Here is a 114041-nt window from a genome sequence, read left to right as displayed (position 1 = left end):
ACTTACTGACAGGTTATGTCAGTAAGCAACAGGAAAATGGAGAGCTTCCTCTATCTTTATCGGCACAAAAACAGTTTGCTTTAAAAATTTCATGCTTCAATGTTGCACCCGATACAACCCGGTAAACATGAGACTAATTGCTCTCTACGGACAATCCATCATAATTGACAAATTGTCCTTTAAAATTAATGACCTGATTGGAAGATGTACAGTCCACATCGGAGAGCGACTCATCGCTGATCCTACCCGCTAATAGTGGACACGGGACTACGTGAGTAAACTCTCAACCAGAGGTAGCTCACATGACTAAATCAGTAACCGTCAGTAAAAAAGCCGCGTAAACAGCACACTCCCGAGTTCCGCCAGCAAGCCCTTAAACTTGCTGAACGCATTGGCGTCGCTGCTGCTGCCCGCGAACTCAACCTGTATGAATCGCAACTCTATGGCTGGCGGAAAAAACAAGAGCAACAACTGACATCATCTGAACGCGAAAGCGAACTGGCTGCCGAAAATGCCCGGCTTAAACGCCAGCTTGCGGAGCAGGCAGAGGCGCTGGCTATTCTCCAGAAGGCCGCGACATACTTCGCGAAGCGCCTGAAATGAAGTCTGTCTTTATCGAAAAGCATCAGGCTGAGTTCAGCATTAAAGCCATGTGTCGGGTGTTGCGCGTGGCCCGCAGTGGCTGGTACGCCTGGTGCCCCCGGCGTCATCAGATAAACACGCGACAGCAGTTCCGTCTGGCCTGTGATGCCGCGGTTCTCAGGGCATTCACTGAGGCAAAAAAACGGTATGGTGCGCCACGACTTGCGGATGAGCTCCCGGCCTACAACATCAAAACGATAGCAGCCAACCTGCGTCGTCAGGGGCTTCGGGCAAAGGCAGCCCGCAAGTTCAGCCCGGTCAGCTATCGGGAGCACGGGCTGCCGGTGTCGGAGAACCTACTGAAGCAGGACTTTTATGCCAGCAGTCCGAACCAGAAGTGGTCGGGTGACATCACCTACTTACGTACAGATGAAGGCTGGCTTTACCTGGCGGTTGTCATTGACCTGTGGTCGCGAGCGGTAATCGGCTGGTCAATGGCACCGCGAATGACGGCGCAACTGACCTGCGATGCGTTGCAGATGGCACTGTGGCGGCGCAAGCATCCTGAAAATGTCATTGTTCATACTGATCGCGGTGGTCAGTACTGCTCAGCGGATTATCAGGCACTGCTGAAACGGCACAATCTGTGCGGAAGCATGAGCGTCAGAGGATGTTGTCACGACAATGCCTGCGCGGAAAGCTTCTTCCACTCGCTGAAGGTGGAATGTATCCACGGCGAACGCTTTATCAGCCGGGAAATGATGAGAACAACGGTATTTAATTATATCGAGTGCGATTACAATCGCTGGCGTCGCCATAGTGCCTGTGACGGTCTCAGTCCGGAACAATTTGAAAACCAGTACCTCGCTTGGGGCCGTGTCCACATTACGTGGGTAGGATCAGTTCAACCTGGTCAGAACGGATAAATTTTTTAGTTATTAACTCTAAATATATCTTTCCGCTGGCCGATACCCACCAGATAAAACCCACACTATTTGAAATGATTTATTTGATGAAGGTATCAATCCGCCTGGCCATCGGCTTTAGCCTCAGTATACTGCTGCTGATAATCTGCATAATCACTGCCATAAGGACGTTTTCCTCCCGGGAAGAGAAGATAAACCATATGGCTAATGTCCAGCTAAAAAAATATAAGTCCATTGTGGACATGCGCAGAGCGTTACGTGAGCTCAGTATCGCCACCAGAAACGTCATTATTTACACCGATAGTGATGATATTAACGAGGCGGAAAATCGCATTCAGCAGAATAAAACAATCTTTTTTGATAACATCAAAATCCTTGGCGCGATGATGAAAAAAAATGCAACGCCTGAAGGTGTTGCAGCTATGGGAAAGATACTCAGTCTAGAAAAACCGATGATGGATGCCTTTGATAACGCCAATCAGCTCGGTCGCATTAATCAAACCCAGCAAGCGGCGGATGTGCTGAAAAACACGGTAGCGCCCGTTCAGCAGCAGATAATGGATGCCCTGAATGATATGACACAAGTGCAGATGCATAATGTCGACCAGGCCGTGAAAGATACCAGCTCGACCATTTCCGGCGCCAAAATGCTGTTGCTTAGTCTGGCTGCATTTTCCGTTGTGGCTTCTGCCGTGGCCGGTTACGTTATCACCCGCACTTTAATGCGCCAGCTCGGCGACGAACCGGAATCTGCTCAGTTGCTGGCCGCCACCATTGCCGGAGGAGACCTGACCTCTGCCGTAGCTCTGCGCCGCAATGACACAACCAGTTTACTGGCCTCCCTGAGTACCATGCAGGATAACCTGCGTGAGCTGGTATCGCAGATAAAAGATTCTGCCGAATCCGTGGCACTGGCCTCCGATGAGATTGCCCAGGGCAACACGGAGCTGTCCTCCCGTACGGAACAGCAGGCTGCAGCCCTGCAGGAAACTGCTGCCAGCATGGAGCAGCTGACAGCCACCGTAAAAAGTAACACCAGCAGTGCACAGCAGACGGTATCTTCCGCACGCGAAGCCGTCTCGTTGGCGAAAACCGGTGAAACCGATGTAAAAAATATGACCGAGACGATGAGAGATATTTCTCTCAGCGCGATGCAGGTCCGCGATATCACCGGCATCATCGAAGGCATTGCCTTCCAGACCAATATCCTGGCGCGTAATGCCGCCGTTGAGGCCGCCCGGGCCGGTGAGGAAGGACGTGGCTTTGCCGTGGTGGCCGGTGAGGTCAGAACACTGGCCCAGCGCAGCGCCTCGGCGGCAAAAGAAATCAAGGAGCTGATCGAGAAGTCCGTGGAGCTGATTGAAGGCGGCGTGGCGGTGGCGAACCGCACCGGTCAGAGCATCATGAAGGTGGTCGGCATGGTCGGCGCGCTGGAGCAGGCGATGGAAGAAATTTCAATGGCCTCAACCGAGCAGATGCAGGGGATCTCGCAGGTGACCATTGCAGTGAATGAAATGGACGGCGTCACCCAGAGCAACGCCGCGCTGGTTGAGGAGTCCTCCACGGCCTCGCTGTCACTGTCAGAGCAGGCGAACTCCCTGCGCGGCATAGTGAGTTCGTTTGCTGTCTGACCACACCGTGGGTATGGGCACTGCTGCGCAGACAATCAGAAACTGACGACATGGCGGTGCTCAATGCCAAACGCGTATACGTAGCCCGGAAAGCAACGGGATGGCGGAGAGCTTCGTGAAAACGATGAAGCGCGATTACATCAGCATCATGCCAAAGCCCGACGGGTTAACAGCGGTAAAGAACCTTGCGGAGGACTTCGAACATTATAACGAATGGCATCCGCATAGTGCACTGGGGTAGCCGCGTGATTGTGTTATTTGCTGTTGCAGCCATTGCTCCACTTCACTTTTAAACCAGCGCGAACTTCTCCCCAATTTGAGTGGCTTAGGAAACAACCCATCCTGAATCAGCTTGTAAAACCATTTATCAGTCAAGCCTGTAAAAGTAGTAATGAATTTCATGTCGACCAGTTGGTCACTAAGCAGGGATGCATTTTCAGATATCATGATGAGTTCTCTCCGGGGTATTAAGGGAGAGCAATACGCAGAAAGTCATTATGCTTGCTGATACTGCTCATCATTAAATCAGCCTTCGTAATAAATCATTTTTAGTTATCCCCTCTTCCTCTGGGCCACTACCGCTGGCTATATCCAATTGAACGGACCTGCCTACTGTAGTCTTTCGAATAGTCTTTAGCGTAATACTCAAGCCTCACCGTCATATCCCGCCATACGTTGTCATAGTCTGTTGAATTATAGTTCAGGTAATACAGTGGATGCTCTGGAAAATGCACCAGTGTTTCGTATTCCCCCATATCTGCAACATTATCCACAGATAACCCCAACCCGCTGACCCACGCTTCTTCGATATAACTCCCCAGATTATTTCTTTCTGAATGAAATAAACCTAATGAACAAAAGGTATCTTTGTTAACCAATAACCCAACATGATAATGCTCATGCTGACTTTCAGGACCTGTTTCTCTTACCCAGAAATATCGCAAACTGGTTTGATGACAACGCTTTCCTGCTTTTTTGATTCTGTTGGCATGGGCTTGTAGTTTGGCTTTCAGGGAATCAATAAACCGGGACAGTAATTTTTCTCGTTGATTATATACGGATGGACAGGGCATATCATCGAATCTGGAATACGGCATTCGCAGGATCACCAGTATCAACATAGTTCTGGGATGTTCTGCTATAGCATTATCGATAACACGATGCATGGTTGTCAGATAATTTTTGTTCATGGAGTTACGTGTATACATATTACCCTCTGGTTCCTGATGTTTACTGAACTTCATAAACTGGCAGAGGGTCGTATTAATTTAATGTTTATTGATGGATTACTGAATGGGGTAGATTAAATGGATTGGATGAATGGGGGGAAGGAAGGTTAGTAATATTACCAATCAGACAATGACTGTTATAGATGAACACTCAGAGTAATTGAATTGCGGAGTATTGACAGGTGACTGATTTACTCTGAAGTTGATATTTTCCTGTCAGGCAGAACCGGTAGCTTTTATGGCTATCGGGTGGGAGACTGAAAGATTACGATTGAGAGGCACAAGAGACTCACAGTGAAGTAAGCCTGATTGATGCCAAAGGCAGTGCAGCTCAGTTTTGTTCCTTCAGAAGGAAGGTAACATGATTGTGATAAACTCCACAAAAAAAACACCAGAAATGATGTAAAAAGTATCATGGATGACACATAAAATTACGTTGTAATTTAGGTATGAATATGAATGATGATATACACCAGATTACTGTAACAAGCTGGCATGAGTTACTTTATTTTTTTGGTTATATAAAAAGGAATGATATAAGAATTAGTGGGATCCCTAAAGCTTCAGATGATTTTCACACGTGGTCTAAAAAAATAAATGTGGCGATTCATTGCCACTATGAAAAAAACGATACTCGTATAAATAGGTTCATTGAAAAAATGCTTTGGTCTTTTAACAAAGATAAATCGCAAATAGATGAAATAGAATTTATTTGTGATAATGAAAAAATCTGTATGTTTGCATGGTTATACATCCGACAATGTAGTGCTCGTGAAAAACAGGTTATAAACGGAGTTCAAAAAATACCGTTATACCAAGACATGCATTTACCTTCACAATCTCAAAATCATGACGAGAGATGCTATGACATTTCTGACTATTTCAGTTATGGATATTTATCAGGAAAAGAAAAGGACAAAGTCATAAATTCAATTCATGATACGTCCCTTAGAATTATTAATGATATAAAACCATTATCCTGGCTGGATGATAAAAATGATGAGCAATGTGAATGGGCTTGCGATTACACCATGAAAAGATACACGCCAGAGAACATTGATATTGATAAACCCTGGAATACACAAGAGCGATATTTATTTGTTCATGGATTATTTTCCCTGATGGTTGCGAGAGAAAGCGAAGCTAAATGGAAGTTATTTCTCGCCGACATAAATCGTGCGTGGAGTCAAAAAAAACACCGTGCCAGTAAAAAAGAACAATTGCCATTAAATACATACCTTGACAAAAAAACAAAAGAAAAATTGAAGGTTTTATGTATCAACAATGGAGTAAGCATTCAAACCATGCTTTCACATTTAATAACAACCGAATACAATAAAAGAAAGGAAGGTAAATTAACTTAAATTATATATTACTTAATTGAAGATGAAAAAGAATGTGTCGAATCATATTCTTTTTTTTCAAAATTCAATGAGGGTAATAACCCTACCAATTAAGTGATTAAAATTCTCACCAAGTGACATAACCTGTCATTCAAAAGGTTTACCCTTCTCTCATCAATAGATCGTCACACACGGTTCAGTACCAGGGGTGACACGACTACTATTGTTACGCGATATATCAATTTTATTAATTTATCAGCGACACTGTAAATAAGGAGTTGTAAAAAATGCAACGCCAAAAATTCAATCTGAGAACCCTGCCAGGGTTATTATTTGTTGCTGGTTCATTATTCCTGCCGTTAACCAGTCAGGCTAATGTCAGTGACTTTACCCTTTTCACGCTGGTTAGTCAGAGAAACGACGCGACTCAACAGGGGCAAAAAATCTGCACCTACGAAAGTATTCTCAATCATACACGTGTGGAATTAACGATCCCTTATATCTGCTGGACCCAGGCATTCCAGAATCGCAGGGACGGTCAGTTTTACAGGGATACCTACTGATCGGTTGGTTTATCACTGAATACCAACGTCCTACTCAACATCGTACCTGATTTTTCACAGCCCAGTCGCTACGGTGGCTGGGTTTCTTACTTTCTGTTTGCCCTCTGAGGAACCTGTAATGACCGAACCCGTATTCTTAGCTGGAATGCCAGATAAAGCCTGACCACAGTAAGTATTACCTGCCCGCACCCACACCATCAGGCCCTGCTCCGCAAAGAGCATGGCCTTTTTTATACCCTGTTCCCAAGACCAAGGAATAAATCATGCAATTAGCCAGCCGCTTTGGGCGGATCAATCAGATACGCCGTGACCGTCCATTGACCCATGAAGAACTGATGCAGGTGGTCCCCAGCGTGTTCAGTGAAGACCGCCACGAATCCCGTAGCGAAAAATACGCTTACATCCCCACCATCACACTGCTGGAAAACCTGCAACGCGAAGGGTTTCAGCCCTTCTTTGCCTGCCAGTCCAGAGTCAGGGACCCCGGTAAACGTGAACACACCAAACATCTGCTGCGCCTGCGCCGTGCCGGGCAAATCACGGGTGTGCAAGTGCCGGAGATTATTTTGCTCAACAGTCACGATGGTTCCAGTTCGTACCAGATGCTTCCGGGGTACTTCAGAAGCGTCTGTACCAATTCGCTTGTCTGCGGTCAGTCATTTGGTGAAATACGCGTACCTCATAGGGGAGATGTGATTGAGAAGGTTATCGAAGGTGCTTACGAGGTGCTCGGCGTGTTTGACCGCGTGGAGGAAAAGCGCGAGGCCATGCAGTCGTTGCAACTCCCACCTCCGGCACAGCAGGTTTTTGCCAGAGCCGCGCTGACCTACCGTTTTGGTGAAACGCACCAGCCGGTGACTGAAGCACAAATTCTGGCTCCCCGCCGCTGGCAGGATGAATCCGCCGACCTGTGGACGGTCTATAACCGCATCCAGGAATCACTGATAAAAGGCGGTCTGGCCGGACGCTCTGCCCAGGGGAAACGCAGCCACACCCGCGCCGTGAAAGGCATTGACGGCGACCTGAAACTCAACAGAGCGTTATGGGTGATGGCCGAAGAACTTCAGCAGGCACTGAGCTGATGCCAGACAACGCCGCATTCCTTTCCCCCGCATCTATCCGACCCATTCATTTACAGCAAGACTTCATCATGCAATACACAACCACACCCGAAGCAGCGACTGCATCGGTACAGCCGCCGCAACCTTACCATGCCTTTATTACTGCCAGCCTTGTCCCGGATGAGGAGCGTATCGCTTTCTGGGGACGCCGCTTTGGTCGCGTCCGTCAGTGGGTATTCCTGGAGCCACAAGTGTTTGCCTGGCTTGACCTCTGGAGTACCAACTATCAGGGCGGTATCTGGGATTTCCATACGCTGTCGAATGGCGGCGCATTTCTGACACCACCGGAACTGGAGAGCTACTTGCTATTTAACCAGCATAACGGCAATGAGGCTGAACTCAGCACGGAGGCTACCGGCATTGCTGTCTGTCTGATGACCTGGAGCCACCACGCCTGTCGTACCGACAGTCAGGTGATGACGGAACACTACTACCACTTGCGCGACTATGCACTGGCTCATCCTGAATGCCGTGGCATTATGCGGCTGATTGACTGAGGTTAACCCCTATGAATACAGTATTATCTCTGGCTCCCGTCCAGCGCGATGAGGTATCACCCTCAGGAATAACCAGCCCGGCGTGTCGTTTCTCTCGGCGGATGAAACCCGTGACTGGTTACGGCTGAAAATGGCCGGGCTGGCGCGGGAGGAGTTTATGGTTCTGTTTCTGAATAACCAGCACCAGCTGCTGGCCTGTGAAACCTTATTCACCGGCACTATCAACCATACTGAAGTCCATCCCCGCGAAATTGTGAAGGCAGCCCTGCGGCACAACGCGGCTGCGGTGATCCTAGCTCATAACCATCCATCCGGTATTACAGATGCCAGTAAAGCAGACAGAGCAATAACCTCCCGGATAGTGAACGCACTGAGCCTGGTGGATGTACGGGTACTGGATCATTTCATTATTGGTGATGGCGAAACATTGTCCTTTGCTGAACGGGGCTGGCTGTAATGAAAATTATCTCAAAAGCACAGGCTATGACGATATACCGCCAGTATCCACAATCCCGGTTGTTTCGCTTCTGTTCCGGGAAATACGCCTGGAGCGGCAGCATCTGCCACTACGCTGGTCGTGAGGTGCAGGACATCAGCGGCGTACTGGCAGTGTTTGCCGAACGCCGTCAGGACCACAATGGGCCGTATGTCGTATTACGAAGCGTCACACTGAATTAATCCCACATCACAACGTTTAAGGAGTCATTCAATGTCAGAAACCAGAACAACCACCGATATCTCCCTGCCCAAATGGGGCCTGAAGCGCAACGTCATCCCGCAGTTAGGTGCTCGTGTGGTGCAGGAAGGCCACAGGTTGCATTACCTAACCGACCGGGCGGATATTGCCGGAGCGTTCAGCGAGACAGAAGCCCGTCAGCTTGACCAGGCGTTTCCCGTACTGCTGAAGCAACTGGAGCTAATGCTGATTTCCGGCGAGCTTGATCCGTGTCATCAGCATTGTGTCACTCTCTACCACAACGAGCTTACCTGTGAAGCCGATACACTCGGTTCCTGTGGTTACGTCTATATAGCCATTTATCCCAGTCAGTCCCTCAAACAGTAAGATCTATCAATACCTTATTTCGTAATCTCATCGAGAAAAAATCATGCAAATCTTATCATCACACCTGTCGCGGGCGGCATCGTCACAACCGTCCCCTGTGGAAATCTGGCAGACATTGCTCACTAATCTACTGAGTCAACACTATGGGCTGGCACTTAACGATACGCCATTGAGTGATGAAACTGTCATTCAGAAGCATATCGACGCAGGTATAACACTGGCCGATACCGTTAATTTTCTGGTGGAGCGTTTTGAACTTTTCCGTATTGACCTGAAGGGTTTCACCAAGCAAGATCAAGAACCTTGGTTAACGTCTATGGATGTCCACCGGGCAAGATTTAAACTCAGCTTAAATCGTTCATAATTCAAACAGCCATCTACTAAGCAAGAGCATGTGGGGGTACTTATGGGGGTCACTCATTTATCAAACACAAAATATAGGCATTAAATCAATAAGTTAAACACCTAATGCGACTCCTGTGATCTCCGCCAAAAATGCTTTATTTGATTTTTGCCTTTGGCTGTTTCTTAAAGGCCTCTTCTAATTTTTTATGCACCTCTGCGGTAAATTTATTTGTTTTAAAATCATCTTCACTTTCAATGGGAATGTTATCGATTAGAGTTTGGCATTTTTCGAAAATCTTTATATATCTTTTATCGGGGGAGTTTAAGCTTTCAATAATTTTTTTAGCATAAAGCTCAGATTTATTTGAGTTAGCAGGTGGGAAGTCTACTTTATTATGCACAAAATGTTTATAAAGTTGAATAATATGCCATCTTAGCTTTATATAATTTTGCGCATTTATTCTTCTGCCATTAATAAGAGTCTGATATTTATATAACGCTAACGCAGAGCAATAATAATATGATTCATGATCATCTTCTTTAAAAATATTATTACCGCTCTGGGAAAATATTGTTTTAACATACCTTGCGGAGTTATGCGCCTGATTAAGAAACATTGCAGCATAAGATCTTGCAATTTCACGCACATCCAATATCTTAGTTGATTGATAGCCTAAACCTTTAAACTCACCTTGTCTTCTTTCAAAATATATTTTATTATCATTTTGTTGGCTCGAGTTATGTGCATTAAAATATTTTTGAACAAGTTTAGCTTTAGATTTCAACCCATAAAAGGATTCCATTGAAATATCTGTTTGGCTATTAGTAGCAGAAATTATATCATTTGAAACATCATTATCAGGAGACTCAATAAGTTTAATAACAACGTTAATAGACTCATCTAGCATATGTTGATTAGCATGAAGAGTGCTACTAGTTTGGCAACCATTAATAATCTGATAATTTGTTAAAGTCACTTCCTTTGTATTAGGTGTCAAAGTTAGTTCGGGAGCAACGATAGTTATCCCATTATTTAAAACAGAAAAATATTGTCTTTTTTCCTGCGATGATATCGTCGCGGCAATTCCTTTATTAACGTCATTATCACCGCCTAAATAAGAACGAACATTCTCTTCAAAAACACTTTGATTTAATTCTTTATTATCATTGTCAATATTTAGCAAAGATTCAACATAATTCTTAGCATTAACAACTCCAATATAAGATTGAGGTATACCCGGGATAGCTTCCAGGCCGAAGAAGTCAATTAATTTTAATTTAGCAGAGTTTTTCTGAGATATGTTTTCGTATAGTTTTAATAGCTCAGCACGACCTAAAGGAGTAATGTTTATTTCATGAAAAAAATCAAGCCCCTCTATAGTCCGCTTAACAATTTCAAAGCTCCCTTTTATCTCTCGCTCAGCCTTATAAGTACCAGAAGTACAAAAGAAAACATGACAATTTGGACGTCTATTTCTCACTTTTCTTAAGTTATTCAATATAGTTTTGAATATTTTAATAGCTTCTAAATTGAAAGCACCATTTGGCAGTTTTGGGTCAAGACTTAAAAAATCCTCAAGTCCCATTTTAAAATTTGATATTTCTTCTTTTCTAAATTTCTCTCCAGATTTAGATTGTGAGAATATAATGTCAACTGGCAAATTACTCTTATGTGTTTTAAAAAGGACTTCAGCATCGTCGACCGTTGTTATTAATTCACCATCTATAATAAAAGCAATTCCATCTATTGAAGCATCATCATCCTCAGAAGTTATATCTTTCGGATCAAATCTACCAAAAAAAAATTTTGACAAAATGCAATAATTACAGAGAAACTCGAATAATTTACTTTCAGTGTATACTTCATCATAGCTAAATATATCTTTCATTTCTGATATGTTATTTTGCAGAATAATATGCATGAATTTAATACCTTCTTTTTTTTAAATTTAAAAATTTTAGCAACGAATGCTTCGCATCATCCTCGTGGCAAAACGCCTTTTTTACGCAAAGCTTCTCTCGCTAGCTCCTTCAACCAGCTAGCGAGGCTGACTCCTTCCTCTGCCGCTATAGCATCAAGCTGTTCCTTCAATGCCGGATCAATGCGCATTTTGAACTGTGGGGACTGACCGCCACCTTTTGGTTTTTTTTCGCGCGATATCGTTGACATGAGGCCACCTATCCATTTACCCTAGCCACATAGGAGGCCACCTAAATAGCTTCCTGTATTAGCAACGCCTCGCTGTGCGGCAACACAGACGAAGCGTTTAACCGTACCAACTATCAAGGAGTTGATCATGGCTAAGCTCAATTCTAAGTCAAAATCCAAAGTAACTGAAGCACCTCAAAAGCCTGCCCGCTGCGAGTTTTATGATCGCGCCCGGAAAAACTACATCCCATTGCAGGGGGAGTGGATCTCTCAGGCTGGATTTATACCCAACATGCCTATCAGAATTAGAGTGATGACTGACTGTATCGTCATTACTGCTCAAAACACTCGCGAGCTATGGGGCTGTGCTGAGGGACTGAGCGTTGTTGATTACAATGAAGCAAAAGTACAGTACTGGCTTCAGTCTTTTCCCGGTGCGCTTAACGATACTGGTGACTTGCCAACAATCAAACGAGAGATGATTGAGTGATTTGCGACTCCCGGCCTGCTGGCTGGGAGCGAAACGTTACTTAATGCAATGAGCGATAAGTGCTATTGCAGCAAGGTTCATCCGAAATCTCTGGCATACTACGCAGATTGATACGTACTCAAACCAGTTAACGTGGAGGTGTTATGGCGGATGAAAATTTAACGCAATCACCAGCAGGCGAATTTATTATGTTTGCCAGCAGTGACGGAAGAGTACGTGTTGAATGCCGCTTTGAGGCGGAAACTATCTGGTTATCTCAGGCATCAATAGCGGAGCTGTACAACAAAGATGTTCGAACCATTAACGAGCATTTAATCAACATATTCTCTGAAGGTGAACTTGTTCAAAATTCAACTATCCGGAAGTTCCGGATAGTTCGGCAGGAAGGAAAGCGTCAGGTTTCCAGAGAGATAGAACACTATAATCTCGAAGCAATACTTGCCGTTGGCTACCGCGTCCGCTCTATCAGAGGCACTCAGTTCCGCCAGTGGGCAACCCAAACGCTCCAGGAATATCTGATCAAAGGTTTTGTGATGGACGATGAGCGGTTGAAAAATCCGCCCGTTGGTTCATCCGTTGTACCTGACTACTTTGATGAGATGCTGGAGCGCATCCGTGATATTCGCGCCAGCGAACGGCGGGTGTATCTGCGGGTGCGGGAGATCTTTGCGTTAGCCGCCGACTATCAGCCTTCCCTGAAGGAAACCACACAGTTTTTCCAAACCATCCAGAACAAGCTGCATTTCGCCTGCACCGGTCACACTGCCGCTGAACTCATCCACAAACGCGCTGATGCCAATAAACCGCATATGGGCTTAACCAATTACAAAGGCGATGAGGTACGTAAGTGTGATGTGACGGTAGCTAAAAACTACCTTAACCAGGATGAGGTTAGTGAACTTAACCGCGTAGTTAACATGTGGCTGGATTTTGCCGAAGATCAGGCCCGTCGCCGTAAGCAGATCTTTCTTCATGACTGGCAGGACAAACTGGATCAGTTCCTGCAATTTAACGACCGAGATGTCTTACAAGGTACAGGTAAAATCAGCAAGAGAATGGCCGATGAAAAAGCGCAGACAGAATATAGTCAATTTGCTGAGCAACAACGGCGCTTAAAAGAAGCTGAAGGTGAGAAGGATATCGCTGCGTTGCTTCAGTGGGAAAAAGAACCCAAAAGTTAGCCTTAAACGATAACCAAGTCTTTAAAATATATTATGCCGCTGTGTTATTGAAAGCACAGCGGTTACTTCAGGTTCACCTAAACACCCGCTCCCCAATCCTCTTAATCACCCCGTCGCTCACCTTCATTTCGGCATCGGTCTGAGTAATATAGATCGCCATATAGACTGGCTTTTCCCCCGCGGGATACACAGCGGCAATAATTGCCCTTGAGCCGTAGCCGCCTGCGCCAGTCTTATCCGCGATGGTCCAGCCCTTGGGCAGAGCAGCACGAAGCAGGTTGTCGGCCACCTTGTCCTCCCGCATCCAGCTCTCCAGCGTCGTCCGATGCGACGGGGTTAACCGCGGCGTCGCCAGCAGCGTATGTAGCCCGGATGCCATACGTTCCGGCATAGAAGTGTCGCGCTCATCTCCTGGCGTGGCCTCGTTAAGCGTCGGCTCGGTGCGATCCAGCCGGGTGACGGTATCGCTACTCTCACGCATAAAGCGCGTTATTGCTTCAGGGCCACCAAGGTAAGCCAGAATACTGTTGCCCGCCGTATTATCGCTATAGCTTACCGCCGCCGAACAGAGGGTTTGCAGCGTAATGGTCGCCGGAGCAACGTAGTTTTTGGTGATCGGAGAGTAGCTCAGCAGCTCGTCAGGCTTAATGGTGACTGTCTCATTCAGCGAGCCAGCAGTCTTATGCAGACGATCAAGCAGCGCGGCGCAGGCGAGGACTTTAAAGGTACTGGTTAAGGGGAAACGTTCATTCTGACGGTAGCCAAAAATCGGCTGGCCCTCGGCGTTGACGATGGACATGCCGATCTTACCCGGCAGGCGCGTCTCCTCCTGTTTCAGGAAGGCCTGTAGCCCTTCGGTATTGATTGCCCGTGCTGGCTGGCACAACGCGAAAAGAAGAAACAGTACCCCGCCGATAGTGCGCTTCACATCAGAATTCCTTACCGTCACTCGTCATGCCATGACATTATCATCTACGTCTCACGTTACGGTAGCGCGATGGCGGGATCTCATAGCACTTTGAAAAGACCGGGGTAAACAACTGATGATAGTCGAAACCGTATTTGCAGAAGATAGCAATAATGTTCTCTGCGGTCTCGACTAAATCCTTTGCCGCCTGGCTAAGTTTTTTCTCGCGAATATACTGCGCCAGACTAATGTGCATCACCTTGGAAAAATCCGCTGAAGATGCCATTTGGAGTAGCCTACCCGGGCGGCGACCTCTTCAATTCTCAGCGGCCTACTCGGGCCTGATGCGCAGCGGAATAACGCTCCCCTACTATTTTAACCGTCTCAAGCACCTGATTAATTTTCTGCAAATCGTTCTGAGAAAGAACAATCTCTGCTGCCCCCAGGTTCTCCTCCAGACGGTGCAGTTTGGTGGTGCCGGGAATCGGCGCAATCCACGGCTTTTGTGCCAGCAGCCAGGCCAGAGCGATCTGCGCTGGCGTTACGCCCTTCTCCGCAGCCAGAGCGGTCAGCAGATCGACCAGCTTTTCATTGGCCGCCAGCGCCTCGGCAGCGAAACGCGGCACGGTGCGACGGAAGTCATCCTCGCCAAAGGTCGTATTCGCCTTAATCGCACCCGTTAAGAAGCCTTTGCCCAGCGGGCTGAACGGCACAAAGCCAATACCTAACTCTTCCAGCAGCGGCAAAATCTCCTGCTCTGGTTCGCGCCACCACAGGGAGTATTCGCTTTGCAACGCAGCAACCGGCTGCACCGCATGGGCACGGCGAATAGTCTGCGCGCCTGCTTCGGAAAGGCCGAAGTGCTTAACCTTGCCCTCTGCAATCAGGTCTTTTACCGTTCCGGCAACGTCTTCAATTGGCACTTCAGGATCGACACGGTGCTGGTAGAGCAGATCGATAACGTCGGTTTTCAGCCTGCGCAGCGAACCCTCTACCGCTTCACGGATATGCTCCGGACGGCTGTTTAAAATCTGCTGCTTATTGTCATCACCAAAGGTAAAGCCAAACTTGGTGGCAATAACGACCCGATCGCGATACGGCCTTAAAGCCTCCCCGACTACCTCTTCGTTCAGATAGGGGCCGTAGACTTCGGCGGTATCGAAAAAGGTTACGCCACGCTCAACGGCAGCGCGGATGAGTTCTATCGCCTGGCGGGTATCGGTTGCCGGGCCGTAGCCGTGGCTCAACCCCATACAGCCCAGGCCCAGAGACGACACTTCAAGCCCGGATTGGCCAAGATAACGTTTTTGCATTACGTCGTACCTCATCAATGTATTGTTAAACATCCAGCTTGCGGCCAGTTAGCCATTCAATTCTCGCGGGATCACGATGGGAGAAAAAGGCGCTGGTCCCCGTATCCAGAGCAGTAATTTGCAACATCTCTTCGAGGCTGAGTTCGAAGTCGAAGATGTTAATATTCTCCTCCATGCGCTCTTTTCGTACCGACTTAGCCAGCGAAACGATACCGCGCTGGTAGATCCAACGAAGCACAACCTGGCCCACGCTTTTACCGTGCTTTTTCCCGATACCCGTTAAGAGCGGATGCTCAAAGAGGCCGTTGCGCCCTTCTGCAAATGGGGCCCATGCTTCTGGTTGAATGCCGTGCGTTTTCATCCACGGCACGGCGTGCAGCTGCTGGTTGAACGGGTTGACTTCGACCTGGTTCACAGCCGGAACGACTTTATTGAAGGCGATCAGATCGGCAAGCCGATCAGGATGGAAGTTACTGACCCCAATAGCGCGAATTTTTCCTGCCCGCTGCAACTCCTCCATCGCCCGCCAGGCTCCGTGAACATCGCCGTAGGGTTGATGGATGAGATAGAGATCGACATGATTCAGCTGCAGGCGGTTTAGCGAGCGCTCGAACTGGGCTTTCGCTCCTTCATAGCTGGCATCCTGCAGCCACAGTTTGGTGGTGACAAAGAGTTCATCCCGCGCGATACCACTCTGTTTTAGCGCGTTGCCCACCTGCTCCTCATTCAGATAGGAGGCTGCGGTATCAATCAGCCGGTAGCCCGTTTCGATGGCGTCAATCACAGCACGCTCGCACTCGGCGGCGTCCGTCATTTGATAGACACCAAAGCCCAGCAGGGGCATTTCAATACCGTTATTCAGGTTTACTGTTTGCATGACGATCTCCTTCAGCATTATGTATGGAGAGCATAACGCAGAGCGATTTATCTGATTAGAGCCGATATTTGCTTGAGCTAATTAGCTCAGCTCATCAATTCTGGGCCTGCGCCAGCGCTTTTTCCGCGCGCGCAGCTGCATCGGCATCGCCGTTGTCGCGTAGCCCCTGGGCGAGCTGGCGCAGCTGTCCGGCACTGAGCCCCACCCGCAGGCTGGCTTTGAGGTGGGCGAGCAGCTGAGACTCCACGCCCGGCATAGCGGCTAATGCGCCGACGGTAGCCAGTTCGCGGCTCTGCCAGTCGAGACTGTCGCGGGCAAAGATATCGCCGAAGAGGTGGGTTTGCAGGAACTGATTGATAACGGGAGCAAAATCAAACAGTGGGCCCTGCACCGGTGCACCGGAGATAGTGGTCTGGTTGGCTGTCCCTACGCGCCGAAGCTCATCGCCTACGGGAACGGGGGCGGCAGGCTCTTTACCCTGCGCGTCGTTGATGCCACGCGCTTTGCGTGCCTCTACTACCTTCATTAACTCTCCCAGCGCATTGAGACTGCGGGGAAAGCCGGTATAGGCATAGAGCTGAACGAGGATCTCTTTGGTTTCGTTTACCGTCAGACCGGCATCCAGCCCCTGGTTAAGGGCGGCGTTGAGCTTCTCCATATTGCCAACGGCCATAGATGTCGCAATCAAGGGAATCGCCTGCTGACGTGTGGTGAGCGTATCGGCCGTAGTATTTTTTTGCTGCATTTCTGATACTCCTGAAGTTGTAGGGGGCATTTCTGTCAGCTACGCCGGGTTTGGAGTGCCATCGCCGCACTCGCCACGGTAAACAGCGCCATCACCCAACCCATTGTCCACGGTGTGCCGTCGCTTAGTAGTGCCAGCAGCAGGGAGGAGATGATACCGCTGCCGTACTGGAGCGATCCCATCAGCGCCGAGGCAGAGCCTGCAAGGTTCGGCACGGCGTCCAGTGCGGCGGCAGTAGAGGTGGCTGCAATAATGCCATTCATCGAAAAGAGCACGAACACCGAGGCGGCTATCAGCAGCGCGCCGCCGACGTTGAGCTTTGTACCAGCCGCCAATACGAGTGCGGCAGCGGCGGCGATCAGCACGGCAACCTTCAGCAGGCTCTCCAGCGAATGGCGCTGCACGAGTCGGCGGTTTAGCATGCTCATGCCCATCACCCCGACGATATTGATCGCGAACAGCCAGCCGTAGTGCTGCGGATCGATACCGAAGTAGGTGATATAGACAAAGGGGGAACCAGTAATGAAGGCGTAGACCGCCACATAGTAAAACGCCAGGCAGAGAGTGAAGCGCATAAAGATCGCGTTAGTCAGTAAGGCCCAGTAATTGCGAAAGGCGCTGGCAAGCGAGGCCTGAACTCGCTTCTCTTCCGGCAGGGTTTCCGGGAGCCAGCACAGCGAGATGAACATTAGCGCGCCAATTACCGCCAGCAGCCAGAAGATGACATGCCAGGAGGCGAACTTAATCATCTGCCCGCCCAGCAGCGGCCCGGCGATAGGGGCAACAGCCATGACGATCATCAGCGTCGAGAGCATCTGTGCCGCTCGCGTGCGGCTAAAGAGATCGCGGATCATGGCGCGTGCCAGCATCGGCCCGGTACAGGCCCCCAGTGCCTGGAATACGCGCCAGAAGACGATGTGCAGGATATCGGTTGAAAGCGCACAGCCAATCGAGCCGATGATAAACAGTCCCATGCCGATAAACAGCGGAATGCGACGGCCCAGGTGGTCGCTAATCGGCCCCCAGATCAGCTGCGCAATGCAAAAGCCGATCAGGAAGCCGGTGATGGTCAGCTCCACGTCGCCGTGCAGATCCTGCGCCATCGCTGGCATGGCGGGCAGGTAGATATCCGTCGACAGAGAGGTAAAGGCCATCAGCGCGCTGAGAATGGCAACAAAAAGCAGACCTGCCTTCTGAGCGGGTGTAGAGTGCGGCGTAAATGTTTTGCGCGATTGCGCCTGAAGGTCGGTCATAGCGATCCGTCTGAACGTAAAATAATCAGACTATGTTAACGGATCCGATCCATTTAAAAATGGCGCAAAATAGCATGAGCTTATGAATGGTGTTCATGAATATTGGCTATCCATCACTACGTTAGGCACAGTGCGATATGTAGGCCCGGTAAGCGTAGCGCCACCGGGCGTTACTATATTGACGCAACAATGCCGGGCGGCACTGCGTTTGCCCAGCCTACGGTGAGCACGGTGCGGTTTGCAGACGACAAAGCATCTATTTCTACCCCTAAAGTGTGATTTAGATCACACACCAAAACTCCTCCGGTACGACTTGCCATCTAAATTGCTTTAGATCACAAAAAATAGTGAAACAACGGTTCATCATGCTTGCGAAGTGTGAGCTATATAACAAATACAAGCCCAGGGCCGGGCAGCAATAACGCGCCGACGCTCAATGTAGCGCCGCGTTTCCTCTCTATCTCTATTCCATTCTTTGCCTGCTGCATTGCAGCGGTCAGCCAGTCTATTGCATTAAAAAAGAGGTATGTATGCGCAAAACAGGTCATATGCGCTGGTTTATGGTTTCGCTGGTGACGCTCGGTACCGTTCTCTGCTATTTAACCAGAAACACCATCTCGGCGGCAGCGCCAACGCTACAGAGCGATCTGCACATCACTACGCAGCAGTACTCCTGGATTATTGCTACCTTCTCTGCCTGCTACACCATCGCTCAGCCGATCGCCGGGTATATCCTCGATTCGCTCGGCACCAAAATGGGCTATACCATCTTCGGTCTGCTGTGGGGCGTGTTCTGCATCGGCGCGTCATTCTCTACCAGCTGGACGGGACTGGCGTTCTTTCGCGGCCTCGGTGGCTTTGCCGAAAGCGCGATGATCCCCGCCGGGCTGAAGGCGGTGACCGAGTGGTTCCCGGATCGTGAGCGCTCCGTGGCGGTGGGATATTTCAACGTCGGCTCCTCTATCGGCGCGGTGATTGCGCCCCCGCTGGTGGCCTGGGCGATCTTTATGCGCGACTGGCGACTGGCCTTTATCATCGTCGGCGTCTCCAGCGTGCTGTGGGCTGCGGGTTGGTACTTCACCTATAACCGTCCGGCAAAGGCCAAATCCCTCTCTAAAGAGGAGTACCTCTACATCACCGGTGGTCAGCCGGAGAAAGAGCATGTAGAAAAGGTGCGCATTGGTCATCTGCTGAAGCAGCGTAAGTTCTGGGGCATCGCGCTACCGCGCTTTTTGGCCGAACCTGCATGGGGTACCTTCAATGCCTGGATCCCGCTGTTTATGGTGCATACCTACGGTTTTAGCCTGAAAGATATCGCCATGTTTGCCTGGATCCCCATGCTGTTTGCCGACGTAGGCTGCATCGTAGGCGGCTATCTGCCAGGGATGTTCCAGAAACTGTTCGGCGTTAACATCATCGTTTCCCGTAAGCTGGTGGTCACTATGGGTGCGGCGCTGATGATCCTGCCCGGCATGGTGGGGCTGTTCGGCAGCCCGATGGTGGCGATTGGCCTGCTGTGCGTCGGCGGATTTGCCCACCAGTCGCTCTCCGGGGCACTAATCACTCTCTCCTCCGATATGTTTGACTCTGGCGAGGTAGCGACCGCTAACGGCTTTACCGGCATGGCGGCCTGGACGGCAAGCACCCTGTTTGCGCTGGTAGTGGGCGCGCTGGCCGATACCGTCGGCTTTAGCCCGCTGTTTGCCGTACTCTCCGGCTTCGACGTGGTCGGTGCAATCCTGCTATGGATGCTGCTCAAAACCCCTGCACAAACCCTGGTCCCGCAAGAGACGTTCTGACTAAAAATGCGCCACCGGCAGATGCTGTTGGCGCGCCTTAAAAACCATTTAATTAGTGTAGAATTCCATTCGTTGCTATAAATATCACTTGTTCGTTAACTACATCGACAAAGGATGACAAGATGGCCCGAGTGGACGTTGCTATTGCTGATGAGAAACAGTGGCAGGGTATCGATTCAGATGTGTTGCATATCATACTGGAAGGGACATATCGCTCATTTGTAGACATGATGGGTTATGAGCTTGATAAAGATATTGTCGTTACGAACGATTTAAACAGTCAGACACCGATGATCTTCTTTCCGCTGAATACGCGGGAGGAGCGGGAAAGCTATCATATTACTCTAAAAGTTGAAGATACTCGCAACTGGGGAGAGATTGTTTATCAGCTATCCCATGAAATATGCCACGCCTACTGTAACTTCTATAAAGCGAAGGCCACCAAACATAAATGGTTCGAAGAGGCTATTTGTGAAGCTGGCGCGTTCAGCAATCTAAATAATATTTACCAGACCTGGAGTGATTTACCCTTTGCAGCGCATCCGGCGTTAGAGACATTCCGCCAGGAAATACGCCGCTACCTTGAAAAACTGCTTGAAGGGGTGCCACAGGGCATTACCACCGGTGATATTCTGGAATTTATCAACGTTAACTTGCCGATATTTGAAATAAAGAGCATTACCAAAATCTGGGACCGCGATAGTCACATCAAATTGCGGGCGATATCCTGCTATTTATGCGAACAACTGTTTTATGCCGATAGTCGCTACTGGCGATCGGTGCTGCATTTTAACGAGTGGGATGCCACTACCGATAAAAACTTTGTCAGCTTTATTAACAGCTGGGCGAAGCACGGCGGCGATGATGTACGCCCCGTCGCCGCCTCGCTAGGGATCCTGCTGATATAGATCGGTTAACGCCTGCCGTACATACCTGGCAACATCCCTGCCTGGCGCCCTCCCTCAACCGTGGCTACCTTTAAACAACTATAACGAAAGCGCATTCCTGCGGGAAAAGACGCTTTCACTCTGCTGCGGTGCGGTTTGCCGACGGCGATTGGCAAGGTTGAGGAAGCAAAATGAGCGAACCCCTGTGTACCCTGTTTTACGACGGGAGGCCGGTTACTGGCCCGGCCAACGTCCCGTTAATCGATTTTCTTACCGCGGGCGGCCTGAAACTGCCCCATGTTTGCTATCACCCATCGCTTGAACCGATGCAAACCTGCGACGTTTGCTGGGTGGAATACAATGGCGAACTGGTGCGCGGCTGCACGCTTAAAAGCGCGGAAGGCATGGAGATTGCCAGCCGTACGCCGCTTGCCGAGGCGGCACAGCATGAAGGGATGGACCGCCTGCTGGCAAAGCATGAGCTCTACTGCACCGTGTGCGAGCACAACACCGGCGACTGCACCCTGCACAATACGATGGCGGATATGCATATCCCCATTCAGCGCTATGAATACCAGCGCAAGCCCTACGTGAAAGACCACTCCAACCCGTTCTACACCTATGACCCCGATCAGTGCATTCTCTGCGGCCGCTGCGTAGAGGCGTGCCAGAACGTGGAGGTGAATGAAACGCTAAGCATCGACTACACGATGGCGCATCCGCGCGTGCTGTGGGACGGCGGCGAAACCATTGCCGGCTCAAGCTGCGTCAGCTGCGGCCACTGCGTCACCGTCTGCCCCTGTAACGCGCTGCTTGAAAAAACCATGCAGCCGGACGCCGGGCCGTTCACCAGTATGAAACAGTCGCTCAAGCGGCCCATGATCGATCTAGTGAAGGCGGTAGAAAATAGCACCGGCGCGGAAATCGTCACCGGTATCTCAGTGATGGATATGCACTGGCGCCAGCCGGAGATCAAGCGCACCAAAACCGTCTGCACCTATTGCGGTGTGGGTTGCAGCTTTGAGATCTGGACGCGCGACCGCCACGTGCTGAAAGTGCAGCCGATGGCCGACGCACCTGCCAACGGCATCTCTACCTGCGTAAAAGGTAAATTCGCCTGGGATTTTATTAACGATAAAGAGCGCCTCACCACGCCGCTTATTCGTGAAAATGACCGCTTTCGCAAAGCGAGCTGGGATGAAGCACTGGAGCTGGTGGCGCGCCGTCTGCTGCAAATTCGCAACCAGCACGGCCCGCAGAGCATCGGCTTTATCGGCTCCAGCAAAGGCAGCAACGAAGAAGCTTATCTGACGCAGAAAATTGCCCGTCTGATTATCGGCACCAACAGCGTGGACAACTCCTCCCGCTACTGCCAGAACCCCGCCACGATGGGTCTATTCCGCACCGTCGGCTACGGCGGCGATGCGGGCACGATAGAGGATCTGCAGAAGGCGGATCTGGTGGTCATCGTCGGCAGCAATACCGCTGAAAACCATCCGGTTATCGCAGCAAAGATCAAAGCGGCGAAAAAGCATCACGGGCAGAAGCTGCTGGTCGTCGACCCGCGCCGTCACGAGATGGCCGAGCGCGCTGACCTCCACCTGCGCGCCCGTCCCGGCACTGACATGGTATGGGCCTCGGCGATGGCCCGCTATATGTTCGATAACGGCTACGCCGACGAGGCGTTTCTGGCCGAACGGGTCAACCAGGTGGAGGAGTATCGCCAGTCGCTGGCACCCTTCACGCTGGAGTTCGCGGCAGAAACGACGGGGCTTTCCGTTGAGGAGCTCACCGCCGCCGCCGAGCTTATCGGCAAAGCAAGCGCCGTCTGCATCGTCTGGGCGATGGGCATTACCCAGCACAGCCACGGCGCCGATGCCAGCACCGCGCTCTCTAACCTGCTGCTGGTGACCGGCAACTATGGTCGTCCCGGCACCGGCGGCTACCCGATGCGCGGCCACAACAACGTGCAGGGCGCGAGCGACTTCGGCTGCCTGAAAGATTACTACCCCGGCTACGAGTCGGTGAGCGATGAAAGCGTGCGTGAAAAGTGGGCGCGTGCCTGGGGCGTCGAGCCGGAGCGGCTGTCGCTGGAGGCGGGCTCGGATAACTTCGAGATGGTTGAGCACGCACGCACGAAACAAATTCGCGCCATGTATGTGATTGGCGAGGAGACCGCCTTTGCCGACGCCGACACCACTAACGTTCACGAAGGCTTTACCAACCTCGATTTTCTGGTGGTGCAGGATCTCTTCTTCAGCCGCACGGCGCAGTTCGCCGACGTGGTGCTGCCGGGCTGCCCAAGTGTGGAAAAAGAGGGCACCTACGTCAACACCGAGCGGCGCATTCAGCGCTTTTACGAGGCGCTCGCACCCCTTGGCGACAGCCGTCCGGACTGGCGCATTCTTACCGAGCTTGCCGCCCGCATGGGGCATGACTGGGGCTATACGCACCCGTCGCAGATTATGGCCGAAGCGGCGCGCATCGCACCCTTGTTCGCAGGCGTCAGCTACGAGCGGCTCGAAGGCTTTAGCTCCCAGGTCTGGCCCGTCACGGCGGAGGGCAAAAGCACGCCGCTGCTCTATACCGATAAGTTTAAAACGCCCGATGGGCGCGCCATTCTTTACCCGCTTGAGTGGCAGCCGCCGCAGGAAGCACCCGATGAGCAGTACGACCTGACGCTCAACAACGGCCGCATGCTGGAGCATTTCCAGGCGACCAACCAGAGCGGGCGCGGCGGGCGCACAATGTCGCTGTCGCCGGACTGGTTTGTGGAAATTAGCCCTGAGCTTGCCGCCGAGCGCGGCCTCGGAGAGGGCGACTGGGTGAAGCTCACCTCACGGCGCGGCTCGCTGGAGGTGCCCGTGGTCGTCACCGACCGCGTGGCAGGCGGCACGCTGTTTATCTCAATTCACCAGGGTAAACCAGGCATTAACCTGCTGACCGGCGAACATCACGACCCGGACGTCAACACGCCAGCCTATAAAGAGATCGCTATTCGGCTGGAGAAGCTTTCACGCGAGCCGCACCCCTCTCCCCTGCCGCGGCATAACTTCCGCTACGGCAACCGCACGCCGATACCGCACGTGCAGGTTGAGGAGAAGTGGCAGCGCGACGACTATCGCCTCCCGCCCGAGCAGGCCCCACACCCGGAGAAATTTTAATGGCTAAAGCGATTGAGTATCAGGTGGATCCGCCCACCATCGGTCCCACCGCCGAGGAAGAGCTTCAGCGTCTTTTGCAGACGCTGCATGAGCATGGCGTGCTGCGCCTCGCCAACGACCTGGTGGCCAGTAATAACGACTGGCTCAAGGTGATTGTTGACGGCCTGAGCCGCAAAGGCTCGCTGAACGTCATTCAGAATATCTCCGTGCTGCTGATGGCGCTCTCCACCATCCCGCCGGAGCAGACCTACAAGCTCGCCTTCGGCCTGCGTGATTTTGTGGCCGAACTGAGCCGCGAGGAAGAGCAGCCGCAACGCGCGAACGGCAGCGCGCCGGGGGCACGCGGCGCCTGGAAAATGCTGCATGACGACGAGCTATGGCACTCTCTCACGCCGCTGCTAAACGGCCTGAAGGCTTTCTCCCGCCGCATGGAGGAAGAGGTGGATAAACCGATTTCGTCATTCAGCGGTAAACCGAGCGACGCCTGAGGCTCAACGGAGGAAGCATGATAAGCCAGGAGACGGCTTTGTGGCTGGCGCGCAGCCAGTTCGCTTTTACCATCGGCTTTCACATTGTGCTGGCGGCCTTCACCATCGGCCTCGCCCAGTGGCTGATGCTGCTGGAGGGGCTGTGGCTGTGGCGTAAGCAGCAGGTTTATCTCGATCTCTATAAATACTGGAGCAAGGTATTCGCGCTGAACGTCGCGGTGGGCGTGGTGACCGGGGTGCTGATGGAGTTTCAGTTTGGCACCAACTGGGGCGCACTCGCTAACCGTGCCGGCGCGGTCATGGGGCCGATGATGTACATGGAGGTGCTGGTCGCCTTTTTCCTTGAAGCCGGGTTTATGGGGGTGGTGCTCTTCGGCATGGGCAAGGTGCGCCCCTGGGTGCACTTTTTCGCGACCTGCGTGGTGGCCGCCGGGTCGATTTTCAGCGCCTTCTGGATCCTCTCCGCAAACTCCTGGATGCAGACCCCTGCGGGTTTTATTACCGGTGCGGATGGCCGTTTTCAGCCCGTCGACTGGTGGGCGGTGATCTTTAACCCCTCTTTCCCCTGGCGTCTTGCCCATATGACGCTGGCGGCGATGCTCGCCACCGCCTGCCTTGTTGCCGCCGCAGGGGCATGGCACCTGCTAAAACGGCCGGATAATCGCGGCGCGCGGCTGATGTTCTCCTGGGGTCTGTGGCTACTGCTGTTTGTTACCCCGATCCAGGTCGTGGTAGGCGATCTGCATGGTGAAAACACCCGCGATCACCAGCCGGTGAAGCTGGCGGCGATGGAGGGCAGCTGGAACCCGCCGCCGCCCGGAGAGGGCGAGCCGCTGCGGCTTTTCGCCATTCCGGATATGCAGGCGCAGCGCAATCACTTTGAACTGGCTATACCGAATATTGGCTCGCTCTACCTGCGCCACAACCTCACCGGCACCATTCACAGCCTGAACCAGTATCCCCGTGATGAACTTCCCTGGGTGCCCGGCGTGTTCTTCGCGTTTCGTGCGATGGTGGGATTGGGGCTGCTGATGCTCTTTTTCGGCGCAGCCGGGCTGGTCACGCGCCTGCGCGGCAGGCTGTGGACCTCCCGCTGGCTGCAGCGCGGCATGGTATGGATGGCGCCGGCAGGCTTTTTTGCCATGCTCGCCGGGTGGTTTGTAACCGAGACCGGACGCCAGCCCTGGACCGTTTACGGCGTGCTGCGCACCGCGCACAGCGCTTCTCCTGTCGCCCCCTCGCTGGTGCTGACCTCGTTTTTTGCCCTTTTGGTGGCGTATCTGCTTATCTTCGCCACCGGGCTATGGTTCTTACTGCGCCTGCTTGGCCGGGCACCGTCGCATAATGAAAGAGAGCCGAATGCGGAAGTGGCGGAGCAGACCGGACGCGGTATAACGCCGCAGAGCATAAGGGGGCGCTACGATGCTTGAGCTTGCCCTTTCTCTGCCGCTGCTAACGCTTTTGAGTGCTATCGCCCTGGCCTTCGGCGTGCTGGTTTATGTGGTGCTGGACGGCACTGATCTCGGCGTCGGCCTGCTCGCGCCGTTTCAACCGCCGCAGGCGCGCCAGCAGATGAACATCTCTCTTCTGCCGGTGTGGGATGGCAACGAAACCTGGCTGGTACTGACCGCAGGGGCGATGCTGGCGCTTTTTCCGGTCGCTTTCAGCATCCTTTATAGCGCGCTCTATCTGCCGGTTTATATCATGCTGCTGGCGCTAATTGTGCGCGGCATGGCGATAGAGTTTCGCCACCAGCACCCGGCGCTGTTCGACGCGCTGTTTATCGGCGGCTCCTGGGTTGCCTCGCTAAGCCAGGGGGCGACGATGGGCGCATGGATTGAGGGAATCGCGCATAATGGCGAACAGTTCACCGGCGGCCCTCTGGCGTGGCTTTCGCCGTTCTCGCTCTACTGTGCCGTTTCGCTAACGGTAGGGTATGCGCTGCTCGGTGCCTGCTGGCTGGTATGGCGCTGCGAAGGGAAGCTGGCCGCCTGGGGTAGGCGTCAGGCGATGCGGCTTGCGCTGTTTACCGCCGCGCTGCTGGCAGGGCTTGTTCTCTGGACTACACAGCTACATGAAAATTATCGCCTGCATTTGCTGGCATGGCGCTACAGCGGGCCGCTCGCGCTAGTTGCGCTGCTGGCGCTAACCGGGCTTATCGCCGCGCTGCGCCGCAAACGTGCGTTTTTGCCGCTGGTCATGGCGCTTATGCTCTTTTGCGCCGCGTTTGGTGCCATGCTGCTGGCAGTTTTTCCGTTCATTCTGCCGCCCGGCCTGCTGCTAACCCAGGCCGCCGCACCGCCTGCGACGCAAAAGCTGATGCTTATCGCCTTCGGCATATTTGTACCGATTACGCTTATCTACAACAGCTGGGGTTTCTGGATCTTCCGCGGCAAAATTCACGCCGCCCGGGATGCAGATCGCCCCTGACGCAGCGCCTGCGGCGGCACGCCGAAACCGCGGACGAACACTTCGCGCATGTGGCGGCGGTCGCGAAAGCCAGATTCGCGGGCGATGGCGTCGAGGGTTAAACGGCTCTGCTCAATCATGAGTCGCGCGGCCTCAAGGCGTAGCCCTTCAATGGCCTTAGCTGGAGATTTGCCGGTCTCGGCGCGAAACAGACGGGTCAACTGCCGGGCGCTGAGGTGCACGGCGTCCGCTAAGTCATCTACCGTCAGCGGCTTGCGCAGGTTTTTACGCGCGTACTCCAGCGCGCTTTGCAGTCTGTCAGAACGGGGTGCCAGCGCCAGCATCTCCGAGTGCTGGGTCTGGCCGCCGGAGCGGCGCTGGTTCATTACCAGCCGGTGCGCAACGCTGCGAGCCACGTCCGCCCCCAAATCTTTCTCTACCATCCCCAGCGCCATATCCAATCCGGCGGTGAGACCCGCCGAGGTCCAGATCGCCTCATCAATAATAAAGATGCGGTCATCATCAAGCTGGACGGCCGGATGCAGCCGCTTCATGCTGGGGGCGTGCGCCCAGTGGGTAGTGGCGCGTCGGTTCTCCAGCAATCCCGCCTGGGCCAGCACAAACGCACCGGTACAGATCCCTGCCACCCGTCGTGCCTGCCGGGCTGACGTTTGCAGAAATGCGATAAGCCCCGGCGTGGCAGGCTGCTCGGTGGGCATCAGCACCCCCGCCAACAGCCAGGTATCCATCTGCAGATCGGCAGATAACGACGCGCTTTCGATGCCAATCGCCGACGATGAGCGCACCATACCTCCGTGCTCTGAATAGACCGCCGTCTGGTAAAACGCCTCGCCCGCCACGATGTTGGCAAACTCAAAAACGGTAAGCGTTGAGAGGGCTAGCATCTGAAAATTGTCGGCAATAATTAAACCAATCCTGTGCATTATGTCACCTTACCGAAAATGAGGAGTCAAACGGCTGCATACGAAAACGCTCAGAGAGCCAGAGACTTACCAACGCCAGCAGCAGAAAGAGTACTGCGCTGATCATTACGCCATAAAAGCCATAAATCGGATAGATCCACGCGGCGACGGCGGAGCCAAAACCAATTCCACAGAACATAAATGCGCTGGTCAGGGCCAGTGAGATGCCTCGGGTTTGTGGATCGGCAATTTCCACTATCCTGCGCTGCTGCGTGGGCCACAGCAGATCGGTAGCAAATGCCCAAAATACCAGCGCAATATAGAGTAGCGCGAGCTTGCCCGGCAGCAGGGTAATGACCACCATATCGGCCACCAGCAGCGCTATGCCAGCGGTCAGCAGGCGCTCGGCGCTGTAGAGCCTGGCGGCCCGCGAGACAAACAGATTTCCGAGAATACCTGCCACGCCAATCACCGCCAGCGCAACCGACACGCTGTCGCTGTCGCCATGCCAGGTATCGCGCACAATCGGCGAAATAAAGGCGTACATGTCGTAGACGCCGGAGGTAATAAAAAACACCACCAGAAAGGCCGTCAGCGATGTCCGCTCCATCAGCACCTGCCCGACCTGGCGCAGGCGAATATCTGCCCCGGCAACGCTGTTTGGTACGCTCAACATAATATTGATGACCGACAGCACGCTTATCGCCCCAACGAGGGTAAACAGCATCCGCGCCCCCAGCAGGTTTGCGGCCCATGCCGCCAGCGGAATACCGACCATGCTGGCCATCGATACACCCAGCAGGATCATGGCGATAGCGCTGCCCCGCTCCTTTTCTTTAACCAGCTCCGAGCCGAGCGCCACCAGTACAGGTCCGATCAACGATGCGCCGAGACCCATCACGATCCGCGAGAGCAGCAGCACGCTGTAGTCAGGGGCCAGGGCAAACAGAAACGCCCCCAGCCCGAAAACGCTCATCCCGGCAACGACCTGCTGGCGACGCCTGACGTGGCCGAAAAAGACCTGTGCCAGCGGCGCCCCCACGGCAAAGGTGAGACCGAAAACGGCCAGCAGGCGAGCACTCTGAGCATCGGTCAGCCCCCAGGCATGGGAAATAGGCCCGAGGCTCCCCGCAACGGAGAGCGCCCCGGTCGCCTGCACAAAGTAGGCCAGGCTCAGCGCCCACAGCGCCCGGCGCTGGGGTGCAGTAATGTCAGTTTTCATCGCCTCGATCTCTCAAAGCCGGAGCCAGCCAGCGGTTACGCTACGGGAATAGGATGCTCAACCATCGCCTTGTTGAACTGGTTCACTACCGTATGCTCATCCGCCCCCGGATTGGCGCGGGCAGGCAGCACGCGGTCAACGATAGCTTCGATATTATCGGTACCCAGTTTCTCGAACGTTTCGCTGATAAATGCATCCAGCGGCATGGCCCGGTCGTCACCGCTGCGGTAGATCAGGTCGGTATCGACCCACGGGGGAGAGATCTCAATGACCTTCACGCGGGTGTCGCGCAGCAGGAAGCGCTGGGAGAGCGTGTAGGAGTGGATTGCTGCCTTGGTGGCGGAGTAGAGCGCGTTACTTGCCAGCGGAATAAAGGCGAGGATCGAACTGTTGTTGATCAGCACCGCATCCGGCTGTTTTTTCAGATGCTCGATAAACGCCGAGGTAACACGTACCGGCCCCAGCAGGTTGGTATCAAGCAGCGAAACGGCCATCGCGTCATCCTGCACGCCAGCGGCGTTATCAAAAGGCATGATACCGGCGTTGTTGATGACTACGTTCAAGGCCGGATAGCGTGACAGTACGCTCTCGGCTGCCGCCTGAACGCTTGCCGCATCGGTGACGTCCAGCACGACTGAATCCATTCCCGGGTTCGCGGCGGTGACGCTATCCAGCAGCGCTTTGCGGCGGCCGGAGATGATCACCTGGTTGCCCAGCTTATGGAACTGCTCGGCCATCGCCCGGCCAATACCAGAGGTGCCGCCAGTAATAAAAATAGTATTGTGGGTCAGTTTCATGATGTTCACCTTGTGTTGTGTTATCGGGTTGGTGAAATCATCTTATGCGCTTTCGTGATGTCTTAAATGACGTAGAGGGTAGTGATTCAGGACATCATAAGGTAATACCAGGCTCCGGCAGCAGGTCGGCGATCGCCGTTAAGTGTTCCCGCAGGGCGCTATGCAGCTGACGAATAGCCGGAGAGAACTGCTTGCGGTGCGGGCAGATGAGGTTGAGCGGCGCGGCTTCTCCCGGGTGCTCGGGCAGCAGGATCTCCAGCCGTCCGGCCTGCACGTCGGCGCTGATGTCGATCCACGACTTATAGACGATACCCATGCCCTCTACGGCCCAGCGCCGCGCCACGTCGGCGTCATCACAGAGCAGGCGGCTCTTGACCGTCAGCTGGCGACGGGTGCCGTTCTCAGGAAAGCTCCACTTGTCGTAGACATGACTGTTCATGGTAAACAGCAGGCAGTGGTGCTGCGTCACCTCGTCAAGGCTGGCGGGCCGCCCGTGTTTTTCAAGATAGGCCGGAGAGGCGGCCAGCACGCGGCGGTTATGCTTTGCCAGCGGCAGCGCCACGTAGCTGCTGTTATCCAGCACGCCGTAGCGAATGGCAACGTCTATCGGATCGCGAAAGACGTCGCTAACCTGATCGGAGAGCGAGAGCCGCAGGGTGATTTTCGGATGCTGTTCGCAGAAGCGGGTAATCAGCGGCAGCAGAACGTTGCGTCCGATATCCGACGGCATCGCCACCTTCAGCTCGCCCTGTAGCTCATTATCGCTGTGCAGGCTCTCCTCGCCAGCCTGCACCACGGCCAGCAGCTCCTGGGCGAACGGCAGATACTTCTCCCCCTCCGCCGTCAGCCGCAGGCTGCGGGTCGAGCGCGCGAAGAGGCGCTTATCGAGATCGCGCTCCAGCCGGTGAACGGCAGCGCTCACCTGACCTGGGAGCAGATCGGCCTCCCGCGCGGCGTTAGAGAAGCTTCCCAGCGCCGCGGCGCGCACAAATAGCGTCACATCTTCAAGGCGAATCATGCTCTTGTTCTCTTTCGATACTGGCCCGGAGTCATACCATACAGGCGCTTAAAGGCCTGTGTAAACGAGGCCAGCGACAGAAACCCGCAGCGTCCGGCGACCGCATCCACGGTTGCCTGCTTCTCCTCCATCAGCATGCGCGAGGCAAGAGTCAGGCGCAGCTGAGAGAGCCAGGCCTGGGGCGTCTGGTGATAGCTGCGGGCAAAGTGGCGGGCAAAAGTGGCGCGGGATAAGAAGCAGCGCTCGGCCATGATCTCCATCGTCCACGGGTGGGCCGGATCGGCCAATACCGCCAGTAGCGCTGGGGCCAGCCGTTTATCGCTCATCAGGCGCAGCAGTCCGGCAGGAGGTTCATGCAGGGAGAGCAAAATCCGCATCAGCAGCGCCAGCAGCGTTGCGGCCAGGCTTTTGACAATCGTTGCCCCGCCCGGCTGTGGGTTCAGGCTCTCCCGCACCAGCATCGTCAGCAGAAGCTCCAGCTCCGGGCAATCTTCTCGATCGTGGGTTTGCAGATGGATCAGCGCCGCGTTATCGGCAAAGAGCCAGCTATAGCCTGGCCCAAAACGGAATTCGCCGCACAGCACCTCGACCGCAGGTCCCGGCCCGCTGGTCTCTACCTCGATTAGCGTCCCGTTATGACGTTTCGCCACCGGCGCGACCTGCCCCCACTCCACCAGCCCCTGAAGCAGATGCGGCGAGCCGTGGGGCAGCAGCAGGATATCCCCGGCGCGCACGTCCAGGGTTCTGCCCGCCATCACCAGCCGGGCTTCCCCGCGCAGAATGACATGCCAGGGCACGCAGCCCGCGGCGAGCTGGGCATGCTCGGCCTCCCAGCGCCCGGCAAAGCGGCAGTGCAGATTAACGGCGCACGCCGGGGCCAGCATAGCAAGCAGTTGGCTAAGGCTATCCATAACTTCTCCTGAGACGACAGGACAAAAAATCGAGACGATGAGCGGCAACGGCCCTGCCGCGGACTCCCTATTATGAGTCCATCGCCGATACGGCGGAACCCATAAACTGACAGGAGAAGATCATGAGCCGTTTAACTACCATCCAGCCCGATAATGCCACTGGCCAGACTGCTGAGCTCTTTAGCGCCATTAAACGTGCAATGGGTAAAGTGCCCAACGCCTACCAGGCCATTGGCAACGCACCGGACGTGCTTGCCCAGGCGCTACAGCATAATGCCACGCTGGCGAAAAGTAGCCTGAGTAAACGCGAGCTGGAGGCGATTAATCTTGCCGTCAGCGAAGCCTCTGGCTGTGACTACTGCCTGGCAGCCCATACCCTGACGGGCAAGATAGCGGGCTACAGCGTTGAACAGACCGAACAGCTGCGTCGCGCCGACTACCCGGAAGATGCGCACATCGATGGCCTGGTGAAATTTGTGAAAGCACTGGTTACGACGCGTGGCACGCTGCCGGAGGAGACCGTTACCCGCTTCCGCGACGCTGGCTTTAGCGATCGTCAGGTAGTGGAGACCATCAGTGCCGTCAGCGCCATCCTGTTCACCAATATGATTAACCGGGTAAACGACACCGTCGTGGATTTCCCAAAGGTGAATTAAATGAAACGCCGGGCGGCACTGCGTTTGCCCGGCCTAACCGGACCGTAGGGCGGATTAGCGCTGGCGTATATCCGGAATGATGAGATCCCCGCGCAGCACGCATGAACCCAGCACGTTCTGGGTTTTTTCGCTCAGCCAGCTAACGATGCGGGCCGCCATTGCGTCCATCGAGTATTCGATGGCCGGGATGGTGGGGATCCCCGGCAGGTGCACGGAGCCAGCAAGGCTGAAGACCATGATGTCCCCCGGTACCGATTTATTAAACGCCTGCAGTTGGGTAATCACCCGCTGCGCCTCCTGCTCATCGGCCACCAGCAGGGCATTAAAGTTCAGCGTGGTAGCGTTGTTGAGCAGCACCTGCAGGGCCACCGACGCCGAGGTCGCGTCCATAAACACCAGGTTACGGTTAAAGGGCAGGAAATTATTTTCCAGCGCATGTTTGTAGCCCAGCAGCACTCGCTCAGCGGAGCCGCTAACGTCCGGGTGGATAAGCGCTATCTGGCGACGCCCTTGGCTAATCAAATAGTTACAGGCCGTTTCCGCCGCGAAGGCGTGATCGAACTGAATACTGTTCGGCGTATCGGCTTCCGCGCAGTCCACCAGGATCACATCGTCATAGCCAAGGTTATTTAGCGGAAAACGCGCGCCGATAATCAGGACGTCATCGCAGAGACCACAGGTAAGTTCGTCGAGGGCGCTAATCACCTCTGACCGGCTATTGGCAAAGCGCAAAAGCAGGTGCTTCTGATGCTGGCTAAGATGCTTCTCCAGCGCGTAGAGGTAGCCGGTGGTCTGGTTGATATTGTCCTGGGCGCAGATGACGCCAATGCAGCCGGTGGTCTGGCTGAGCAGAGACTGGGCGATGACGTTGGGCCGGTAGTTCAGCTCTTCAACGGCTTTTAACACCGCCAGCCGACTGGCCTCTTTGACGCCGCGTGACCCACTCAACACCCGTGAGACGGTTGCTTTCGACACTCCCGCCAGACGTGATACATCGTTGATTGTAGACATCTTTTTCCCCTGTCAGGCCGCATGTGCAGCCCAAAAAACAAGCAAAGCATGGTGCATAATATCGCCAGCAGCAGTATAGCTGCATTCTATTTCGCATGGAAACCGATTTTCCGTTCTGCCCTCATTGCTGGTAGTGAGCCATAAAAAGCTGTGATGTAAATCCAGGAAAATTACCTTATAGCCTATGGATTTTGATGAGTATCACACTTCGAAGTCTAACAGATGGAAACCGGTTTCCATCTGTTATCCAATCATCATTGTAATAACTTTTAACATTTAGAGGATGGGGATGATGATTAAGATCATGCTGTGCTGCTCCGCGGGGATGTCCACTAGCCTGTTGGTCAGAAAAATGGTCGAAGCGGCCGATGAAAGAGGTTTACCGGTAGAGATCGATGCGTACGGCGTAGCGGAGTTTGACACCCAGTTTCCACGCTATCAGGTGGTGCTGCTGGGGCCGCAGGTGAAATACATGCTCAATACGCTGTCAGAAAAGGCTGTCGCTCACGGCATTCCCGTTCAGCCCATTAATCCAATGGACTACGGTATGCAGCGCGGCGATAAGGTGCTGGACTTTGCTCTGTCGCTCATCGAAGCGGCACACTAAAAGGGTGTTCCTATGAGTTCGTTATATCAATCTATGGTTGCCGTTATTGAGCAGTCCATTACGCCGCTGGCGGGACGGCTGGGGCAACAGAAGTATGTCATTGCCATCCGCGATGGCTTTACCGCTGCGCTGCCGTTTATGATCATCGGCTCCTTTATGCTGGTGTTTATCTTCCCGCCGTTCTCCGCCGACACGACCAACAGTTTCGCGCGCGGCTGGCTCGACTTCTCCCAGACCTATCGCGAACAGCTGATGCTCCCGTTTAACCTAAGCATGGGCGTGATGACCTTTTTTATCTCGGTCGGGATCGGCGCCAGCCTCGGACGGCAGTTTAATCTCGATCCGGTGATGTCCGGACTGCTGGCGTTTATGGCCTTCCTGCTGGTGGCTGCGCCCTATGCCGACGGCAAAATCTCCACCCAGTACCTGTCGGGCCAGGGGATCTTTACCGCGCTGATCACCGCGATCTACTCCACCCGCGTCTATGCGTGGCTGAAGCAGAACAACATCACCATTCGCCTGCCAAAAGAGGTACCCACCGGCGTGGCGCGCTCCTTTGAGATCCTTATTCCGGTAGTGGTGATTATCGGCACGCTGCATCCGCTGAACCTGTTTATCGAGGCGCAAACCGGCATGATCCTGCCTCAGGCAATTATGCACCTGCTGGAGCCGCTGGTCTCGGCGTCGGATTCGCTGCCTGCCATCCTGCTCTCCGTCCTGCTGTGCCAGATCTTCTGGTTTGCTGGCATCCACGGGTCGCTGATCGTTACCGGCATTATGAACCCCTTCTGGATGGCGAACCTCTCCGCTAACCAGGCCGCGCTGGCGGCGGGCACGGTGCTACCGCACATCTATCTGCAGGGCTTCTGGGATCACTATCTGCTGATTGGCGGCGTCGGCTCTACTCTGCCGCTAGCCTTCCTGCTGCTGCGTAGCCGCGCTACCCATCTGCGGACTATCGGCAAAATGGGCATCGTCCCGAGCTTCTTTAATATCAACGAGCCGATTCTGTTCGGTGCGCCGATCATCATGAACCCGATGCTGTTTATCCCCTTCGTCTTCGTCCCGATGGTGAATGCCTGCCTCGCCTATGCCGCCACGAAGCTGGGCTGGCTGGCACAGGTCGTTTCGCTGACGCCGTGGACAACGCCAGCGCCTATCGGGGCATCCTGGGCCGCTAACTGGGCGCTGAGTCCGGTCATCATGTGCGGGATCTGTATGGTGCTGTCCGCCCTCATGTACCTGCCGTTCCTGCGGGCCTACGAGCGCTCGCTGATGAAAACCGAAGAACAAAAAGCGCAGGACGTGACGCCGCTGGCCGGAACCGTTCGCCAGTAATCAACGGGAGAGACAAGAGATGAAATACGCATTTCCAGAGCATTTCTGGTGGGGCAGCGCCAGCTCCGCGCTGCAAACCGAAGGGCAGAGCCAGCAGGGTGGCAAAAGCGCCACCACGTGGGACCATTGGTATGCGAGCCAGCCGTACCGTTTTCACCAGCAGGTCGGCCCGCAGGACACCTCAACGTTTTACCAGAACTGGCGACAGGATATTGCCATGCTCAAGCAGCTCAACCACAACAGCTTTCGGACCTCGCTGAGCTGGTCGCGGCTGATCCCGGGCGGCGTGGGCGAGGTCAATCCTGAGGCGGTGGCGTTCTATAACAGCGTTATTGATGAGCTGCTGGCCCAGGGGATCACACCGTTTATCACCCTGTTCCACTTTGATATGCCGATGGTGATGCAGGAGAGAGGCGGCTGGGAGAACCGCGAGGTGGTAGAGGCCTTTAGCCGCTACGCGAAGATCTGTTTCGACCTGTTTGGCGACCGGGTACTACACTGGTTTACCTTCAACGAGCCGATTGTGCCGGTGGAAGGTGGCTACCTGTATGACTTCCACTACCCCAACGTGGTGGATTTTAAACGCGCGGCGACGGTGGCCTACCATACCGTGCTGGCGCACGCCTCGGCGGTGCGAGCTTACCGTGCCGGGCACTATGCCGGCGAGATCGGCATCGTCCTCAACCTGACGCCGTCCTATCCACGCTCAAACAACCCGGCGGACCTGACTGCCGCGCACCATGCCGATCTGCTGTTTAACCGCAGCTTCCTCGACCCGGTGCTGCTTGGCGAGTATCCGGCAGATTTAGTCGCGCTGCTGAAAGAGTACGATCAGCTGCCTGCCTGCCTCCCGGAGGATAGCGCTCTGATTGCCGATGGCAAAATCGACCTGCTGGGGATCAACTACTACCAGCCAAGACGCGTGAAGTGCCGCGACAGCGCGGTTAACCCGGCCTCGCCGTTTATGCCGGAGTGGCTGTTTGATTATTACGAGATGCCGGGCCGGAAAATGAACCCCTATCGTGGATGGGAAATATACGAACCGGGTATTTACGACATCCTCACTAATTTACGCGTTAATTACGGCAACCCGCGCTGCTTTATTTCAGAGAACGGCATGGGCGTCGAAAACGAGCAGCGTTTTATTGAGAATGGCCAAATTAACGATCAATACCGCATTGAGTTTGTGTCCGGTCACCTGAAGTGGCTGCATAAGGGTATTCAGGAGGGCTGTCACTGCCTCGGTTACCATATGTGGACGTTTATTGATAACTGGTCGTGGTGTAACGGCTATAAAAACCGCTACGGTTTTGTGCAGCTCGATTTAGCCACCCAGACGCGAACCATTAAACGCAGCGGAGAGTGGTTTGCCGCTGCCGCTGCCAATAACGGATTTAACGAGGAGCAATAAGATGATTGAACTGGAAGAGGCCGTCATGGAGATTATCGTCAACGCCGGCCAGTCGCGCAGCCTCTGCTTTGAGGCGCTGCACGCCGCGCGCGAGGGCAACTTTGACGAAGCAAATAGCCTGCTGCGTGAGGCGGACGGCTACGCCCGCCAGGCGCACCATATGCAGACCAAGCTGATCGAGCAGGACGCCGGGGAAGCCCGCCAGCCGATGACCTTAATTATGGTTCACGCCCAGGATCATTTAATGACCTCGCTGCTGGCTCGTGAACTGTCGGAAGAGATTATTCGTCTTTATCAACGTTAATTAATTATGGAGAAATAGTCAGTCAGTTTTTAAGTAATCTGTACCTCACAATTAATGGTGATAGCGCAACTATTCCGCATCAAGCGGCGGGATAGTTATTGTCTAAAAATAATATATTAGATTGAGACAAAAAATGAATATCAATAAAAAACTTCCAGTCGCGCTGGCGGTGATGGCTGCCCTTTGCTCTGGTTCAGTCAGCGCCCAGGAGTTTACTCAGGAACAGATCGACGCGATTGTGGCAAAAGCAGTGGATAAAGCTCTCGCGGAGCGGCAAAAAAAAATGGATGCGGCGATCGATAAGAAAGCCGATGTCATTACCGAGCCGCAAACCGCGGCCCAATCGCCAGATATGGCCATTCCCTTTGGCGTGAAGTTTACCGGCTATGCCCGCTACGGGGCACAGTTCCAGGGCGGCGATCAGAAGTTCGTTGGCGTTGACGGATCCTATAACGGCTCCTCCGCCATTGGCCGTCTGGGCAACGAGGGCAACGGCGGTGAATTCCAGCTCTCGAAAGCGTTTAAAGGCGATAACGGCGCTATCTGGGACATCAACGTGATGTTCGATCACTGGGGCGACGAGGTGAACCTGAAAAAAGCCTACGCCGGGGTGACCAATATTCTGGCATCCAACCCCAACGCCTACCTGTGGGCAGGCCGTGACTTCCACCAGCGTCCGCAGCAGGGTATCAACGACTACTTCTGGATGAACCACGACGGCCAGGGCGCAGGGGTGAAGAACTTCGACATCGGCGGCGTGCAGTTTGACGTCGCGGCGGTGGCAGCGGTGGAGTCCTGTAGTCCGGAAGTAATGAACGATGAGGGCAACCCGTCGCGTATCACCTGTACCGGCGGCTCCGGCACCGGTGATAAAGGCAACTACGCTATTACCTCCAAAGTGCACGGCATGAAGGTCGGCCCGCTGGATCTCGAGCTGTATGCCAACTACGGCTTTGACTCGAAGGCGGTAGATACCGACGAGCGTAAAAACGCCTGGCAGGGCGGCGTGGTGCTGAGCCACACTGGTGAGAAAGGGGTGAATAAGGTTATTGCCCGCTACTCAGACAACTCAGACAACAGCGTCTACAACAAAACTGACGATCTGACGACGATCTATGCCAGCTTCGAGGGGAACTATAAGTTTACCCAGCAGGCGCAGATCGAGTACCTGCTCGCCTTCCACGACTACGATAACGATGCCAATAGCGTGGATAACCGCCGCAACTACGGCGCAATCGTGCGTCCGATGTACTGGTGGAATGACGTGCACTCTACGTGGCTGGAAGCGGGCTATCAGCGGGTCGATTTCGACCAGGGCGGGGATAACCACGGCTGGAAGCTGACGCTGTCGCAGAACATCTCCATTGCGATGGGGCCAGAGTTCCGCCCGATGCTGCGCTTCTATGTCACCGGTGGCCAGGTGGATAACGATCGCACCGCGCGAGTAAACGGTACGGAAGAGAGCAATCTGGATTCGTTCAACGTCGGTGCGATGTGGGAAGCGTGGTTCTGATGTAGTTCGCGCGTTATGCCCGGCGGCGCAGCGCCAGCCGGGCAGAGAGCAATTACCCTTTCACGCGTACTTTCGCAGCCACTAGCAGCGCCGTCAGCAGCATCAGGCTGCCGGAGAGCACCAGCGGAGAGAGCAGGCCGAGGTTATCGAGTGCGTAGCCACCGACCGCCGCACCGCAGGTATTGGCAAGCTGGATCACCGCAACCTGGATCGATCCAGCCTTTTCCGCCTGATCCGCCAGCGAGCGGGTGATCCACGTCGACCAGCCCACCGGCACCAGCGCAAAGCCTAATCCCCACACCACCGTAACCGCAGAGGCGACAGTTTTATCGCTTCCCCAGAGGATCAGCGTCAGGGCGCTAAGGGCCAGCACCAGCGGCGCGGCGGTCAGCGCCGTTTTCAGCGATTTTTTCAGGAACGCGGACGACATCGAGGTGCCGATAAAGCTGGCGATACCGAAGCTGAGCAGCACCAGCGTCAGGCCGTCAACGTCAAAGCCTGCCATGCTCATATAAATAGGGCGAATATAGGTGAAGAAAGCGAACTGGCCGGCAAAGGCCATAAAGATGGCGATCATCCCCGCCAGCACGCCTGGGCGCTTGAGGATGCCAAACATATGTTCCTTGTGCTGCATCGGCTCGCCTGGCAGGGAAGGCAGCGCTTTCCAGACCCACAGCGTACAGACGATCCCCATCACCGCCGCCGCGTTAAAGACGTTTCGCCAGCCAATAATACCGCCAAGGAAACTGCCCAGCGGAGCGGCGATCACCAGCGCAATCGACACCGCGCCAAAAATCACCGACAGCGCCTTGGGTACCACACGCATCGGGACCAGGCGCATGGTGAGCGAGGCGGACATCGCCCAGAAGCCGCCGAGAGCCAGGCCTAAGCAAGCGCGCCCGATGAGCAGCAGGGTGAAGCTGTTGGCAAACGACACCAGCAGGCAGGAGAGGGTCAACAGCACCGAGAAGATCAGCACCACATAGCGGCGATCGGTGGTGCGAATGGTCTGGGTGATAAACAGGCTGGCGAACATGGCAATAAAGGCGGTCATAGTGACCGACTGCCCGGCGGTGCCCTCAGAGATACCTAAGTCTTGTGCCATAGGCGTCAGCAGGCTGACCGGCAGAAACTCTACGGTGATAAGGCAGGCCACGCAAAAGGCGACGGCGAAGACGGCTGACCAGTTTGGCCGAGCCAGTTCCGGGTGGGGTTTTCCCTGTAAATGCTCACTCATTTTGCCTCCAGGCAACGTCACATTGCGGTAAAGTCGCGCAGTGTAACATTCTGAGTGTGACGCATTTAACGTTTTAGCAACTATTCAACTAATGAGCGCGGGATATATTGTAGGCCGGATAAGCGTAGCGCCATCCGGCGTTAATGCGGTTCGCCCGGCGGCGCGGCGCTTGCCGGGCCTACGGGACGTTCGGTGCACTGAATCAGCGGTTTAATGCAGCCAGTGGACGCCCTCTTCGGGCATAAAGAAGGCGTTGTAGCGCATCTGGAAGTTGTTGATCTCCGCCATATCCGGCTCCAGCTCACGCAGGAAACCCAGCGCCAGACGCACCTGGGCATCGGTCAGTGGTGCGGCAAGGCGGGCCTTTTGCAGCGTACGGTGCCAGTAGTGGAGGTTCTGCTCGCTGCTATCGACAATGCACGCCTGCCAGATCAGCAGCGTCTGGGCGGCATTCTGGAGATGCGCCTCGTCCGGACGGGAGAGATACTGGATGTACTCCGCCCCCGCCGCTTTACCCAGCTGATCGATCATCGATTCAACCGGCATCGGCGTGGTGCCCAGCCGCTCGCTCAGACGGCGTACCGCCCGCCGGGAGTCGGAGGTTAAGACTCTGAAACCTACTACAAAAACAATAACCAGCGTCGCCAGCGTTAACCAAATCATGAAAGCTCCTGCCCTGTACCGGAATGCTTATCATAAAGGTAAACGCGGCGACGCATACAGTCTCTTTAGTGCGCTATCCCTGTCGTCACCTTAAAGCTACGGCTCTCCTGCGGGGCTAGCGTCAGCAGGCTGCCGTTGGCCTGTGCCGCCAGGAACCCTTCCGGACGGCAGGTGGCTGGCAGGGCGAATGCCGCCACCTGCTGATCGCCGTTGTACAAAATCCAGCGCGTCGCATAGTTGAACTCGGCGCTGGAGAACCGGGTCACGAAGGTCGTGCCGTCCGGGCCCGTCATTTGAAACTCCGGCGTCGCGGTGTAGCGATCCAGCCTGTCGGCAAAAAAGACAATCTCGGGATCGTAATATTCCGGTTCGCTCAGCGTCTTCAGCGTGGTCTCACCCTGCTGGATGCGCTGGTTGAACGCCAGCCACTGCTCGGTAGGTTTCACATGTGCCGGAATCGACTCCCGCAGCGCCAGCGCCTCGTCCGGCAGGTTCTGGCTGAAGGTCGCCTCGGGCACATAGGCGTAGTTCATATGGCACATGTACTGAAGCGGCATCGCTACCGAGGCCAGGTTGGTGACCGTCATATCAATGTCGAACAGCGCACTGGCTTTACGCAGCGTGACCGCAGGCTGCGCCAGATAGTGGTGGCCGAAGCCCATCACATACTCGTAGCGGCCCCCTACGCGCAGCGTGTCGCCGTCGATCTCCAGCCAGGCCTCGTCCATCGCCGCGCAGGCCATCTTTCCGTGCAGCGCATGGCTGTCCTCCGGGGAGGGGCAGCCGTTTGCCAGCAGGCCCGAGTGGAAGGCGAAGCAGCCGTAGGTTTCGACGATCTCTTTGGCCGGCTTCGGCTGGCTGAACATGTTGCGCATGGTCAGCTCGTGGCCGTCAAACTCCGCGTCCCAGATCATCTGCCCCAGCCAGGGTAAGATCACCAGGTGACCGCGAGCGTTTGCCACCCTCAGCCCCTCAACCCCGCTTGGGTAGCGGAAGGCGCTGACCGTAAAATCACCGTTCTCCAGTAGCGTACGCGGCTGCGCGGTAAAAAGCTCACGCCACAGTGGCAAACAGGTTTTCATAGCGATTCTCCTCAGGAAGCGGTGGCTGCGGTAAGTTCGCGACGCACTTTACTTTCACGCCAGAAGTAGACGCCGACGTAGACGAAGCAGAGCATAGAGACGATGAACGAGAGCTGTAACGAGTGGAACATGTCCGCTACGTAGCCCTGCACCGCGGGTACGACCGCCGCGCCGACAATCGCCATAACGATCACCGCCCCCGCCATCTCGGTATGCTCGTTGTCCACCGTATCCAGCGTACCGGCGTAGATAGTGGCCCAGCATGGTCCAAACAGAATGCTCACCAGCACCGCCACGTAAACCGCGCTAAAGCTGGGAGCCAGCGCCACGTAGGCCAGAAACAGTGCGCCGATAACAGAGTAGAGGATCAGCACCTTCTCTGGGTTGAAGCGCGTCATCAAAATGTTGGCCATGAACTTGCCGATAAAGAAGCAGGCAAAGCTGTAGACCATAAAGTTAGAGGCATCCCGCTCGTTGATATCTCCCAGCTCCAGCGCCAGGCGGATGGTGAACGACCAGACCGCAACCTGCATACCCACATAGAGGAACTGCGCCAGAATACCGCGGCGGAAGCGGGCATTGCTCGCCAGATAGCGTAGCGTATCCATCGCCGACGGGCGCTTACGGTTTGCCGTTTGCGCCACTTTACAGGTCGGGAAGCGGGTTAACATAAACAGCACCATCACCACGACCAGTACCATGATCATGTACTTATACGGCTCAAGCGTGTTCTCCAGCATCAGCACCTTGAAGTTGTGGATCTGCTCCGGCGTCATGCCCGCCATCTGCTTTTCAAGACTATCGCCTTCGGAGAAGACCAGGTACTTGCCGAGCAGAATGCCCGCCGCCGCCCCAATCGGATAGAAAGTCTGGCTAATATTGAGGCGCAGCGTAGCGTGGGATTTTGGCCCCAGCATGGAGCTGTAGGTGTTGGCGGCGGTCTCAAGGAAGCTTAAGCCGATAGCAATCGCAAAAATCGCAGCGAGGAACATGGTGTAGGTTGCCATGTGCGACGCCGGGAAAAAGAGCGTACAGCCGACAATGTAGAGCGTCAGGCCAATTAAAATCGCAATCTTATAGCTGCTCTTTTTAATAACCAACGATGCCGGAATAGCAATTAAGAAATAGCCGCCGTAAAACGCACTCTGCACTAAAGCAGAGGCGAAGTTACTCAGTGAAAATACGCTCTTAAACTGCGTAATTAAAATATCATTTAACGCTGCGGCGCAGCCCCATAATGGGAACAGGCACGATAACAAAATAAACTGGAACAGAGGTGTCTTATTCAGATACCCATCAGGCATCTGAACGATGTTTTTATCGTTCATAGTGCTACCTTTTACAGTGCAGGGGTTTTTATTATTCGTTTATCGCCAGAAACTCATTGAACTGCTCAATGCTGGGATAGGACGACTGGGTGCCTTTGCCCGTTACGCTGAAGGCCGCGAAACGCGAGGCTTTTTTCATGGCGGTTTCTACATCACCACTCTGGACGTAGTAGTGCGCAAAGCAGCCAATAAAGGCATCGCCCGCGCCGCTGGTGTCGACGGCATTCACTTTAATCGCCGGGACATGCACTTCCGTATCACGCGTCATCCACAGCGCGCCCTTCTCGCCCATCGTGACGATAATGTTGTTCAGCCCTTTATCGGTCAGGCTACGAGCGGCACGACGAATATTGTCGTAGCTGTCGACCGGCATGCCGGTGAGAATTTCCAGTTCGGTTTCATTCGGTACGAAGAAATCACATTTGCAGGCGTAGGACATATCCAGCTCGCGCAGTGCCGGCGCCGGATTTAACAGCACCTCAATGCCGTGCTTTCTACCAAATTCAATGGCGTGATAAACCGTCTCCAGCTGCACTTCGAGCTGTAAAACGATGAGCTTACATTTCTTCAGATCTTCAGCGGCGCGATCGATATCCTCCGGCGAGAGGAATTTGTTCGCGCCTTTAATAATCAGAATGCTGTTGCTGGAGTTGGGATTAACAAAAATAGGCGCGACGCCGCTGCTGGTGCACGGCACTTTCTCTACGTAAGTGGTATTGATGCCCCATGACTCGAGGTTACGGATGGTGTTGTCGGCAAAGATATCATCGCCCACTTTGGTCAGCATCAGCACTTTGGAGTTGAGCTTCGCTGCGGCAACGGCCTGGTTGGCACCTTTACCGCCGCAGCCAATCTTGAACGCCGGAGCTTCAAGGGTTTCACCCTCTTTCGGCATCTGGTTGGTGTAGGTGATTAAATCCACCATGTTGGAGCCGATGACTGCGATATCCATTTTCCTACCTCTCAGAAACAAACGCTTAACAATGATATTATCGTAACATTATCATGTTATTTTAGTATCATTTGTGACTTCGCTCGCGATTACAGCAACATTTGATGCCGCAGCGTTCCCGCTCTGGATGGAAAATGTTACTTTAGGAACATAAGAAGATGATTAGGCTGGTAAAGCGGAGAGAGAGAATGGAAACCAAGCAGAAAGAGCGTATTCGTCGCCTGACGGAGCTGCTCAAAAAGACCGACCGTATCCATCTGAAAGATGCGGCGCGGATGCTGGAGGTTTCCGTGATGACCATTCGTCGCGACTTTAGCCAGGAGGATGAGCCGCTGCCGCTGGCGCTGCTCGGGGGCTATATCGTGATGGTTAACAAGCCCGCCGCGCCGACCACCAGCCAGCCTGCCGCCGCTGCCACGCGCCGCCATCACCGGGATGATACGCCCATTGCGATCCTTGCCGCAGGGCTGGTGAGCGAAAACGATCTGGTGTTTTTCGACAACGGCCCGGAGATGCCGCTGGTAATCGACATGATCCCCGATGAGATTACCTTCACCGGGATTTGCTATTCACATCAGGTGTTTATGGCGTTGAATGCCAAACCTAACGCCACCGCCATGCTCTGCGGCGGCACCTACCGCGCAAAGAGCGACGCCTTTTACGACCCCAACAACCCGTCGATTCTCGATTCGCTCAATCCGCGTAAGGTGTTTATCTCCGCCAGCGGGGTTCACGAACACTATGGGGTGACCTGGTTCAACCTCGACGATTTGCCGGTGAAACGCAAAGCGATGGAGCACGGCATCCGCAAGATCTTGCTGGCGCGTTATGCGCTCTTTGATGAAGTGGCTCCTGCCAGCATCGCCCCGCTCGCGCAGTTTGACGTGCTGATCAGCAACCGTCCGCTACCGGCAGAGTATGCTCTCCACTGCCGGAACGGCTCGGTCAAGGCGATTACCCCTGACTCTGAGAACGAGTAACCTATTCGAAAAACACGGCGATTTTGTTGAACATGGTGGGATCGGACTGGTTCCGCACCACTTTTACTACATCTTCCAGCTTGTCTATTTGGCTCATCATCTGCTCCAGTCGCTGATCGTCCGCCACTAGCAGCCAGATGCGGCTCTGCTCCCCGCCTGGTAGCGGCAGGCAGAGAATACCCTCTACGTTAAAGGCGCGCCGGGCAAAGAGGCCGCAGACGTGGGTCATCACCCCAGGGTGGTTGCGGACGGTGAGCTCCAGGATAACGTTGTCATGTGTTGATTGTGGCATGGCTTATTCCCCCACCATTTCAGTATTGGCCGCGCCCGGCGGAACCATTGGATAGACTTTCTGCTCGGCATCGGTACGAACGTGGATCAGCGCCGGGCCTGGACGGGAGATGATCTCCTGCAGGGCTGCATGCGGATCGGCCGCGGCGTTTAAATCGCAGGTGTGCAGGCCAAACCCGGCGGCGATTTGCATAAAGTTGATCGTTCCTGGATAGGTGGCGGCAAACACGCCCTGCTTGTAGAACAGGCTCTGCTGCTGATGCACCAACCCCAGCGCCTCGTTATTCATCAGGATAATTTTGATGTCGAGCTGATTTTCAGCGGCGGTCGCCATCTCCTGAATGTTCATCATCAGGCTGCCGTCGCCGGAGAAGCACAGTACCTTGCGATCGGGATTGGCCAGCGCTGCGCCAATGGCTGCCGGCAGGCCGAAGCCCATCGTCCCCAATCCGCCGGAGGTGAGCCACTGGCGCGGGCGATTGAGCGGGTAGGCCTGAGCGGTCCACATCTGGTGCTGCCCGACGTCAGTAGTAATAATCGCGCTGTCATCAACGCAGGCCGCGACGGCGTTAATTAACCCATAGTGGCTCAGCGGATCGTCCGCACCCGGCATGTTAGCCGGAAACTCCTGCTGCAGCTGCGCCACGGTATCGCGCCAGGCGTCGCGCGTGTCCTCTGCAATCTGCGGGATCAGCTGGTCCAGCACTTCGCCGACGTCGCCCTGAATAGCGCAGTGTGGCTGCTTGATTTTACCCAGCTCGGCGCGGTCGATATCCACATGGATAATTTTGGCGTTCGGGCAGAAGGTTTCGGTTTTGCCAATCGCCCGGTCATCAAAACGCGCCCCCAGCACCACCAGCAGATCGGCTTCGTGCAGGATAAAGTTGGTGCTGCGCGCGCCATGCATCCCCAGCATACCCAGCGACAGCGGATGCTGTTTCGGCAGCATACCGAGAGCCATCAGCGTCATGGTAGTAGGCAGGCTCGCTTTCTCCGCCAAGGTCCGTACCTGCTCCGGCGCGTTAATCACCCCGCCCCCCAGGTAGAGTACCGGGCGCTGGGCCTGGTTAATCATTGCCGCCGCCTCTTGTACGCTCTCGATGCTGAATGCCGGGGCTGGCGCGGTATTACCCGGCTCCGGCAGGGCATCCAGTTCAATCTCAGCGGTCTGAACATCCTTAGGAATATCTATCCACACCGGGCCGGGACGGCCGGACTGGGCAATGCGGAACGCGTCGCTGATGACCTGCGGCAGCTCGCGGATGTCGCGCACCAGATAGTTGTGCTTAGTGATGGGGATAGAGATGCCGTAGGTGTCCACTTCCTGGAATGCGTCGGTACCGATCATCGACGAGGGAACCTGGCCCGTGATACAGACCAGCGGAATGGAGTCGAGGCGCGCGTCGGCGATGGCGGTCACCAGGTTGGTCGCTCCCGGCCCGCTACAGGCCATACAGACGGCGGGTTTCCCTTGGGTGCGCGCCATGCCCTGGGCGATAAAGCCCGCGCCCTGCTCGTGACGAGCCAGTACGTGACGGATCTGCGTGCTTTGACTCAGGGCGTCATACAGCGGCAGCACCGTACCGCCCGGGATCCCGGTGACGATGGTGATGCCCTGGCGCTCCAGTAAATGAACGATTAACTGTGCGCCAGTAAAGCGCCTTGCCTGCGATGTGGTGCCCAAACTTGCCATGCTCCAGTCCTTTAATTCTGGGCCGACTTTCCGGGCGGTCTAAACGAAAAACCCCGCCCGGTTTGCGCCGGCGGGGTTTTGGAATCGTGTGTTCCGGACCCTACGGCGCTATGCCGACGACCACCACCACACGCACGACGACGACCGCGGCAGATGGCGCGGTGCGTAGTAGAGTCGATGTCAGCATGGTTGGGTGCATTAGGGGCCTGTTTTGTGGTGTTGTGTATTTATTAGCTGAATTTATACAAACACAGCTGATGCGGCATGACAATCGTTTTATCGCAACGGCGATGAAATTGCGTCAACGATCACGTTTTGCTGCAAAACAAAAAACCCTGCCGAAGCAGGGTTTTTTACGCAGCGGTTGCGGTTGGTAGCCGCGGAACACACTGTGTTATGTCAACGTCCAAAGTATATCCAGGAACGTCGTCAGGCGCAATTTTGGCCAGTATGAGTATGGATCACGCTTCGCATTTTTGCCACAAATTACTGTTAATATATACAGTACTTATTTATACTCATTTTGCATTCGCAGTGTCAGGCAGGGGCCGCATGGTTTCCCGGCGCAAAACTAAGTCCTGGCTGAAACGGGTGGTGCCGTCAGTGCCTTAACCCCTGAGAGCACACTGTGTTATGTCAACCACACACATTTCGTACCTGAAGCGTGTGTGAAAAATGGCTGGCAACAGGCGGCGGATAGGTACGCCAGCCAGTCGTGCTCCTTTGCCAAAGGAGACGCGTATGGGCGGAGTGGATATCGCTATTCTTATCCTGAAACTCATTGTTGCACTGCTGCAACTGCTTGATGCAGTCCTGAAGTACCTGAAGTAGTTCAGGTTCAAGCCGCACCAAAGGGGGACGGGAAACCGTCCCCCTTTAATAATGAGTAAAAAGAGAGTGCTAGAGGCATTCAAGCATGAGTGTTACAGTTGTATGACAATTCACCACCCGATTCGCTATGACGCTCTCTGTATTCTGTACTCTACTGTTTGCCGCCCTGCTGCATGCCAGCTGGAACGCCATCGTAAAAGCCGGAACGGATAAACTCTATACCGCCATCAGCGTTAGCGGCTCCGCCACGCTTATCGCGCTGATCTTACTCCCTTTCTCACCGCAGCCCGCTGCCGCCAGCTGGCCTTTTTTAGCGATCTCCTGCGCGCTGCAGGTGGTTTACACGGTGCTGGTGGCAAAAACGTATCACGTCTCCGATATGAGCCAGACCTATCCCCTGATGCGCGGCACCGCCCCGCTGCTGGTCGCGCTGATTAGCGTCCTGGCGTTAGGAGATACGCTTTCGTGGCTCGCCTGGTCTGGGATCGGCGTTATCTGCCTGTCGATACTGGCGATGGCGCTGAATGGCCGGATGCAGTCACGCAAGGGAGTCTGGCTGGCGCTGCTGAACGCCTGTTTTATCGCCGGATATACGCTGGTGGACGGTACCGGCGTGCGTCTGTCTGACACCGCGCTGGGCTATACGCTGTGGACCTTCTTTATGAACGGTTTCTGCCTGCTCTGTTGGGCAATGGTGGCGCGCCGTCGCGAAGCGTCCAGCTATCTGCGCCTGCACTGGAAAAAGGGGCTGTTTGGCGGCGCGGGAACGATGGGATCTTACGGTCTGGCACTGTGGGCGATGACCCAGGCTCCTCTGGCCGTGGTCGCGGCCCTGCGCGAAACGTCGATACTCTTTGGTGCGCTTATCGCCTTTGTGCTTTTAAAAGAGAAGGTTGCTGGCGTGCGCATCGCCGCTGCGCTGGGCATTGCCGGTGGGGCTATTCTGCTACGCCTGGCGTAAAACCCAGGCAATATTAGTTGCCAATATTGTTCACAAATCCTGCCTTCTCGCTTGTGCTCATTCATCCCTCTGATACTTAACTTATCGCCTCACTGTGGTAGATTTCTCGCGCATTTATGGGCATGCGCAGTCACTTATTCTCTATTTCTCTCATTTGGCAAAAGTATTCAGCGACATGAAAAGACAAAGGAACGTTAACTTATTGTTGATGCTGGTGTTACTGGTGGCGGTCGGTCAGATGGCGCAAACTATCTATATTCCGGCCATTGCCGACATGGCAAAGGAGTTTCACGTTCGCGAAGGTGCGGTACAGAGCGTGATGGCAGCCTATCTGCTGACCTATGGCTTCTCCCAGCTCTTCTATGGCCCCTTATCCGATCGCGTGGGGCGTCGCCCGGTCATTTTAGTCGGCATGAGCATTTTCATGATGGCGACAGGGGTTGCTCTCTCTACCCATAGCCTGACCGTATTAATAGCTGCCAGCGCGTTGCAGGGTGTCGGCACCGGCGTCGGCGGCGTAATGGCACGAACCTTACCACGCGATCTGTATGAAGGCACCCAGCTTCGTCATGCTAATAGCCTGTTAAATATGGGGATCCTGGTGAGCCCGCTGCTGGCCCCGCTGATTGGCGGCCTGCTGAACACCCTGTGGTCATGGCGCGCCTGTTTCGCCTTCCTGCTGGTACTCTGCGTGCTGGTTACCTTCAGCATGGCGCGCTGGATGCCAGAGACCCGACCAGCGAGCGCACCGCGCACGAAACTGCTCACCAGCTACAAAGTACTTTTCGGCAGCGGATCATTTAACTGCTACTTGCTGATGCTGATCGGTGGCCTGGCGGGTATCGCCGTGTTTGAAGCCTGCTCCGGCGTGCTGCTGGGCGCAGGACTGGGTCTGAGCAGCATGGTGGTAAGCATTCTGTTTATTCTGCCGATCCCGGCGGCCTTCTTCGGTGCATGGTTTGCCGGACGCCCGGCCAGGCGTTTCTCCACGCTGATGTGGCAGTCGGTGATGTGCTGTCTGCTGGCAGGCCTGATGATGTGGATCCCAGGCCTGCTTGGTGTGATGAGCGTCTGGACCCTGCTGATCCCGGCGGCACTGTTCTTTTTCGGCGCGGGAATGCTTTTCCCGCTCGCTACCAGCGGAGCGATGGAGCCGTTCCCGTTCCTTGCCGGTACGGCGGGCGCGCTGGTGGGTGGTTTACAGAATATCGGCTCTGGCGCGCTGGCATGGCTCTCGGCCATGATGCCGCAAACCGGCCAGGCTAGCCTGGGTTTATTGATGACCCTGATGGGGCTACTGATTTTACTGTGCTGGCTGCCGCTGGCGTTGCGCGCGCCGCATCACGAACAGCCTGTTTAACATTATGATGGCCCGGCTTCTCGCCGGGCTTTTCACATACGGGGGCAATCATTATCTTCAGCAGCGGTTCGGCAACGGGACGCCACGCCCCCTCCTCTCCATCGTAAAACTGCGTATCGGCATTGATGGCATAAGGAATTTTTGCCTGTTGCAGTTCACAGGCCATAAAGGTAGCGAAGGCCATTTGCGACGAGGAGGGAGTAAAATGGCTGGATTCCCCGACGCCCCAGCCGCCTACCCAGCTAACGTGTCCCGTTTTTTGCTGCCAGCGCAGCGCGACGTTGATGCGATTATGAATAGCCGCTTTCTCCGCCGCCGTCCCTGATGTCCACGGATATCTCCCGTTATTTTTTTGCGGTCCCCACGGGAAAATATGCCACTCCGCCAGCAGGTAATTTTGACTGTGTGCAGGCAGCTTCAGGTTGGCAAGGTCCTCCGGTGCGGCACGCAGGCGCGGCGCGATAAAGATCATGCGCTGGGCATCAATATCATGAATGGCTTTAATGGCTTTTTCGTAGACGCGGTTGAGCGAGGCGAGATTATGGTTCAGCTTATCTGCGGGTTCATAAATGAGATCGAAGCCTAACTGCGGCGAGCTGTTACCAAAGTAGTGCGCAACGGCGATCCACCAGTTCACCACCTCTTTTTCATTGTCGGCTTTTGGATCGTTTTTATACTCGTCGGCCTGCCAGGCGATAATCGGGATCACGCCGTACTGCTCGCAGGCCTGCACCAGCTTACGCAGGTGAATAAGTCGCGCCTCGGTCGGTTCGCCTGCAACTCGAATACGCACATGCCCTATCCCCTGCGCGGCGAAATCCCGCACCACTAACGGATCGAACTCGCGGATGCCGCGCTCAGTGCGCGCCCAGTCAACGTCCATCCCGACGCCGAGCTGGGCCGCATAGCGTGCGGCCGTCAGCGGCGGCTCAGCATAAACGGCAGAGGTAGCAAGCAGTAACGCAGCAGCAATTGGAAGCTTATACACGGGTAGCCTGAAAAGATGAGTTAACGCACCGCTATTTTTTAGCACGCTTTTTTAACTGGCGTGTAGCGCAGCGAGAAGAAAAAGTGCGATCTGCTGGAAATGGGTGGCGGCAAACAGCAGCGCCAGCGAGAGCACCCCTAGCGCAACCAGAAGCTTGTCCCGCACCGCTGACGGGCGCAGAAAGTCGCTGCGGTTGACGTCCATCAGGTTACGCTTCAGGGTGTAGCGCCAGAGGATCAGCGCCACCACCGCCAGCAGGGCAATCGCTACCCAGAAAGCCGATCCCGCCTGCTGCCCGTTGTGCTTTACCGCCAGCATCAGCAACGCGCCGTAGCCCAGCAGGGTACGTAGCCACGCAAGCGACGTGCGTTCGGGCTGCAGGCCGGGATCCCGCTCGCGGCGGGCTTTGCGGCTATCCGGCATAGAGGACTAACGCCATCACCACCGCGGCAACGACGAGCAGCAGTAGGCTGATAACCAGCAGGCTATAGGTATAGGGCAGATCCTGCTTCAGGCGCATCGCCTTCTCATTGCGCAGCCAGCGCAGGTAGCCAAAGATCGCCAGCCCGCCGGAGGTGAGGCAAAGCAGCAGCGCCAGTAGCTCACGAATAAGCGGCGTCGCGAAATCCGGTGCAAGCTGATCGAGCCCCACTCCCGCCGCCAGAAAGCCCAGCGCGGTGCGGATCCAGGCGAGGAAGGTGCGCTCGTTTGCCAGAGAGAAGCGGTAGTCCGGCGCTTCACCGAGGCGAGAAATTTTCATGCGGATTCCTTGTCGTGCTACAGGCAGGCTTCAGCATAGCGTAAAACAACAAGGACAAGGAGACCGGCATCGGATGATGCCGGTCGGGAAGATTAATGCAGTTCTGGCCAGTACTCTTTGTTGGCTTCGATCAGGTCATCCAAAATAGCTTTGGCAACTGATGCGCTTGGCACCGTTTTGGAAAGTGTGATCGCCTGCCAGAGTTTCTGGTAAGAGCGCTGCTCCCAAGCATCGACAACCAGTTTTTCGACCGCCACCTGCTGGCTCATCAGTCCTTTCTGGAAGTGAGGGATGTCACCCACGTTTAATGGCTCCGGTCCGTTATGGCCCACCAGGCATGGGATCTCAACCATCGCGTCGGCATCAAAGTTATGGATAGCACCGTTGTTTGGCACAATCAGCAACATGCGTTCTTGAGTATTGAAGGCAATCGCGGTAGCCAGATCGACGATGTAGGATGCATGTTCGTCAATTTCAAGTTCACCAGCGGAAGATTTACCCGCTTCGATAATCGCCTGACAGGACGTAAACACATGCTTCTCGCGGTGATCCATCACTTCGTTGGCGCGGGTACGCTCCGGGTTCGAGTGTGCCACCACATAGTCCGGGAAAAAGTAATATTTCAGGTAAGTATTCGGCATTGTGTCCGGATCAAGCGCCTGCACATCTTTCGCCTTGGCGAATGTGTCGTTCCAGCTTGCTTCGGTATATGCTCCTTCTGAAGGCGGCACATAGCCGTTTTTGGCGACGTACTCGCGAAGTTTGGGCATCAAATCGTTTCCGTTCAGATCTTCAATCGATGTCCACCAACCGAAGTGGTTCAGACCGTAGTAGCGCACGCGCATCTCTTTGCGGTCTTTAAGGCCGACAATCTTTGCCATACGTCCTTCAATACCGATCGGCATATCACAGATATTGAGGATTTTGGCGTTCGGCCGCAGGCGGCGGGTCGCTTCCGCGACAATCGCTGCCGGATTGGAGTAGTTAAGCATCCACGCATTAGGGGAGTACTGCTCCATATAATCTACCAGCTCCAGCACACCGCCAATAGAGCGCATGCCGTAAGAGATCCCGCCCGGACCGCAGGTTTCCTGGCCCAGCACGCCATGACGCAGCGGAATTTTTTCATCTTTTTCGCGCATCGGATATTTGCCCACGCGAATATGTGCCATCACGAAATCCACATCGGTAAAGGCCGCTTTCGGATCGGTAGTGTAGCTAAACTCGACATCCGGAGCTTGCTCCTTGAGGATGATTTTGCAGGCCTCGGCAATGATCTCCTGACGTGCGCCATCGTTGTCATAGAACTTCAGAGCGCGCAGCGGGAAACGGTCACGGTTGGCTAATAACATCAGGACGATACCTGGGGTGAAGGTACTGCCGCCGCCTGCAATGACAACTGAGAATTTTTTCATGATATAGCCTCTGTCAGGGTAGTTTTTTCGTTCGTTAAAGGGGTTTTCATTAGGGATTCAAGCTGGTCGCGCACCTGAGGGACATGCAGACCAACAATTACCTGTATGCCGTTGCCGCGTCGTACCACCCCGTGTGCGCCCAGGGCTTTAAAGACGTCGTCGCTTTGGGTATGCGCCATGTCCACAAGGGCAATGCGTAAGCGGGTAGCGCAGTTGTTAATGCTTTCGATATTGGCAGCCCCACCGAGCGCCTGTAAGAATCCGGCGGCCTGCCCGGCCTGCTGACTGGCTGCAGCTGGCGCGGTGGTTTGGCCACGTGCGGCTTTGTAGTCTGCCTTGCTATAGAGTTTTAGTTCGCTCTCTTCACGGCCTGGCGTTTTCAGGTTCAGGCGTTCAATCAAAGTCTTGAAGATCACGAAGTAGAGGCTGGTAAAGCAGACACCAATACCGATCTGGGTGAATATCATCGAGGCGTGGTTATGGAACATCGGGATCCAGTTTTGCGGCAAAAATTGGTCTAACAATCCGCCGCCCATATTTCCCACCACACCGAAGATGTACATCATTGTCGCCATAGTCGCCGCCAGCACAGCATGCACGGCAAACAGCAGCGGCGAGATGAATAGAAAGGTGAACTCCAGCGGCTCGGTGATGCCTACCAGTACGGCGGTGAGCGTAGCCGGGATCAGCAGGCCCGCCACCTTGACGCGGTTTTCCGGGGACGCGGTGTACCACAGCGCCAGCGCAATCCCGACTGAGCCAAACACTTTAGAGTTACCGTGCAGGGCAAAACCGCCTTCCGGGAACAGGGTTTTTAGCGGCTCGCTGCTCTGGCTAAATTCCTGCAGGTGCTGCGCCCAATACATCTGAATGCCACCTTCTACCGCCGCCGGGCCGAAGATGAACGGACCATAAACAAAGTGGTGTAGCCCGGTAGGGATCAGAATGCGCTCCAGGAAGGTATACACCCATACTCCCAGCGCCCCGGCGGTGCGTAAAAAGGCCTGCAGAGACTCAATGCCCATCTGCACTTTTGGCCAGCCCAGCAGCGTTAACCAGGCGCAGGGGATCATCACAAAGAACGCGAGGATAACAACAAACGAGGTGCCCTGGAAAATACCCAGGAAGACCGGCAGCGGCTTGTCAAAATAGCGGTTATGGATGGCGGTGACGATCCCCGAAATGACAATCGCCCCAATAATGCTGGTATCAAGCGTTTTAATACCGGCTATCATTGCCAGCCCGCTTCCGGCAGTAGGTTCAGCAGAGAAGTCGACGCCAAAAAAATGACCCCAGGTCATCCCCATCGCGTTAATAAAATAGTTCCAGGTCAGGAAGCTAATCAGCACCGCCAGGCAGGCGCGGCCTTGAGCCTGCTTCGCCAGGCCAATCGGTAAGCCCACGGCAAAAATCAGCGGCATATTGCGGAACACGGCCCAACCGCCCTCTTCAATAATGTGAATAATTTGCGCGAACAGATTATCGGGAGCAGTTAAGACTTCGCCCACGAAAAGGGGATTACGAAGCATGATAGCGATTCCCACCACGATCCCGGCAAACGGAAACAGTAATACCGGGGTAAACATGGCACCGCCAAAACGTTGTATTTGACTGAGCATTTTTAAATCCTCATGAAACAACCTGTAGGGGATAGAGGCCTTTATGATTTTTTACTGGCCTGAAGTGAGCATAAGAACTTACTGGTTCGCTAACATGGCATACCGCTGCGATTCGTGATCCCATTCATGGTTTTAATTTGACCAATCAGGTCTACTTTTCATTGTAAATATGGACATGTGAAGACGTTATCCACGCCTTTGTAAGCGCATAGAGGTCTATCAGTGATCTACAAATCTATTGCCGATAGATTGCGGCTACGGCTGAATTCATCGGACTACAATATCGGCAGCATGCTACCCGGAGAGAAAGCCCTGGCGCAGGAGTTTGGGGTGGCGCGAATGACCATCCGTAAGGCGCTGAGCCTGCTGGTGAGTTGGGGACTGGTTGAGCGTCGTCACGGCAGTGGAACATTTGTATCACGCAAAGATGTCCACCATGAAACGACTAATCTCACCGGACTGATGGAGGTGCTACGCCAGCAGGGAAAGGAGGTGCAAAGCAAGGTACTACTGTTTGAAGTGATGCCCGCTCCTCCCGCCATTGCCAGCCAACTGCGGATCCAAGTGGATGAGCGGATCTACTTTTCGCGCCGGGTGCGTTATGTGGATGGAAAACCGCTAATGTTGGAGGACAGCTTTATGCCCGTAAAACTGTTTCGCAACCTTTCGCTGGCCCATCTTGAGGGGTCAAAGTTTGATTACATTGAGAAGGAGTGCGGGATCACCATCAGCGGCAATTATGAAAGCCTGACGCCGGTGTTGGCGGATAAACAGCTGGCAAGTTATATGAAACTACCGGAACAGACGCCGCTGCTGCGGATCACTTCCCTTTCTTACAGCGACAGTGGCGAGTTCCTGAATTATTCTGTGATGTTCCGTAATACCAGTGATTACCAAGTGGACTACCATCTACGACGCATCCACCCAGAAGAATTAGTAGTTTATCCCCCAGAACAGTGCCGTGAGTAGAGAGTGAGATGTTGGCCTAACCTGAATACCAACCGTATACACAAAGACGATCAGGCCAAACGCCTGGATGAACTGCAGCATGTCAGCGCTGAGCACCAGCCCAAGCTTGTCAAAGGTGGATGCGATTGCATAGGCGATGGCGCAAAAAAGCCCTGCCGGGGCAGGGCGTTGTACGGTCCATTAGTGGTATTGGATAGGGGCTGTGTCTTACCTGACCTACAAGTCATGTAGGCTCGAGCAAGCGCAGCGCCGCCGGACACACAGCCATCAACTATTCAGCGCCGGGCGCTCGCTAATAGCGATGCGCTGGGGAGCAATCGCTTCCGGCACGTTGCGGCTGATGTCGATATGCAGCAGCCCATTATTGAAAGTGGCACCGGAGACCTCCATATGGTCCGCCAGAGTAAAGCTCAGGCTGAACGGCTGGATCACCAGCCCCTGATGCAGCCACTTCGGCTCGTTGGCCGGTTTTTCCGGCGTGCCTTTGACGCTGAGGCGCGTGCCTTCCAGCTGGATCTCCAGATCGTCCTGACGGAAACCAGCCAGCGCAAGGGTAATGCGATAGTGGTTATCGTCGCTCTTCTCGATGTTATAGGGCGGGAAGGTCTGGCCTTCGCTGGCGTTTTGCAGGGCGTTGGCCAGTTTGTCAAAACCGATCCATTGACGCAGCAGCGGGGATAAATCGTAGTTACGCATGGTGTTTCTCCTTCTTTGAAGCAAGAAATGTTCTACGCATCGTGTGACGCGCATCTGCCCCCTGACGGCGAGCAAGGTGTAATCTGGGCCGCCGTTGCGACCCGGGAAATTAGTTAATTTCGATACGGCGCGGTTTTTTCTCTTCTGGGATCACACGTTCCAGTTCGATAAACAGCAGGCCGTTGACCAGGTTCGCGCCGCGAACGTGAATGTTCTCCGCGATCTGGAATTTACGTTCGAAGTTACGTTCGGCGATGCCCTGATAGAGATAGCTACGCTCTTTCTGCTCGGTTGCGCGAGCGCCTTTCACCACCAGCAGGTTGTCCTGAGCGGTGATCTCCAGTTCGCTTTCGGCAAAGCCGGCCACGGCAATCGCAATGCGATAGTGGTTTTCGTCAACGAGTTCAACGTTGTACGGAGGATAGCCGCCGTTACTCTGGCTCTGATTGTTTTCCAATAGGTTAAACAGACGGTCAAAACCAATAGCAGAACGGTAAAGCGGAGAGAGATCGAAGTTACGCATACAATAAGCTCCTGAAATCAGCGAGAAATTTTTGAACCTTCCACTACGGACAGGCTCTTAAAACCAGAACACCCCGCAGGCATGTTCTTCCGGCTACGTTGTAAAAATGGGTGCAGCGGGAAAATTTTCAAGGGCGAAAGTCTGACTTTTTTTTGCACTTTCTCACTCAGTGCTTAGACTGGGTTACGACACTTAACGTTAAATTGCGAGTGCCACCACAGAGCGGCACACGAAAGCTATTCATTTCCCTTAAGGGTCGCTATAAGCAAGGAGTGCACGATGATAAGAAAAAAACCATCATGAAAAATGTTCTGTTAAAAGTGGCGATTGTCAGCGGCGTGGTGATGCTGGGCGGCTGTTCCAGCGTAATGTCGCACACCGGCGGCAAAGAGGGGCTCTACCCCGGCACGCGCGCCAGCTCAAAAATGCTGATGGATGATGACGCGAACCTGGCAGTGAAATCATTTGTGGTGCTGGATATGCCGTTTACCGCCGTGGCCGATACGCTGCTGCTGCCCTGGGATATGTTCCGTAAAGACAGCTCGGTAAAATCACGCGTTGAGAAAGCGGAGGAGGCCAACCTGGCAACCAACTCCGTTATTCCCCCTGCGGCTATGCCCGCGCCTTAAATTCGATCTGCCGGATTACAGGCCGGTGTCTGCCATCCAGAGCTGGCGAAAGCCTGCGGCCGCGGCCATCCATGCGATCATCTTACCATCCGGCGAGAAGACCACGGCATCGGCCGAGGGCTGATGCTCAGGGTTATCATCGGTTAAAAACACGATCGCTCCGGTCGCGCTATCGCACAGGGCCAGTCGATTCTCCAGCACAAAGCCAAGCGCCGCGCCGGAGGGGTGCCAGTTAAACGCCGACTGGATGTCCGTAGCGTTATGGGTTAGCTGGCGCGGCTCGCCGCCCGCAGCGGCAATCAGCCAGAGCTGCACCACCCCTGCATCATCACGCATTAAAAAGGCAATCTCGGTGCCCTGCGGGTTGCTGCGCACCCAGTGGCGCGGCACATTGACCAGCCCCGGATAGCGATGCTGATGGGTAAAGGTAAGACGCCGCTGCTGCACGCCCGCTGGCGGCGACGGCATCGTGTCTGGCGTGCCGGCCAGCGGGGTATCTCCCGCCTGCTTCCAGCCCTGCTCATCAGCGGGCAGGTCGACGATAAACAGCTCTGGCACCTTTTCCCCGCTCAGCGCCAGCGTATCGCCAATAAAAGCCAGTCTGTTATTACCGACCCAGCCCTCTTCATAGGCGCGGTTGATCTCATCGCTGCCGGGCGTAGGCGTTGGCGTCGTGCGGCTTACCAGCACGCACCAGTGGCTGCCGGCATACTCTCGCGGATGGTTGCCCGCAGGCGTGACCGGGCCAAAGGGCACGGCAACCCCAACGTTGCGTAGATCCAGCCCTGGGTCACGCTCGTGCAGCACATGATCGTTATAGGTAAAGCTGACCTTATCGCCGTCCGGACTGAAGACATGCACGTGGCTGCCGCCGCGCAGCGCACCGGGCGTATAGGGTTCGGTAATATCCAACGCATCGAGGTTGCTCACCTTGCCGTTTTGCGCAATAACGCCCTGGCGATGGTGAAAGTCGTACTGCCAGCTCTCATCCGGATCCTGTGGCCCGTGGATAAAGACGTACTTCTCTTCGCTGGGATGAACGGTCACCACCCCAACGTGCGCACCCTGAGTCGCAGTGTAGAGTGTCTCTACCACACCGGTCTCCACGTTGACGCGCTCAATGGTTTTACCGGTAAAAGAGGCCCCCGAGGGACGCACATCGAACACCAGCCACTGGCTGTCGGGCGTCCAGGTATTGATATTGGTAAGCTGATGATGACGGGGAGCGAAGGTGATTTGTTTCATGAGAATACCCTGATGCGCAGATGTCGCATCAGGGTATAGCATTGCGGGGGTTTAGCCTACGCGTTTCACCTCACCCACCAGCAGGATGTAGGAGAGCGCACCGAGCAGCGCCACGGCAGAGATATAGACCAGCGCCGGAGCAAAACCGTAACCCTGCGCCAGATAGCCCACCACCAGCGGCACGGTGATGCCACCCAGGCCGCCAACAAAGTTAAACACGCCGCCGGTCAGGCCAATCAGACGCATCGGCGCAAGGGAGGAGACCAGCGACCAGGTAATAGACGCAAAGCCGTTGCCGAAGAACGCAATCGCCATCAGGGTCATAATCCACACCGGATCGTTGGTATAGTTGGCTCCCATAATGCAGGTAGAGATCAGCAGCCCACAGATGATTGGCGTTTTACGCGCCGCGCCGAGGGAGAAGCCCTTTTTCACCAGCTTATCCGCCAGCCAGCCGGAGAGCAGCACCCCAAAGAAAGCGGCAAGGAACGGTACAGTGGTCATAAAGCCGGCCTTCAGCGCGGTGATCCCCTTCTCCTGGGTCAGGTAGTTCGGGAACCAGGTGAGGAAGAACCACAGGGTTGAAGTCACGGCGAACTGACCAAGATAGACGCCTACCAGTTTACGGTTGAATACCAGCTTCCAGTCCGCTTTGCTCAGAGGCTGACGCGCCTCTTTTTTAACCGGGGCATCGCCATCCACCAGCCCGCCGCCGTCGCGAATGTAGTCCAGTTCCGCAGTGCTAATACCTTTGGTCAGGCGCGGCGGCTGATAGACTTTAATCCAGATCAGTGACCAGACAATGCCCACCCCACCGGTGATGATAAACACCCAGTGCCAGCTCAGCATCTCCTGGATCCAGATCAGCATCGGCGTCAGGAACGCCAGGCCCACAAACTGTCCGGAGGTGTAAAAGCCCACCGCTGAGGCACGTTCATGCTCCGGGAACCAGCTGGTCACCATCCGGTTATTGGTTGGGAATGCCGGGGCTTCAAACACGCCGGTGATCGCACGCAGGCCAATCAGCGACATTAAACCGGTCGCAAAGCCCTGGAACAGGGTTGCTACTGACCAGCCCATGATGGCGATAAAATAGGTCAGGCGCGAGCCAACGCGATCAAGGAACCAGCCGCCTGGGATCTGGCACAGGGTGTAGAGCCACGCGAAGGCAGAGAAAACGTAGCCCATCTCCGCTTTGGTGATTCCAAACTCTTCCTGAATATGGGCTGACGCCACCGCAAGGTTGGCGCGGTCAACGTAGCAAATCACTACGGTAACAAAAATCATGAACAGCGTCAGATAACGACGACGTCCGGGTTTTGCAGCATTAACTGAAATATCCATCGTAATCTGTCTCCAGATTTTGGGCATAGCGAGGCCGCTCACCATGCCCTGTAAATTACAGAGGGTGTGTTTGTTATATTTAAATATTTGCCCGGTGGCGCTGCGCTTACCGGGCCTACGGGGTGGTGATTACCACTCCGCTACAGAGCCATCTTCGTGACGCCACAGCGGGTTACGCCAGTCGGTCACGTCTTTACTGCGAGCAATAACCTGCTCTTCGTCAATCTCTACGCCCAGGCCTGGCTTCATCAGCGGTTTGAAGAAGCCGCCTTCCATGTTGAAGTCCTCTTTGTTTTTCACAAAGTCGAGCAGCTCCGCGCCCTGGTTGTAGTGAATACCCATGCTCTGCTCCTGGAACACCGCGTTGTGGGAGACGAAGTCCACATGCAGGCAGGCCGCCAGCGCAATCGGGCCAAGCGGGCAGTGCGGGGCCAGCGCCACGTCGTACGCTTCCGCCATGCCGGCGATTTTGTAGCACTCGGTGATGCCCCCGGCGTGGGAGAGATCGGGCTGAAGAATGGCCAGGCCGCCCGCTTCCAGCACGCGCTTAAACTCGAAGCGTGAGAACATACGCTCCCCGGCGGCAATCGGAATATGGGTTTGCGCAGCCAGCTTCGGATAGTATTCCGCCTGCTCGGCCAGCACCGGCTCTTCAATAAACAGCGGGCGGTACGGCTCCAGCTCTTTAATTAATATTTTCGCCATCGGCGCACTAACGCGGCCGTGGAAATCGAGGCCAAATTCAATTTCATTGCCAAAGGCTTCGCGGATCTGCGCGGCGGTATTCACAGCGGCTTCCACTTTGCGGAAATCATCAATAATCGATAACTCTTCGCAGCCGTTTAATTTAAAGGTATCGAAGCCAATTTCGCGCAGTTTAGTAATGCCCGCGATAGCTTCCGCCGGACGATCGCCGCCCACCCAGCTGTAGGCCTTAATTTTATCGCGTACCAGGCCACCCATCAGCTGCCAGACCGGGGCGTTCAGTACTTTACCTTTAATGTCCCAGAGCGCCTGATCAATACCGGCGATGGCGCTCATCAGGATCGGGCCGCCACGGTAGAAGCCCGCGCGGTACATCACCTGCCACAGGTCGTTGATGCGGGCGGGATCCTGACCAATCAGGTATTCGCCCAGCTCGTGAACGGCCGCTTCAACGGTACGCGCCCGGCCTTCGATCACCGGTTCACCCCAGCCCACTACGCCTTCGTCGGTCTCGATTTTCAGGAACATCCAGCGCGGGGGTAAACGGTAGGTGGTTAATTTAGTAATTTTCATTGCACTGCCTCTCGATACGCTTTTACAAATGCGGCTGCCTGCTGTGCGGTGCGCTCCACGGTTTGCCCGGCACGGTAGAGATCGCTGCCCAGGCCGGCACCGGCACAGCCTGCCTTGATCCACTGTGCCAGGTTTTCCGGCGTGACGCCGCCCACGGCGAACACCGGGATCTCCGGCGGAAGCACGGCCTTCAGCGCTTTGATGTAGTCCGGACCAAACGCGGAAGAAGGGAATATTTTCAGCGACTGGGCACCGGCCTCAATTGCCGTAAAGGCTTCGGTTGCGGTCGCACAGCCAGGGCTGACCGCCATGCCGTACGCCACCGCCCGGCGGATAATTTCCGGATTGATATTGGGGGTCACCAGCAGAGTGCAGCCCATTTCGGCGAGCGTATCGACCTGCTCGGGCTTTAATACCGTGCCCGCGCCAATTAACGCTTTGTCGCCAAAGGCTTTCACCATCGCCGGAATGCTCTCTTCCCAGCGGGGTGAGTTGAGCGGAATCTCGACCGCTTCGAACCCGGCCTCGATCACCGCCGCCACGTGGGCGTGCGCCTCTTCCGGCGTGATGCCGCGCAGAATTGCGATCAGCGGGAGTTTATTTTGCCACTGCATGAGCGATGCTCCTTATACCTGCCTGAAATGCGTCGTCGCCGCGTAAGGTCTGTGTTTCGTGGCCCAGCAGGGAAAAAGTCTGCTGATAGCGCGCGGTCAGCGATGGGTTGGCGACGAGAGTGATGGTCTGCTGCGGCGCGAGCCAGGCTTTCATACTCGCCACTTCGCTGCCAATCAGCAGGCCGGAAAGAAATTCGCTTACCTCTTCACGCGCAAGCCGGCCGAGCACGTGGGAAGCGCGCACTTCAAACAGGCGAGGCAGCAGATCCGGGGAGTCGAGACCGCGGGTTAAACCGGCGGTAAAGGCGTCCGGAGAGGCAATCTGCTCAGGCAGGCCCGCACCCACCAGCGTATGGTTGAGCAGCACGTGGTGCAGCTCGCCGGTCATCACGGTACGGAAATCACTTACCTGCTCGCTATCTGCCAGCACCCATTTGCAGTGGGTACCGGGCATGACGTAAACCTGGGCAGGCTGGAGATCGCGCGCGCCGAGCAGCTGGGTCTCTTCGCCGCGCATCACATTGTGGTTATCTTCCCGGTTGACGCAGAGGCCGGGAACGATCCAGATGTTGTCGGCAACGGCGGTGATCTGCTGGCCTATGTCGTCAAAGCGGGCCGGGCAAGGCAGATAGGGGACGTTAACCCAGCCGGCATTGCTGCCGACCATGCCCGCCATCACCACGGGGGTATTTTCCCGATCCCAGCCCTCGGTGATCTGCGCTAATACCGCCTCGAAGGTGCGTCCGTTCAGGCGGGTTACGCCTGCTTCAGACTGCCTGCTTTCAAGGCATTGATCGCCCTGATAGTGCCAGGCGCGAAGATTGGTGGAGCCCCAGTCGATGGCGATATAGCGTGATGTCATGTTATTTCCTTCAGCCTTTGGGTTGAGCTGGCGATCATAGTCAGCGCCGCCTGCTCTGCTGCATCGCCGTCCTGATGCCGGATCGCATCAAACAGCGCCTTATGTTCCTGAAGCGTTTTCGGCATGTTGGCCTCGTCACCGCGCCAGGTCTGTTCAAATACCGCCCGCTGCAGGGAGCCAATCGCTACCGTTAGCTGCTGGAGCACCGGGTTATGCACCGACTGCAGCACGGCGTCGTGATAGCGGATATCCGCCTCGTTGAACGCTTCCCGGTTCTGGTTATTGGCGATCATGTCGTTGAGCGCCGCCTCAATCTGCGCCAGATCGCTGGAGGTGGCCCGCTCGGCCGCCCAGCGGGCAATGGCCGGCTCTACCAGGTTACGCACCTCGCTCATCGCGCTGATGAGCCGGGGGTCGTAGTCGTTCTCCAACACCCACTGCAACACCTCGGTATCGAGGTAGTTCCACTGGTTGCGTGCCGCCACAAACGCCCCGCGATAGCGCTTCATCTCAATCAGCCGCTTCGCCATCAGGGAGCGGAAGACCTCCCGGATGATGTTGCGCGAGGTTTCAAACTCTTCACACAGGTCGGTCTCGGAAGGCAGACCTGCACCAGGGACGTATTTGCCGCTGACAATCTGCCGCCCAAGGGTGGCGATGATGCGGTCCGTTTTTGTAATGGTCATGTCAGATCCTTTAAGAAGAGGCTTTACCATTACTTTATCCTTACCGGCGTAAAAGTCCGCACTATTGAAGTACAAATATGCGAGTCGTTCGCCGTACCGTGAGTTGATAGTAGTACAATCACTTTGTGTTGTACTACAATCCAGATCACAAAAACGACAACAGGTAAATAAAATGTGAAAAAACGGGGGCAATAAAAAACCCGCAGCGGTGTGCGGGTTGATGACGGGCGGGATAAGCAAAATTTAATTCAGGACAAACTTCTCGATAGCGTAAGCCACGCCGTCTTCAAGATTGGTTTTGGTCACGAAGTTGGCGACCTCTTTTACCGACGGAATAGCATTGTCCATAGCGACGCCCATACCGGCATACTCCAGCATGGCGATGTCATTCTCCTGATCGCCAATCGCCATCACCTCTTCCGGCTTGATGTTCAGCGCATCGGCCAGCGATTTCACGCCGGTGCCTTTAGTGACGCTTTTATCGAGAATTTCAAGGAAGTAAGGCGCGCTTTTCAGCACCGTGTACTTCTCTTTTACCTCCGCCGGAATGCGGGCTATTGCCTGGTCGAGGATGGCCGGCTCATCAATCATCATCACCTTCAGCAGCTGGATGGCTGGATCCATCTTCTCGGCTTCGCAGAATACCAGCGGAATGGTCGCGACGTAGGATTCGTGCACCGTGTAGTAGCTGATGTCGCGGTTAGCAGTATAGAGGGTGTTACGGTCGAGCGCGTGGAAGTGGGAGCCCACCTCGCGGGAGAGCTGCTCAAGGTAGCGGTAGTCATCGTAGCTGAGCGGGGTCTGCGCCACGGTGCTGCCGTCGCTGGCTTTCTGCACCAGCGCGCCGTTATAGGTAATGCAGTAGTCACCCGGCCTGTCCATATGCAGCTCTTTCAGGTAGCTGTGCACGCCCGCGTAAGGACGCCCGGTAGTCAGCACAACGTTAACCCCACGCTCACGCGCGGCGGCAATCGCATTTTTAACGGCAGGTGAAATGGTATGGTCCGGCAGCAGCAAGGTGCCGTCCATGTCGATTGCAATGAGTTTGATAGCCATGAGTTCCCCAGCGTAAAAGAGTTAACTCTTATGCTAGCGTGATTCTGCTCAAAAGACAGTAAGCGCGAAGAGGGAAAAGGGGGACAGAAGCGGGGCGGTATATTCCCCATTTACAGGCGTGGTAGCCCCGGCAAGCGTCGCGCCGCCGGGGAACAAACCGATTAGATATCGATATTCGCCGCTTTCAGGGCGTTCTCTTCGATAAATGCACGACGCGGTTCAACGGCGTCGCCCATCAGGGTGGTGAAGAGCTGGTCAGCTGCGATCGCATCCTTCACGGTCACGCGCAGCATGCGGCGGCTCTCCGGATCCATCGTGGTTTCCCACAGCTGCTCCGGGTTCATCTCGCCCAGCCCTTTATAGCGCTGAATAGCCAGGCCACGACGGGACTCTTTCACCAGCCACTCCAGCGCCTGCTCAAAGCTGGCAATCGGCTGGCGGCGTTCGCCACGTTCGATGAAGGCATCCTCTTCGATCAGGCCGCGCAGCTTCTCACCCAGCGTGCACAGACGACGATACTCACCACCGATAATAAACTCACGATCCAGCGGATAGTCGGTATCCACACCGTGAGTACGGACGCGAATAACTGGTTCGAACTGTTTCAGCTCAGCGTCTTCACGGATGTCGTACTTCCAGGTGCTGCCGTGCACGTCGTTTTCGTTCAGCGTGGTAATCAGCGCAGAGACCCAGCGGGTCACTTTTGCTTCGTCTGTGAGATCGGCCTCTTCCAGCGTCGGCTGGTAGACAAGCTCTTTCAGCAGCGCACGCGGGAAACGACGCTCCATGCGGTTAATCATTTTCTGCGTGGCGTTGTACTCAGAGACCATCTTCTCCAGCGCCTCACCGGCCAGCGCGGGCGCGCCTTCGGTGGTGTGCAGGGTAGCGCCATCCAGCGCGATGGAGATCTGGTACTGATCCATCGCGTCGTCATCTTTAATGTACTGCTCCTGCTTGCCCTTTTTCACCTTGTAGAGCGGTGGCTGAGCAATGTACACGTGACCGCGCTCGATGATCTCCGGCATCTGGCGATAGAAGAAGGTCAGCAGCAGCGTACGGATGTGCGAGCCATCGACGTCCGCATCGGTCATGATGATGATGCTGTGATAGCGCAGCTTGTCCGGGTTGTACTCGTCACGGCCAATGCCGCAGCCCAGAGCGGTGATCAGCGTCGCCACTTCCTGAGAGGCCAGCATCTTGTCGAAACGGGCCTTCTCGACGTTAAGGATCTTACCCTTCAGCGGCAGAATAGCCTGATTCTTACGGTTACGGCCCTGCTTCGCCGAGCCGCCCGCCGAGTCCCCTTCCACCAGGTAGAGTTCGGAGTGGGCCGGGTCGCGCTCCTGACAGTCCGCCAGCTTGCCCGGCAGGCCTGCGAGATCCAGCGCGCCTTTACGGCGGGTCATCTCACGGGCACGGCGTGCCGCTTCACGGGCGCGGGCCGCGTCGATAATTTTACCCACCACGATTTTGGCATCGGACGGATTTTCCAGCAGGTACTCGGACAGCAGTTCGTTCATCTGCTGTTCAACCGCCGATTTCACCTCAGAGGAGACCAGCTTGTCTTTAGTCTGGGAGGAGAACTTCGGATCCGGCACCTTCACGGAGACCACGGCAATCAGGCCTTCACGGGCGTCATCACCGGTGGCGCTGACCTTGGCTTTCTTGCTGTAGCCCTCTTTGTCCATGTAGGCGTTCAGAGTACGGGTCATCGCCGCACGGAAGCCCGCAAGGTGGGTACCCCCGTCGCGCTGCGGAATGTTGTTGGTAAAGCAGTAGATGTTCTCCTGGAAGCCGTCGTTCCACTGCAGAGCCACTTCCACGCCAATACCGTCTTTTTCGGTAGAGAAGTAGAAGATGCTCGGATGGATCGGCGTTTTGTTCTTGTTGAGGTACTCAACAAACGCCTTGATACCACCTTCATAGTGGAAGTGATCCTCTTTACCGTCGCGCTTATCCACCAGGCGAATAGAGACGCCGGAGTTCAGGAACGACAGCTCGCGCAGGCGCTTGGCCAGGATATCGTATTCGAATTCGGTGACGTTGGTGAAGGTCTCCAGGCTAGGCCAGAAACGCACCACGGTACCGGTGACGTCAGTATCGCCGGTCACTGCCAGCGGTGCCTGCGGCACACCATGCACGTAGGTCTGCTGGTGCACTTTGCCTTCGCGGCGGATCAGCAGCTCAAGCTTTTGCGACAGGGCGTTAACCACGGAGACGCCCACGCCATGCAGGCCGCCGGACACTTTATAGGAGTTATCATCGAATTTACCGCCTGCGTGCAGCACGGTCATAATAACTTCAGCGGCGGAGACGCCCTCTTCCGGGTGAATACCGGTAGGGATCCCACGGCCATCATCCGAGACCGACACGGAGTTATCGGCGTGGATCGTCACGACGATATCTTTACAGTGACCCGCGAGCGCCTCGTCGATAGCGTTATCTACCACCTCAAATACCATATGGTGCAGGCCGGTACCGTCATCCGTGTCGCCGATATACATACCCGGGCGCTTACGCACCGCATCCAGCCCTTTCAGGACTTTGATACTGGAGGAGTCATAAGAATTCGACATCAACGTTTCTCGCTCAATTTGTCTTGGATTAGTCTGCTATTTTACCCTTTTCCACGGTGAACATCTTCGAATTTTTGTCCGACATGTCCATTACGTGTTCAGCGCTAATCGCGCTGACAAAGACCTGTGACTGGGTGGCTTTTAAGCGGCTGGCCAGCAGCGCGCGCCGCGTGTCATCAAGCTCTGAGGCAAAATCATCTATGAGGTACAAACAGCGCCGCCCGCTCTCGCGGGTCAGGAACTCCCCCTGCGCCAGGCGCAGGGCGCACATCAGCAGCTTAAGCTGCCCACGGGAGAGAGTATCTTCTACCGGCGCGCCGTCGGCACGAATGCGAAAATCGGCCTTATGCGGGCCGTGGGCGGTGTAGGTTAGCGCCCTGTCGCGCTCAAAACTGCGCGCCAGCACCTCGCCGTAGTCGGCCTCTTTCTCCCAGCCGCGCTGGAAAGAGAAGCTCAGGGAGAACTCCGGCAGGAACTGCTTACAGGTGTCCGCCATGTCCTGGGCGATGGCGGTGCTGTACTCGGCTCGCCAGCGGCTGATCTGCTCCGCCAGCGGGATCAGCTCCTTGTCCCACGCACGAAGCTGGGCATATTGCGTCACCTGGCGCAGGGCGGCGTTGCGCTGCTTCAGAAGCCGCTTGAGGTTGCTCCAGGCGGTGAAGAACCCGGCCTCGTTATGGAAGCATCCCCAATCGAGGAAGGCTCTCCTGTATTTGGGGCCGCCGTTGAGTAAAGTAAACCCCTCGGGCGTAATCAGCTGCATCGGCATCAGCAGCGCCAGCTCTGCCACCTTGTGGCCGTCGGTGCCGTCAATGCGCACGGTGCTGTCCCCGTGCTTATCTTTGGTCAGGCCGATGGAGGTCTCACGCTCCTCGCCCTGCAAGCGACCGTGCAGGATAAATGACTCCTGCTCGTGGCGAATAACGCGACCCACCTGCAAACTGCGAAACGCCCGACCGTGGCCGAGCGTATAGATCGCTTCCAGTACGCTGGTCTTGCCGCTGCCGTTAGCGCCAACCAGGAAGTTAAAGCCGGGGGAGAGAGCAAGATCCGCGCTTTCGATATTGCGAAAGTCGCGGATCAACAGGCGGGAGAGCGACATTACAGTCTCATTGGCATAACAACGTAAGCCGCACTTTGGCTGGCCGCATCTTCAATCTGCACGCTCGACACGGAGTCCGTCAGCAGAATACGTACGTTTTCGCACTTCAGCGCGTTGAGCACGTCCAGCACGTAGCTGACGTTAAAGCCGATCTCCATCTCCGTCCCGGCATAGGTGACGTCGAGGATCTCTTCGGCCTCTTCCTGCTCTGGGTTGTTCGCGGTGATCTTGAGCTGGTTTTCGCTGACGTAGAGGCGCACGCCGCGGAACTTCTCGTTAGAGAGAATGGCCGCGCGGGCGAAAGCCTGTTTGAGGATATCGCAGCCAGCATCGAGATGCTTATCCGGGTTCTTCGGCAGCACGCGGCGGTAGTCCGGGAAGCGACCGTCCACCAGCTTGGAGGTGAAGATAAAGTCGCCCACGTGTGCACGGATATTGTTGCTGCCGATCTGCACGCGCAGCGGTGTTTCACCGCCGTCGAGCATACGCATCAGCTCAATCACGCCTTTACGCGGCACGATCACCGAATGGTTCGGCAGCGACTGCCCAACCGGCATAGAACAGACCGCCAGACGGTGGCCGTCGGTCGCCACGGTGCGCAGCTCTTCGCCTTCGGTTTCAAACAGCATCCCGTTAAGGTAGTAGCGTACGTCCTGATGGGCCATCGAGAACTGGGTCGCCTCGATCAGACGCTTCATGGTCGCCTGCGGCAGGGTGAACTCTACTTCGCTCTGCCAGTCGTCGAGGTTAGGGAAATCCGCTGCCGGCAAAGTCGACAGCGAGAAACGGCTGCGCCCGGAGCGCACCAGCATCCGATCGCCCTCCAGCTGCACGGCAATCTCTGCGCCTTCCGGCAGGCCACGGCAAATATCGAAGAATTTGCGCGCCGGGACGGTGGTTGCGCCGGGTTCATGCGGCTGGGCCAGCGCAACGCGGGCGACCATCTCCATCTCCAGATCGGTGCCGGTAAGGGAGAGCGCGCCATCAGCCACCTGCAGCAGCAGGTTGCCCAGGATCGGCAGCGTAGGACGACCACCCAGCGGGCCACTGACCTGCTGAAGCGGTTTTAATAGGTGTTCACGTTCAACGGTAAATTTCATAGCATCACGACGATAGAGTTCGGATTAAATTGGAGAAATCTTCTTTGATATCATGGCTCTCTTCACGCAGCTGCTCGATTTTACGGCAGGCGTGGAGCACGGTCGTATGGTCGCGGCCGCCAAACGCATCGCCGATCTCCGGCAGGCTGTGGTTGGTCAGCTCTTTGGCCAGCGCCATTGCCATCTGGCGCGGGCGCGCTACCGAGCGGGATCGGCGCTTGGAGAGCAGATCCGCCACTTTAATTTTGTAGTACTCCGCCACCGTCTTTTGAATATTGTCGATGGTGACCAGTTTTTCCTGGAGCGCCAGCAGATCGCGCAGCGCTTCACGAACGAAATCGATGGTGATGGCGCGGCCGGTAAAGTTGGCGTTAGCGATGACGCGGTTCAGCGCCCCCTCCAGCTCACGCACGTTAGAGCGTAGACGTTTGGCAATAAAGAACGCCACCTCGCCCGGCAGACGAATGTCGTTTTCGTCAGCCTTTTTCATCAGGATCGCCACGCGGGTTTCGAGCTCCGGCGGTTCGATCGCTACGGTCAGCCCCCAGCCAAAGCGCGACTTCAGACGATCCTCAACGCCGTTGATCTCTTTTGGATAACGATCCGAGGTGAGAATGATCTGTTGGTTGCCTTCCAGCAGGGCGTTAAAGGTGTGGAAAAACTCCTCCTGGGAGCGCTCTTTATTGGCAAAAAACTGGATGTCATCGATCAGCAGGGCGTCTACGGAGCGGTAGTAGCGTTTAAACTCTTCGATGGCGTTGTTCTGCAACGCTTTTACCATGTCCTGCACAAAGCGCTCGGAGTGCATATAGACCACTTTAGCATTGGGCTTGCGCGCCACGATGCCGTTACCCACCGCGTGCAGCAGGTGCGTCTTACCGAGACCCGTACCGCCGTAGAGAAACAGTGGGTTATACGCTCCGCCAGGGTTATCGGCCACCTGGCGAGCCGCCGCGCGGGCCAGCTGGTTCGATTTACCTTCGACGAAGTTATCAAATGTATGTTTAACGTTGACGTTAGAGCGGTAGGTAGGCTCAGCCGGGGCGGGAACGTTGTCCCAGCCCGCACGTGGCGCAGGCGCGACGCGAGGCATCTGCACCGCCGCCACCTGGGCAGGCGCGGCGACGCTTGCCGGCTCCTTTAGCGTATGGGCGACCGGCCGGGTACCTACTTCAAAGCGCAGCTGCGGCGTATCCGAGCCGCAGAACTCGTTCAGCAGTCCGTTGATATTATTAAGATACTTGTCCCTGACCCAATCGAGTACAAAACGGTTTGGCGCATACAAAGCCAGCGTGTTGTCACTCAGTTCCGCCTGCAATGGGCGGATCCACATACTGAATTCTGTGGCTGGTAACTCATCCTGCAGTCGGGCAAGACACTGCTGCCAAAGCGAAAGTGACACGGCGGACTCCACTCGAACAAAAGTCGATAATAAAAGACGAAAGCTGAAATTAATGATTGTAGACACACGTCGAAAAGACCCCTGAAGGGTGACGTGCGAACCGCTATTTGCGGTTTTTTGCCCCGATCCGGATCCGGAATGCAGGATCGGGACCGCGGATCATAACGTAAACCGCCGAAGAGATCTTCTGTTTCTCACAGATTCTTCACGATTTATCCACAGGACGATCCGAATCGGCTAAGTGTAAACGATCCTGATGCCGGTGCGGCACGATTTAGGCCGCATATTGGAAAAATTACTGAGGATCGATAAAAATTTGCGTAAACGATCTAATGAAGATCCTGAAGGATCCTTGCGCTTTGGCCCTCAGGTCGTATAATCCTCCACCCGGCGCGCGCTGCTCGATTTCTTGCGTCGACTGCCGTCTACTTTTCAGGCAAAAACAGCGGAATTTAGGCGGTATATAAGGAAAGAGAATTGACTCCGGAGTGTACAATTATTACAATCCGGCCTCTTTAATCATCAACACTGAGGCGTAAGACGTTGGCACTGCCCAGCGGACCGACGCGAAATTCAGTGAATTCATTCAAGTTTAGGTAGAAATCGCCATGAAACGCACTTTTCAACCGTCTGTACTGAAGCGCAACCGTTCTCACGGCTTCCGTGCTCGTATGGCTACTAAAAATGGTCGTCAGGTTCTGGCACGTCGTCGTGCTAAAGGCCGCGCTCGTCTGACCGTTTCCAAGTAATAAAGCTAACCCTGAGTGGTTAAGCTCGCATTTCCCAGGGAGTTACGTTTGTTAACTCCCAATCATTTCACATTCGTCTTCCAGCAGCCACAACGGGCTGGCACGCCGCAAATCACCATCCTCGGCCGCCTGAATTCGCTGGGGCATCCCCGTATCGGTCTTACCGTCGCCAAGAAAAATGTTAAGCGCGCGCATGAACGCAACCGGATCAAACGTCTGACGCGTGAAAGCTTCCGCTTACGCCAGCATGAACTGCCAGCAATGGATTTCGTGGTGGTGGCGAAGAAGGGGGTTGCTGACCTCGATAACCGTGCTCTCACGGAAGCGTTGGAAAAACTATGGCGCCGCCACTGTCGCCTGGCTCACGGCTCCTGATAGCCCTCATTCGGGTTTATCAGCGCCTGATCAGTCCGCTGCTTGGGCCGCACTGTCGTTTCACCCCGACCTGTTCGCAATATGGAATTGAGGCATTGCGCAGGTTCGGAGTGATAAAAGGCAGTTGGTTGACGGTGAAACGCGTATTAAAATGCCACCCTTTACACCCGGGTGGCGACGACCCCGTCCCGCCAGGACCTTTTAATACCAGAGAACACTAACGATGGATTCGCAACGCAATCTTTTTGTCATCGCTTTGTTGTTCGTGTCTTTCATGATCTGGCAAGCCTGGGAGCAGGATAAAAATCCTCAGCCTCAGACGCAGCAGACCACGCAGACTACGACCACCGCAGCGGGTAGTGCCGCAGACCAGGGCGTACCGGCCAGTGGCCAGGGGAAACTCATTACCGTTAAGACCGACGTGCTGGAACTGACCATCAACACCCGTGGTGGTGATGTTGAGCAGGCGCTGCTGTTGGGCTACCCGAAAGAGCTGAAGTCTACCGAACCTTTCCAGCTGCTGGAAACCACGCCTGAGTTCATCTACCAGGCACAGAGCGGTCTGACCGGTCGCGACGGCCCGGATAACCCGGCAAACGGCGCGCGTCCGCTGTATAACGTTAACAGCGATACCTTCGTCATGGCCGACGGCCAGAACGAGCTGGCGATCCCGCTGACCTACACCGACGCCGCAGGGAATACCTTCACCAAAACCTTCACCCTGAAACGCGGTGATTACGCGGTGAGCGTGGGCTACAACGTGGCGAACAGCAGCGCGAAACCGCTGGAGATCGCCACCTTTGGCCAGCTGAAGCAGTCCATCAATCTGCCAGCCCATCGTGATACCGGCAGCAGCAACTTTGCGCTGCATACCTTCCGCGGTGCGGCCTACTCTACGCCGGACGAGAAGTACGAAAAATACAAATTCGATACTATCGCCGACAACGAGAACCTGAACGTGACCTCTAACGGCGGCTGGGTCGCCATGCTGCAGCAGTACTTTGCCACCGCATGGATCCCGCGTAGCGACGTCGCGAACAACTTCTACACCAGCAACCTGGGCAACGGCGTGGCTGCTATCGGCTACAAATCTGCACCGGTACTGGTCCAGCCTGGCCAGACTGCCGCGCTGACCAGCACCCTGTGGGTTGGCCCGGAAATCCAGGACAAGATGGCTGCCGTTGCGCCGCATCTGGACCTGACCGTTGACTACGGCTGGCTGTGGTTTATCTCTCAGCCGCTGTTTAAGCTGCTGAAGTGGATCCATAGCTTCCTGGGCAACTGGGGCTTCTCCATCATCATGATCACCTTTATCGTTCGTGGCATCATGTACCCGCTGACCAAGGCGCAGTACACCTCGATGGCGAAGATGCGCATGCTGCAGCCGAAGATTCAGGCCATGCGTGAGCGTCTGGGCGATGATAAACAGCGTCAGAGCCAGGAGATGATGGCTCTGTATAAAGCTGAGAAGGTTAACCCGCTGGGCGGCTGCTTACCGCTGGTTATCCAGATGCCTATCTTCCTTGCGCTGTACTACATGCTGATGGGCTCCATTGAGCTGCGCCATGCGCCGTTCGCCCTGTGGATCCATGACCTGTCTGCACAGGACCCGTACTACATCCTGCCGATCCTGATGGGCGTGACGATGTTCTTCATCCAGAAGATGTCGCCGACCACCGTGACCGACCCGATGCAGCAGAAGATCATGACCTTTATGCCGGTCATCTTTACGGTCTTCTTCCTGTGGTTCCCGTCTGGTCTGGTGCTGTACTATATCGTCAGCAACCTGGTGACCATTCTGCAGCAGCAGCTGATCTACCGCGGTCTGGAGAAGCGTGGCCTGCATAGCCGCGAGAAGAAAAGCTCCTAATCGTAAGCTGTAGGCCGGGTTAGCGCAGCGCCACCCGGCAAAGGAAAGTACAGAGAGGGCGGTCAGATGACCGCCCTTTTTATTGGTAACAATAGAGACATATCATGAGCCATAACGACACTATCGTCGCCCAGGCAACCCCACCGGGACGCGGTGGTGTGGGCATTCTGCGTATCTCCGGCCACAAGGCCCGCGAAGTGGCGCAGGCCGTACTCGGCAAGCTGCCTAAACCGCGCTACGCCGACTACCTGCCGTTTAACGACGCGGACGGCACGGCGCTGGATCAGGGTATCGCCCTCTGGTTCCCCGGCCCGAACTCCTTTACCGGTGAGGACGTGCTGGAGCTGCAGGGACACGGCGGGCCGGTGATCCTCGACCTGCTGCTAAAGCGCATCCTGACCCTGCCCGGTCTACGCATCGCCCGTCCCGGCGAGTTTTCCGAGCGTGCATTCCTTAACGACAAGCTCGACCTGGCTCAGGCCGAAGCGATTGCTGACCTGATCGATGCCAGCTCTGAGCAGGCCGCACGCTCGGCGCTGAACTCGTTGCAGGGGGCATTCTCCACCCGCGTTAACCATCTGGTGGAAGCACTTACTCACTTGCGAATCTACGTGGAAGCCGCGATTGACTTCCCTGACGAGGAGATCGACTTTCTCTCCGATGGTAAAATCGAAGCGCAGCTTAACAATGTGATGACCGATCTCGACGCCGTACGGGCGGAAGCGCGCCAGGGCAGCCTGCTGCGTGAAGGGATGAAGGTGGTCATCGCTGGTCGCCCGAACGCCGGGAAATCGAGCCTGCTGAACGCCCTGGCCGGGCGCGAGGCCGCTATCGTGACCGATATCGCCGGTACTACCCGCGACGTGCTGCGCGAGCATATTCATATCGACGGCATGCCGCTGCATATTATCGATACCGCCGGGTTACGCGATGCCAGCGACGAGGTGGAGCGCATCGGCATTGAGCGTGCCTGGCAGGAGATTGAGCAGGCCGACCGGGTGCTGTTTATGGTCGATGGCACCACTACTGACGCCGTAGATCCGGCGGAGATCTGGCCGGACTTTATTGCCCGTCTGCCCGCGAAGCTGCCGATCACCGTGGTACGTAATAAAGCCGATCTCACCGGTGAGATGCTGGGTATCAGCGAGGTAAATGGTCACTCACTTGTTCGCCTCTCCGCCTACACCGGCGAAGGCGTTGACGTGCTGCGTAACCATCTTAAGCAGAGTATGGGCTTTGATACGCAGATGGAAGGTGGCTTCCTGGCACGTCGTCGCCACCTGCAGGCGCTGGAGGTGGCGGCAGAGCACCTACAGCAGGGCAAAGCCCAGCTTCTCGGCGCATGGGCGGGCGAGCTGCTGGCAGAAGAGCTACGCCTGGCCCAGCAGAGCCTGAGCGAGATCACCGGCGAGTTTACCTCCGACGACCTGTTAGGACGGATCTTCTCGAGCTTCTGTATTGGGAAGTAACGTTTTAGATAGGTGTGTGAAGCGTTGTTAACCCGCATTGACTGGTGTTGATGCGGTGATTTATTTACATCAAACGTCTTGAAACTCACGAACCAGCGTTGCTTTTAGCTTGCGGCGTAGTAAAGAGGCTGAAGAGTGTTTTTTCTCTGCTTTAATCTCTTTTAGATCTGTTTTCGCTGAGTTCAGATTGTAAGCTTCCAGCTCGGCTGTGACTAATGCTTGCATTACCTCTTTCTCATCAGTAACAAGAAGGCGTGACGCAGAATGCACATGTTTATTGTAATACGACATAGCAAGCTCTCCCTTCGGTTACGTGTTTGTATGCATGCAGCTCGACTGGTAACAACGGGCGCGGTACTTTCTTAGGCAGCCCTGTACGTCGATTATAGCGTGGTTCATTTTTTAACCCAAGCATATAGTCATAAACCTCTTCTAGTGAAGTTGTACGACCGATATCTACCACTCCACCTGTCGCAGCCTGAAAGACAAATCCACCAACGTTAAATTTTTCAAAATGCGCGATTAATGTCAGCGCCACAGTCTGAAGAACAACTGCACTGCCTAACCCGGAAAACTGTACATGCCGAAAATCGGCGAGAGAGTCCATCTCATCATAAATATCGAAATAAACCTCTGCCATACCATTAGAAGGAAAAGGAATGTTTTCAGGCATTTCGTAGCCGATGCGGGTAAAAATGGCCTCATCGCTCAGGCTTCCTATGATGACTGTGTATACTTCGTTACCAGCGACAAAGACATAGCTATAATGTACTCGACGATCGTAGACGAATTTCTTTCTACGCATTTCATATCCATCGAGATATACCTCTTCTTCAATACGCAATCCTCGCTCCTTCATAAAACACGTCTTTCCTTCATCCTATTACGAAGGTTTATGTGAGCATCGGATCATAACGAGACGAGAACACCCCAGTTCGCTAGCCCTGTCACAACGTTTCGTTTTTCATCCTCTTAGTGCTGGATAAAGCATTAAAAATCAAAAAAAGATAAACAGCGCGCGTGCACGTTAGCGCCATACCCCAGGCCCGTGCAAGCGGAGCGCCGCCGGGCAACAAATAGCTAAGAATTACCCCGAATTGTAAAAGTGCCGCAGAGTGCTTTGTCCCCCCTTTTTTCCGTGCTAAAACCTGCACACAATACGACATACTGCTTTTACCGTTGCGAGCGGGCTAACCATTATCATGGAGTGAAAAATGGCGACACATTTTGCAAGAGGGATCCTTACCGATGGACAGCTGGTCTCCGTCCGCCTGCCCTCGTCCTGTCACGATCGGGCCCGGGCACTGCCGGAACACCACCGAACCCGCTACCTGGCCTCCCGCGCCCTGCTCGCCGAGCTGGTTTTTATGCTCTACGGTTTAAGCGAGCTGCCTGAAATCATCATCCAGTCCAATGGTCGCCCGGTCTTTGCCGATCGCAGCCTGCCCCACTTTTCATTAGCCTATGCCGGGAACATGGTCGGCGTCGCAATCACCACCAGCGGCCTGTGCGGTCTGAATATGACGCTACAGCGGGCAACGCGCAGCTTTCACACTCCCCACGCCCAGGAGCACCAGGTTTTCTCCAGCAACGAAAGGCTGTGGATCAACAACCAGACCGATCCCAACGAGGCTCAGGCACAGATCGTGACCCTGCGACAGAGCGTGCTGAAGATGGCCAGCCAGACTCAGGATACGCCAGGCTTTCTACAGCTGCTGCCTGGCTCCGGCAAGCTGCGTGCGGCACAGTCTGCCCCGATTGAGGTGCTCTGCGACGCGGAGGACGTGCTAATCTGGTCCGTGGCGGTTTCGCCCGCCATTGAAAGCCTGAAGATTTGGGAGTTTGATACGAAGCGGGGATGGCGCGGCCTGTCAGATATTCAAACCCGCGCGAACAATCCCGCCACCCGCCTGATGCGTTTTACCAGCCTGCCTGCGTAACTCGCTTCACTACACTTACCGGTAAGGAGTAAAGATGTCTGATTCACTGCACGTCGTTACGTTACTTGGCAGCCTGCGCAAAGGCTCATTCAATGCAATGGTGGCCCGTACGCTGCCAAAAATCGCGCCGGAAGGCATGACGGTTGCGCCGCTGCCGACCATCGGCGCTATCCCGCTGTACGATGCCGATATCCAGCAGGAGGAGGGTTTCCCGCAGAGCGTTGAGGCCATTGCCGAGCAGATCCGCAATGCCGATGGCGTGGTGATTGTGACGCCGGAATACAACTACTCCGTACCGGGCGGCCTGAAGAACGCCATCGACTGGCTGTCACGCCTGCCTGCGCAGCCGCTGGCCGGTAAGCCGGTGCTGATCCAGACCAGCTCAATGGGCGCTATCGGCGGTGCACGCTGTCAGTATCATCTTCGACAGATTCTGGTGTTTCTCGACGCGATGGTGATGAACAAACCGGAGTTTATGGGCGGGGTGATCCAGAACAAGGTGGATCCGCAGACGGGCGAGGTTATCGATCAGAGCACGCTGGACCATCTGACCGGTCAGCTGACGGCGTTTGGTGATTACATCAAGAAGGTCAGGGCATAAAAAAAGCCCGGCAGCGCAAAGCCTGCCGGGCCAGTTTTTAGCGATTAGTGCGCGTCGATAAATACAATCTTCAGCACAAACAGCAGCGCAACGATAATCACGCACGGGCTGAGGTCGCGGAAACGTCCGGTACCGATCTTCATAATGCAGTAGGAGATAAAGCCCAGCGCGATGCCTTCGGTAATGGAGAAGCTGAACGGCATCATCACGGCGGTGATAAAGGCCGGCACGGCTTCGGTCAGATCGTCCCACTTCACGCGGGAGAGGCTGGAGGTCATCAGCACGCCGACGTAGATCAGCGCACCCGCAGCGGCATACGGCGGTACCATCCCGGCCAGCGGCGACAGGAAAATCACCAGCAGGAACAGCACACCTACCACCACGGCGGTGAGGCCGGTGCGCCCACCGACGGAGACGCCGGAAGAGGACTCAATATAGGCGGTGACCGATGAGGTACCGATAAAGGAGCCTGCTACGGAGGAGACGCTGTCAACAAACAGGGCCTGCTTCATGCGCGGGAATTTACCCTTCTCGTCAGCCAGACCGGCTTTATCGGTCACGCCGATCAGCGTCCCGGAGGAGTCAAACAGGTTGACCAGCATAAACGAGAAGATCACACCCGCGAGGCCGAGGTTAAACGAGCCTGCGAGATCAACGTGGCCGACAACGCTGGTCACGCTCGGCGGCGCGGAGACAATCCCGCTGTAGTGCACATCGCCCAGCCACCAGCCCAGCAGGGTAGTCACCACGATAGAGACCAGCACCGCCGCGTGGACGTTACGTGAGGCGAGAATGGCGATGATAAAGAAGCCCAGCACGCCCAGCAGCACGCTGTGGGAGGTCAGGTTGCCGATGGTCACCAGCGTCTCCGGGTTCGCCACGATCACGCCCGCGTTTTTCAGGCCCATCATGCCGATGAACAGACCAATACCGCTGGTGATCCCCACGCGCAGGCTCACCGGGATGTTCGCGATCATCCAGTAGCGGACGCGGAAGATAGTCAGCAGCAGCAGGCCGATAGCGCCCCAGAAGATGGCCCCCATTCCCACCTGCCACGGCAGGCCCATTGCGCCGACCACCACAAAGGCGAAGAAGGCGTTCAGCCCCATCGCGGGGGCAAGCGCTACCGGCAGGTTAGCGAACAGCCCCATCAGGATGCTGCCAAAGGCAGCGATCAGACAGGTAGTAACGAATACCGCGCTGGTATCCATGCCAGCAACACCCAAAATCTGTGGGTTAACAAAGACGATGTAGACCATCGTCAGGAAGGTGGTAAAACCGGCGATCACCTCGGTGCGTGCCGTGGTGCCATGCTCGCGCAGTTTAAACACGCGGTCGAGCAACCCCTGGCCCGCGGCCTGGGTAGTGTGTTGTTGGCTCATTATCTATTTCCGAACAGGGAAGGAAAATTCGTCGCTATCCTATACCAAAATGCGACAATGTTGACGGTTATCACACACTTTTTTTCATTGATTTTGCTTATACGGCATCGATTGCGCGGAGAAATCTGCGTTAAGTAAACGTTAAACTTGCAATAAACAGGAAACGGCATGTCCCAAATAGAAGCGATTTTTTTCGACTGTGATGGCACGCTGGTCGACAGCGAGGTGATCTGTTCCCGCGCGTACGTGCATATGTTCGCGCAGTTTGGCATTACGCTCGATCTGGCGGAGATTTTTAAGCGCTTTAAAGGCGTTAAGCTCTACGAAATTATCGACATTATTAACGCCGAGCATGGCGTCAACCTGGCCAAAGCAGAGCTGGAGCCAATCTACCGCGCCGAGGTCGCACGCCTGTTCGATGCCGAGCTGGAGATTATCGCCGGAGCAGATGCGCTGCTAGAGTCCGTCAGCGTGCCGATGTGTGTGGTCTCAAACGGCCCGGTCAGCAAAATGCAGCACTCGTTGGGTAAGCTCGGGATGCTGCACTACTTTCCCGATCTGCTGTTCAGCGGCTACGACATTCAGCGCTGGAAGCCGGATCCGGCTCTGATGTTTCATGCTGCCAGCGCGCTGGACGTGGATCCGACGAAGTGTATTCTGGTGGATGACTCTGCGGCAGGCGCGCAGTCGGGGATTGATGCCGGGATGGAGGTGTTCTACTTCTGCGCCGATCCGCACAACCAGCCGATTGACCACCCGAAGGTGACGACCTTTACCGAGTTATCGCAGCTGCCAGAACTGTGGAAAGCGCGTGGGTGGGAAGTGACCCAGAAATAACGTAGGCCGGATAAGCATCAGCGCCATCCGGCGAATTGCCCGGTGGCGCAGGCTTACCGGGCCTACAAAAATGACAGACGCGACAAAGCAGGTTACTCTTTCGGATCTTTACCGGCGAGCAGTTTGTCCAGCTCGTCGCCGCCAACGTGGCGGAAATCCTGCCCCTTCACGAAGTAGAAGATGTACTCGCAGATGTTCTGGCAGCGGTCGCCGATACGCTCGATAGAGCGAGCGCAGAACAGCGCGGTCAGCACGCTTGGGATGGTACGAGAATCTTCCATCATGTAGGTCATTAGCTGCCGCACGATACCTTCGTACTCCTGATCCACCTTCTTGTCTTCACGGTAGATACGCACCGCTTCATCCAGATCCATGCGCGCAAAGGCATCCAGCACGTCATGCAGCATCTGCACCGTATGGCGACCCAGCGACTCCAGGCTCACCAGCAGCGGCTGGTGCTGCTGGGAGAACTTCTCCAGCGCCGTGCGGCAGATTTTGTCCGCGACGTCACCGATACGCTCCAGCTCGGCGATGGTTTTGATGATCGCCATCACCAGCCGCAGGTCGCTCGCCGTCGGCTGGCGCTTGGCGATAATGCGCACGCAGGCCTCGTCGATCGCCACTTCCATCATGTTGACCTGATGGTCACCCGCAACAACGCGCTTGGCCAGCTCGCTGTCCTGGTTATGCATGGCGGTGATCGCATCAGAGAGCTGCTGCTCTACCATCCCACCCATCGTCATCACCTGAGTGCGGATGCTCTCCAGCTCGGCGTTAAACTGGCCGGAGATATGTTTATTAAGGTTTAGATTGTCCATAGCGACTCCTGAATCAACCGTAACGGCCGGTGATATAGTCTTCTGTTTGTTTCTTCGCAGGCTTGGTGAACAGATCGTCCGTGTTGCTGAACTCAATCAACTCGCCCAGGTACATAAAGGCCGTATGGTCGGAGCAACGTGCAGCCTGCTGCATGTTGTGGGTCACGATCACCACGGTGTAATCCTGCTTCAGCTCGGTGATCAGCTCCTCAATACGCCCGGTAGAGATAGGGTCGAGGGCTGAACAGGGTTCATCCAGCAGCAGCACTTCCGGGCGAATGGCGATACCGCGTGCGATGCACAGACGCTGCTGCTGACCACCGGAGAGAGAGTACCCGCTCTGGTGCAGTTTATCTTTGGTTTCATTCCATAATGCGGCCTTGGTCAACGCCCACTGCACGCGCTCGTCCATATCGGCGCGGGAGAGTTTCTCAAACAGGCGCACGCCGAAAGCGATATTGTCATAGATAGACATCGGGAACGGCGTCGGCTTCTGAAAGACCATCCCGACTTTAGCACGCAGCAGGGCGATATCCTGGCTGTGGGTGAGGATGTTCTCGCCATCCAGCAGAATCTCCCCCTCGGCGCGCTGCTCCGGGTAGAGAGAGTACATTTTGTTAAAGGTACGCAGCAGGGTGGATTTACCGCAGCCTGACGGGCCGATAAACGCCGTAACCTGATTCTTGGCGATATCCAGGTTGATGTTTTTCAGCGCGTGGAACTTCCCGTAGTAGAAGTTCAAATCGCGAACCTGAATCTTGCCGGAGGTGGTGTCAACCATACTCATTTACTCTTTTCCTCAATCGGGCGCGACCGGGGCCACGCCGCAAAATTTTAACCGTTCTTCTTGGCGAAGATAACGCGAGCCAGGATGTTCAGCAGCAGCACGCACAGGGTGATAATCAATACGCCAGCCCAGGCCAGCTGTTGCCACTCGGCAAACGGGCTCATGGCAAATTTAAAGATGGTGACCGGCAGGTTCGCGATAGGCTGCATCATATCCGTGCTCCAGAACTGGTTGGAGAGGGAGGTGAAGAGCAGCGGTGCGGTTTCGCCGGCGATACGCGCCACCGCCAGCAGCACGCCGGTCAGAATGCCGGAGATAGAGGCCTTCAGCGTAATTGCGGAGATCATCTTCCACTTCGGCGTGCCCAGCGCGTAGGCGGCTTCACGCAGGCTGTCCGGAACCAGCTTCAGCATGTTCTCGGTGGTGCGGATAACAATCGGCACCTGCAGCAGCGCCAGCGCAATCACGCCAGCCCAGCCGGAGAAGTGCTCCATCTGCGCCACCACGATGGTGTAGACAAACAGGCCCACCACGATAGAGGGGGCAGAGAGCAGAATATCGTTAATGAAGCGGATCACCTCTGCCAGCCAGGACTTACGCCCATACTCGGCAAGGTAGATGCCCGCCATAATGCCGAGCGGGGTACCAAACACGGTCGCCCAGAGGATCAGCAGGCCGCTGCCCGCCAGGGCGTTTGCCAGCCCACCGCCTGCGGTGTTCGGCGGCGGCGTCATCTCGGTGAACAGCGCCAGCGACATGCCGTCGATACCGCGCGTCACGGTGGAGAAGAGGATCCAGATCAGCCAGAAGAGGCCGAACGCCATCGTCGCCAGCGAGAGCGTCAGCGCGATGCGGTTTTTCATGCGGCGACGCGCCTGCATTTTACGGCGCGATTCAGCCAGCTCCGTCGTGGTTTGCATCTCGAGCGTAGCCATTAGCGTGCCCCCTCGTTTTTCGCCAGGCGTAGGATCATCACTTTCGAAATCGCCAGGACGATAAAGGTGATCACAAAGAGGATCAGGCCCAGCTCCATCAGCGCGGCGACGTGCAGCCCGGACTCCGCTTCAGCGAATTCGTTAGCCAGCGCAGAGGTGATACTGTTGCCCGGCATATAGAGCGAGGCGCTGTCGAGCTGGTAGGTGTTACCGATGATAAAGGTTACCGCCATCGTTTCACCCAGCGCGCGGCCCAGGCCAAGCATGACCCCGCCGATGACGCCGTTTTTGGTGAACGGCAGCACGATGCGCCAGATCACCTCCCAGGTGGTGCAGCCGATGCCGTAGGCCGACTCTTTCATCATCACCGGGGTTTGTTCAAACACGTCGCGCATTACCGAGGCGATGTACGGAATGATCATGATGGCGAGGATAATGCCCGCCGCGAGGATACCGATACCAAACGCCGGGCCGGAGAAGAGCGCGCCGACAAACGGAATGGCGGAGAGCACGTTGCCCACCGGCTCCTGGAAATAAGTGGCAAACAGCGGAGCGAAGATAAACAGCCCCCACATGCCGTAAACGATACTGGGGATAGCGGCGAGCAGCTCAATGGCGATACCCAGCGGACGCTTCAGCCAGCCGGGAGCCAGCTCCGTCAGGAACAGCGCGATACCGAAACTCACCGGAACGGCGATCAGCAGCGCGATAAAGGAGGTCACCAGCGTACCGTAAATCGGCACCAGCGCGCCGTAGATATCGTTGGGGGCGTCCCACTCTTTGGTCCACAGGAAAGAGAACCCAAATTTCTGGATGCTTGGCCAGGAGGAGACAATCAGGGAGATGATGATGCCGCCGAGCAGCAATAGCACAATCAGCGCAGCCAGTTTGACCAGCGCGCCGAAGATCATGTCACCTTGTTTACCCGGTGGGTTAAAAGCAGGCTTGGTTGCAGCCATAAATTACTCTTCTGTTATATACGTCTTACGAATTTGCCCGGTGGCGTGAACGCTTACCGGGCCTACAGTTTTTATCCGTAGGGCGGGAAGCCTACGCCACCCGCCATCTTCGTCAAAAAGATCCTGTTAGTACAGCGCTTTACCGCTGCTGTCTTTCACATTCGTTTTCCATGCGGCACGAACCTGCTCAACCACGCTGTCCGGCAGGGTTGCGTAATCCAGATCGTTAGCCTGTTTCGCACCGTCTTTGTATGCCCAGTCAAAGAACTTCAGCACTTCAGCGCCCTGCTCAGGTTTCTTCTGCTCTTTGTGGATCAGGATGAAGGTGGTGGAGGTGATTGGCCACGCGTTGTCACCCTTCTGGTTAGTCAGGTCCTGAGCGAAGGTTTTGCTCCAGTCCACGCCTTTCGCGGCGTTAGAGAAGCTCTCTTCGGTCGGAGAAACCGGTTTGCCATCGGCAGAGACCAGCTTGGTGTAGGCCAGGTTGTTCTGCTTAGCGTAAGCGTACTCTACGTAGCCGATAGAGCCAGGCAGACGCTGTACGAACGCGGCGATACCGTCGTTACCTTTACCGCCCAGACCGGTCGGCCAGTTTACGGTAGAGCCAGAACCGATTTTTGATTTCCACTCTTCGTTCACTTTTGTCAGATAGCTGGTGAAGACGAAGGAGGTACCGGAGCCGTCAGCGCGACGAACCACGGCGATATTCTGTGAAGGCAGCTTCATGCCTGGGTTGAGCTTAGCGATCGCTTCGTCATCCCATTTTTTGATTTTACCCAGGTAGATGTCACCCAGCGTTTTACCATCCAGCACCAGCTCACCGGATTTCACGCCCGGCAGGTTAACCGCCAGCACCACGCCACCGATAACGGTCGGGAACTGGAACAGGCCTTCCTGGTTCAGTTTCTCATCAGACAGCGGAGCGTCAGACGCGCCAAAATCAACGGTGTTAGCAGTGATCTGCTTCACGCCGCCGGAGGAGCCGATACCCTGGTAGTTGACTTTGCTACCGGTCGCTTTCTGATAGGTATCCGCCCATTTGGCATACACTGGCGCTGGGAAGGTTGCACCCGCGCCGGTCAGGCTTGCCGCTGCGTTAACAGCGAAAGCGCTCAGGGATAAGGTCGCGGCGACAACAGTAGCGACAGTGGTACGCATGACTTTCATAATGTCTCCTGAGGGATTGTAAATCGTTGTTTGGTTTCTACGATATGCAAAATAGGACAACCAGGTGACAGTTAAATGTACGTATTATGACATTTTTATGACAGGCGCTTATTTGACCGAAAATAGTCTATGGATTGTTTAAAAATAGCACAGCGAGGAGAGACGTCCCGCCAGAGCGACGGGACGTAAGAGGAAGATTACTCTACGGTGACAGACTTCGCGAGGTTACGCGGCTGGTCAACGTCGGTGCCTTTGATCAGCGCGACGTGGTAGGCCAGCAGCTGCAGCGGCACGGTGTAGAAGATTGGCGCAATCACCTCTTCCACGTGCGGCAGCTCGATAATGTGCATGTTATCGCTGCTGGTGAAACCGGCATCCTGATCGGCGAAGACATAGAGTACGCCGCTACGGGCGCGAACTTCTTCGATGTTGGACTTCAATTTTTCCAGCAGTTCGTTGTTAGGTGCCACAACGATAACCGGCATATCAGCATCAATCAGCGCCAGCGGGCCGTGCTTCAGCTCGCCTGCGGCGTAGGCTTCCGCGTGGATGTAGGAGATCTCTTTCAGCTTCAGCGCGCCTTCCAGCGCGATAGGGTACTGATCGCCACGGCCAAGGAACAGGGCGTGGTGCTTCTCAGAGAAGTCCTCTGCCAGCGCTTCAATGCGTTTGTCCTGGGAGAGCATCTGCTCGATACGGTTCGGCAGCGCCTGCAGACCATGCACAATATCCTGCTCGATAGAGGCGTCCAGACCCTTCAGGCGGCTCAGCTTCGCCACCAGCATCAGCAGCACGGTGAGCTGGGTGGTAAAGGCCTTGGTGGAGGCCACGCCGATCTCGGTTCCGGCGTTGGTCATCAGCGCCAGGTCAGATTCACGTACCAGCGAGGAGCCAGGCACGTTACAGATCGCCAGCGAACCGAGGTAGCCCAGCTCTTTGGAGAGGCGCAGCGCGGCCAGGGTGTCCGCCGTCTCACCAGACTGGGAGAGGGTGATCATCAGGCTGTTACGGCGCACGGCGGATTTGCGGTAGCGGAACTCAGAGGCGATTTCCACATCGCACGGCACACCGGCCAGCGATTCAAACCAGTAGCGTGACACCATCCCGGAGTTGTAGGAGGTACCGCAGGCGATGATCTGAATATGCTCAACCTGAGAGAGCATCTCGTTGGCTTTCTCGCCCAGCTCGCTGAGATCGATCTCGCCGTGGCTAATACGCCCGGTCAGGGTATTTTTAATGGCGTTTGGCTGCTCGTAGATCTCTTTCTGCATGTAGTGGCGGTAGATACCCTTATCGCCAGCGTCATACTGCAGGTTAGATTCGATGTCCGGGCGCTTCACTTCATGGCCAGAACGGTCGAATACCACGACGCTACGGCGGGTCACTTCCGCAATATCGCCCTCTTCGAGGAAGATAAAGCGGCGGGTCACCGGCAGCAGGGCCAGCTGGTCAGAGGCGATGAAGTTTTCGCCCATGCCAAGGCCGATAACCAGCGGGCTACCGGAGCGGGCAGCCAGCAGCGTGTCAGGATCGCGGGTATCCATGATAACCGTACCGTACGCGCCGCGCAGCTGCGGGATAGCGCGCAGAACGGCATCGCGCAGCGAGCCGCCTTTTGCCAGCTCCCAGTGCACCAGGTGAGCGATGACTTCGGTATCGGTTTCGGAGACAAATTCATAGCCGCGCGATCTTAACTCTTCGCGCAGCGGCTCGTGGTTCTCAATAATGCCGTTGTGCACCACCACGATATGTTCAGAGACATGCGGGTGAGCGTTGCCTTCAGACGGTTCACCGTGCGTTGCCCAACGGGTATGGGCAATACCGGTTCCGCCATGCAGCGGATGCTCTTCGGCTGCCTGAGAGAGCATCTGGACTTTACCGAGACGACGCAGGCGGGTCATATGCCCTTCACTGTCGACCACTGCCAGACCGGCAGAGTCATAGCCACGGTATTCGAGACGACGTAAGCCTTCGAGAAGGATTTCAGCAATATCACGCTGCGCAACTGCGCCAACAATTCCACACATAGTTAGATTTCCTGATTATGGCGTAAGCCATGCGTTGTCGGTCAACCTGCGTTACCCGTTTTCCGGGCGCCCCGAGCCTTGTAGAGAGTGGGGTTATATTTATAGCTACTGCTGGTGGGCGGGAGATCTATGTTGACCTCCTCATCCCTGTTTGCCGGACGGCATTGCTGCCTGGCCGGCTTACAAAAGGGTTTACTTCTTCTTGACCGGACGCTTCCAGCCCTTGATATGGGTCTGTTTGACACGGCCGATCACTAGCTCGCCCTCTGCGACGTCACGGGTCACCGTGGTGCCCGCCGCAATGGTAACGCCGCTGGCCACGCTCACCGGAGCGATAAACTGCGAATCAGAGCCGACAAAGACGTCGTCGCCGATAATGGTTTTATGCTTGTTGGCACCGTCATAGTTGCAGGTAATAGTCCCTGCACCGATGTTAACGTTGTCGCCAATCTCCGCGTCGCCCAGATAGGTCAGATGGCCTGCCTTCGAGCCTTTGCCCAGCCGCGCCTTTTTCATCTCGACGAAGTTACCAACGTGCGCGCCGGCCAGCAGCTCTGCGCCAGGACGCAGACGGGCAAACGGGCCAATGGTGCAGGCCGCTTCCAGAGCGGCATCTTCTACCACGCTGTAGGGGCTGATCTCGCAGTCGTCACCGATGACGCTGTTTTTGATCACGCAGCCCGCGCCGATCTTAACCCGGTTACCCAGGGTAACGTTGCCTTCCAGAATGACGTTGGTGTCGATCTCAATATCACGGCCGTGGCTGAGCGTACCGCGCAGGTCAAAGCGTGCCGGATCGCGCAGCATGACACCCGCCAGCAGCAGCTTCTCCGCCTGCTCGGACTGATAGACGCGCTCCAGACGAGAAAGCTGCAGGCGGTTGTTCACGCCCTCAACCTCACTCAGACGCTGCGGGTGCACCGCGGCGATCTCACGACCTTCAAGATAAGCCAGCTCGATAATGTCGGTGATGTAGTACTCACCCTGCGCATTGTCGTTGGTGAGCTTGCCCAGCCAGCGCTTCAGATCCGCACCGTTGGCAATCAGGATCCCGGTATTGATCTCCTGAATTTTATGCTGTTCAGCAGTCGCATCTTTATGCTCAACGATGCCGGTCACCTTCCCGTCTTGACGGGTGATACGGCCATAGCCGGTGGGATCGTCAAGATTGACTGTGAGCAGCCCAATGCCGCCCTGCGGTTTGGCATCGCGCAGGCGCTGCAGTGTCTCAACGGAGATCAGCGGTACGTCGCCGTAGAGCATGAGGATATCTTCATCGTCGGCAAAGCCAGGGGCAGCCTGCTGCATAGCATGGCCCGTGCCCAACTGTTCCGCCTGCAGCACCCAGTTCAGGTTGTCGTCACGCAGCGTCTGTTTAAGCAGATCGCCGCCGTGGCCGTAGACCAGATGAACGTGACGTGCGCCGAGATTATTCGCGGCATCAATGACATGCTGTACCATCGCTTTCCCGGCGAGAGTATGAAGCACTTTAGGAAGATCCGAATACATACGGGTTCCCTTGCCAGCGGCAAGGATCACCACGCTCATGTTACTGTTCAACATACGCGTCCTGACTCTAGTTTGAAGAAGAATTTTTACCGTTTAACGTTGAAAATACTACATTTTTTTCAGCGTGAAATGGGGTGCGTATAAAATGTGCGATTGGCCGCTTTTACCCGCATTTGTTCCCCTGGTTTAACCCATCATAAAACGAATTACGGCATAACGCGTACATATTGCTGCCTCTTTACCCGCTATGCTGATGTTTTTTCGTTTCTTTCGATCCTTGAATAAAGAGGCGCGGTTAAGCGGCTGCCGCTTCGGCGCAAAGTGAGGGTGAGTATAAAGGGATCCAGCCAGGGAAAATCCAGGCCGATCGGGCGATATTTGTTGGGGAATATAAAACACAAAGGCCGCCCGCCAGGCAGCCCTTGTTATGTTCTGTTTATACCGTTAGCGATTGTAGTTTTAATCGGCGGTATCTTTAGTCATTAAAGATTAAACGTACCAAAAGAAACGTTCATGTTATTGAAGAAAGCGATGATTTTGTTAATCAGTTTCATGATGTTTTCCCGGTCGATAGATAAATTAGTGTGACTTACTTCACAAAAATAAGTCTACGCTGTGATGATTAATCGATCAACATTTTTGTGATTAAAATCACAAAAAACTTAAAACATCTTTTTAAAACCGCATGGGAACAACTGCCAGGCATAAAAAAAGCCAGCCTGGAGACCAGACTGGCTTCGTACGTTCAAGCCGGTGTTACATCGCTTTTTTGGTCAACTCGATAACGCGCAGTTTCGCAATAGCTTTGGCCAGCTCCGCAGACGCCTGAGCGTAATCCACGTCGCCGTGCGAGCTCTTGATGTGCTCTTCTGCTTTACGCTTCGACTCCAGGGCTCGCGCTTCGTCGAGATCCTGGCCACGAATCGCGGTATCAGCCAGTACGGTCACGGTGCCCGGCTGTACTTCAAGTACGCCACCAGACAGATAGATAAACTCTTCATGACCGTGCTGTTTCACGATGCGGATCATACCAGGCTTAATGGCGGTGAGCAGCGGGGCGTGACCCGGGTAAATCCCCAGTTCACCTTCGCTACCCGTTACCTGGATTTTCTCGACCAGACCAGAGAACATCTGTTGCTCTGCGCTGACCACGTCCAGGTGGTAAGTCATTGCCATATCACCCTCCGATTAAGGCGTTAAAGTTTTTTGGCTTTTTCCACGGCTTCGTCGATGGAACCCACCATGTAGAACGCCTGCTCCGGCAGGTGATCGTACTCGCCTTCCATAATGCCTTTAAAGCCACGGATAGTGTCTTTCAGGGAGACGTATTTGCCCGGAGAGCCGGTAAATACTTCTGCCACGAAGAACGGCTGGGACAGGAAGCGCTGGATCTTACGTGCGCGTGCTACCACCAGTTTGTCTTCTTCAGACAGCTCATCCATACCGAGGATGGCGATGATGTCTTTCAGTTCCTGGTAACGCTGCAGGATAGACTGTACGCCACGCGCGGTGTCGTAGTGCTCCTGGCCAACTACCAGCGGATCCAGCTGACGGCTGGTGGAGTCCAGCGGGTCAACGGCCGGGTAGATACCCAAGGATGCGATCTGACGGCTCAGTACCACGGTTGCGTCAAGGTGCGCAAAGGTGGTTGCCGGAGACGGGTCAGTCAAGTCATCCGCAGGTACGTATACCGCCTGTACGGAGGTGATAGAACCGGTTTTGGTAGAGGTGATACGCTCCTGCAGAACGCCCATCTCTTCCGCCAGCGTCGGCTGGTAACCTACCGCTGAAGGCATACGGCCCAGCAGTGCGGATACTTCCGTACCGGCCAGGGTGTAACGATAGATGTTGTCAACGAACAGCAGTACGTCACGACCTTCGTCACGGAACTTCTCAGCCATAGTCAGGCCGGTCAGTGCAACGCGCAGACGGTTTCCCGGCGGCTCGTTCATCTGGCCGTACACCAGAGATACTTTGTCCAGAACGTTGGAGTCGGTCATCTCGTGGTAGAAGTCGTTACCCTCACGAGTACGCTCACCCACGCCTGCAAACACGGAGTAACCGGAGTGCTCGATCGCGATGTTACGGATCAGCTCCATCATGTTTACGGTTTTACCTACGCCCGCGCCGCCGAACAGGCCGACTTTACCGCCCTTGGCGAACGGACACATCAGGTCGATAACCTTGATGCCGGTTTCCAGCAGCTCCTGAGAGCTGGAGAGCTCTTCATAGGACGGTGCTGCGCGGTGGATAGCCCAACGCTCTTCTTCACCGATGTCGCCTTTCATATCGATCGGCTGACCCAGTACGTTCATGATACGACCCAGGGTCGCTTTACCTACCGGCACTTCGATCGGGTGCTCGAGATCCTGAACTTCCAGACCACGACGCAGACCGTCGGAAGAACCCATAGCGATGGTACGTACGATACCGCCGCCGAGCTGCTGCTGAACTTCCAGCACCAGACGCTCATTACCATTTGTCACTTCGAGGGCGTCGTACACGTTCGGTACGGCGTCCTGCGGGAACTCGACGTCCACCACGGCGCCGATTACCTGGACAACTTTTCCAGTAGCCATCTTGAATCCTCTACGAATTTCCTAAACCTGGTTAAACCGCAGACGCGCCACCGACGATTTCGGTGAGTTCCTGAGTTATGCTGGCCTGACGAGCTTTGTTGTACACCAACTGCAACTCTTTAATCAGGCTACCGCCGTTATCGGTTGCGGCTTTCATCGCCACCATACGCGCGGCCTGCTCGCTGGCCAGGTTTTCTACAACACCCTGATACACCTGCGACTCGACGTAACGACGCAGCAGGGTATCCAGCAGCGCTTTCGGATCGGGCTCGTACAGGTAATCCCAGGCCTTATGTTTCAGCTCATCATCCTCTGATGCCGGCAGCGGCAGCAGCTGGGTGATGGTCGGAGACTGGGACATGGTGTTGATAAATTTGTTACTGACGATGTAAAGCTTGTCCAGACGACCTTCGTCGTAGGCTTGCAACATCACTTTTACCGGGCCGATCAGTTCGGACAGGGAAGGGTTATCCCCCATGCCGGTTACCTGAGCAACAACGTTGCCGCCTACGGAGTTGAAGAACGAGACGCCCTTGGAGCCGATCATCGCGAGTTCGCTCTGAACGCCCTTATCGGACCACGCTTTCATATCCGCCAGCAGTTTTTTGAACAGGTTAATGTTCAAGCCACCGCACAGGCCACGGTCGGTAGACACCACCAGGTAGCCCACGCGCTTAACGTCGCGTTCTTCCAGGTAAGGGTGCTTATATTCCAGATTACCGTGAGCAAGGTGACCAATCACTTTGCGCATGGTGTCTGCATAAGGACGGCTGGCTGCCATTCTGTCCTGCGATTTACGCATTTTGGAAGCGGCGACCATCTCCATCGCTTTAGTGATCTTCTGCGTGTTCTGGACGCTTGCGATCTTACTACGTATCTCTTTTGCGCCGGCCATGAGCTTCTCCTCAATGCCTTGCGGTCTGCCCTAAGACAGACCGCCAGACGTTACCAGGACTGGGTTGCTTTGAAGGAATCGAGGATGCCTTTCAGCTTGCCTTCGATTTCGTCGTTATAGCCACCGGACTGGTTGATCTCTTGCATCAGCGGAGCGTGGTCACGGTCAACGTAAGCCAGCAGAGCGGCTTCGAAGCTACCGATTTTCGCCAGTTCCACATCTTCGAGGTAACCGCGTTCAGCCGCGAACAGCACCAGGCCCTGCTGCGCAACAGACATTGGAGCGTACTGTTTCTGCTTCAGCAGCTCGGTCACTTTCTGACCGTGGCTCAGCTGTTTACGGGTTGCTTCATCCAGATCGGATGCGAACTGGGAGAATGCTGCCAGTTCACGATACTGTGCCAGCGCGGTACGGATACCACCGGACAGTTTCTTAATGATCTTGGTCTGAGCTGCACCACCCACACGGGATACGGAGATACCCGGGTTAACTGCCGGACGAATACCGGAGTTAAACAGGTTGGTTTCCAGGAAGATCTGACCGTCGGTAATCGAGATTACGTTGGTCGGAACGAACGCGGAAACGTCACCCGCCTGGGTTTCGATGATCGGCAGCGCGGTCAGGGAGCCGGTTTTACCTTTTACTTCACCTTTGGTGAAGTTCTCAACGTACTCAGCGTTTACGCGGGATGCGCGCTCCAGCAGACGGGAGTGGAGGTAGAACACGTCGCCCGGGAAGGCTTCACGTCCTGGCGGACGACGGAGCAGCAGGGAGACCTGACGGTAAGCAACGGCCTGTTTGGACAGGTCATCGTATACGATCAGCGCATCTTCGCCGCGGTCGCGGAAGTATTCGCCCATTGCGCAACCGGCATACGGAGCCAGGTACTGCAGCGCAGCGGATTCAGACGCAGTCGCCACCACAACGATGGTGTTGGACAGTGCGCCGTGCTCTTCCAGTTTGCGAACCACGTTAGCAATGGTGGACGCTTTCTGGCCGATAGCCACGTACACACATTTGATGCCGGAATCACGCTGGTTGATGATCGCATCGATTGCCATCGCGGTTTTACCGGTCTGACGGTCACCGATGATCAGCTCACGCTGGCCACGGCCGATTGGGATCATGGCGTCAACGGATTTATAACCGGTCTGTACCGGCTGGTCGACGGACTGACGATCGATTACGCCCGGTGCAATAACTTCGATAGGCGAGAAGCCATCGTTATCAACCGGACCTTTACCGTCGATTGGCGCACCCAGGGTGTTCACCACGCGGCCCAGCAGGCCACGGCCGACCGGCACTTCCAGAATACGGCCAGTACACTTCACCTTCATGCCTTCGGCGAGGTCAGCATACGGACCCATTACTACGGCACCTACGGAGTCGCGCTCCAGGTTCAGTGCGATAGCGTAACGGTTACCCGGCAGGGAGATCATCTCACCCTGCATACAGTCAGCAAGACCGTGGATACGGATAACACCGTCACTTACAGAAACAATAGTACCTTCGTTGTGAGCTTCACTCACAACATTGAACTGAGCAATGCGCTGCTTGATCAGTTCGCTGATTTCGGTGGAATTCAGTTGCATGCTCCAGTCCCCTTAAGACTGCAAGACGTCTGCGAGGCGTTCAAGACGGCCGCGTACGCTGCCATCAATGACCATATCACCCGCACGGATGATAACGCCTGCCATTACAGACTTATCGATTTTGCAATTCAGCTTCACTTTGCGTGACAGACGTTTTTCCATCGCGACGCTGATTTTCGAAAGCTGTTCTTCACTCAGTGCGGTTGCCGAGGTGACTTCAACCTCAGCGGTAGCCTCGCTGGCTGCACGCAATTGAATAAACTGCTCAAGAACATCAGGAAGCGCATTCAGACGACCGTTCTCTGCCATCACCCTAATCAGGTTCTGGCCGTTGGCGTCCAGCTGCTCTCCACATACTGCGATAAACGACTCAGCGAGCGTTTCCGGTGCCATCGCACCGGAGAGAAGCTCTGCCATTTGTTCGTTTTTTGTCACCTCGGCGGCAAACGCCAGCATATCCTGCCAGCGCTCGACGCTCTGGTGTTCGACGGCAAAGTCAAAAGCTGCTTTGGCGTAGGGGCGAGCTACCGTAACAAATTCAGACATCAGCCCCTCCCTCCTTACAGTTCAGCGACAAGTTTGTCCACGATGTCGCTGTTAGCAGCTTCATCCACGGAACGTTCGATGATCTTCTCGGCGCCAGCAACAGCCAGAACGGCGACCTGCTTACGCAGCTCTTCGCGAGCGCGCTTACGTTCGGCATCAATTTCTGCCTGCGCCTGCGCCACGATTTTAGTACGTTCCTGCTCTGCTTCGGTTTTGGCTTCGTCCAGGATCTGGGCACGGCGTTTGTTCGCCTGCTCAATGATTACCTGGGCTTCCGCTTTCGCCTTTTTCAGCTGGTCGGTCGCGTTGGCCTGTGCAAGGTCCAGATCCTTTTTAGCTCGTTCAGCAGAAGCAAGACCGTCAGCAATCTCTTTTTGACGTTTTTCGATGGCAGCAATCAACGGCGGCCATACATACTTCATGCAGAACAGAACGAAAAGGACAAACGCGATGGCCTGGCCGAGGATTGTTGCGTTAAGATTCACAGCACAATGCCTCTTATCTAGTTAACGTTCTGATATTGCCCGTAAAATCAAGCAACGCTTACTACGCGACAGCAAACATCACGTACAGACCCAGACCTACAGCGATCATTGGGATAGCATCCACCAGACCCATAACGATAAAGAACTGAGTACGCAGCAGAGGGATCAGATCCGGTTGACGCGCTGCGCCTTCCAGGAATTTACCTCCGAGGATGCCGATACCGATCGCAGCACCGATTGCCGCCAGACCCATCATCACAGCGGCAGCCATGTACAGCAGATCCATATTCAGGTTTTCCATGACAGTCTCCAGTTTGTTTCAGTTAAAACGTAGTAGTGTTGGTAAAAAAATCAGTGCTCTTCAGACGCCATCGACAGATAGACGATCGTCAGAACCATGAAGATGAAGGCTTGCAGCGTAATGATCAGGATGTGGAAAATGGCCCACGGCACATTCAGAACCCACTGTGACCACCACGGCAACAGACCAGCAATCAGAATGAAAATCAACTCACCGGCATACATGTTGCCGAACAGTCGCAGACCGAGCGAAACCGGTTTAGACAGCAGGCTTACCCCTTCAAGGATTAAGTTGACAGGAATAAATGCCCAGTGGTTGAACGGCTGCAGCGTCAGCTCTTTCGCGAAGCCGCCAATGCCTTTCATTTTGATGCTGTAGAACAGAATGAGGATAAATACGCCCAGCGCCATCGACAGGGTGATGTTCACGTCCGCAGACGGAACCACGCGCAGTGCTGGCAGGCCGAGGACATGCTCACCGATCCACGGGAGGAAGTCGATGGGCAGCAGATCCATCAGGTTCATCAGGAATACCCAGACGAAAATCGTCAGGGCCAACGGCGCGATCACTTTGCTCTTGCCGTGGTACATGTCTTTCACGCTACCGTGGACAAAACCAATGACCAGCTCAATCGCCGTCTGGAATTTTCCTGGGACGCCGCTGGTTGCTTTTTTGGCAACGCTGCGGAACATCATCAGGAACAACAGGCCCAGAACCACCGAGAAGAACATGGAGTCGATGTTCAGCGTCCAGAAAGTGGCCGGGGGGTTATGCGGATCCACCAGCGAGAACGTACGCAGGTCAATCTGAAGGTTATTCAGATGGTGACCGATGTAGTCCTGCGGTGTTGAGATTTCTCCTGCAGACATGATGCCTCTTACCCTTTGTTGTTAATTACAGCGGGTGCCAGTATCTGTACAACCAGCACCGAAACCCACGTCACGATCAGCGGCAAAAACACCGCCTTCAAAACCGCCAGCGCCACCACCAGCAACACGAAGGTTGCTAACACCTTGAACGCTTCACCGAAGGCGAAGGACCAGGCCATGCGGCCTTTAGCAGGTGTATGCGCCTGATGACGCCAGGCAAAAATCATAAACAACATATTTGGCAGTACGACTGCCAGTCCACCGCATAACGCGGAGACGCCCCAGAAGGGGTCTTTGAGGCTAAATAGCAATCCACTTGCTACCACAGCCAGAAACTGAATGAACAGAAGCTTACGAGCAACGTTTCTACTCAAGAGCGACAAAGACATCACGTTTTTACTCCTGCTCACTTCGAGGTATGTCGCGTGTCGTATAAAACGTTCTTTATGGCTCGGAGTCAAGCATCAAAAAGCGAGCAAATTATACGGTGCGGCCTCGTGATTTCAAACAATAAGTAGCAAAAAGGTGAATAAATGTTTAAATAAATTTCCCGAGCGCTATTTTTTCACTTTCAGACAAACTGTGAGCGCTAGTGCAAATTTGCTAATTGCGCGCCAACACTGATGTTAAAGCGTGCATCAGATCACAATTTGAACATTTCCGGTCAGGACATATTATTGATGATAAGAAATTCTATTGACTCATCTTTTTGATATTTTTGATGAATCTTATCCACTCTTTTTAAAACAGCCCGATATACAATAAAAACGTTTTATTGACATTCTTAATAAATATTTAACATCTCTGTAAAATCGATTTGGCTGATTTTTAGCAGCCTGATACTTTCCCTGTTGACTATTTTCACGGTTAAGCAAAATATGAGGTTAACAGCTGGAAAAGTCACAGTAAATTTATGGTTAAATGCTGAAAAATCTTCCGCTGCTTTGTTTAGCTTTTTTTAACAGATTCTCTACAGCGGAAAATTGCCATTTTTTGATAAAAATTAAAGCGAGTTTGCCTTAACGATCACTAAATGACGTTCCCCTTCCAGCTGAGGAACGCGAAGTTTCACTACGGAATCCACGCTGAACCCGGGCGGCAGTTGGGCAATTTCGTCATCAGGCAGCAGGCCCTTCAGCGCATAGAAACGCCCCTCCCCTGCCGGCAGGTGGTGACACCAGCTGACCATATCGTTGAGCGAGGCAAAGGCGCGGCTGATAACGCCATCAAACGGCGGCTCGGCCGGGAACGCCTCTACGCGGCTCTGTACCGGCGCGATATTATCAATCTTCAGCTCATGCTGCACCTGGCGCAGAAAGCGGATGCGTTTGCCAAGGCTGTCCAGCAGCGTAAAGTGCGCATGGGGCAGAACGATAGCTAACGGCACGCCCGGCAGCCCAGGTCCTGTTCCTACGTCGATAAAACGCGTTCCGGTCAGATGAGGGGCGACCACTACGCTGTCCAGAATGTGGCGGATGAGCATCTCGTTCGGATCGCGTACCGAAGTGAGGTTGTACGCTTTATTCCATTTGTGGAGCATATCGACATAGGCCACCAGCTGCTGTTTCTGGTGATCGGTGAGCGAAATGCCTGCGTCGTTGAGCAGACGAGAGAGTTTATTGAGCACGGTAGTTACCTGTCTAAAATTGAGTTGCCCGGTGGCGCTGCGCTTACCGGGCCTACAAATGCTATGGGTTCGGTAAGCCCGGTAAGCGTTAGCGCCACCGGGCGTTAGCTCTGATAGATCAGGCGCTGCGGCGCAGCATACCCTGTTTCTTCAGCCAGACCAGCAGAATGGAGATGGCGGCAGGGGTGATCCCAGAGATGCGTGATGCCTGGCCAATGGATGACGGTTTGTGATCGTTAAGCTTGGCGATCACCTCGTTGGAGAGGCCGCTCACCTGACGGTAGTCCAGCGTCGCTGGCAGGATAGCGCTTTCGTTACGCAGCTGCTTTTCAATCTCATCCTGCTGGCGGGCGATGTAGCCTTCGTATTTAACCTGGATCTCTACCTGCTCAGCGGCCTGCGGATCGTCAAGGCCTGGCGCAAACGGCGAGAGGTTGACCATTTCGCTGTAGGTCATCTCCGGACGGCGCAGCAGATCCTCACCGTTGGCTTCGCGAGACAGCGGCGCGCTGAGGATAGCATTCACTTCGTCAACCTGCTCAGAGTGCGGGTGCACCCAGATATCCTTCAGACGCTGACGCTCACGCTCAATGCGCTCCAGCTTCTCGTTGAAGCGCGCCCAGCGTTGGTCGTCGACAAGCCCCAGCTCGCGGCCTGCGGCAGTCAAACGCAGGTCGGCGTTATCTTCACGCAGCATCAGACGATACTCGGCGCGGGAGGTAAACATCCGGTACGGCTCTTTGGTACCCAGGGTGCAGAGATCGTCCACCAGCACGCCCAGGTAAGCCTGATCGCGGCGCGGCGCCCAGCCCTCTTTCTCGGCAGAGAAGCGGGCGGCGTTAAGACCTGCCAGCAGACCCTGCGCAGCGGCTTCTTCGTAGCCGGTGGTGCCGTTGATCTGTCCGGCAAAGAAGAGGCCCTGGATAAACTTGCTCTCCAGCGTCGGCTTCAGGTCACGCGGATCGAAGAAGTCATACTCGATGGCATAGCCCGGACGAACAATCTTCGCGTTCTCCATCCCTTGCATGGAGCGGACAATCTGCATCTGTACGTCAAACGGCAGGCTGGTAGAGATGCCGTTCGGGTAAACTTCGTTTGAGGTCAGGCCTTCTGGCTCCAGGAAGATCTGGTGCTGGTTACGATCGGCAAAGCGCATCACCTTGTCTTCGATCGACGGGCAGTAACGTGGGCCGATCCCCTCGATCACCCCGGCGTACATCGGGCTGCGATCGAGGTTATTGCGGATCACGTCATGGGTTTTCTCGTTGGTGTAGGTGATGTAGCACGGCACCTGGCGCGGATGCTGGTCAACGCAACCCATGAACGAGAAGACCGGCAGCGGGTTATCACCATGCTGCTGGGCCAGAACGCTAAAGTCGATGGTACGGGCGTCAATACGCGGCGGCGTACCGGTTTTCAGGCGGTTTACGCGCAGCGGCAGCTCACGCAGGCGGCGCGAGAGTGAAATGGACGGCGGATCGCCTGCCCGGCCACCGCTGTAGTTATCCAGCCCGATATGAATTTTGCCGTCGAGGAAGGTACCGACCGTCAGCACCACCGACTTCGCACGGAATTTGAGGCCCATCTGGGTCACCGCACCGACAACACGATCGTTTTCGACGATCAGATCCTCAACCGCCTGCTGGAAGATCATCAGGTTCGGCTGGTTCTCCAGCGCGGTGCGTACTGCCTGGCGATAGAGCACGCGATCCGCCTGAGCACGGGTCGCCCGCACGGCGGGGCCTTTGCTCGCGTTTAGTATCCTAAACTGAATGCCCGCCTGATCGATCGCGGTGCCCATCAGCCCGCCCAGCGCGTCCACTTCTTTTACCAGGTGTCCTTTCCCAATACCACCGATTGCCGGGTTGCAGGACATCTGCCCCAGCGTGTCGATATTGTGTGTCAGAAGGAGGGTCTGCTGACCCATACGTGCAGCGGCCATTGCAGCCTCGGTACCTGCATGACCCCCGCCAATGATGATGACGTCAAAAGGATCCTGATAAAACATGGTGATTTGCCTCGCGTAGAGCGGTTAGAAAGTGGATGGGTGCCTGGGCGGTGGATTCTACTCAACTTTAGCCCGTCGAGAAAGAGCCGGGATCCTGACTATTAAAAAGAAGATCTTTTTTATTTAAGATCTGTTTTATTATGATCTCTTATTAGGATCGGCATGCCCTGTGGATAAGCAGGATCCTCTTATTAAGATCAACGTGTTATTGAGGATCGTTTGCTGTGAAAGATCGGTGATCCCACGCCGTATAAGCTGGGATCAAAAAGGCGGGTTATGCACAGGTGAAACTTTAAACAAACCTTATACCGTGGATAACTACCGGTTGATCAACGCTTTTAACCAGAGTTACCCACAGCTGATCGCACGATCTTTACACTTCTTTCAGTAAATTGATCCACGATCCCAACCAAATTTCGGCCGGATCCTCCGGAATCTCATGTTCGAGGACGTTGATCCTTAGCGTCTCGCCGATCTGTTTTGCCTGGCAGCCTTTTAATATCTCTTCCAGCTTCTCAATGGCACCACAGAAGGTGTCGTACTCACGGCTACCGAGACCCACTGCGCCAAAGCGAACCTGGGAGAGATCCGGCTGCTGCTCCTGCAACTCTTCATATAAAGGCAGGATGTTATCCGGCAGATCCCCCGCGCCATGCGTGGAGGAGATCAGCAGCCATACGCCATCGGTAGGAAGATCCTCAAGCAGAGGCCCATGCAGCGTGGTGGTAGAGTAGCCTGCATCTTCCAGCTTATCAGCCAGATGTTCTGCAACGTATTCCGCGCCGCCCAGCGTACTGCCGCTGATGAGAGTAATGTCTGCCATGATGATCCGCTCCAATGAGTTAGAGCGGTATTGTACGCTGTGAATGGGCTGGGATCTACCTGTGGAAAATGTGGTAATTGTTTTGCCCGATTAAGGGCGGATGGTACGCATAATCGGGTTCTGCAGGGAGATCAGCGTCTCGGTGGACTGGATCTCATCAATTGTTTGGATCTTGTTGATAAGTACCTGCTGCAGGGCGTCGATCGAACGGCACATCACCTTAATAAAGATGCTGTAGTGGCCAGTGGTGTAGTAGGCCTCGGTGACCTCTTCCAGGCTCTCCAGCTTCGCCAGCGCTGACGGGTAGTCTTTGGCGCTCTTGAGGATAATGCCGATAAAGCAGCAGACGTCATAGCCGAGCTGTTTCGGGCTGACATCAATGCGCGCACCGGTGATGATGCCCGCCTGCTTCATCTTCTCTACCCGTACGTGGATGGTCCCGGGGCTGACGCCAAACTGCTTCGCCAGTTCGGCATAGGCCGTACGGGCATTGGCCATCAGCGCCTCCAGAATGCCTCGGTCGAGGTTGTCGATCTGGTAACTTTCCATAATGTTCAGCCGTTATTATTCAGTATTGAGTTGAAGTTAACGCTTCCAGCGGCGCAGCAGGCGGCTGCGCATACCGGTGTCAAAGCGCCAGATATGATCGAAAATACGCATGATCCCCGGCTTGCCGTGGGCGGACATCGCCACCGCGTGAAAACGGTGCTGATGCACCTGCTGCAGCGTTTTGATCTGATTGACCACTTCATCCGGCAGGCGCTGGGCGATAAAGTCCGAGATCACTACCGCGTCGGCATCCGCCCACTCGCCGCCCTGCATCCGCTCGATCACGGCGCGAAAGCAGCTGGCGAGATCGGTCCCGCCGCGAAAGCGCTGGCTCAGGAAGCGGATCGCCTCCTCTAACCCCTGCGATCCCGAAAGCTCATAGCGTACCACCTCGCTGGAAAACAGCATGATATAGCAGCGCCGGTTATCTGCCAGCGCCACGCGCATTAGCGCCAGGCAGAACGCCTTGGCACACTGTTCGTTAAAGCCGCCCATTGAACCAGAGGTATCGACGCAGATAATAAAGGGCCCGCGCGGCTGCTCATCGACGCTTTGATGCACCACCGGACGCTGGGTGATCTTCTCCCGCCAGGCGTCACCGTGCAGGCGGTAGGTGAGAAGCTGCTTCTCCACCAGCCGACGGTAGAACTCATACTCCAGCTCGGTAATGCCGAGGGTCGCCAGCTCGGGCGGCAGCAAGCGCAGAATATCATCGCTCTGTTGCAGGCCGTCCACCTGCTCCGGCACCGAGGCCGGCTCGCGTACCAGCGTGCGGAAGGTCTCCATCGGCGAATCTTTTTTCGGTACCGATTTCGCCTCCCGGGAACGACCAAGCTGCTCGGCCAGCTGTTTCAGCTCCGGCTGCTCGGCAAGAAAGTCACCGTAGCGGACGATAAGCTGATAGTCACCGCGCTTTAGCTGCCCGGCGCTCATGTCCCACAGCCGCCCGGCGGCGTTCTCATTCTCGATCAGCACCGACTCCAGTTGGCCGCTTAGCTTCATGCGCTCCTGAACTTCGCTCAGTAGCTGGTCGCGCTCCTCCTCCAGCAGTTGTTGGTTGAGCGTCGTCGCCTGCACTACCAGGCTCAGCCGCCAGCGCTGTAAAAAGAGGGTATGCAGCGCAGGGGTAAGGGTAGGGTTATCGGCGACCAGCTGGCTGGCCTGCTCGGCATAGGGCGAGCGCACCTTCGCCAACAGGGTGAGGATCTGCGGAAGCTGGACAATAAACTGCGGCGTCGCCAGCAGCTGGGTCTGCTGGTAGCAGAGAAACTCCTCGGTAAGCTCCGGTGGGACCGCCGTCTCCTTTAGCCTGCTTCTTAGCGCCTCTCGCCAGCGGGGAACGTCATCGGTAATGGCGCGCCTGAGCCGGGGAAACTTTTCAAAGAACACCGCCAGCTGCGGCGAGGCCAGCAGGGCGACGATCAGCTCCTCTATCAGCCCCTCTTCACCCACCGCCAGCATCACGTTCAGCGTATCGAGGGTGATCATTGCCGAGCCTGTTTGATCTGCGCGCCGACGTCCTGCAGGCTGGCCTCAATGCGCCCTAACCAGTCGCTGTGAATAAACAGGCACTTCTGCTGTTCGCTGAAGCGGGTATGCTGCTGGTGCCATGTATTATCCAGCGCTTCGAGCTGCTGAGTGATCTCCTCCGGTACGTTCTCCTGAGAGGTGCCGGGCAGCGCCAGCCGGGAGGCCTGCAGGCTGACGTCGCGAACGATCAGGTGCAGGGTGGCATCCACCTCCATATTGAGCACCTGGGCAAAGCCAATCCCGTTAAGCTTGCCGCGGATCTCTCCGCCCTTCATCAGCCACTGCTCCAGCGGGGCGCGTTCGAGAGTAATATGCACCACCTGCATATCGTGTAGCTTGAGCGGCTGCTGGAGCAGCAGGGTCAGCGTATCGTCGCTGATGTCCGGGGGCAGTTCATAGTGTGGACGCCGGCTGAACATGCCGCTCTGGCGCTGCACTTTGAGGGCGGTCTTGTCGCTCTGCTGCTGCTGAAGCTGGATACGCCGTTGGGCAATGGCGCCCAGCTGGACCAGCATGGCCTGCTGCTGCCAGGCGTGTCCGGTCATCAATATGTCGACCTGCTGGGCGAGCAGCTCCCGGCTCTGGGCGTCATGCCACAGGCAATCTTTTAGCAGGATAAGATCGATGGGGGATACTGCATCGCGCCCGCAGAAGAAGGCGCTGGCCTGCAGCAGGCGGATCGCCTTTTTCCAGCGTCGGTCAGAGACGTAGGGGGCATGGGGAAGGTTATCCAGCTGCTGGCGCAGCATGAAGATCAGCTCGAATACTGCATCGGGCAGGGTGATATGGCCTATCTCCTGCTGCCACTGCTGATACTCTTCGTCCGTCACCTGTAGCGAGGCCGGAACCGGGTTATCGTTCTCATCCTGCTGGCTGACCAGCATTGCACGGAAGTTTCCTTTATCCTGCACTTTGTCCAACCAGAGGCGGATCAGCATACGGTCGTAAAGCGCCTCCAGGCTGCTGTCGGCTTCAGGGAGTTCATTGGACGCTGCCACCAGCAGGCGCATCGGGATCTTCTCTTCCGTGGCGCCGTTGCGGAATCGTCGTTCATTGATGGCAGTCAGCAGGGTATTCAGAATAGCGGGACCGGCTTTCCAGATTTCGTCCAGGAAGACGATCTCTGCCTCCGGAAGATAACCTGCGGTCAAACGCTCGTAGCGCCCTTCATCTTTTAGCGCCTGGATCGACAGCGGACCAAAAACTTCTTCCGGCGTCGAAAAGCGGGTCATCAGGTATTCAAAGGCGCGAGCATGCTGAAAGGCAAACTTTAGTCGACGGGCAATGAGGCTTTTTGCAATACCGGGCGGACCAAGAAGAAATACACTCTCCCCGCTGAGTGCAGCCAGCAGGCACAGGCGGATAGCGTGGCTACGCTCATACAGCCCTTTTTCCAGCGCGCTGCTGAGACGGGAAATTCTTTCTGCTAATAAATGTGAGTGAGCCATAATTGTTCTGCATCCTTTCGCCGCTGTATCGGTGGACAAAAGTGAGTATACGTTTCAACAAGGGCTTGTAATAGACGGAATAATGCCTTCGTATTCTTTGCGCCAGGATAACCCTGTCGCATTTAGGGCTTCGATTTATTGAAGAATCATGCATACTGTGCGCTTTTGTGGGCCAAGGGACTAAGCGCACACTTGTCATCCATACAAAAGATTAGTCTATGAGCACTGATAATAAGCAATCATTGTCTGCGGTTACCCTCGCAGCGATTGGGGTTGTCTACGGTGATATCGGGACCAGCCCGCTTTATACTCTTCGTGAATGTTTGTCCGGTCAGTTTGGTTTTGGCGTCGAACGTGACGCGGTGTTTGGCTTTCTGTCACTCATCTTCTGGCTGCTGATTTTTGTTGTTTCTATTAAGTATCTGACCTTTGTGATGCGGGCTGATAACGCCGGCGAAGGGGGGATCCTGACCCTGATGTCGCTGGCGGGGCGCAACACCTCGGCGCGAATGACCTCGGTACTGGTGATCATGGGATTGATTGGCGGCAGCTTCTTCTATGGAGAAGTGGTGATCACGCCAGCGATCTCAGTGATGTCGGCTATCGAGGGGCTGGAGATTATCGCCCCCTCGCTGGATAGCTGGGTCGTACCGTTGGCCATCGTGGTGCTGACGCTGCTGTTTATGATCCAGAAACACGGTACCGGGCTGGTGGGTAAGCTGTTTGCGCCGATCATGCTGGCGTGGTTTATCATCCTGGCGGTGCTGGGCCTGCGCGGGATTATCTCTAATCCTGAGGTGTTGCAGGCGCTGAATCCAATGTGGGCGGTGCACTTCTTCCTCGAATATAAAGCCGTGTCGTTTGTGGCATTGGGCGCGGTAGTGCTGTCGATCACCGGCGTAGAGGCGCTGTATGCCGACATGGGCCACTTCGGTAAGCTGCCGATCCGTCTGGCGTGGTTCAGCCTTGTGCTGCCGTCGCTGGCGCTGAACTATTTCGGCCAGGGCGCGCTGCTGCTCAAACACCCGGAGGCGATCAAGAACCCGTTCTTCCTGCTGGCCCCGGAGTGGGCGCTGATCCCGATGCTGCTTATCGCTACCCTGGCAACGGTTATCGCCTCCCAGGCGGTGATCTCCGGCGTCTTCTCGCTTACCCGGCAGGCGGTGCGTCTGGGCTACCTGTCGCCGATGCGCATTATTCACACCTCAGAGATGGAGTCTGGCCAGATCTACATTCCTTTTGTTAACTGGCTCCTCTACTTTGCCGTGGTGATTGTGATCGTTAGCTTTGAACGTTCAAGCAACCTGGCGGCGGCGTACGGTATCGCGGTGACCGGCACAATGGTGCTGACCTCTATCCTGTCCACTACCGTGGCGCGTAAAAACTGGCACTGGAACAAGTTCCTGGTGGCACTGATTCTGGTGGCGTTCCTCTGTATCGATATTCCGCTCTTCTCGGCGAACCTCGATAAACTGCTCTCTGGCGGCTGGCTGCCGTTGAGCCTTGGCATCGTGATGTTCCTGATCATGACCACGTGGAAAAGCGAGCGCTTCCGCCTGCTGCGGCGTATGCACGAGCACGGCAATTCTCTGGAGGCGATGATCGCCTCGCTGGAGAAATCCCCGCCGGTGCGGGTGCCGGGTACAGCAGTCTATATGTCGCGTGCCCTGAATGTTATTCCGTTCGCGATGCTGCATAACCTCAAGCACAACAAGGTCCTGCACGAGCGGGTGATCCTGCTGACCCTGCGCACAGAGGACGCGCCCTATGTGCATAACGTCCGCCGGGTACAGATTGAGCAGCTTTCGCCGACCTTCTGGCGCGTGGTAGCCAGCTACGGCTGGCGCGAGACGCCGAACGTGGAGGAGGTGTTCCACCGCTGCGGGCTGGAGGGGTTAAGCTGTCGCATGATGGAGACCTCGTTCTTTATGTCCCACGAGTCGTTGATCGTGGGCAAGCGGCCGTGGTACCTGCGCCTGCGCGGCAAGCTCTACCTGGTGCTGCAGCGTAATGCCCTGCGCGCCCCGGACCAGTTTGAGATCCCGCCTAACCGGGTGATTGAGCTGGGTACCCAAGTCGAGATTTAAACCTGCCAAATGCCGGGTGGCGCTTCGCTTACCCGGCCTACCTCTCTTTACTTCAATTTCTCTTTCAATTTGCGAGCGAAACGTTTCGATGCCGATCACAGTTCTTTAACGTGGTGATGGTTAAATGAACGGAATCCGGCATACACTGGCACCAGCGAAACGTTTCGCTAGTGGAGCCAGAAAAAATGAAGAAAGGATCTGTACTGAACTCTGAAATCTCGTCGGTTATCTCCCGTCTTGGGCATACCGATACGCTCGTGGTGTGCGATGCCGGCCTGCCGGTTCCCCACAGCACACAACGCATCGATATGGCATTAACCCAAGGGGTACCTTCGTTTATGCAGGTACTTGAGGTGGTCACTACCGAGATGCAGGTTGAGGCAGCCATTCTCGCAACGGAAATCAAACAGCATAATCCGCAGCTCCACGAAGCGTTGCTCAACCATATTGAGCAGCTGCAGCAACGCCAGGGAAATACCATAGAAGTGCGCTACACCACGCACGAAGCATTTAAACAAAACACCGCAGCAAGCCAGGCGGTTATTCGCAGCGGGGAGTGTTCCCCGTATGCGAATATCATTCTCTGTGCTGGCGTCACCTTCTGAGGCCATCATGGACGCACTACTTCAGCTTAAGGGGATCGACAAAGCGTTTCCCGGCGTAAAAGCCCTCTCCGGCGCCGCGCTTAACGTCTATTCAGGCCGTGTGATGGCGCTGGTCGGCGAGAACGGCGCGGGCAAATCTACCATGATGAAAGTGTTAACCGGTATCTATACCCGTGATGCCGGTTCGCTGCTGTGGCTGGGCCAGGAGACCACCTTTAACGGACCTAAATCGTCCCAAGAGGCGGGGATCGGTATTATCCATCAGGAGTTGAACCTGATCCCGCAGCTGACCATCGCCGAAAACATCTTTTTAGGCCGCGAATTCGTTAACCGCTTTGGCAAAATCGACTGGAAGAAGATGTATGCCGAAGCGGACATTCTGCTGGCAAAACTCAACCTGCGCTTTAAGAGCGACAGGCTGGTGGGCGAGCTCTCCATTGGTGATCAGCAGATGGTGGAGATCGCCAAGGTGCTGAGCTTCGAGTCAAAAGTCATCGTTATGGATGAGCCGACCGATGCGCTCACCGATACCGAAACCGACTCCCTGTTCCGCGTGATCCGCGAACTGAAATCCCAGGGGCGCGGCATTGTCTACATCTCCCACCGTATGAAAGAGATCTTCGAGATCTGCGATGACGTGACCGTCTTCCGTGACGGGCAGTTTATCGCCGAGCGTGAGGTTAACTCGCTCACGGAAGATACGCTGATTGAGATGATGGTGGGACGCAAGCTGGAAGATCAGTATCCACATCTTGATAAAGCACCGGGTGAGATGCGTCTGAAGGTCGACAACTTGAGCGGACCGGGGGTGAACGATGTCTCCTTTACCCTGCGCCAGGGTGAAATCCTCGGCGTCGCCGGGCTGATGGGCGCCGGACGTACCGAACTGATGAAGGTGTTGTACGGCGCGCTATCGCGTACCGGCGGCACCGTTACCCTCGACGGCCGTGAGGTGGTGACCCGTTCGCCGCAGGATGGCCTGGCCAACGGTATCGTCTATATCTCAGAGGATCGTAAGCGCGATGGCCTGGTGCTGGGTATGTCGGTGAAAGAGAACATGTCCCTGACCGCGCTGCGCTACTTTAGCCGCAGCGGCGGCAGCCTGAAGCATAGCGATGAGCAGCAGGCGGTGAGCGACTTTATCCGCCTGTTTAACGTCAAAACGCCCTCTATGGAGCAGCCTATCGGCCTGCTCTCCGGCGGCAATCAGCAAAAAATCGCTATCGCCCGGGGACTGATGACGCGTCCGAAAGTATTAATCCTCGACGAACCCACGCGCGGCGTGGACGTCGGTGCCAAAAAAGAGATCTATCAGCTCATCAACCAGTTTAAAGCGGATGGGCTAAGCATCATTCTGGTGTCGTCCGAAATGCCAGAGGTGCTTGGCATGAGCGATCGCATCATGGTGATGCATGAAGGAGAGTTGGGCGGCGAGTTCACGCGTGAACAGGCAACCCAGGAAGTGCTGATGGCTGCCGCCGTTGGCAAGCTAAATCGCGAGACCCAGGAGTCAACGATATGAGTACCCAGACCGTTATCCCCCGCCGCTACTTTAATAAGGCGTGGCTGATGGAACAGAAATCGCTGATTGCCCTGCTGGTGCTGATTGCGATTGTCTCCACGATGAGCCCTAACTTTTTTACCATCAATAACCTGTTCAACATCCTGCAGCAGACCTCGGTGAACGCCATTATGGCGGTGGGGATGACGCTGGTGATCCTGACCTCGGGAATCGATCTCTCCGTGGGCTCGCTGCTGGCGCTCACCGGCGCGGTGGCGGCCTCGCTTGTCGGAATGGAGGTTAACGCGCTGGTGGCCATTGCCGCCGCGCTGGCACTGGGCGCTGCGGTTGGAGCCATGACCGGGGTGATAGTCGCGAAAGGCCGGGTGCAGGCGTTTATCGCCACCCTGGTGATGATGCTGCTGCTGCGCGGTGTGACGATGGTCTATACCAACGGCAGCCCGGTGAATACCGGCTTTACCGACAACGCCGATCTCTTTGGCTGGTTTGGTATTGGCCGTCCGCTGGGGATCCCGGCGCCGGTGTGGATCATGGGCATCGTCTTCCTGGCCGCTTGGTATATGCTGCACCACACGCGCCTGGGCCGCTATATCTACGCGCTGGGCGGTAACGAAGCGGCCACGCGCCTCTCCGGCATCAGCGTTAATAAAGTTAAAATCATCGTCTATTCCCTGAGTGGCCTGCTGGCTTCGCTGGCGGGCATCATCGAGGTGGCGCGTCTCTCCTCTGCACAACCGACTGCGGGTACCGGCTATGAGCTGGATGCCATCGCTGCGGTCGTATTAGGCGGTACCAGTCTCGCGGGGGGTAAAGGCCGCATTGTGGGCACGCTGATTGGTGCGCTGATCCTTGGTTTCCTTAACAACGGACTGAATTTGCTGGGTGTTTCCTCCTATTACCAGATGATCGTTAAGGCAGTGGTGATTTTGCTGGCGGTGCTGGTAGACAACAAAAAGCAGTAATAAATGACATTACAGGACATCTGATTATGAACATGAAAAAACTGGCTACTCTGGTCTCTGCTGTCGCACTGAGTGCAACCGTGAGCGCGAACGCGATGGCGAAAGACACCATTGCGCTGGTGATCTCTACCCTGAACAACCCGTTTTTTGTTTCGCTGAAGGATGGCGCACAGAAAGAGGCGGACAAGCTGGGCTATAACCTGGTGGTGCTGGATTCCCAGAACAACCCGGCGAAAGAGCTGGCTAACGTGCAGGACCTGACCGTGCGCGGTACTAAAATCCTGCTGATCAACCCAACCGACTCCGATGCGGTGGGCAACGCCGTGAAGATGGCGAACCAGGCAAAAATTCCGGTCATCACCCTGGACCGCGTAGCGGCCAAAGGTGAAGTGGTAAGCCATATCGCCTCTGATAACGTGCTGGGCGGCAAAATTGCTGGCGATTATATCGCGAAGAAAGCCGGTGAAAGCGCGAAGGTCATTGAGCTGCAGGGTATCGCTGGTACCTCTGCCGCCCGCGAGCGTGGCGAGGGCTTCCAGCAGGCCGTGACAGCACACAAATTCAACGTGCTGGCTAGCCAGCCGGCGGATTTCGACCGCACCAAAGGTCTGAACGTGATGCAGAACCTGCTGACCGCGCACCCTGACGTGCAGGCCGTCTTTGCCCAGAACGATGAGATGGCGCTGGGCGCGCTGCGTGCGCTGCAGACGGCGGGTAAATCCGACGTGATGGTAGTGGGCTTCGACGGCACGCCGGACGGTGAGAAAGCGGTGAACGACGGCAAACTGGCGGCAACCATCGCCCAGCTGCCGGAGCAGATCGGCGCGAAAGGCATTGAAACTGCTGATAAAGTATTGAAAGGCGAAAAGGTTCAGGCGAAATACCCGGTTGACCTGAAGCTGGTTATTAAACAGTAATCACGTTTTAAGGCTTACGCCACCAGAAGGTGGCGTACCTTACAGGATGAACCCACCATGAAAACAGCAGGTAAGCTCGTTGTCCTTGGCAGCATCAATGCCGATCACATTCTCAACCTTGACGCTTTCCCGATGCCGGGCGAAACCGTGACCGGTACCCACTATCAGGTCGCCTTCGGCGGTAAAGGGGCCAACCAGGCGGTCGCCGCCGGGCGCAGCGGAGCGCAAATTGCATTTATCGCCTGCACCGGCAGCGACGATACCGGGGAGCGGATCCGCGCCCAGCTGGTGAGCGATAACATTGACGTTACGCCAGTAAGCGTTCTGGACGGCGAGTCCACCGGTGTTGCCCTGATCTTTGTCAACGGCGAAGGGGAGAATGTCATCGGTATTCATGCGGGTGCCAACGCTGCCCTCTCACCTGAGCGGGTTGCCGCTCAGCGGGCGCTCATTACTAACGCAGACGCGCTGCTGATGCAGCTGGAATCGCCGGTTGAGAGCGTGCTGGCCGCTGCAAAGATTGCTCATGAAAATCATACCACTGTCGTACTGAACCCGGCTCCGGCGCGTGTATTATCTGACGAGCTGCTGACGCTGGTGGACATTATCACTCCGAATGAAACCGAAGCGGAAAAGCTGACGGGCATTCGCGTAGAAAGCGACAGCGATGCCGAGCGCGCGGCGCTCGCGCTGCATGATAAAGGCATCGGTACGGTGATCATTACCCTTGGCAGCCGCGGCGTATGGGCCAGCGTCAACGGTGAGGGCCGCCGGATGCCGGGCTTTAAGGTCAACGCCATTGATACGATTGCGGCGGGCGATACCTTTAACGGCGCACTGGTGACCGCGCTGCTGGAGGATAAGCCGCTTAATGAGGCGATTGTGTTTGCCCATGCCGCGGCGGCGATTGCCGTCACGCGCAAAGGCGCGCAGCCGTCTGTGCCGTGGCGTAACGAAATTAACGATTTCCTGAGTCAGCAGGAGTAACGCGTGGCCACCATGAAGGACGTTGCCCGCCTGGCGGGCGTTTCCACCTCGACGGTTTCGCACGTCATTAATAACGATCGCTTTGTCAGCGACGCGATTCGGGAGAAGGTGGAGGAGGCGATCAAAAGCCTTAACTACGCTCCTTCGGCGCTGGCGCGCAGTCTTAAGCTCAAGCAAACCCGCACCATCGGGATGCTGATCACGGCCAGCTCTAACCCCTTCTTCTCCGAGCTGGTGCGCGGCGTTGAGCGTAGCTGCTTCGAACGCGGTTACAGCCTGGTGCTCTGTAATACCGAAGGCGATGAGGAGCGGATGAACCGTAATCTGGAGACGCTGATGCAAAAGCGCGTCGACGGGCTGCTGGTGCTATGTACCGAGACGCATCAGCTTTCGCGGGAGATTATCCAGCGCTACCCCTCTATACCTACCGTCATGATGGACTGGGCGCCTTTTGAAGGGGATATCGATATCATTCAGGACAACTCGCTGCTGGGCGGCGATATGGCAACCCAGTATCTGATTGATAAAGGCTTTACCCGTATCGCCTGCATTACCGGGCCGCTGGATAAAACGCCTGCGCGGCTGCGTCTGGAGGGTTATCGGGCAGCAATGGCCCGAGCGGGCCTGCCTATACGCGAAGGCGACGAGATTATCGGTGACTTTGAGTTTGGCAGCGGCGTTGCGGCTATGCAGACCCTGCTGGCGCAGCAGGAGCGTCCCCAGGCGGTATTTATTGGTAACGACGCGATGGCCGTTGGCGCTTACCAAGCGCTGTATCAGGCGGGGCTTAAGGTCCCGGAGGATATGGCCATCATTGGCTACGACGATATCGAGCTGGCACGCTATATGACTCCGCCGCTCACCACCGTCCATCAGCCTAAGGATGAACTGGGTGAGCTGGCGATTGATGTTCTGACCCACCGCATTGCCGATCCGACTCTCTCCCAGCAGCGGCTGCAACTGACGCCGGTGCTAATGACGCGCGGCTCCGCTTAAGGCTTGTGCCGCTCCTTAATCAGGTTCCGCCCATCTTTCGGTTTAAGTAACAAGAAGACGGATGCTGAGATGAGGGTGATCACGCCCATAGTAATAAAGGTGTAGTGGAACTGCTCTATGGTATTGGCGTTCTCAAACCCTTCATAAAACCGCAGCACCGCCGCACTGACGGCTACCCCAAGACTGATCGATAGCTGCTGGGTTACGGCCAGCATACTGTTGCCGCTGCTGGCGTTCTCGTCGGTTAGGTCTGCAAGCGTAATGGTGTTCATGGCCGTGAACTGGGTGGACATCGCCATCCCTAATATAAATAGCGGCAGGATCAGCAGCCATACCTCCATTGATGGCGACTGAAGCGCAAACTGCGCGATCATCACGCCAATAATCACCGTTATGCCAAACAGCGTCTTGCGATAGCCGAACCAGCGCAGTATCTGGGTAACGGTGGATTTCGCCAGAATTGAGCCTATCGCAGTGGGGGCAATCATGCAGCCGGCAATAATCGCCGGATAGCCGAAGCCGACCTGAAGCATCAGCGGCATCAGAAAAGGAACGCAGCCGGTTCCGAGGCGTGAGGCGATGTTGCCAGCAATCCCGACGGAAAAGGTGCGCGTCCTGAATATCGGCAGGGCAATGAGCGGCGAGGGGTGACGGCGAGCGTGGCGGATATAGGCGTAAAACAGCACTAAGCTGCTAAAGATAATGGTCAGGGCCAGCCAGGTAGCAACCAGTTTTTCACCAAACAGCTCAATGCCAATAGAGAAAAGCACCAGGCTTATGCCGAACAGCAGAAAACCGCTCATGTCGAAACGGCGGCGCGGCGTGGTGAAATCAGGCATATATTTACGCGCGTAGAACAGTCCGGCAATGCCAATCGGGATGTTGATCAGGAATATCCAGTGCCAGCTGGCCCAGGTAACCAGAACGCCACCTAGTACCGGCCCCAGAATGGGCCCCACCAGACCAGGCATAGTGACAAAGTTGAGCACCGGAAGTAATTCACTGCGCGGATAGGCTCTCAGCAGCGCAAGACGCGCAACCGGCATCATCATCGCGCCGCCTATCCCCTGTACGACACGAAAGATAACTAACATCCCCAGCGAGTTTGATAGCGCACAGGCCAGAGACCCTAAGGTAAACAGCGAAACCGCCAGCATAAAAATGCGTCGTGTGCCAAAGCGGTCAGCCAGCCAACCGCTAACCGGGATCAGCATAGCAACGGTCAGGGTATAGCTGATGATCGCCGACTGCATCGCCAACGGGGAGCGGTTAAGACTTTGCGCTATAGCCGGTAGTGCGGTATTGAGAATAGTGGCGTCCAGCGCCTGCATAAAGAAGGCCATTGCCGCAATCCACGGCAAACCCGCCATGCTACGCGCTTTTTTCTTGGTCATACTGCGTCCTGTTATTTAGCCTCAGGCGGATGCGGCGCATTAAGCAACGCCTGACATGCGCTAAAGGCGCGTTCTCCATCGCTATCCTGAATGGCATCCACAATAGCCTGATGATTTTCAAGTTTTACCACTTCATTATGCGTAATAGAGTTGAAGTAGGTGTGATAAATAGAGTGAAAAAGCGTGGCGAATGACGATAAGAAGGGATTACTGCTCATGGCATAGATATGTTCGTGCCAGGCGGTATCTACGTCTAGCCAGCGTTCGCGATGAAAATTTTGGTTTAACTCTATCATCTCTTCCATCAGCGTATTGAGGTGAGCTTTCTGCTCGGCGCTGCCCAACTCGGCTGCCAGCCGACAGGCCTGAGGTTCCAGCGTGCTGCGTAAAACCAGAAAGTGGTCGATCACCTCATGGAAGTTATTGTCCGTCATCCACCAGGAGAGCAGCTCCTGATCGAGAAAGTTCCAGCTCCCTTTAGGCATAACGCGCGTACCAATGCGCGGGCGTGGTAGTACCATCCCCTTCGCCGTTAATGTTTTCACTGCCTCCCTGACTGCCGTTCGGCTTACGCCAAATTCGTCGCCCAGCTCCATTTCAGCGGGCAGAATTGAGCCTGGCGCATACTCACCGGTTAAGATCCGCTGGGCCAGCTTCTCTGCCAGGACATAGGAAAGGTTTTTCTGGGCTGCTAAATGCTGTGCGCTTAATGGCATATATCATATTCCTTCTTCTATTTATCTCTTTCAGTATGCCACCTGACACAGGTTATCGGCGCAAAATTCAACAAATACAGCCAGTCGTGACGGTTTTTAATACGTATTGGTGAAAAATAGTGCGCTTGAAAAGTTTTTTGCATTTAAGACTTGTCAGCCCCGAATAACTCCCTATAATGCGCCTCCACTGACACGGAACAACGGCACACAAGCCGCCGGGTCAGCGGGACTTCTCCGGAAGTTCTGCCAGAGAAAAGCGAAAA

General features: G+C 55.3%; 111 protein-coding genes, 5 pseudogenes and 1 other annotated feature. Of the genes and pseudogenes, 46 read left to right on the top strand and 70 right to left on the bottom strand.

All coding sequences use genetic code 11. The annotated features are described in order from the left end of the window. Positions 1–302 precede the first annotated feature (302 nt). From RTX96_RS05400 to RTX96_RS05390, 3 genes and pseudogenes are all read left to right on the top strand, one after another. Positions 303–1508 (top strand): annotated as a pseudogene (locus RTX96_RS05400) (IS3 family transposase). Between the two features lie 86 nt (positions 1509–1594). After that, a complete protein-coding gene (locus RTX96_RS05395) occupies positions 1595–3139 on the top strand; it encodes a methyl-accepting chemotaxis protein (RefSeq protein ID WP_312670614.1) in 1545 nt (514 codons plus the stop codon). A 70-nt stretch (positions 3140–3209) separates the two neighbouring features. After that, a pseudogene (locus RTX96_RS05390) lies at positions 3210–3380 on the top strand (integrase core domain-containing protein); the annotation flags it as partial. On the opposite strand, the gene RTX96_RS05385 reads toward RTX96_RS05390, so the two are convergent. Together RTX96_RS05385 and RTX96_RS05380 are read right to left on the bottom strand one after the other, a co-directional pair. After that, complete coding sequence (locus tag RTX96_RS05385; RefSeq protein WP_213382622.1) at positions 3344–3586, bottom strand: AlpA family transcriptional regulator; 243 nt, start codon at positions 3584–3586, stop codon at positions 3344–3346. The pseudogene RTX96_RS05390 and the gene RTX96_RS05385 sit on opposite strands and share 37 nt — an antisense overlap. Before the next feature lie 128 nt (positions 3587–3714). Further along, positions 3715–4347, bottom strand: coding sequence for an inovirus Gp2 family protein (locus RTX96_RS05380; protein ID WP_312670427.1), 633 nt, complete (start codon positions 4345–4347; stop codon positions 3715–3717). Positions 4348–4823: 476 nt separating this feature from the next. Between RTX96_RS05380 and RTX96_RS05375 the strand changes: the two genes are divergently transcribed. The 8 genes and pseudogenes from RTX96_RS05375 to RTX96_RS05340 all read left to right on the top strand — a co-directional run bounded on the left by RTX96_RS05375 (position 4824) and on the right by RTX96_RS05340 (position 9319). Further along, a complete protein-coding gene (locus tag RTX96_RS05375; RefSeq protein ID WP_312670426.1) occupies positions 4824–5732 on the top strand; it encodes a hypothetical protein in 909 nt (302 codons plus the stop codon). Positions 5733–5998: 266 nt separating this feature from the next. Then, positions 5999–6274 (top strand): hypothetical protein, encoded by a 276-nt coding sequence (locus RTX96_RS05370; protein WP_078309505.1) that lies wholly within the window; start codon positions 5999–6001, stop codon positions 6272–6274. Between the two features lie 260 nt (positions 6275–6534). After that, positions 6535–7356: a DUF932 domain-containing protein gene (locus RTX96_RS05365; RefSeq protein ID WP_213382631.1), complete on the top strand. Its 822-nt coding sequence runs from the start codon at positions 6535–6537 to the stop codon at positions 7354–7356. 68 nt (positions 7357–7424) lie between these two features. Further along, the gene (locus RTX96_RS05360; RefSeq protein ID WP_312670425.1) at positions 7425–7892 is read left to right on the top strand and encodes an antirestriction protein; all 468 of its coding nucleotides are present in this window, start codon (positions 7425–7427) and stop codon (positions 7890–7892) included. A 73-nt stretch (positions 7893–7965) separates the two neighbouring features. Beyond that, positions 7966–8349, top strand: a pseudogene (gene radC, locus RTX96_RS05355) (RadC family protein); the annotation flags it as partial. After that, positions 8349–8570 carry a DUF987 domain-containing protein gene (locus RTX96_RS05350; RefSeq protein ID WP_312670423.1) on the top strand — a complete coding sequence of 74 codons (222 nt, stop codon included), beginning with the start codon at positions 8349–8351 and terminating at the stop codon, positions 8568–8570. The pseudogene radC and the gene RTX96_RS05350, both read left to right, overlap by 1 nt. Positions 8571–8601: 31 nt before the next feature. Then, a complete protein-coding gene (locus RTX96_RS05345; RefSeq protein WP_312670420.1) occupies positions 8602–8955 on the top strand; it encodes a type IV toxin-antitoxin system YeeU family antitoxin in 354 nt (117 codons plus the stop codon). Between the two features lie 43 nt (positions 8956–8998). Continuing rightward, positions 8999–9319 carry a TA system toxin CbtA family protein gene (locus RTX96_RS05340; protein ID WP_312670418.1) on the top strand — a complete coding sequence of 107 codons (321 nt, stop codon included), beginning with the start codon at positions 8999–9001 and terminating at the stop codon, positions 9317–9319. 136 nt (positions 9320–9455) lie between these two features. Here RTX96_RS05340 and RTX96_RS05335 read toward each other — a convergent pair whose 3' ends face one another. Together RTX96_RS05335 and RTX96_RS05330 are read right to left on the bottom strand one after the other, a co-directional pair. After that, entirely contained in the window at positions 9456–11222 is a 1767-nt protein-coding gene (locus tag RTX96_RS05335; protein ID WP_312670416.1) for an AIPR family protein, read from the bottom strand. A 56-nt stretch (positions 11223–11278) separates the two neighbouring features. Next, on the bottom strand, positions 11279–11470 hold the full coding sequence (locus RTX96_RS05330) for a toxin-antitoxin system HicB family antitoxin (protein WP_312670415.1): 192 nt from the start codon (positions 11468–11470) through the stop codon (positions 11279–11281). Between the two features lie 124 nt (positions 11471–11594). On the opposite strand from RTX96_RS05330, the gene RTX96_RS05325 reads away from it, so the two are divergent. Further along, a complete protein-coding gene (locus RTX96_RS05325; RefSeq protein WP_409418556.1) occupies positions 11595–11939 on the top strand; it encodes a SymE family type I addiction module toxin in 345 nt (114 codons plus the stop codon). A 143-nt stretch (positions 11940–12082) separates the two neighbouring features. Next, complete coding sequence (locus RTX96_RS05320; RefSeq protein WP_312670414.1) at positions 12083–13120, top strand: RhuM family protein; 1038 nt, start codon at positions 12083–12085, stop codon at positions 13118–13120. Between the two features lie 73 nt (positions 13121–13193). On the opposite strand, the gene bla is transcribed toward RTX96_RS05320, so the two are convergent. The 6 genes and pseudogenes from bla to RTX96_RS05290 all read right to left on the bottom strand — a co-directional run bounded on the left by bla (position 13194) and on the right by RTX96_RS05290 (position 18215). After that, the gene (gene bla, locus RTX96_RS05315) at positions 13194–14048 is read right to left on the bottom strand and encodes a class A beta-lactamase (protein WP_312670412.1); all 855 of its coding nucleotides are present in this window, start codon (positions 14046–14048) and stop codon (positions 13194–13196) included. A 40-nt stretch (positions 14049–14088) separates the two neighbouring features. Continuing rightward, positions 14089–14360 (bottom strand): annotated as a pseudogene (locus tag RTX96_RS05310) (helix-turn-helix domain-containing protein); the annotation flags it as partial. Next, complete coding sequence (locus RTX96_RS05305) at positions 14351–15340, bottom strand: aldo/keto reductase (protein WP_312670410.1); 990 nt, start codon at positions 15338–15340, stop codon at positions 14351–14353. The pseudogene RTX96_RS05310 and the gene RTX96_RS05305, both read right to left, overlap by 10 nt. A gap of 25 nt (positions 15341–15365) precedes the next feature. Then, a complete protein-coding gene (locus RTX96_RS05300) occupies positions 15366–16217 on the bottom strand; it encodes an aldo/keto reductase (protein ID WP_103820527.1) in 852 nt (283 codons plus the stop codon). 94 nt (positions 16218–16311) lie between these two features. Beyond that, positions 16312–16992, bottom strand: a complete 681-nt coding sequence (locus RTX96_RS05295; protein WP_103820528.1) for a carboxymuconolactone decarboxylase family protein — start codon at positions 16990–16992, stop codon at positions 16312–16314. Positions 16993–16997: 5 nt separating this feature from the next. Continuing rightward, on the bottom strand, positions 16998–18215 hold the full coding sequence (locus tag RTX96_RS05290) for a multidrug effflux MFS transporter (RefSeq protein WP_312670407.1): 1218 nt from the start codon (positions 18213–18215) through the stop codon (positions 16998–17000). Positions 18216–18745: 530 nt separating this feature from the next. Here RTX96_RS05290 and RTX96_RS05285 point away from each other — a divergent pair. From RTX96_RS05285 to RTX96_RS05260, 6 genes are all read left to right on the top strand, one after another. Continuing rightward, positions 18746–20014 (top strand): MFS transporter, encoded by a 1269-nt coding sequence (locus RTX96_RS05285; RefSeq protein ID WP_103820530.1) that lies wholly within the window; start codon positions 18746–18748, stop codon positions 20012–20014. A gap of 122 nt (positions 20015–20136) precedes the next feature. After that, positions 20137–20922 (top strand): hypothetical protein, encoded by a 786-nt coding sequence (locus RTX96_RS05280; protein WP_312670406.1) that lies wholly within the window; start codon positions 20137–20139, stop codon positions 20920–20922. Between the two features lie 170 nt (positions 20923–21092). Beyond that, positions 21093–24065, top strand: coding sequence for a formate dehydrogenase subunit alpha (gene fdhF, locus RTX96_RS05275; protein WP_103820532.1), 2973 nt, complete (start codon positions 21093–21095; stop codon positions 24063–24065). Next, positions 24065–24553, top strand: coding sequence for a DUF1641 domain-containing protein (locus RTX96_RS05270; RefSeq protein ID WP_312670404.1), 489 nt, complete (start codon positions 24065–24067; stop codon positions 24551–24553). The genes fdhF and RTX96_RS05270 overlap by 1 nt, the downstream gene beginning before the upstream one ends. Before the next feature lie 17 nt (positions 24554–24570). Next, entirely contained in the window at positions 24571–25983 is a 1413-nt protein-coding gene (locus RTX96_RS05265) for a cytochrome ubiquinol oxidase subunit I (protein ID WP_103820534.1), read from the top strand. Continuing rightward, the gene (locus tag RTX96_RS05260; RefSeq protein ID WP_312670402.1) at positions 25976–26983 is read left to right on the top strand and encodes a cytochrome d ubiquinol oxidase subunit II; all 1008 of its coding nucleotides are present in this window, start codon (positions 25976–25978) and stop codon (positions 26981–26983) included. The genes RTX96_RS05265 and RTX96_RS05260 overlap by 8 nt, the downstream gene beginning before the upstream one ends. Here the strand turns inward: RTX96_RS05260 and RTX96_RS05255 are convergent. The 5 genes from RTX96_RS05255 to RTX96_RS05235 form a co-directional block, all read right to left on the bottom strand. Continuing rightward, the gene (locus RTX96_RS05255; RefSeq protein WP_312670401.1) at positions 26953–27906 is read right to left on the bottom strand and encodes a GlxA family transcriptional regulator; all 954 of its coding nucleotides are present in this window, start codon (positions 27904–27906) and stop codon (positions 26953–26955) included. The genes RTX96_RS05260 and RTX96_RS05255 overlap by 31 nt on opposite strands. 4 nt (positions 27907–27910) lie before the next feature. Beyond that, positions 27911–29107 carry an MFS transporter gene (locus tag RTX96_RS05250; RefSeq protein ID WP_312670400.1) on the bottom strand — a complete coding sequence of 399 codons (1197 nt, stop codon included), beginning with the start codon at positions 29105–29107 and terminating at the stop codon, positions 27911–27913. Between the two features lie 35 nt (positions 29108–29142). Next, positions 29143–29904: an SDR family NAD(P)-dependent oxidoreductase gene (locus RTX96_RS05245; RefSeq protein WP_312670399.1), complete on the bottom strand. Its 762-nt coding sequence runs from the start codon at positions 29902–29904 to the stop codon at positions 29143–29145. A 94-nt stretch (positions 29905–29998) separates the two neighbouring features. Continuing rightward, positions 29999–30922, bottom strand: a complete 924-nt coding sequence (locus RTX96_RS05240) for a LysR family transcriptional regulator (RefSeq protein ID WP_312670398.1) — start codon at positions 30920–30922, stop codon at positions 29999–30001. Continuing rightward, entirely contained in the window at positions 30919–31833 is a 915-nt protein-coding gene (locus RTX96_RS05235) for an AraC family transcriptional regulator (protein WP_312670397.1), read from the bottom strand. Before RTX96_RS05235 ends, RTX96_RS05240 begins: the two co-directional genes overlap by 4 nt. Positions 31834–31955: 122 nt before the next feature. Between RTX96_RS05235 and RTX96_RS05230 the strand changes: the two genes are divergently transcribed. Beyond that, positions 31956–32489, top strand: coding sequence for a carboxymuconolactone decarboxylase family protein (locus tag RTX96_RS05230; RefSeq protein ID WP_312670396.1), 534 nt, complete (start codon positions 31956–31958; stop codon positions 32487–32489). A 54-nt stretch (positions 32490–32543) separates the two neighbouring features. Here RTX96_RS05230 and RTX96_RS05225 read toward each other — a convergent pair whose 3' ends face one another. Further along, positions 32544–33500, bottom strand: coding sequence for a LacI family DNA-binding transcriptional regulator (locus RTX96_RS05225; protein WP_103820542.1), 957 nt, complete (start codon positions 33498–33500; stop codon positions 32544–32546). A 292-nt stretch (positions 33501–33792) separates the two neighbouring features. On the opposite strand from RTX96_RS05225, the gene RTX96_RS05220 reads away from it, so the two are divergent. From RTX96_RS05220 to RTX96_RS05200, 5 genes are all read left to right on the top strand, one after another. Further along, complete coding sequence (locus RTX96_RS05220) at positions 33793–34107, top strand: PTS sugar transporter subunit IIB (protein WP_312670612.1); 315 nt, start codon at positions 33793–33795, stop codon at positions 34105–34107. A 12-nt stretch (positions 34108–34119) separates the two neighbouring features. Then, positions 34120–35445 (top strand): PTS sugar transporter subunit IIC, encoded by a 1326-nt coding sequence (locus tag RTX96_RS05215; protein ID WP_103820543.1) that lies wholly within the window; start codon positions 34120–34122, stop codon positions 35443–35445. Between the two features lie 19 nt (positions 35446–35464). Continuing rightward, positions 35465–36856 (top strand): glycoside hydrolase family 1 protein, encoded by a 1392-nt coding sequence (locus tag RTX96_RS05210; protein WP_312670395.1) that lies wholly within the window; start codon positions 35465–35467, stop codon positions 36854–36856. Position 36857: 1 nt separating this feature from the next. After that, positions 36858–37160, top strand: coding sequence for a PTS lactose/cellobiose transporter subunit IIA (locus tag RTX96_RS05205; RefSeq protein ID WP_042393431.1), 303 nt, complete (start codon positions 36858–36860; stop codon positions 37158–37160). 133 nt (positions 37161–37293) lie between these two features. Then, positions 37294–38673 carry a carbohydrate porin gene (locus RTX96_RS05200; RefSeq protein WP_312670394.1) on the top strand — a complete coding sequence of 460 codons (1380 nt, stop codon included), beginning with the start codon at positions 37294–37296 and terminating at the stop codon, positions 38671–38673. 52 nt (positions 38674–38725) lie between these two features. Here RTX96_RS05200 and nepI read toward each other — a convergent pair whose 3' ends face one another. The 5 genes from nepI to rbsK (RTX96_RS05175) form a co-directional block, all read right to left on the bottom strand. After that, positions 38726–39910, bottom strand: coding sequence for a purine ribonucleoside efflux pump NepI (nepI, locus tag RTX96_RS05195; RefSeq protein WP_103820546.1), 1185 nt, complete (start codon positions 39908–39910; stop codon positions 38726–38728). A 210-nt stretch (positions 39911–40120) separates the two neighbouring features. Then, on the bottom strand, positions 40121–40573 hold the full coding sequence (locus RTX96_RS05190) for a DUF1198 domain-containing protein (protein ID WP_103820547.1): 453 nt from the start codon (positions 40571–40573) through the stop codon (positions 40121–40123). A 65-nt stretch (positions 40574–40638) separates the two neighbouring features. Next, entirely contained in the window at positions 40639–41655 is a 1017-nt protein-coding gene (locus tag RTX96_RS05185) for an aldose 1-epimerase family protein (RefSeq protein WP_312670393.1), read from the bottom strand. Positions 41656–41666: 11 nt separating this feature from the next. Next, entirely contained in the window at positions 41667–42983 is a 1317-nt protein-coding gene (fucP, locus tag RTX96_RS05180) for an L-fucose:H+ symporter permease (RefSeq protein ID WP_312670392.1), read from the bottom strand. A gap of 31 nt (positions 42984–43014) precedes the next feature. Continuing rightward, positions 43015–43935, bottom strand: coding sequence for a ribokinase (gene rbsK, locus RTX96_RS05175; RefSeq protein WP_103820550.1), 921 nt, complete (start codon positions 43933–43935; stop codon positions 43015–43017). A gap of 188 nt (positions 43936–44123) precedes the next feature. Here rbsK (RTX96_RS05175) and RTX96_RS05170 point away from each other — a divergent pair, with 188 nt between their 5' ends. Then, positions 44124–44915 (top strand): DeoR family transcriptional regulator, encoded by a 792-nt coding sequence (locus RTX96_RS05170; protein ID WP_312670391.1) that lies wholly within the window; start codon positions 44124–44126, stop codon positions 44913–44915. Between the two features lies 1 nt (position 44916). Here RTX96_RS05170 and ilvN read toward each other — a convergent pair whose 3' ends face one another. The 3 genes from ilvN to ivbL form a co-directional block, all read right to left on the bottom strand. Beyond that, entirely contained in the window at positions 44917–45207 is a 291-nt protein-coding gene (gene ilvN, locus RTX96_RS05165; protein ID WP_042393444.1) for an acetolactate synthase small subunit, read from the bottom strand. 3 nt (positions 45208–45210) lie between these two features. Beyond that, positions 45211–46899, bottom strand: a complete 1689-nt coding sequence (ilvB, locus tag RTX96_RS05160) for an acetolactate synthase large subunit (RefSeq protein WP_312670390.1) — start codon at positions 46897–46899, stop codon at positions 45211–45213. Positions 46900–46999: 100 nt separating this feature from the next. After that, the gene (gene ivbL / locus RTX96_RS05155) at positions 47000–47098 is read right to left on the bottom strand and encodes an ilvB operon leader peptide IvbL (RefSeq protein WP_103820553.1); all 99 of its coding nucleotides are present in this window, start codon (positions 47096–47098) and stop codon (positions 47000–47002) included. A gap of 542 nt (positions 47099–47640) precedes the next feature. On the opposite strand from ivbL, the gene tisB reads away from it, so the two are divergent. The 3 genes from tisB to emrD all read left to right on the top strand — a co-directional run bounded on the left by tisB (position 47641) and on the right by emrD (position 50051). Continuing rightward, positions 47641–47730: a type I toxin-antitoxin system toxin TisB gene (tisB, locus tag RTX96_RS05150; RefSeq protein WP_103820554.1), complete on the top strand. Its 90-nt coding sequence runs from the start codon at positions 47641–47643 to the stop codon at positions 47728–47730. 127 nt (positions 47731–47857) lie between these two features. Next, positions 47858–48691 carry an EamA family transporter gene (locus tag RTX96_RS05145; RefSeq protein WP_312670389.1) on the top strand — a complete coding sequence of 278 codons (834 nt, stop codon included), beginning with the start codon at positions 47858–47860 and terminating at the stop codon, positions 48689–48691. Between the two features lie 175 nt (positions 48692–48866). Further along, a complete protein-coding gene (emrD, locus tag RTX96_RS05140; RefSeq protein ID WP_312670388.1) occupies positions 48867–50051 on the top strand; it encodes a multidrug efflux MFS transporter EmrD in 1185 nt (394 codons plus the stop codon). Here the strand turns inward: emrD and RTX96_RS05135 are convergent. From RTX96_RS05135 to RTX96_RS05115, 5 genes are all read right to left on the bottom strand, one after another. After that, positions 49954–51039: a cellulase family glycosylhydrolase gene (locus tag RTX96_RS05135; RefSeq protein WP_312670387.1), complete on the bottom strand. Its 1086-nt coding sequence runs from the start codon at positions 51037–51039 to the stop codon at positions 49954–49956. The genes emrD and RTX96_RS05135 overlap by 98 nt on opposite strands. Positions 51040–51090: 51 nt before the next feature. After that, positions 51091–51462 (bottom strand): DUF202 domain-containing protein, encoded by a 372-nt coding sequence (locus RTX96_RS05130; protein WP_312670386.1) that lies wholly within the window; start codon positions 51460–51462, stop codon positions 51091–51093. Next, positions 51452–51799 (bottom strand): YidH family protein, encoded by a 348-nt coding sequence (locus RTX96_RS05125; protein WP_103820558.1) that lies wholly within the window; start codon positions 51797–51799, stop codon positions 51452–51454. The genes RTX96_RS05130 and RTX96_RS05125 overlap by 11 nt, the downstream gene beginning before the upstream one ends. Before the next feature lie 92 nt (positions 51800–51891). Continuing rightward, the gene (locus tag RTX96_RS05120; RefSeq protein WP_103820559.1) at positions 51892–53214 is read right to left on the bottom strand and encodes a 6-phospho-alpha-glucosidase; all 1323 of its coding nucleotides are present in this window, start codon (positions 53212–53214) and stop codon (positions 51892–51894) included. Further along, positions 53211–54833 (bottom strand): alpha-glucoside-specific PTS transporter subunit IIBC, encoded by a 1623-nt coding sequence (locus RTX96_RS05115; RefSeq protein ID WP_103820560.1) that lies wholly within the window; start codon positions 54831–54833, stop codon positions 53211–53213. Before RTX96_RS05115 ends, RTX96_RS05120 begins: the two co-directional genes overlap by 4 nt. Positions 54834–55055: 222 nt before the next feature. Here RTX96_RS05115 and RTX96_RS05110 point away from each other — a divergent pair, with 222 nt between their 5' ends. Then, positions 55056–55802 (top strand): GntR family transcriptional regulator, encoded by a 747-nt coding sequence (locus RTX96_RS05110; protein ID WP_103820561.1) that lies wholly within the window; start codon positions 55056–55058, stop codon positions 55800–55802. A gap of 12 nt (positions 55803–55814) precedes the next feature. On the opposite strand, the pseudogene RTX96_RS05105 reads toward RTX96_RS05110, so the two are convergent. The 3 genes and pseudogenes from RTX96_RS05105 to ibpA form a co-directional block, all read right to left on the bottom strand. After that, a pseudogene (locus RTX96_RS05105) lies at positions 55815–55913 on the bottom strand (hypothetical protein); the annotation flags it as partial. A gap of 156 nt (positions 55914–56069) precedes the next feature. Continuing rightward, positions 56070–56498 (bottom strand): small heat shock chaperone IbpB, encoded by a 429-nt coding sequence (gene ibpB / locus RTX96_RS05100; protein ID WP_103820562.1) that lies wholly within the window; start codon positions 56496–56498, stop codon positions 56070–56072. Positions 56499–56607: 109 nt separating this feature from the next. Continuing rightward, on the bottom strand, positions 56608–57021 hold the full coding sequence (gene ibpA, locus RTX96_RS05095; RefSeq protein WP_042393452.1) for a small heat shock chaperone IbpA: 414 nt from the start codon (positions 57019–57021) through the stop codon (positions 56608–56610). Next, positions 57015–57089 (bottom strand) — a sequence feature (ROSE (Repression Of Heat Shock gene Expression) occurs in the 5'-region of heat shock genes and acts as an RNA thermometer to modulate expression.). It overlaps the preceding gene by 7 nt. Before the next feature lie 231 nt (positions 57090–57320). Here ibpA and RTX96_RS05090 point away from each other — a divergent pair. Then, a complete protein-coding gene (locus tag RTX96_RS05090; RefSeq protein WP_103820619.1) occupies positions 57321–57650 on the top strand; it encodes a YceK/YidQ family lipoprotein in 330 nt (109 codons plus the stop codon). A 15-nt stretch (positions 57651–57665) separates the two neighbouring features. Here RTX96_RS05090 and RTX96_RS05085 read toward each other — a convergent pair whose 3' ends face one another. The 11 genes from RTX96_RS05085 to dnaA form a co-directional block, all read right to left on the bottom strand. Next, positions 57666–58895, bottom strand: coding sequence for a DUF3748 domain-containing protein (locus RTX96_RS05085; protein ID WP_312670383.1), 1230 nt, complete (start codon positions 58893–58895; stop codon positions 57666–57668). A 51-nt stretch (positions 58896–58946) separates the two neighbouring features. Continuing rightward, entirely contained in the window at positions 58947–60284 is a 1338-nt protein-coding gene (locus tag RTX96_RS05080; protein ID WP_181016633.1) for an MFS transporter, read from the bottom strand. 84 nt (positions 60285–60368) lie between these two features. Further along, complete coding sequence (gene dgoD, locus RTX96_RS05075; RefSeq protein WP_103820565.1) at positions 60369–61517, bottom strand: galactonate dehydratase; 1149 nt, start codon at positions 61515–61517, stop codon at positions 60369–60371. After that, positions 61514–62131, bottom strand: coding sequence for a 2-dehydro-3-deoxy-6-phosphogalactonate aldolase (locus RTX96_RS05070; RefSeq protein ID WP_312670381.1), 618 nt, complete (start codon positions 62129–62131; stop codon positions 61514–61516). Before RTX96_RS05070 ends, dgoD begins: the two co-directional genes overlap by 4 nt. Beyond that, the gene (locus tag RTX96_RS05065) at positions 62115–62993 is read right to left on the bottom strand and encodes a 2-dehydro-3-deoxygalactonokinase (RefSeq protein WP_312670379.1); all 879 of its coding nucleotides are present in this window, start codon (positions 62991–62993) and stop codon (positions 62115–62117) included. Before RTX96_RS05065 ends, RTX96_RS05070 begins: the two co-directional genes overlap by 17 nt. Continuing rightward, positions 62990–63679, bottom strand: coding sequence for a D-galactonate utilization transcriptional regulator DgoR (gene dgoR / locus RTX96_RS05060; protein ID WP_103820568.1), 690 nt, complete (start codon positions 63677–63679; stop codon positions 62990–62992). The genes RTX96_RS05065 and dgoR overlap by 4 nt, the downstream gene beginning before the upstream one ends. Positions 63680–63922: 243 nt before the next feature. Further along, on the bottom strand, positions 63923–64735 hold the full coding sequence (gene yidA / locus RTX96_RS05055) for a sugar-phosphatase (RefSeq protein WP_103820569.1): 813 nt from the start codon (positions 64733–64735) through the stop codon (positions 63923–63925). Positions 64736–64896: 161 nt separating this feature from the next. Continuing rightward, the gene (gyrB, locus tag RTX96_RS05050; RefSeq protein WP_312670378.1) at positions 64897–67311 is read right to left on the bottom strand and encodes a DNA topoisomerase (ATP-hydrolyzing) subunit B; all 2415 of its coding nucleotides are present in this window, start codon (positions 67309–67311) and stop codon (positions 64897–64899) included. A 28-nt stretch (positions 67312–67339) separates the two neighbouring features. Then, positions 67340–68413 carry a DNA replication/repair protein RecF gene (gene recF, locus RTX96_RS05045; protein ID WP_103820571.1) on the bottom strand — a complete coding sequence of 358 codons (1074 nt, stop codon included), beginning with the start codon at positions 68411–68413 and terminating at the stop codon, positions 67340–67342. Continuing rightward, on the bottom strand, positions 68413–69513 hold the full coding sequence (dnaN, locus tag RTX96_RS05040; RefSeq protein ID WP_103820572.1) for a DNA polymerase III subunit beta: 1101 nt from the start codon (positions 69511–69513) through the stop codon (positions 68413–68415). The genes recF and dnaN overlap by 1 nt, the downstream gene beginning before the upstream one ends. 4 nt (positions 69514–69517) lie before the next feature. Further along, a complete protein-coding gene (dnaA, locus tag RTX96_RS05035) occupies positions 69518–70915 on the bottom strand; it encodes a chromosomal replication initiator protein DnaA (protein ID WP_103820573.1) in 1398 nt (465 codons plus the stop codon). Positions 70916–71523: 608 nt separating this feature from the next. On the opposite strand from dnaA, the gene rpmH reads away from it, so the two are divergent. From rpmH to mnmE, 5 genes are all read left to right on the top strand, one after another. After that, on the top strand, positions 71524–71664 hold the full coding sequence (gene rpmH / locus RTX96_RS05030; protein ID WP_000831330.1) for a 50S ribosomal protein L34: 141 nt from the start codon (positions 71524–71526) through the stop codon (positions 71662–71664). Between the two features lie 15 nt (positions 71665–71679). Beyond that, on the top strand, positions 71680–72039 hold the full coding sequence (gene rnpA, locus RTX96_RS05025; RefSeq protein ID WP_042393473.1) for a ribonuclease P protein component: 360 nt from the start codon (positions 71680–71682) through the stop codon (positions 72037–72039). Then, the gene (gene yidD, locus RTX96_RS05020) at positions 72003–72260 is read left to right on the top strand and encodes a membrane protein insertion efficiency factor YidD (protein ID WP_015966614.1); all 258 of its coding nucleotides are present in this window, start codon (positions 72003–72005) and stop codon (positions 72258–72260) included. The genes rnpA and yidD overlap by 37 nt, the downstream gene beginning before the upstream one ends. A gap of 2 nt (positions 72261–72262) precedes the next feature. Beyond that, on the top strand, positions 72263–73909 hold the full coding sequence (yidC, locus tag RTX96_RS05015) for a membrane protein insertase YidC (RefSeq protein WP_103820575.1): 1647 nt from the start codon (positions 72263–72265) through the stop codon (positions 73907–73909). A 104-nt stretch (positions 73910–74013) separates the two neighbouring features. Continuing rightward, complete coding sequence (gene mnmE, locus RTX96_RS05010; RefSeq protein WP_312670376.1) at positions 74014–75378, top strand: tRNA uridine-5-carboxymethylaminomethyl(34) synthesis GTPase MnmE; 1365 nt, start codon at positions 74014–74016, stop codon at positions 75376–75378. A gap of 69 nt (positions 75379–75447) precedes the next feature. On the opposite strand, the gene RTX96_RS05005 is transcribed toward mnmE, so the two are convergent. Both RTX96_RS05005 and RTX96_RS05000 read right to left on the bottom strand, forming a co-directional pair. After that, positions 75448–75669 (bottom strand): hypothetical protein, encoded by a 222-nt coding sequence (locus tag RTX96_RS05005; RefSeq protein WP_141092965.1) that lies wholly within the window; start codon positions 75667–75669, stop codon positions 75448–75450. Next, the gene (locus RTX96_RS05000) at positions 75653–76222 is read right to left on the bottom strand and encodes a hypothetical protein (protein WP_312670375.1); all 570 of its coding nucleotides are present in this window, start codon (positions 76220–76222) and stop codon (positions 75653–75655) included. Before RTX96_RS05000 ends, RTX96_RS05005 begins: the two co-directional genes overlap by 17 nt. Positions 76223–76592: 370 nt before the next feature. Between RTX96_RS05000 and RTX96_RS04995 the strand changes: the two genes are divergently transcribed. Beyond that, entirely contained in the window at positions 76593–77318 is a 726-nt protein-coding gene (locus tag RTX96_RS04995; RefSeq protein ID WP_312670374.1) for a hypothetical protein, read from the top strand. A gap of 34 nt (positions 77319–77352) precedes the next feature. Beyond that, a complete protein-coding gene (locus RTX96_RS04990; protein WP_103820578.1) occupies positions 77353–77919 on the top strand; it encodes an NADPH-dependent FMN reductase in 567 nt (188 codons plus the stop codon). 44 nt (positions 77920–77963) lie between these two features. Here RTX96_RS04990 and adeP read toward each other — a convergent pair whose 3' ends face one another. Further along, positions 77964–79301 carry an adenine permease AdeP gene (adeP, locus tag RTX96_RS04985; protein ID WP_141092966.1) on the bottom strand — a complete coding sequence of 446 codons (1338 nt, stop codon included), beginning with the start codon at positions 79299–79301 and terminating at the stop codon, positions 77964–77966. 168 nt (positions 79302–79469) lie between these two features. On the opposite strand from adeP, the gene yieH reads away from it, so the two are divergent. Continuing rightward, the gene (gene yieH / locus RTX96_RS04980) at positions 79470–80138 is read left to right on the top strand and encodes a 6-phosphogluconate phosphatase (protein ID WP_312670373.1); all 669 of its coding nucleotides are present in this window, start codon (positions 79470–79472) and stop codon (positions 80136–80138) included. A gap of 92 nt (positions 80139–80230) precedes the next feature. Here the strand turns inward: yieH and phoU are convergent, their stop codons facing one another. From phoU to ravA, 22 genes are all read right to left on the bottom strand, one after another. After that, positions 80231–80956, bottom strand: coding sequence for a phosphate signaling complex protein PhoU (phoU, locus tag RTX96_RS04975; protein ID WP_042393573.1), 726 nt, complete (start codon positions 80954–80956; stop codon positions 80231–80233). Between the two features lie 13 nt (positions 80957–80969). Further along, positions 80970–81743 carry a phosphate ABC transporter ATP-binding protein PstB gene (pstB, locus tag RTX96_RS04970; RefSeq protein WP_103820582.1) on the bottom strand — a complete coding sequence of 258 codons (774 nt, stop codon included), beginning with the start codon at positions 81741–81743 and terminating at the stop codon, positions 80970–80972. A 47-nt stretch (positions 81744–81790) separates the two neighbouring features. Continuing rightward, complete coding sequence (gene pstA / locus RTX96_RS04965; protein WP_103820583.1) at positions 81791–82678, bottom strand: phosphate ABC transporter permease PstA; 888 nt, start codon at positions 82676–82678, stop codon at positions 81791–81793. After that, complete coding sequence (gene pstC / locus RTX96_RS04960) at positions 82678–83637, bottom strand: phosphate ABC transporter permease PstC (RefSeq protein ID WP_103820584.1); 960 nt, start codon at positions 83635–83637, stop codon at positions 82678–82680. The genes pstA and pstC overlap by 1 nt, the downstream gene beginning before the upstream one ends. Before the next feature lie 126 nt (positions 83638–83763). Beyond that, complete coding sequence (pstS, locus tag RTX96_RS04955) at positions 83764–84804, bottom strand: phosphate ABC transporter substrate-binding protein PstS (protein ID WP_312670372.1); 1041 nt, start codon at positions 84802–84804, stop codon at positions 83764–83766. Between the two features lie 197 nt (positions 84805–85001). After that, positions 85002–86831 carry a glutamine--fructose-6-phosphate transaminase (isomerizing) gene (gene glmS, locus RTX96_RS04950; RefSeq protein WP_103820586.1) on the bottom strand — a complete coding sequence of 610 codons (1830 nt, stop codon included), beginning with the start codon at positions 86829–86831 and terminating at the stop codon, positions 85002–85004. Between the two features lie 192 nt (positions 86832–87023). Beyond that, on the bottom strand, positions 87024–88394 hold the full coding sequence (gene glmU / locus RTX96_RS04945; RefSeq protein ID WP_312670369.1) for a bifunctional UDP-N-acetylglucosamine diphosphorylase/glucosamine-1-phosphate N-acetyltransferase GlmU: 1371 nt from the start codon (positions 88392–88394) through the stop codon (positions 87024–87026). 702 nt (positions 88395–89096) lie between these two features. Further along, on the bottom strand, positions 89097–89516 hold the full coding sequence (locus RTX96_RS04940; protein ID WP_103820588.1) for a F0F1 ATP synthase subunit epsilon: 420 nt from the start codon (positions 89514–89516) through the stop codon (positions 89097–89099). Positions 89517–89536: 20 nt separating this feature from the next. Continuing rightward, a complete protein-coding gene (gene atpD, locus RTX96_RS04935; protein ID WP_042393505.1) occupies positions 89537–90919 on the bottom strand; it encodes a F0F1 ATP synthase subunit beta in 1383 nt (460 codons plus the stop codon). 31 nt (positions 90920–90950) lie between these two features. Next, positions 90951–91814 carry a F0F1 ATP synthase subunit gamma gene (gene atpG, locus RTX96_RS04930; RefSeq protein WP_103820589.1) on the bottom strand — a complete coding sequence of 288 codons (864 nt, stop codon included), beginning with the start codon at positions 91812–91814 and terminating at the stop codon, positions 90951–90953. 50 nt (positions 91815–91864) lie between these two features. Next, on the bottom strand, positions 91865–93406 hold the full coding sequence (gene atpA, locus RTX96_RS04925; RefSeq protein WP_103820590.1) for a F0F1 ATP synthase subunit alpha: 1542 nt from the start codon (positions 93404–93406) through the stop codon (positions 91865–91867). 12 nt (positions 93407–93418) lie between these two features. Continuing rightward, on the bottom strand, positions 93419–93952 hold the full coding sequence (gene atpH / locus RTX96_RS04920) for a F0F1 ATP synthase subunit delta (RefSeq protein ID WP_103820591.1): 534 nt from the start codon (positions 93950–93952) through the stop codon (positions 93419–93421). Positions 93953–93966: 14 nt separating this feature from the next. Beyond that, positions 93967–94437 (bottom strand): F0F1 ATP synthase subunit B, encoded by a 471-nt coding sequence (gene atpF, locus RTX96_RS04915; protein WP_042393514.1) that lies wholly within the window; start codon positions 94435–94437, stop codon positions 93967–93969. Between the two features lie 61 nt (positions 94438–94498). Beyond that, positions 94499–94738, bottom strand: a complete 240-nt coding sequence (atpE, locus tag RTX96_RS04910; RefSeq protein WP_000429386.1) for a F0F1 ATP synthase subunit C — start codon at positions 94736–94738, stop codon at positions 94499–94501. A gap of 50 nt (positions 94739–94788) precedes the next feature. Continuing rightward, positions 94789–95607, bottom strand: coding sequence for a F0F1 ATP synthase subunit A (gene atpB, locus RTX96_RS04905; protein WP_103820592.1), 819 nt, complete (start codon positions 95605–95607; stop codon positions 94789–94791). A gap of 8 nt (positions 95608–95615) precedes the next feature. Next, positions 95616–95996 (bottom strand): F0F1 ATP synthase subunit I, encoded by a 381-nt coding sequence (gene atpI / locus RTX96_RS04900; protein ID WP_312670611.1) that lies wholly within the window; start codon positions 95994–95996, stop codon positions 95616–95618. Positions 95997–96610: 614 nt separating this feature from the next. After that, on the bottom strand, positions 96611–97234 hold the full coding sequence (gene rsmG, locus RTX96_RS04895; protein ID WP_103820594.1) for a 16S rRNA (guanine(527)-N(7))-methyltransferase RsmG: 624 nt from the start codon (positions 97232–97234) through the stop codon (positions 96611–96613). 118 nt (positions 97235–97352) lie between these two features. Continuing rightward, complete coding sequence (gene mnmG / locus RTX96_RS04890) at positions 97353–99242, bottom strand: tRNA uridine-5-carboxymethylaminomethyl(34) synthesis enzyme MnmG (protein WP_312670368.1); 1890 nt, start codon at positions 99240–99242, stop codon at positions 97353–97355. A gap of 373 nt (positions 99243–99615) precedes the next feature. After that, entirely contained in the window at positions 99616–100065 is a 450-nt protein-coding gene (gene mioC / locus RTX96_RS04885) for an FMN-binding protein MioC (RefSeq protein ID WP_312670367.1), read from the bottom strand. Between the two features lie 90 nt (positions 100066–100155). Continuing rightward, complete coding sequence (gene asnC, locus RTX96_RS04880; RefSeq protein ID WP_042393528.1) at positions 100156–100614, bottom strand: transcriptional regulator AsnC; 459 nt, start codon at positions 100612–100614, stop codon at positions 100156–100158. 36 nt (positions 100615–100650) lie between these two features. After that, the gene (gene viaA / locus RTX96_RS04875; protein ID WP_312670366.1) at positions 100651–102102 is read right to left on the bottom strand and encodes an ATPase RavA stimulator ViaA; all 1452 of its coding nucleotides are present in this window, start codon (positions 102100–102102) and stop codon (positions 100651–100653) included. Beyond that, entirely contained in the window at positions 102099–103592 is a 1494-nt protein-coding gene (gene ravA / locus RTX96_RS04870; RefSeq protein WP_103820598.1) for an ATPase RavA, read from the bottom strand. The genes viaA and ravA overlap by 4 nt, the downstream gene beginning before the upstream one ends. 218 nt (positions 103593–103810) lie before the next feature. Between ravA and kup the strand changes: the two genes are divergently transcribed. The 7 genes from kup (at position 103811) to rbsR (ending at position 111668) form a co-directional block, all read left to right on the top strand. After that, entirely contained in the window at positions 103811–105679 is a 1869-nt protein-coding gene (gene kup, locus RTX96_RS04865; RefSeq protein ID WP_103820599.1) for a low affinity potassium transporter Kup, read from the top strand. 185 nt (positions 105680–105864) lie between these two features. Further along, on the top strand, positions 105865–106284 hold the full coding sequence (gene rbsD, locus RTX96_RS04860) for a D-ribose pyranase (RefSeq protein ID WP_103820600.1): 420 nt from the start codon (positions 105865–105867) through the stop codon (positions 106282–106284). A gap of 7 nt (positions 106285–106291) precedes the next feature. Continuing rightward, complete coding sequence (rbsA, locus tag RTX96_RS04855; protein ID WP_312670365.1) at positions 106292–107806, top strand: ribose ABC transporter ATP-binding protein RbsA; 1515 nt, start codon at positions 106292–106294, stop codon at positions 107804–107806. Then, a complete protein-coding gene (gene rbsC / locus RTX96_RS04850) occupies positions 107803–108768 on the top strand; it encodes a ribose ABC transporter permease (RefSeq protein ID WP_312670364.1) in 966 nt (321 codons plus the stop codon). The genes rbsA and rbsC overlap by 4 nt, the downstream gene beginning before the upstream one ends. Before the next feature lie 26 nt (positions 108769–108794). After that, the gene (gene rbsB, locus RTX96_RS04845; RefSeq protein ID WP_312670363.1) at positions 108795–109685 is read left to right on the top strand and encodes a ribose ABC transporter substrate-binding protein RbsB; all 891 of its coding nucleotides are present in this window, start codon (positions 108795–108797) and stop codon (positions 109683–109685) included. A gap of 57 nt (positions 109686–109742) precedes the next feature. Further along, positions 109743–110672 (top strand): ribokinase, encoded by a 930-nt coding sequence (gene rbsK / locus RTX96_RS04840; protein ID WP_312670362.1) that lies wholly within the window; start codon positions 109743–109745, stop codon positions 110670–110672. A gap of 3 nt (positions 110673–110675) precedes the next feature. Then, the gene (gene rbsR, locus RTX96_RS04835; protein WP_312670361.1) at positions 110676–111668 is read left to right on the top strand and encodes a ribose operon transcriptional repressor RbsR; all 993 of its coding nucleotides are present in this window, start codon (positions 110676–110678) and stop codon (positions 111666–111668) included. On the opposite strand, the gene mdtD is transcribed toward rbsR, so the two are convergent. Together mdtD and RTX96_RS04825 are read right to left on the bottom strand one after the other, a co-directional pair. Beyond that, on the bottom strand, positions 111665–113062 hold the full coding sequence (gene mdtD / locus RTX96_RS04830; protein ID WP_312670360.1) for a multidrug transporter subunit MdtD: 1398 nt from the start codon (positions 113060–113062) through the stop codon (positions 111665–111667). The genes rbsR and mdtD overlap by 4 nt on opposite strands. Positions 113063–113073: 11 nt before the next feature. Then, positions 113074–113778, bottom strand: a complete 705-nt coding sequence (locus RTX96_RS04825) for a FadR/GntR family transcriptional regulator (protein WP_103820607.1) — start codon at positions 113776–113778, stop codon at positions 113074–113076. Between the last annotated feature and the right edge of the window lie 263 nt (positions 113779–114041).

It is taken from the genome of Pseudescherichia sp., from assembly GCF_032052675.1.
GTDB lineage: Bacteria > Pseudomonadota > Gammaproteobacteria > Enterobacterales > Enterobacteriaceae > Pseudescherichia.
Note: the sequence above shows the minus strand (reverse complement) of the source record. Positions and strands in the feature narration are given on the sequence as shown.

Bases quoted from the DNA above. Each gene is read 5' to 3' on its own strand.
- RTX96_RS05395 (WP_312670614.1), top strand. From the start codon at position 1,595: ATGAAGGTATCAATCCGCCTGGCCATCGGCTTTAGCCTCAGTATACTG.
- RTX96_RS05385 (WP_213382622.1), bottom strand. From the start codon at position 3,586: ATGATATCTGAAAATGCATCCCTGCTTAGTGACCAACTGGTCGACATG.
- RTX96_RS05380 (WP_312670427.1), bottom strand. From the start codon at position 4,347: ATGTATACACGTAACTCCATGAACAAAAATTATCTGACAACCATGCAT.
- RTX96_RS05375 (WP_312670426.1), top strand. From the start codon at position 4,824: ATGAATGATGATATACACCAGATTACTGTAACAAGCTGGCATGAGTTA.
- RTX96_RS05370 (WP_078309505.1), top strand. From the start codon at position 5,999: ATGCAACGCCAAAAATTCAATCTGAGAACCCTGCCAGGGTTATTATTT.
- RTX96_RS05360 (WP_312670425.1), top strand. From the start codon at position 7,425: ATGCAATACACAACCACACCCGAAGCAGCGACTGCATCGGTACAGCCG.
- RTX96_RS05350 (WP_312670423.1), top strand. From the start codon at position 8,349: ATGAAAATTATCTCAAAAGCACAGGCTATGACGATATACCGCCAGTAT.
- RTX96_RS05345 (WP_312670420.1), top strand. From the start codon at position 8,602: ATGTCAGAAACCAGAACAACCACCGATATCTCCCTGCCCAAATGGGGC.
- RTX96_RS05340 (WP_312670418.1), top strand. From the start codon at position 8,999: ATGCAAATCTTATCATCACACCTGTCGCGGGCGGCATCGTCACAACCG.
- RTX96_RS05335 (WP_312670416.1), bottom strand. From the start codon at position 11,222: ATGCATATTATTCTGCAAAATAACATATCAGAAATGAAAGATATATTT.
- RTX96_RS05330 (WP_312670415.1), bottom strand. From the start codon at position 11,470: ATGTCAACGATATCGCGCGAAAAAAAACCAAAAGGTGGCGGTCAGTCC.
- RTX96_RS05320 (WP_312670414.1), top strand. From the start codon at position 12,083: ATGGCGGATGAAAATTTAACGCAATCACCAGCAGGCGAATTTATTATG.
- RTX96_RS05305 (WP_312670410.1), bottom strand. From the start codon at position 15,340: ATGCAAAAACGTTATCTTGGCCAATCCGGGCTTGAAGTGTCGTCTCTG.
- RTX96_RS05300 (WP_103820527.1), bottom strand. From the start codon at position 16,217: ATGCAAACAGTAAACCTGAATAACGGTATTGAAATGCCCCTGCTGGGC.
- RTX96_RS05295 (WP_103820528.1), bottom strand. From the start codon at position 16,992: ATGCCCCCTACAACTTCAGGAGTATCAGAAATGCAGCAAAAAAATACT.
- RTX96_RS05290 (WP_312670407.1), bottom strand. From the start codon at position 18,215: ATGACCGACCTTCAGGCGCAATCGCGCAAAACATTTACGCCGCACTCT.
- RTX96_RS05285 (WP_103820530.1), top strand. From the start codon at position 18,746: ATGCGCAAAACAGGTCATATGCGCTGGTTTATGGTTTCGCTGGTGACG.
- RTX96_RS05280 (WP_312670406.1), top strand. From the start codon at position 20,137: ATGGCCCGAGTGGACGTTGCTATTGCTGATGAGAAACAGTGGCAGGGT.
- fdhF (WP_103820532.1), top strand. From the start codon at position 21,093: ATGAGCGAACCCCTGTGTACCCTGTTTTACGACGGGAGGCCGGTTACT.
- RTX96_RS05270 (WP_312670404.1), top strand. From the start codon at position 24,065: ATGGCTAAAGCGATTGAGTATCAGGTGGATCCGCCCACCATCGGTCCC.
- RTX96_RS05265 (WP_103820534.1), top strand. From the start codon at position 24,571: ATGATAAGCCAGGAGACGGCTTTGTGGCTGGCGCGCAGCCAGTTCGCT.
- RTX96_RS05260 (WP_312670402.1), top strand. From the start codon at position 25,976: ATGCTTGAGCTTGCCCTTTCTCTGCCGCTGCTAACGCTTTTGAGTGCT.
- RTX96_RS05255 (WP_312670401.1), bottom strand. From the start codon at position 27,906: ATGCACAGGATTGGTTTAATTATTGCCGACAATTTTCAGATGCTAGCC.
- RTX96_RS05250 (WP_312670400.1), bottom strand. From the start codon at position 29,107: ATGAAAACTGACATTACTGCACCCCAGCGCCGGGCGCTGTGGGCGCTG.
- RTX96_RS05245 (WP_312670399.1), bottom strand. From the start codon at position 29,904: ATGAAACTGACCCACAATACTATTTTTATTACTGGCGGCACCTCTGGT.
- RTX96_RS05240 (WP_312670398.1), bottom strand. From the start codon at position 30,922: ATGATTCGCCTTGAAGATGTGACGCTATTTGTGCGCGCCGCGGCGCTG.
- RTX96_RS05235 (WP_312670397.1), bottom strand. From the start codon at position 31,833: ATGGATAGCCTTAGCCAACTGCTTGCTATGCTGGCCCCGGCGTGCGCC.
- RTX96_RS05230 (WP_312670396.1), top strand. From the start codon at position 31,956: ATGAGCCGTTTAACTACCATCCAGCCCGATAATGCCACTGGCCAGACT.
- RTX96_RS05225 (WP_103820542.1), bottom strand. From the start codon at position 33,500: ATGTCTACAATCAACGATGTATCACGTCTGGCGGGAGTGTCGAAAGCA.
- RTX96_RS05220 (WP_312670612.1), top strand. From the start codon at position 33,793: ATGATTAAGATCATGCTGTGCTGCTCCGCGGGGATGTCCACTAGCCTG.
- RTX96_RS05215 (WP_103820543.1), top strand. From the start codon at position 34,120: ATGAGTTCGTTATATCAATCTATGGTTGCCGTTATTGAGCAGTCCATT.
- RTX96_RS05210 (WP_312670395.1), top strand. From the start codon at position 35,465: ATGAAATACGCATTTCCAGAGCATTTCTGGTGGGGCAGCGCCAGCTCC.
- RTX96_RS05205 (WP_042393431.1), top strand. From the start codon at position 36,858: ATGATTGAACTGGAAGAGGCCGTCATGGAGATTATCGTCAACGCCGGC.
- RTX96_RS05200 (WP_312670394.1), top strand. From the start codon at position 37,294: ATGAATATCAATAAAAAACTTCCAGTCGCGCTGGCGGTGATGGCTGCC.
- nepI (WP_103820546.1), bottom strand. From the start codon at position 39,910: ATGAGTGAGCATTTACAGGGAAAACCCCACCCGGAACTGGCTCGGCCA.
- RTX96_RS05190 (WP_103820547.1), bottom strand. From the start codon at position 40,573: ATGATTTGGTTAACGCTGGCGACGCTGGTTATTGTTTTTGTAGTAGGT.
- RTX96_RS05185 (WP_312670393.1), bottom strand. From the start codon at position 41,655: ATGAAAACCTGTTTGCCACTGTGGCGTGAGCTTTTTACCGCGCAGCCG.
- fucP (WP_312670392.1), bottom strand. From the start codon at position 42,983: ATGAACGATAAAAACATCGTTCAGATGCCTGATGGGTATCTGAATAAG.
- rbsK (WP_103820550.1), bottom strand. From the start codon at position 43,935: ATGGATATCGCAGTCATCGGCTCCAACATGGTGGATTTAATCACCTAC.
- RTX96_RS05170 (WP_312670391.1), top strand. From the start codon at position 44,124: ATGGAAACCAAGCAGAAAGAGCGTATTCGTCGCCTGACGGAGCTGCTC.
- ilvN (WP_042393444.1), bottom strand. From the start codon at position 45,207: ATGCCACAATCAACACATGACAACGTTATCCTGGAGCTCACCGTCCGC.
- ilvB (WP_312670390.1), bottom strand. From the start codon at position 46,899: ATGGCAAGTTTGGGCACCACATCGCAGGCAAGGCGCTTTACTGGCGCA.
- ivbL (WP_103820553.1), bottom strand. From the start codon at position 47,098: ATGCACCCAACCATGCTGACATCGACTCTACTACGCACCGCGCCATCT.
- tisB (WP_103820554.1), top strand. From the start codon at position 47,641: ATGGGCGGAGTGGATATCGCTATTCTTATCCTGAAACTCATTGTTGCA.
- RTX96_RS05145 (WP_312670389.1), top strand. From the start codon at position 47,858: ATGACGCTCTCTGTATTCTGTACTCTACTGTTTGCCGCCCTGCTGCAT.
- emrD (WP_312670388.1), top strand. From the start codon at position 48,867: ATGAAAAGACAAAGGAACGTTAACTTATTGTTGATGCTGGTGTTACTG.
- RTX96_RS05130 (WP_312670386.1), bottom strand. From the start codon at position 51,462: ATGCCGGATAGCCGCAAAGCCCGCCGCGAGCGGGATCCCGGCCTGCAG.
- RTX96_RS05125 (WP_103820558.1), bottom strand. From the start codon at position 51,799: ATGAAAATTTCTCGCCTCGGTGAAGCGCCGGACTACCGCTTCTCTCTG.
- RTX96_RS05120 (WP_103820559.1), bottom strand. From the start codon at position 53,214: ATGAAAAAATTCTCAGTTGTCATTGCAGGCGGCGGCAGTACCTTCACC.
- RTX96_RS05115 (WP_103820560.1), bottom strand. From the start codon at position 54,833: ATGCTCAGTCAAATACAACGTTTTGGCGGTGCCATGTTTACCCCGGTA.
- ibpB (WP_103820562.1), bottom strand. From the start codon at position 56,498: ATGCGTAACTACGATTTATCCCCGCTGCTGCGTCAATGGATCGGTTTT.
- ibpA (WP_042393452.1), bottom strand. From the start codon at position 57,021: ATGCGTAACTTCGATCTCTCTCCGCTTTACCGTTCTGCTATTGGTTTT.
- RTX96_RS05090 (WP_103820619.1), top strand. From the start codon at position 57,321: ATGAAAAATGTTCTGTTAAAAGTGGCGATTGTCAGCGGCGTGGTGATG.
- RTX96_RS05085 (WP_312670383.1), bottom strand. From the start codon at position 58,895: ATGAAACAAATCACCTTCGCTCCCCGTCATCATCAGCTTACCAATATC.
- RTX96_RS05080 (WP_181016633.1), bottom strand. From the start codon at position 60,284: ATGGTGAGCGGCCTCGCTATGCCCAAAATCTGGAGACAGATTACGATG.
- dgoD (WP_103820565.1), bottom strand. From the start codon at position 61,517: ATGAAAATTACTAAATTAACCACCTACCGTTTACCCCCGCGCTGGATG.
- RTX96_RS05070 (WP_312670381.1), bottom strand. From the start codon at position 62,131: ATGCAGTGGCAAAATAAACTCCCGCTGATCGCAATTCTGCGCGGCATC.
- RTX96_RS05065 (WP_312670379.1), bottom strand. From the start codon at position 62,993: ATGACATCACGCTATATCGCCATCGACTGGGGCTCCACCAATCTTCGC.
- dgoR (WP_103820568.1), bottom strand. From the start codon at position 63,679: ATGACCATTACAAAAACGGACCGCATCATCGCCACCCTTGGGCGGCAG.
- yidA (WP_103820569.1), bottom strand. From the start codon at position 64,735: ATGGCTATCAAACTCATTGCAATCGACATGGACGGCACCTTGCTGCTG.
- gyrB (WP_312670378.1), bottom strand. From the start codon at position 67,311: ATGTCGAATTCTTATGACTCCTCCAGTATCAAAGTCCTGAAAGGGCTG.
- recF (WP_103820571.1), bottom strand. From the start codon at position 68,413: ATGTCGCTCTCCCGCCTGTTGATCCGCGACTTTCGCAATATCGAAAGC.
- dnaN (WP_103820572.1), bottom strand. From the start codon at position 69,513: ATGAAATTTACCGTTGAACGTGAACACCTATTAAAACCGCTTCAGCAG.
- rpmH (WP_000831330.1), top strand. From the start codon at position 71,524: ATGAAACGCACTTTTCAACCGTCTGTACTGAAGCGCAACCGTTCTCAC.
- yidD (WP_015966614.1), top strand. From the start codon at position 72,003: ATGGCGCCGCCACTGTCGCCTGGCTCACGGCTCCTGATAGCCCTCATT.
- yidC (WP_103820575.1), top strand. From the start codon at position 72,263: ATGGATTCGCAACGCAATCTTTTTGTCATCGCTTTGTTGTTCGTGTCT.
- mnmE (WP_312670376.1), top strand. From the start codon at position 74,014: ATGAGCCATAACGACACTATCGTCGCCCAGGCAACCCCACCGGGACGC.
- RTX96_RS05005 (WP_141092965.1), bottom strand. From the start codon at position 75,669: ATGTCGTATTACAATAAACATGTGCATTCTGCGTCACGCCTTCTTGTT.
- RTX96_RS04995 (WP_312670374.1), top strand. From the start codon at position 76,593: ATGGCGACACATTTTGCAAGAGGGATCCTTACCGATGGACAGCTGGTC.
- RTX96_RS04990 (WP_103820578.1), top strand. From the start codon at position 77,353: ATGTCTGATTCACTGCACGTCGTTACGTTACTTGGCAGCCTGCGCAAA.
- adeP (WP_141092966.1), bottom strand. From the start codon at position 79,301: ATGAGCCAACAACACACTACCCAGGCCGCGGGCCAGGGGTTGCTCGAC.
- yieH (WP_312670373.1), top strand. From the start codon at position 79,470: ATGTCCCAAATAGAAGCGATTTTTTTCGACTGTGATGGCACGCTGGTC.
- phoU (WP_042393573.1), bottom strand. From the start codon at position 80,956: ATGGACAATCTAAACCTTAATAAACATATCTCCGGCCAGTTTAACGCC.
- pstB (WP_103820582.1), bottom strand. From the start codon at position 81,743: ATGAGTATGGTTGACACCACCTCCGGCAAGATTCAGGTTCGCGATTTG.
- pstA (WP_103820583.1), bottom strand. From the start codon at position 82,678: ATGGCTACGCTCGAGATGCAAACCACGACGGAGCTGGCTGAATCGCGC.
- pstC (WP_103820584.1), bottom strand. From the start codon at position 83,637: ATGGCTGCAACCAAGCCTGCTTTTAACCCACCGGGTAAACAAGGTGAC.
- pstS (WP_312670372.1), bottom strand. From the start codon at position 84,804: ATGAAAGTCATGCGTACCACTGTCGCTACTGTTGTCGCCGCGACCTTA.
- glmS (WP_103820586.1), bottom strand. From the start codon at position 86,831: ATGTGTGGAATTGTTGGCGCAGTTGCGCAGCGTGATATTGCTGAAATC.
- glmU (WP_312670369.1), bottom strand. From the start codon at position 88,394: ATGTTGAACAGTAACATGAGCGTGGTGATCCTTGCCGCTGGCAAGGGA.
- RTX96_RS04940 (WP_103820588.1), bottom strand. From the start codon at position 89,516: ATGGCAATGACTTACCACCTGGACGTGGTCAGCGCAGAGCAACAGATG.
- atpD (WP_042393505.1), bottom strand. From the start codon at position 90,919: ATGGCTACTGGAAAAGTTGTCCAGGTAATCGGCGCCGTGGTGGACGTC.
- atpG (WP_103820589.1), bottom strand. From the start codon at position 91,814: ATGGCCGGCGCAAAAGAGATACGTAGTAAGATCGCAAGCGTCCAGAAC.
- atpA (WP_103820590.1), bottom strand. From the start codon at position 93,406: ATGCAACTGAATTCCACCGAAATCAGCGAACTGATCAAGCAGCGCATT.
- atpH (WP_103820591.1), bottom strand. From the start codon at position 93,952: ATGTCTGAATTTGTTACGGTAGCTCGCCCCTACGCCAAAGCAGCTTTT.
- atpE (WP_000429386.1), bottom strand. From the start codon at position 94,738: ATGGAAAACCTGAATATGGATCTGCTGTACATGGCTGCCGCTGTGATG.
- atpB (WP_103820592.1), bottom strand. From the start codon at position 95,607: ATGTCTGCAGGAGAAATCTCAACACCGCAGGACTACATCGGTCACCAT.
- atpI (WP_312670611.1), bottom strand. From the start codon at position 95,996: ATGTCTTTGTCGCTCTTGAGTAGAAACGTTGCTCGTAAGCTTCTGTTC.
- mnmG (WP_312670368.1), bottom strand. From the start codon at position 99,242: ATGTTTTATCAGGATCCTTTTGACGTCATCATCATTGGCGGGGGTCAT.
- mioC (WP_312670367.1), bottom strand. From the start codon at position 100,065: ATGGCAGACATTACTCTCATCAGCGGCAGTACGCTGGGCGGCGCGGAA.
- asnC (WP_042393528.1), bottom strand. From the start codon at position 100,614: ATGGAAAGTTACCAGATCGACAACCTCGACCGAGGCATTCTGGAGGCG.
- viaA (WP_312670366.1), bottom strand. From the start codon at position 102,102: ATGATCACCCTCGATACGCTGAACGTGATGCTGGCGGTGGGTGAAGAG.
- ravA (WP_103820598.1), bottom strand. From the start codon at position 103,592: ATGGCTCACTCACATTTATTAGCAGAAAGAATTTCCCGTCTCAGCAGC.
- kup (WP_103820599.1), top strand. From the start codon at position 103,811: ATGAGCACTGATAATAAGCAATCATTGTCTGCGGTTACCCTCGCAGCG.
- rbsD (WP_103820600.1), top strand. From the start codon at position 105,865: ATGAAGAAAGGATCTGTACTGAACTCTGAAATCTCGTCGGTTATCTCC.
- rbsA (WP_312670365.1), top strand. From the start codon at position 106,292: ATGGACGCACTACTTCAGCTTAAGGGGATCGACAAAGCGTTTCCCGGC.
- rbsC (WP_312670364.1), top strand. From the start codon at position 107,803: ATGAGTACCCAGACCGTTATCCCCCGCCGCTACTTTAATAAGGCGTGG.
- rbsB (WP_312670363.1), top strand. From the start codon at position 108,795: ATGAACATGAAAAAACTGGCTACTCTGGTCTCTGCTGTCGCACTGAGT.
- rbsK (WP_312670362.1), top strand. From the start codon at position 109,743: ATGAAAACAGCAGGTAAGCTCGTTGTCCTTGGCAGCATCAATGCCGAT.
- mdtD (WP_312670360.1), bottom strand. From the start codon at position 113,062: ATGACCAAGAAAAAAGCGCGTAGCATGGCGGGTTTGCCGTGGATTGCG.
- RTX96_RS04825 (WP_103820607.1), bottom strand. From the start codon at position 113,778: ATGCCATTAAGCGCACAGCATTTAGCAGCCCAGAAAAACCTTTCCTAT.